General features: G+C 66.5%; 99 protein-coding genes, 1 tRNA gene and 2 pseudogenes. 45 read left to right on the forward strand and 57 right to left on the reverse strand.

The genetic code is table 11. The features are described 5' to 3' along the window. The 7 genes from B3098_RS13825 to B3098_RS13855 form a co-directional block, all read right to left on the reverse strand. Positions 1-279 (reverse strand): toxin VasX (locus B3098_RS13825; protein ID WP_349677757.1); only part of this gene is annotated, 279 nt, incomplete at its 3' end. Beyond that, entirely contained in the window at positions 276-668 is a 393-nt protein-coding gene (locus B3098_RS13830) for a hypothetical protein (protein WP_286897115.1), read from the reverse strand. The genes B3098_RS13830 and B3098_RS13825, both read right to left, overlap by 4 nt. Positions 669-1,214: 546 nt before the next feature. Continuing rightward, positions 1,215-1,385 (reverse strand): hypothetical protein, encoded by a 171-nt coding sequence (locus tag B3098_RS13835; protein WP_286897117.1) that lies wholly within the window; start codon positions 1,383-1,385, stop codon positions 1,215-1,217. Between the two features lie 308 nt (positions 1,386-1,693). Next, a complete protein-coding gene (locus B3098_RS13840; protein WP_286897119.1) occupies positions 1,694-2,392 on the reverse strand; it encodes a 3-oxoacid CoA-transferase subunit B in 699 nt (232 codons plus the stop codon). 1 nt (position 2,393) lies between these two features. After that, the gene (locus tag B3098_RS13845; protein ID WP_286897121.1) at positions 2,394-3,059 is read right to left on the reverse strand and encodes a 3-oxoacid CoA-transferase subunit A; all 666 of its coding nucleotides are present in this window, start codon (positions 3,057-3,059) and stop codon (positions 2,394-2,396) included. Further along, the gene (locus tag B3098_RS13850; protein ID WP_286897123.1) at positions 3,060-4,028 is read right to left on the reverse strand and encodes a Bug family tripartite tricarboxylate transporter substrate binding protein; all 969 of its coding nucleotides are present in this window, start codon (positions 4,026-4,028) and stop codon (positions 3,060-3,062) included. It abuts the gene before it with no gap. Between the two features lie 223 nt (positions 4,029-4,251). Then, entirely contained in the window at positions 4,252-5,154 is a 903-nt protein-coding gene (locus B3098_RS13855; protein ID WP_286897125.1) for an NAD(P)/FAD-dependent oxidoreductase, read from the reverse strand. 121 nt (positions 5,155-5,275) lie between these two features. Here B3098_RS13855 and folB point away from each other — a divergent pair, with 121 nt between their 5' ends. Continuing rightward, entirely contained in the window at positions 5,276-5,635 is a 360-nt protein-coding gene (gene folB, locus B3098_RS13860; RefSeq protein WP_056565007.1) for a dihydroneopterin aldolase, read from the forward strand. 1 nt (position 5,636) lies between these two features. Next, complete coding sequence (gene ttcA / locus B3098_RS13865; protein WP_191576457.1) at positions 5,637-6,605, forward strand: tRNA 2-thiocytidine(32) synthetase TtcA; 969 nt, start codon at positions 5,637-5,639, stop codon at positions 6,603-6,605. 77 nt (positions 6,606-6,682) lie between these two features. Here ttcA and B3098_RS13870 read toward each other — a convergent pair whose 3' ends face one another. The 5 genes from B3098_RS13870 to apaG all read right to left on the reverse strand — a co-directional run bounded on the left by B3098_RS13870 (position 6,683) and on the right by apaG (position 11,613). Beyond that, entirely contained in the window at positions 6,683-7,639 is a 957-nt protein-coding gene (locus B3098_RS13870) for a D-2-hydroxyacid dehydrogenase family protein (protein ID WP_286897127.1), read from the reverse strand. Positions 7,640-7,706: 67 nt separating this feature from the next. Then, a complete protein-coding gene (locus B3098_RS13875; protein WP_286897129.1) occupies positions 7,707-8,495 on the reverse strand; it encodes a DsbC family protein in 789 nt (262 codons plus the stop codon). A gap of 226 nt (positions 8,496-8,721) precedes the next feature. Further along, the gene (locus B3098_RS13880; protein WP_175139586.1) at positions 8,722-9,891 is read right to left on the reverse strand and encodes a UbiH/UbiF family hydroxylase; all 1,170 of its coding nucleotides are present in this window, start codon (positions 9,889-9,891) and stop codon (positions 8,722-8,724) included. Further along, complete coding sequence (locus B3098_RS13885; protein ID WP_175123719.1) at positions 9,888-11,198, reverse strand: murein transglycosylase A; 1,311 nt, start codon at positions 11,196-11,198, stop codon at positions 9,888-9,890. The genes B3098_RS13880 and B3098_RS13885 overlap by 4 nt, the downstream gene beginning before the upstream one ends. Before the next feature lie 40 nt (positions 11,199-11,238). Next, positions 11,239-11,613 carry a Co2+/Mg2+ efflux protein ApaG gene (gene apaG, locus B3098_RS13890; protein WP_056319266.1) on the reverse strand — a complete coding sequence of 125 codons (375 nt, stop codon included), beginning with the start codon at positions 11,611-11,613 and terminating at the stop codon, positions 11,239-11,241. Between the two features lie 126 nt (positions 11,614-11,739). Between apaG and rpe the strand changes: the two genes are divergently transcribed. From rpe to trpC, 6 genes are all read left to right on the forward strand, one after another. After that, positions 11,740-12,468: a ribulose-phosphate 3-epimerase gene (rpe, locus tag B3098_RS13895; protein WP_286897135.1), complete on the forward strand. Its 729-nt coding sequence runs from the start codon at positions 11,740-11,742 to the stop codon at positions 12,466-12,468. A 10-nt stretch (positions 12,469-12,478) separates the two neighbouring features. Further along, positions 12,479-13,186: a phosphoglycolate phosphatase gene (locus B3098_RS13900; protein ID WP_286897137.1), complete on the forward strand. Its 708-nt coding sequence runs from the start codon at positions 12,479-12,481 to the stop codon at positions 13,184-13,186. Positions 13,187-13,473: 287 nt separating this feature from the next. Further along, a complete protein-coding gene (gene trpE, locus B3098_RS13905) occupies positions 13,474-14,994 on the forward strand; it encodes an anthranilate synthase component I (RefSeq protein WP_175123720.1) in 1,521 nt (506 codons plus the stop codon). A 56-nt stretch (positions 14,995-15,050) separates the two neighbouring features. After that, positions 15,051-15,617 (forward strand): aminodeoxychorismate/anthranilate synthase component II, encoded by a 567-nt coding sequence (locus B3098_RS13910; RefSeq protein WP_105237103.1) that lies wholly within the window; start codon positions 15,051-15,053, stop codon positions 15,615-15,617. A gap of 11 nt (positions 15,618-15,628) precedes the next feature. Continuing rightward, entirely contained in the window at positions 15,629-16,660 is a 1,032-nt protein-coding gene (gene trpD, locus B3098_RS13915) for an anthranilate phosphoribosyltransferase (RefSeq protein ID WP_056565041.1), read from the forward strand. Next, on the forward strand, positions 16,657-17,445 hold the full coding sequence (trpC, locus tag B3098_RS13920; RefSeq protein WP_175123721.1) for an indole-3-glycerol phosphate synthase TrpC: 789 nt from the start codon (positions 16,657-16,659) through the stop codon (positions 17,443-17,445). Before trpD ends, trpC begins: the two co-directional genes overlap by 4 nt. A gap of 122 nt (positions 17,446-17,567) precedes the next feature. Here the strand turns inward: trpC and B3098_RS13925 are convergent, their stop codons facing one another. Then, the gene (locus tag B3098_RS13925) at positions 17,568-19,559 is read right to left on the reverse strand and encodes a sigma-54-dependent Fis family transcriptional regulator (protein WP_286897141.1); all 1,992 of its coding nucleotides are present in this window, start codon (positions 19,557-19,559) and stop codon (positions 17,568-17,570) included. Between the two features lie 222 nt (positions 19,560-19,781). Between B3098_RS13925 and adh the strand changes: the two genes are divergently transcribed. Next, a complete protein-coding gene (gene adh / locus B3098_RS13930) occupies positions 19,782-21,311 on the forward strand; it encodes an aldehyde dehydrogenase (RefSeq protein ID WP_175123722.1) in 1,530 nt (509 codons plus the stop codon). A 90-nt stretch (positions 21,312-21,401) separates the two neighbouring features. Then, positions 21,402-21,779, forward strand: a complete 378-nt coding sequence (locus B3098_RS13935; RefSeq protein ID WP_175123723.1) for a DUF779 domain-containing protein — start codon at positions 21,402-21,404, stop codon at positions 21,777-21,779. 6 nt (positions 21,780-21,785) lie between these two features. Here B3098_RS13935 and B3098_RS13940 read toward each other — a convergent pair whose 3' ends face one another. The 3 genes from B3098_RS13940 to B3098_RS13950 all read right to left on the reverse strand — a co-directional run bounded on the left by B3098_RS13940 (position 21,786) and on the right by B3098_RS13950 (position 23,025). Further along, on the reverse strand, positions 21,786-21,959 hold the full coding sequence (locus B3098_RS13940) for a hypothetical protein (RefSeq protein ID WP_218342270.1): 174 nt from the start codon (positions 21,957-21,959) through the stop codon (positions 21,786-21,788). Positions 21,960-22,102: 143 nt separating this feature from the next. Next, positions 22,103-22,753, reverse strand: coding sequence for a 2-hydroxychromene-2-carboxylate isomerase (locus tag B3098_RS13945; protein WP_175139589.1), 651 nt, complete (start codon positions 22,751-22,753; stop codon positions 22,103-22,105). Continuing rightward, the gene (locus tag B3098_RS13950; RefSeq protein ID WP_286897144.1) at positions 22,750-23,025 is read right to left on the reverse strand and encodes a DUF2917 domain-containing protein; all 276 of its coding nucleotides are present in this window, start codon (positions 23,023-23,025) and stop codon (positions 22,750-22,752) included. The genes B3098_RS13945 and B3098_RS13950 overlap by 4 nt, the downstream gene beginning before the upstream one ends. 171 nt (positions 23,026-23,196) lie before the next feature. Here B3098_RS13950 and B3098_RS13955 point away from each other — a divergent pair, with 171 nt between their 5' ends. Further along, positions 23,197-24,114: a LysR substrate-binding domain-containing protein gene (locus B3098_RS13955; RefSeq protein WP_286897146.1), complete on the forward strand. Its 918-nt coding sequence runs from the start codon at positions 23,197-23,199 to the stop codon at positions 24,112-24,114. 144 nt (positions 24,115-24,258) lie between these two features. On the opposite strand, the gene selD is transcribed toward B3098_RS13955, so the two are convergent. Beyond that, positions 24,259-25,320 (reverse strand): selenide, water dikinase SelD, encoded by a 1,062-nt coding sequence (selD, locus tag B3098_RS13960; RefSeq protein ID WP_286897148.1) that lies wholly within the window; start codon positions 25,318-25,320, stop codon positions 24,259-24,261. Between the two features lie 111 nt (positions 25,321-25,431). On the opposite strand from selD, the gene B3098_RS13965 reads away from it, so the two are divergent. After that, positions 25,432-26,079, forward strand: coding sequence for a TlpA disulfide reductase family protein (locus B3098_RS13965; RefSeq protein ID WP_279975277.1), 648 nt, complete (start codon positions 25,432-25,434; stop codon positions 26,077-26,079). A gap of 469 nt (positions 26,080-26,548) precedes the next feature. Here the strand turns inward: B3098_RS13965 and B3098_RS13970 are convergent. From B3098_RS13970 to fdnG, 7 genes are all read right to left on the reverse strand, one after another. Continuing rightward, positions 26,549-26,644: transfer RNA gene (locus B3098_RS13970), tRNA-Sec, on the reverse strand. A gap of 12 nt (positions 26,645-26,656) precedes the next feature. Continuing rightward, the gene (selB, locus tag B3098_RS13975) at positions 26,657-28,657 is read right to left on the reverse strand and encodes a selenocysteine-specific translation elongation factor (RefSeq protein ID WP_286897151.1); all 2,001 of its coding nucleotides are present in this window, start codon (positions 28,655-28,657) and stop codon (positions 26,657-26,659) included. Beyond that, the gene (gene selA, locus B3098_RS13980; protein WP_279975279.1) at positions 28,654-30,084 is read right to left on the reverse strand and encodes an L-seryl-tRNA(Sec) selenium transferase; all 1,431 of its coding nucleotides are present in this window, start codon (positions 30,082-30,084) and stop codon (positions 28,654-28,656) included. Before selA ends, selB begins: the two co-directional genes overlap by 4 nt. Before the next feature lie 24 nt (positions 30,085-30,108). Then, positions 30,109-31,041 (reverse strand): formate dehydrogenase accessory protein FdhE, encoded by a 933-nt coding sequence (gene fdhE / locus B3098_RS13985; RefSeq protein ID WP_175186559.1) that lies wholly within the window; start codon positions 31,039-31,041, stop codon positions 30,109-30,111. Between the two features lie 77 nt (positions 31,042-31,118). Then, entirely contained in the window at positions 31,119-31,751 is a 633-nt protein-coding gene (locus B3098_RS13990; protein WP_175123732.1) for a formate dehydrogenase subunit gamma, read from the reverse strand. Further along, positions 31,744-32,643 carry a formate dehydrogenase subunit beta gene (fdxH, locus tag B3098_RS13995; RefSeq protein WP_286897153.1) on the reverse strand — a complete coding sequence of 300 codons (900 nt, stop codon included), beginning with the start codon at positions 32,641-32,643 and terminating at the stop codon, positions 31,744-31,746. Before fdxH ends, B3098_RS13990 begins: the two co-directional genes overlap by 8 nt. 10 nt (positions 32,644-32,653) lie before the next feature. After that, the gene (gene fdnG / locus B3098_RS14000) at positions 32,654-35,722 is read right to left on the reverse strand and encodes a formate dehydrogenase-N subunit alpha (protein WP_286897155.1); all 3,069 of its coding nucleotides are present in this window, start codon (positions 35,720-35,722) and stop codon (positions 32,654-32,656) included. 286 nt (positions 35,723-36,008) lie between these two features. Between fdnG and B3098_RS14005 the strand changes: the two genes are divergently transcribed. The 7 genes from B3098_RS14005 (at position 36,009) to B3098_RS14035 (ending at position 44,861) form a co-directional block, all read left to right on the forward strand. Beyond that, positions 36,009-37,637, forward strand: a complete 1,629-nt coding sequence (locus tag B3098_RS14005) for a DUF1254 domain-containing protein (RefSeq protein ID WP_286897157.1) — start codon at positions 36,009-36,011, stop codon at positions 37,635-37,637. Positions 37,638-37,713: 76 nt separating this feature from the next. Beyond that, entirely contained in the window at positions 37,714-38,220 is a 507-nt protein-coding gene (locus B3098_RS14010) for an acyl-CoA thioesterase (protein ID WP_279975308.1), read from the forward strand. Between the two features lie 332 nt (positions 38,221-38,552). After that, a complete protein-coding gene (locus B3098_RS14015; protein WP_286897159.1) occupies positions 38,553-40,601 on the forward strand; it encodes a type VI secretion system Vgr family protein in 2,049 nt (682 codons plus the stop codon). A gap of 2 nt (positions 40,602-40,603) precedes the next feature. Further along, positions 40,604-41,182, forward strand: a complete 579-nt coding sequence (locus B3098_RS14020) for a DUF4123 domain-containing protein (RefSeq protein WP_286897161.1) — start codon at positions 40,604-40,606, stop codon at positions 41,180-41,182. Then, positions 41,182-42,024 (forward strand): hypothetical protein, encoded by an 843-nt coding sequence (locus B3098_RS14025; protein ID WP_286897163.1) that lies wholly within the window; start codon positions 41,182-41,184, stop codon positions 42,022-42,024. Before B3098_RS14020 ends, B3098_RS14025 begins: the two co-directional genes overlap by 1 nt. Further along, positions 42,017-43,933: a hypothetical protein gene (locus tag B3098_RS14030; RefSeq protein ID WP_286897165.1), complete on the forward strand. Its 1,917-nt coding sequence runs from the start codon at positions 42,017-42,019 to the stop codon at positions 43,931-43,933. Before B3098_RS14025 ends, B3098_RS14030 begins: the two co-directional genes overlap by 8 nt. A gap of 1 nt (position 43,934) precedes the next feature. Next, positions 43,935-44,861 carry a hypothetical protein gene (locus B3098_RS14035; protein WP_286897167.1) on the forward strand — a complete coding sequence of 309 codons (927 nt, stop codon included), beginning with the start codon at positions 43,935-43,937 and terminating at the stop codon, positions 44,859-44,861. Positions 44,862-44,988: 127 nt separating this feature from the next. Here the strand turns inward: B3098_RS14035 and B3098_RS14040 are convergent, their stop codons facing one another. The 5 genes from B3098_RS14040 to B3098_RS14060 form a co-directional block, all read right to left on the reverse strand. Next, positions 44,989-45,996: a sterol desaturase family protein gene (locus tag B3098_RS14040; protein WP_286897169.1), complete on the reverse strand. Its 1,008-nt coding sequence runs from the start codon at positions 45,994-45,996 to the stop codon at positions 44,989-44,991. Between the two features lie 2 nt (positions 45,997-45,998). After that, positions 45,999-46,799 carry a polysaccharide deacetylase family protein gene (locus B3098_RS14045; protein ID WP_286897171.1) on the reverse strand — a complete coding sequence of 267 codons (801 nt, stop codon included), beginning with the start codon at positions 46,797-46,799 and terminating at the stop codon, positions 45,999-46,001. Beyond that, complete coding sequence (locus B3098_RS14050; RefSeq protein ID WP_286897265.1) at positions 46,783-47,763, reverse strand: YncE family protein; 981 nt, start codon at positions 47,761-47,763, stop codon at positions 46,783-46,785. The genes B3098_RS14045 and B3098_RS14050 overlap by 17 nt, the downstream gene beginning before the upstream one ends. Before the next feature lie 197 nt (positions 47,764-47,960). After that, positions 47,961-48,809 carry a DUF2950 family protein gene (locus B3098_RS14055; RefSeq protein ID WP_286897173.1) on the reverse strand — a complete coding sequence of 283 codons (849 nt, stop codon included), beginning with the start codon at positions 48,807-48,809 and terminating at the stop codon, positions 47,961-47,963. A 23-nt stretch (positions 48,810-48,832) separates the two neighbouring features. Continuing rightward, positions 48,833-50,362, reverse strand: a complete 1,530-nt coding sequence (locus tag B3098_RS14060) for a DUF3300 domain-containing protein (RefSeq protein ID WP_286897176.1) — start codon at positions 50,360-50,362, stop codon at positions 48,833-48,835. A gap of 280 nt (positions 50,363-50,642) precedes the next feature. Here B3098_RS14060 and B3098_RS14065 point away from each other — a divergent pair, with 280 nt between their 5' ends. After that, positions 50,643-51,080 carry a universal stress protein gene (locus tag B3098_RS14065; RefSeq protein ID WP_175123758.1) on the forward strand — a complete coding sequence of 146 codons (438 nt, stop codon included), beginning with the start codon at positions 50,643-50,645 and terminating at the stop codon, positions 51,078-51,080. A gap of 67 nt (positions 51,081-51,147) precedes the next feature. On the opposite strand, the gene B3098_RS14070 is transcribed toward B3098_RS14065, so the two are convergent. The 4 genes from B3098_RS14070 to B3098_RS14085 all read right to left on the reverse strand — a co-directional run bounded on the left by B3098_RS14070 (position 51,148) and on the right by B3098_RS14085 (position 55,840). Further along, positions 51,148-52,155, reverse strand: coding sequence for a 2Fe-2S iron-sulfur cluster-binding protein (locus B3098_RS14070; protein WP_286897179.1), 1,008 nt, complete (start codon positions 52,153-52,155; stop codon positions 51,148-51,150). 11 nt (positions 52,156-52,166) lie between these two features. Continuing rightward, entirely contained in the window at positions 52,167-52,646 is a 480-nt protein-coding gene (locus tag B3098_RS14075) for a GlcG/HbpS family heme-binding protein (protein WP_056319338.1), read from the reverse strand. Positions 52,647-52,675: 29 nt separating this feature from the next. Continuing rightward, entirely contained in the window at positions 52,676-54,136 is a 1,461-nt protein-coding gene (locus B3098_RS14080) for an aldehyde dehydrogenase family protein (protein WP_286897181.1), read from the reverse strand. 171 nt (positions 54,137-54,307) lie between these two features. Next, a complete protein-coding gene (locus tag B3098_RS14085) occupies positions 54,308-55,840 on the reverse strand; it encodes a hypothetical protein (RefSeq protein ID WP_286897183.1) in 1,533 nt (510 codons plus the stop codon). 230 nt (positions 55,841-56,070) lie between these two features. On the opposite strand from B3098_RS14085, the gene B3098_RS14090 reads away from it, so the two are divergent. Beyond that, positions 56,071-56,814, forward strand: a complete 744-nt coding sequence (locus tag B3098_RS14090; RefSeq protein ID WP_175123762.1) for a sulfite exporter TauE/SafE family protein — start codon at positions 56,071-56,073, stop codon at positions 56,812-56,814. 79 nt (positions 56,815-56,893) lie between these two features. Continuing rightward, the gene (locus B3098_RS14095; RefSeq protein ID WP_105237069.1) at positions 56,894-57,616 is read left to right on the forward strand and encodes a GntR family transcriptional regulator; all 723 of its coding nucleotides are present in this window, start codon (positions 56,894-56,896) and stop codon (positions 57,614-57,616) included. Positions 57,617-57,685: 69 nt separating this feature from the next. Here B3098_RS14095 and B3098_RS14100 read toward each other — a convergent pair whose 3' ends face one another. The 4 genes from B3098_RS14100 to B3098_RS14115 all read right to left on the reverse strand — a co-directional run bounded on the left by B3098_RS14100 (position 57,686) and on the right by B3098_RS14115 (position 59,473). After that, positions 57,686-58,033, reverse strand: coding sequence for a 2Fe-2S iron-sulfur cluster-binding protein (locus tag B3098_RS14100; RefSeq protein ID WP_175123763.1), 348 nt, complete (start codon positions 58,031-58,033; stop codon positions 57,686-57,688). 4 nt (positions 58,034-58,037) lie between these two features. Then, positions 58,038-58,373, reverse strand: coding sequence for a ferredoxin (locus B3098_RS14105; protein ID WP_279975295.1), 336 nt, complete (start codon positions 58,371-58,373; stop codon positions 58,038-58,040). Further along, positions 58,370-58,669 carry a 2Fe-2S iron-sulfur cluster-binding protein gene (locus B3098_RS14110; RefSeq protein ID WP_056566926.1) on the reverse strand — a complete coding sequence of 100 codons (300 nt, stop codon included), beginning with the start codon at positions 58,667-58,669 and terminating at the stop codon, positions 58,370-58,372. Before B3098_RS14110 ends, B3098_RS14105 begins: the two co-directional genes overlap by 4 nt. A 72-nt stretch (positions 58,670-58,741) precedes the next feature. Beyond that, positions 58,742-59,473 carry a TenA family transcriptional regulator gene (locus B3098_RS14115; protein ID WP_056319353.1) on the reverse strand — a complete coding sequence of 244 codons (732 nt, stop codon included), beginning with the start codon at positions 59,471-59,473 and terminating at the stop codon, positions 58,742-58,744. Between the two features lie 226 nt (positions 59,474-59,699). Here B3098_RS14115 and B3098_RS14120 point away from each other — a divergent pair, with 226 nt between their 5' ends. Next, positions 59,700-59,915, forward strand: coding sequence for a hypothetical protein (locus B3098_RS14120; protein WP_105237066.1), 216 nt, complete (start codon positions 59,700-59,702; stop codon positions 59,913-59,915). Between the two features lie 135 nt (positions 59,916-60,050). Here the strand turns inward: B3098_RS14120 and B3098_RS14125 are convergent, their stop codons facing one another. Next, complete coding sequence (locus B3098_RS14125) at positions 60,051-60,482, reverse strand: DUF2809 domain-containing protein (RefSeq protein ID WP_191576421.1); 432 nt, start codon at positions 60,480-60,482, stop codon at positions 60,051-60,053. A 255-nt stretch (positions 60,483-60,737) separates the two neighbouring features. Here B3098_RS14125 and B3098_RS14130 point away from each other — a divergent pair, with 255 nt between their 5' ends. Together B3098_RS14130 and B3098_RS14135 are read left to right on the forward strand one after the other, a co-directional pair. Continuing rightward, on the forward strand, positions 60,738-62,429 hold the full coding sequence (locus B3098_RS14130; protein WP_279975296.1) for an MFS transporter: 1,692 nt from the start codon (positions 60,738-60,740) through the stop codon (positions 62,427-62,429). A gap of 16 nt (positions 62,430-62,445) precedes the next feature. After that, a complete protein-coding gene (locus tag B3098_RS14135; protein WP_286897187.1) occupies positions 62,446-64,527 on the forward strand; it encodes a site-specific recombinase in 2,082 nt (693 codons plus the stop codon). A 66-nt stretch (positions 64,528-64,593) separates the two neighbouring features. On the opposite strand, the gene B3098_RS14140 is transcribed toward B3098_RS14135, so the two are convergent. From B3098_RS14140 to B3098_RS14155, 4 genes and pseudogenes are all read right to left on the reverse strand, one after another. Then, positions 64,594-65,577, reverse strand: a complete 984-nt coding sequence (locus tag B3098_RS14140; protein WP_279975298.1) for a Csu type fimbrial protein — start codon at positions 65,575-65,577, stop codon at positions 64,594-64,596. Further along, positions 65,574-67,919, reverse strand: coding sequence for a fimbria/pilus outer membrane usher protein (locus tag B3098_RS14145; protein ID WP_414631278.1), 2,346 nt, complete (start codon positions 67,917-67,919; stop codon positions 65,574-65,576). Before B3098_RS14145 ends, B3098_RS14140 begins: the two co-directional genes overlap by 4 nt. 59 nt (positions 67,920-67,978) lie before the next feature. Next, a complete protein-coding gene (locus B3098_RS14150) occupies positions 67,979-68,686 on the reverse strand; it encodes a fimbrial biogenesis chaperone (protein WP_279975300.1) in 708 nt (235 codons plus the stop codon). 12 nt (positions 68,687-68,698) lie between these two features. Then, positions 68,699-69,204: pseudogene (locus tag B3098_RS14155) on the reverse strand (spore coat U domain-containing protein). A gap of 438 nt (positions 69,205-69,642) precedes the next feature. On the opposite strand from B3098_RS14155, the gene B3098_RS14160 reads away from it, so the two are divergent. Both B3098_RS14160 and B3098_RS14165 read left to right on the forward strand, forming a co-directional pair. Next, complete coding sequence (locus B3098_RS14160; RefSeq protein WP_286897190.1) at positions 69,643-71,052, forward strand: MFS transporter; 1,410 nt, start codon at positions 69,643-69,645, stop codon at positions 71,050-71,052. A 168-nt stretch (positions 71,053-71,220) separates the two neighbouring features. Further along, on the forward strand, positions 71,221-72,843 hold the full coding sequence (locus tag B3098_RS14165) for a methyl-accepting chemotaxis protein (protein WP_286897191.1): 1,623 nt from the start codon (positions 71,221-71,223) through the stop codon (positions 72,841-72,843). 128 nt (positions 72,844-72,971) lie between these two features. Here B3098_RS14165 and B3098_RS14170 read toward each other — a convergent pair whose 3' ends face one another. Further along, entirely contained in the window at positions 72,972-73,574 is a 603-nt protein-coding gene (locus tag B3098_RS14170) for a HutD family protein (RefSeq protein ID WP_286897192.1), read from the reverse strand. 160 nt (positions 73,575-73,734) lie between these two features. Between B3098_RS14170 and B3098_RS14175 the strand changes: the two genes are divergently transcribed. Beyond that, complete coding sequence (locus B3098_RS14175; protein WP_175123774.1) at positions 73,735-74,025, forward strand: metal/formaldehyde-sensitive transcriptional repressor; 291 nt, start codon at positions 73,735-73,737, stop codon at positions 74,023-74,025. Between the two features lie 23 nt (positions 74,026-74,048). Beyond that, positions 74,049-75,158: an S-(hydroxymethyl)glutathione dehydrogenase/class III alcohol dehydrogenase gene (locus tag B3098_RS14180; protein WP_056319378.1), complete on the forward strand. Its 1,110-nt coding sequence runs from the start codon at positions 74,049-74,051 to the stop codon at positions 75,156-75,158. On the opposite strand, the gene B3098_RS14185 is transcribed toward B3098_RS14180, so the two are convergent. Together B3098_RS14185 and B3098_RS14190 are read right to left on the reverse strand one after the other, a co-directional pair. Next, positions 75,097-76,272, reverse strand: a complete 1,176-nt coding sequence (locus B3098_RS14185; protein WP_279975304.1) for a glycosyltransferase family 4 protein — start codon at positions 76,270-76,272, stop codon at positions 75,097-75,099. The two genes, B3098_RS14180 and B3098_RS14185, sit on opposite strands and share 62 nt — an antisense overlap. Then, entirely contained in the window at positions 76,269-77,270 is a 1,002-nt protein-coding gene (locus B3098_RS14190) for a hypothetical protein (protein ID WP_286897195.1), read from the reverse strand. The genes B3098_RS14185 and B3098_RS14190 overlap by 4 nt, the downstream gene beginning before the upstream one ends. A gap of 339 nt (positions 77,271-77,609) precedes the next feature. On the opposite strand from B3098_RS14190, the gene B3098_RS14195 reads away from it, so the two are divergent. The 3 genes from B3098_RS14195 (at position 77,610) to B3098_RS14205 (ending at position 81,372) form a co-directional block, all read left to right on the forward strand. Further along, positions 77,610-78,719: a YcjF family protein gene (locus tag B3098_RS14195; RefSeq protein ID WP_286897196.1), complete on the forward strand. Its 1,110-nt coding sequence runs from the start codon at positions 77,610-77,612 to the stop codon at positions 78,717-78,719. A gap of 182 nt (positions 78,720-78,901) precedes the next feature. Next, positions 78,902-81,013: a putative bifunctional diguanylate cyclase/phosphodiesterase gene (locus B3098_RS14200; protein ID WP_286897197.1), complete on the forward strand. Its 2,112-nt coding sequence runs from the start codon at positions 78,902-78,904 to the stop codon at positions 81,011-81,013. 146 nt (positions 81,014-81,159) lie between these two features. Continuing rightward, positions 81,160-81,372: a DUF1059 domain-containing protein gene (locus B3098_RS14205; protein ID WP_175123779.1), complete on the forward strand. Its 213-nt coding sequence runs from the start codon at positions 81,160-81,162 to the stop codon at positions 81,370-81,372. A gap of 95 nt (positions 81,373-81,467) precedes the next feature. Here the strand turns inward: B3098_RS14205 and B3098_RS14210 are convergent, their stop codons facing one another. Next, entirely contained in the window at positions 81,468-84,878 is a 3,411-nt protein-coding gene (locus B3098_RS14210; RefSeq protein ID WP_286897199.1) for a TM0106 family RecB-like putative nuclease, read from the reverse strand. A gap of 247 nt (positions 84,879-85,125) precedes the next feature. Here B3098_RS14210 and B3098_RS14215 point away from each other — a divergent pair, with 247 nt between their 5' ends. Beyond that, positions 85,126-85,905 carry a Sir2 family NAD-dependent protein deacetylase gene (locus B3098_RS14215; protein WP_175123781.1) on the forward strand — a complete coding sequence of 260 codons (780 nt, stop codon included), beginning with the start codon at positions 85,126-85,128 and terminating at the stop codon, positions 85,903-85,905. Between the two features lie 16 nt (positions 85,906-85,921). Here the strand turns inward: B3098_RS14215 and B3098_RS14220 are convergent, their stop codons facing one another. Both B3098_RS14220 and B3098_RS14225 read right to left on the reverse strand, forming a co-directional pair. Beyond that, complete coding sequence (locus B3098_RS14220) at positions 85,922-86,974, reverse strand: helix-turn-helix transcriptional regulator (protein ID WP_286897201.1); 1,053 nt, start codon at positions 86,972-86,974, stop codon at positions 85,922-85,924. A 174-nt stretch (positions 86,975-87,148) separates the two neighbouring features. After that, the gene (locus B3098_RS14225) at positions 87,149-88,669 is read right to left on the reverse strand and encodes an EAL domain-containing protein (protein WP_286897202.1); all 1,521 of its coding nucleotides are present in this window, start codon (positions 88,667-88,669) and stop codon (positions 87,149-87,151) included. A gap of 469 nt (positions 88,670-89,138) precedes the next feature. On the opposite strand from B3098_RS14225, the gene B3098_RS14230 reads away from it, so the two are divergent. Both B3098_RS14230 and B3098_RS14235 read left to right on the forward strand, forming a co-directional pair. Continuing rightward, a complete protein-coding gene (locus B3098_RS14230; protein WP_175123973.1) occupies positions 89,139-90,071 on the forward strand; it encodes an N-carbamoyl-D-amino-acid hydrolase in 933 nt (310 codons plus the stop codon). Between the two features lie 130 nt (positions 90,072-90,201). Further along, positions 90,202-91,140: an ornithine cyclodeaminase family protein gene (locus B3098_RS14235; protein WP_286897268.1), complete on the forward strand. Its 939-nt coding sequence runs from the start codon at positions 90,202-90,204 to the stop codon at positions 91,138-91,140. Between the two features lie 7 nt (positions 91,141-91,147). Here B3098_RS14235 and B3098_RS14240 read toward each other — a convergent pair whose 3' ends face one another. Beyond that, entirely contained in the window at positions 91,148-92,083 is a 936-nt protein-coding gene (locus B3098_RS14240; RefSeq protein ID WP_286897203.1) for a LysR family transcriptional regulator, read from the reverse strand. Positions 92,084-92,180: 97 nt separating this feature from the next. On the opposite strand from B3098_RS14240, the gene B3098_RS14245 reads away from it, so the two are divergent. Next, positions 92,181-93,401, forward strand: a complete 1,221-nt coding sequence (locus B3098_RS14245; RefSeq protein ID WP_286897205.1) for an MFS transporter — start codon at positions 92,181-92,183, stop codon at positions 93,399-93,401. A gap of 57 nt (positions 93,402-93,458) precedes the next feature. Here the strand turns inward: B3098_RS14245 and B3098_RS14250 are convergent, their stop codons facing one another. Further along, complete coding sequence (locus B3098_RS14250; protein ID WP_286897206.1) at positions 93,459-94,370, reverse strand: DUF4261 domain-containing protein; 912 nt, start codon at positions 94,368-94,370, stop codon at positions 93,459-93,461. Between the two features lie 97 nt (positions 94,371-94,467). Beyond that, positions 94,468-95,370 (reverse strand): LysR substrate-binding domain-containing protein, encoded by a 903-nt coding sequence (locus B3098_RS14255; RefSeq protein ID WP_279975909.1) that lies wholly within the window; start codon positions 95,368-95,370, stop codon positions 94,468-94,470. 122 nt (positions 95,371-95,492) lie between these two features. On the opposite strand from B3098_RS14255, the gene dkgB reads away from it, so the two are divergent. Both dkgB and B3098_RS14265 read left to right on the forward strand, forming a co-directional pair. Beyond that, positions 95,493-96,296 carry a 2,5-didehydrogluconate reductase DkgB gene (dkgB, locus tag B3098_RS14260; RefSeq protein ID WP_286897209.1) on the forward strand — a complete coding sequence of 268 codons (804 nt, stop codon included), beginning with the start codon at positions 95,493-95,495 and terminating at the stop codon, positions 96,294-96,296. Positions 96,297-96,344: 48 nt separating this feature from the next. Continuing rightward, positions 96,345-97,454 (forward strand): alkene reductase, encoded by a 1,110-nt coding sequence (locus B3098_RS14265; RefSeq protein WP_286897211.1) that lies wholly within the window; start codon positions 96,345-96,347, stop codon positions 97,452-97,454. A 73-nt stretch (positions 97,455-97,527) separates the two neighbouring features. Here B3098_RS14265 and B3098_RS14270 read toward each other — a convergent pair whose 3' ends face one another. Genes B3098_RS14270 through B3098_RS14280 form a run of 3 tightly spaced genes read right to left on the reverse strand, consistent with a single transcriptional unit; the run spans position 97,528 to position 99,424 of the window. Next, positions 97,528-98,184 (reverse strand): DUF799 domain-containing protein, encoded by a 657-nt coding sequence (locus B3098_RS14270; protein ID WP_175123793.1) that lies wholly within the window; start codon positions 98,182-98,184, stop codon positions 97,528-97,530. Beyond that, entirely contained in the window at positions 98,184-98,735 is a 552-nt protein-coding gene (locus B3098_RS14275) for a DUF4810 domain-containing protein (protein ID WP_286897213.1), read from the reverse strand. The genes B3098_RS14270 and B3098_RS14275 overlap by 1 nt, the downstream gene beginning before the upstream one ends. Before the next feature lie 11 nt (positions 98,736-98,746). After that, complete coding sequence (locus B3098_RS14280) at positions 98,747-99,424, reverse strand: CsgG/HfaB family protein (protein ID WP_175123795.1); 678 nt, start codon at positions 99,422-99,424, stop codon at positions 98,747-98,749. Between the two features lie 295 nt (positions 99,425-99,719). Between B3098_RS14280 and B3098_RS14285 the strand changes: the two are divergent. From B3098_RS14285 to B3098_RS14315, 7 genes and pseudogenes are all read left to right on the forward strand, one after another. After that, a pseudogene (locus tag B3098_RS14285) lies at positions 99,720-101,028 on the forward strand (chloride channel protein). A gap of 15 nt (positions 101,029-101,043) precedes the next feature. Continuing rightward, the gene (locus tag B3098_RS14290; protein WP_286897215.1) at positions 101,044-103,311 is read left to right on the forward strand and encodes an FdhF/YdeP family oxidoreductase; all 2,268 of its coding nucleotides are present in this window, start codon (positions 101,044-101,046) and stop codon (positions 103,309-103,311) included. A 218-nt stretch (positions 103,312-103,529) separates the two neighbouring features. Then, a complete protein-coding gene (locus tag B3098_RS14295) occupies positions 103,530-104,984 on the forward strand; it encodes a peptidoglycan recognition protein family protein (protein ID WP_286897217.1) in 1,455 nt (484 codons plus the stop codon). A 26-nt stretch (positions 104,985-105,010) separates the two neighbouring features. Further along, on the forward strand, positions 105,011-107,035 hold the full coding sequence (locus B3098_RS14300; RefSeq protein ID WP_279975921.1) for a C1 family peptidase: 2,025 nt from the start codon (positions 105,011-105,013) through the stop codon (positions 107,033-107,035). A 22-nt stretch (positions 107,036-107,057) separates the two neighbouring features. After that, positions 107,058-109,877, forward strand: a complete 2,820-nt coding sequence (locus tag B3098_RS14305) for a PAS domain-containing protein (RefSeq protein ID WP_286897218.1) — start codon at positions 107,058-107,060, stop codon at positions 109,875-109,877. A gap of 26 nt (positions 109,878-109,903) precedes the next feature. Next, the gene (locus B3098_RS14310) at positions 109,904-111,568 is read left to right on the forward strand and encodes a CHAT domain-containing protein (protein ID WP_286897219.1); all 1,665 of its coding nucleotides are present in this window, start codon (positions 109,904-109,906) and stop codon (positions 111,566-111,568) included. Between the two features lie 33 nt (positions 111,569-111,601). Then, positions 111,602-112,927, forward strand: coding sequence for a hypothetical protein (locus B3098_RS14315; protein WP_286897221.1), 1,326 nt, complete (start codon positions 111,602-111,604; stop codon positions 112,925-112,927). A gap of 13 nt (positions 112,928-112,940) precedes the next feature. Here B3098_RS14315 and B3098_RS14320 read toward each other — a convergent pair whose 3' ends face one another. From B3098_RS14320 to B3098_RS14330, 3 genes are all read right to left on the reverse strand, one after another. Beyond that, positions 112,941-113,717: a fused MFS/spermidine synthase gene (locus B3098_RS14320; RefSeq protein WP_286897222.1), complete on the reverse strand. Its 777-nt coding sequence runs from the start codon at positions 113,715-113,717 to the stop codon at positions 112,941-112,943. A gap of 113 nt (positions 113,718-113,830) precedes the next feature. Next, on the reverse strand, positions 113,831-114,250 hold the full coding sequence (locus B3098_RS14325) for a universal stress protein (RefSeq protein ID WP_175123803.1): 420 nt from the start codon (positions 114,248-114,250) through the stop codon (positions 113,831-113,833). Positions 114,251-114,264: 14 nt separating this feature from the next. Then, complete coding sequence (locus B3098_RS14330) at positions 114,265-115,257, reverse strand: TerC family protein (protein ID WP_286897224.1); 993 nt, start codon at positions 115,255-115,257, stop codon at positions 114,265-114,267. Between the last annotated feature and the right edge of the window lie 86 nt (positions 115,258-115,343).

The following is a 115,343-nucleotide window of genomic DNA, read 5'->3' on the forward strand; positions in this document are numbered from 1 at the left end:
ATTGAACTGGCGCAGGTAGCCCTCCGGTGTGACCTGATAGGCATGCCAGATTTCTTTGTCCAGCAAGACGTAGACATAACCTTGCCGCAGTACACGCAATGCAGTCTGAATTGATTTTTGACTCAGTGCGCCATGCTGCCTGAGCCCGTCGGTGACCGGCATGATTGCAAGGCGTAGCGGCAGGATCGGTAAACCGGTACGTTCGCAGGCGGCGCAAGTGCCGGTGGGATTGGGAGCCGCCTGGCGCCGGGCCTGGGTCAGGGTTTTGCTGGTGTTCATGTGTAGTCCGCGGCGGGAGGTAATGACGCAACGATGCGTTGCCACGCAAAGTCGTCGTAGTTTTCAAAACGCGCTTGCAATGTGGACTGCCCTGCGACTGCGGCCTTAATGTCGTCCTGTATTTCTGGATGCCGTGGCAGATTGGAATGAATAAACACGCGATGCATGCACAGGTCGATGACGTCCGCGCTCAGGCGCAAGTGCGAGTTCAATGCGTCGCAGATCATCCAGAAACCATGCACGGCTGCCTGGGGCGGAAGAATCGTAGGGCCACGCCAGCGCATGGGGGCATACGTCACGGGAAATCCAAGCGCGACGCGCCAGGCATCCAGGAAGTCGCCGACAAGCGGCGCAAGCTGTTGAGCCTGCTGAACTAGCGGGTTTTCCAAACCAGCTTCGGTGGGCACCGCGAAACAAGGTGTAGGTGCCGCAACTGGTCGGACAAAGCCAACGCTTTACGGGCCACAGCAGAGCAGGAAAGGCGCGCTCCATGGATGCCGCGAGCAGTTCAAGCCGCAACGGCTCGAACCACGGTGTCATGCGTTTTCCAGCTATTGGCGTGATGACATCCAGGCAGCGCGCAGCCAAGTGATCGGCGAGCGCAGCGAGGGGTTGATCACTGGTCAGCCATCCGCACACATAGCGCTTTTTATAGCTGGCATCATCACGCGCAGAACGTTCGGCGGCGGCGAGCAGAGAAATTTCGGCGGCACCCCCCGGTGAGGCCAGTTGTACAAGCGCCGGGCACGCGTCGGGCGTATGGGAAAGGTATGGCCGCATTACGCGCGCGATCGCATGTTCCCCCAACGCGTGGGTCAGTGACTGAATGCTAAGGGGATCTTGTGGCGCGCACGGCGCGAGCGGGTCCAACAAGAGGTAAAGATGGTCATTGGGTGCGCGTTCGTCACGGGCAAACGCTTGTACGGCTCTCCGAATCATCTGGCCCGCTCCCGCGCCCTGCCGAAGTGAACCGCCGGCTCGGCATTGGCCAGCTCCTCCTCAAGCGGGATAGTCTCGGACCTGACTTCAGGCAGCGTGAAATTGACGGCCTCGACGCAGTTTTCGCCGGCGGCGAACGCGAAGCGCAGATCGGTTTGGGTTGGCATGGCGAGCTTCCGGAAGCGACGGACCGCATGGGTCGTCCTTGGTGCCAAGTGGCACTACCGCTTTTAGAAGCTGCCGATATTGTGTGTAAATCAGAGGAGTCTTATTAGTGAACCAAATTGTTCTGGTGCTAGCCGATGCTTGAAACGATCCGATTGATCTGCCGTCGTGTCCTGAGCGACAGCACGTGACTAACGTCGACAGCGCTAATACGTTGAGCGACGGCGATCGCAGCCAGGCACGGCGCAGCGGTAAGTACGGCGGCCAGGGGTGAGAAACACCGGTAGCTCTTTTTCCAGGCGCTCGACGTTTACGCGTATCGAGGCACGCTCGTGTCATCCACGACGATCGTTCGCGGCGATTGCGGAAAATGCAGCGGCGCGTCGGTGATCGACCGCAGGAAGTCTTCGGTCACGCCCGCCTTCATCGCGTGCACCTCCAAACCCACGGGCATGACGTCGATGACGGCAAGGTCCGTATAGATGCGCGACACCACGCCTTTGCCGGTGAGCGGATAGGTGCATTGCCGCAGGATCTTGGGCGTGCCGTCGCGGCCGCGGTGTTCCATGGTGACCAGGACCTGCTTGGCGCCAACGGCCAGGTCCATTGCGCCGCCGACGGCGGGGATGGCGTCCGGGGCGTCGGTTTTCCAGTTGGCGAGGTCGCCGCGTTCGGACACCTGGAAGGCGCCCAGGACCGCGTAGTCCAGGTGGCCGCCGCGCATCATGGCGAAAGAGATCGTGTGTTCGGTGATGGACGCGCCTTGCAGCAGCGTGATGGGCTGGCGGCTGGCGTTGATGAGGTCGGGGTCGACGTCGTTGCCGGTGGCGGCGGGGCCCATGCCGAGGATGCCGTTTTCGCTGTGCAGCAGGATTTCGCGGCCGCTGGGCAAGTAGTCGCCGACCAGGGTTGGCATGCCGATTCCTAGGTTGACGATGGCGCCGTCGGGAATGTCGCTGGCCAGCAGCTGCGCGATCTGCTGGCGGGTCAGGCCGATGATGTCTTGCATGTCAGGCCTCCACGCGCACGACGGATTTCACGAAGATGCCCTGCGTCATGATCTGCTCGGGCACCAGCGCGCCCAGCGGCACGATCTCGTCGACCTGCGCGATGGCGTGTCCGGCGGCCATGCACATGACGGGGTTGAAGTTGCGCGCCGCGTGGCGATACATGAGGTTGCCCCAGCGGTCGCCCAGATGCGCGCGGATGAGGGCGTAGTCGGCGCGCAGGGGCTGCTCGAGCACGTAGCCGATGCCGTCGATGACTTCCTGGCGCCGCCCCTCGGCCAGTTCTGTGCCGTAGCCGGTAGGCGTATAGAACGGCCCGAGTCCTGCGCCGGCGGCGCGCAGCCGTTCGGCCAGGGTGCCTTGGGGCACGCACTCCAGTTCGACCTCGCCTGCGCGGTAGGCGCGGGCGAAGGCGTCGGAGTTGGGAGGGCGCGGGTGCGAACAGATGACCTTGCGGACCTGCTTGCGCACCAGCAGCGCGGCGATGCCGCGTTCGAAAGTGCCGGCGTTGTTGGAGATGATGGTGAGGTTGCGCCGGTCCAGTTCGGCCAGGCAGTGCAGCAGTTCGTAGGGCACGCCGGCTTCGCCGAAGCCGCCCACCAGCACGGATGCGCCATCGGGAATGACGGCCACGGCCTGCGCCATGGATTCCTGAATCTTGTCGATCACTTATTGCTCCTGCACGAGACCGGCGGCGTCCACGATGCTTTTCCAGCGGGCGCGTTCCTGGTCGATGAAGGCGGCGAACTCCGCGGGCGTGTTGCCGCCGGCCTGGCCGCCCATGGCCTTGAAGCGTTCGCTGATCTCGGGGCTGCGCACCACGTCGCGCGTGGCGGCGTAGAGCTTGTCGATGGCGTCCTGCGGCGTGCCGGCGGGTGCGACCAGGCCGAACCACGCGGTGACCACCATGTCCTTGACGCCGGCCTCGGCCATGGTCGGCACGTCCGGCAATTCGGCGAGGCGTTTGTCGCTGGTGACGGCCAGCGCGCGTAGCTTGCCGGCCTGGATGTACGGCATGGAGCTGGGCAGGTTGTCGATCATGAAGGTGAACTGCTGGCCGAGCAGCGCGGCCACGGCGGGGCCGGCGCCCTTGTAGGCGACGTGCGTGCCGGGGATGCCGGCGCGCTGCTTGAACATTTCGGCGGACAGGTGCGGGGACTGGCCTGCGCCGGAACTGCCGAAGGAGACCTTGGAAGGATCCTGCCTGACCTGCGCCAGCAGATCGGCCACGCTGCGAGCGGGCGAGGCCTCGTTGACGACGAGGACGTTGGGCACCGAGATCACGAGCGTCACCGGCGCGAAGTCGGCGGGCTTGTAGGGCAGCGTCTTGTAGAGCGCGTAGTTGATGGCGTTGGGACCGATGTTGCCCATCAGCAGCGTGTAGCCGTCGGGCTTGGCGCGCGCCAGCGCCTGCGCACCGATGATGCCGGCGGCGCCGGCGCGGTTCTCCACGATGACCTGCTGGCCGAGCTTGGCGGACAGCTTGTCGGCGATGAGGCGCGCCGAGATGTCGGTGGTGCCGCCCGGCGCGGCCGGGATGATGAGGGTGATGGGCCGTTCAGGCCAGGCCGCCTGCGCCGGATTCGCGATGGCGATGGCCATCGCGCCGGCTGCCAGCCAGCGATGCGCACACATCATGCTTGTCTCCCTGCGTGACCATTGATTGGTCAACTCGTGAGCACGAGTGTGGGCGCGGGGGTGGCAATTGCCTATTCCGGAATCCGGAGGTGTGGGTTCGCCTGGGCTGAAGTACGCATTCTGGCCGACGCGGTTTAACTGCCGCGGGCGCCACGATGGCCGTGCCGGCCAACGCTGCGGCGGCCGGCCGGCGTGTTCAGTGGCGGCCGCCGGGCGTCAGGTATTACGCCCCCGCGCGCTCCCAGCGCCGCTGGATGGCCTTGGCCGCGACCACGCCATCCGCCATCGACGTCACCACGCAGGGGTGCATGCGGTGCGCGACCTCGCCGATGGCGTAGATGTCGGGCACGCTGGTCTCGGCGGTGGCGAAGTCGGTGCGGATGTAGCCGCGCTCGTCGCGCGCGAGCCTCAGGACGTCGGCAAACGCGGCCTGTGGTTCCCAGCCGTAGAAGACGAGGATCAGGTCGTACTGCCGGCCGTCCACGCTGCGGGTGGCCGGGTCGACCTTGTAGGGTCCGATGTGCACGCCTTCGGTACCGGCGCGCGTCACCCATTGCTGTTGGGCGCGCACACTGCGGGCGTAGAGATGGACATTGCGCGCGCCGCGGTTGCGCACGTAGACGTAGTTTTCGAAGGCGTTGTCGCCCCCGCCCAGCACTGCGACCGACAGGCCGGAATAGTCCTGCGCCACGATGGGTGAGCCGGGGCCGATCAGCACGCCCGGCCAGGACGCGCCCGGAGGGTGGTCGGGCAGTCCCTTCGCGCGCACGCCGGAGGCAATGACCAGAGTGCGGGCGCGGGCCAGGGTTTCCTGGCCGTCCGGACCGGCGAGCGTGGCCTCGATGCGGCCCTTGCAGGGCCGCACGCCGGTGACGCGGGTTTCCAGCCGTACCGGCACATCGGCGGCGCGCACGCTGGTGTCGATGTTGGCGGCCACCTGCTGGCCGGTCACGCCCGGCAAGACGGCGATCCAGTCGTCGGCGAACGGGTTGTCATTGCCCAGCCCGCCGAGACGGGCGCTGGCCTCGACCAGCAGCGGCGACAGGCCCAGGCGCGCCAGCCAGAGGGCGCAGGAGGCGCCGGCCGGGCCGCCGCCTACAATGACCGAATCGTGCATCTGTTGCATTTCACCCCTTATTGACTGCGCCGGCGCCTCGCGGGCGCCCGGACATGGCCGAATTGTAGCCAGCGCGTCCCCCCATCCGCCGCCGCCTTACAATTCGGGCTATTCCACCCAGGTTTTCATCATGCCCACTCGCCGCATCATTCTTTCCGGCCTTGCGCTCGACGCCCGCATCGGCATCCTCGAGCACGAGCGCCGCGCCACCCAGCCCCTGCACGTCGATGCCGAATTCGACGTCGACATCCAGCGTTCGGTGGACGACCACGATATCCACAGCGTGCTGGACTACCGCCGGCTGCGCGAGGCCATCGTCGAGGAATGCACGCAGGCCCACGTGAACCTGATCGAAACCCTGTCCGAACAAGTGGCGGCGCGCCTCTTGGCGGACTTCCAGGAAATCCGCGCGCTGCGCTTGCGCATCAGCAAGCCCATGGCCTTCTCCGACTGTGCGGCGGTGGGCGTGGAAATCCAGATCAATCGCTGACATGAACGATATCGCTCCCCCCGGCGTGCAATTTCGCACGCCTGCCGACGAAAAGGCACGCCACGAAGGCAACAAGCTGACCAAGCGGCTGGCGCGCGAGACCACGCGCGCCTTGTCCGACTACAACATGATCGAGGAAGGCGACCGCGTGATGGTCTGCCTGTCCGGCGGCAAGGATTCCTATGCCATGCTGGACATCCTGCTGCAGCTCCAGAAGCGCGCGCCGTTCAAGTTTGAACTGATCGCGGTGAACCTGGACCAGAAGCAGCCGGGCTTTCCCGACCACATCCTGCCGCAGTACCTGAAGGAACTGGGCGTCCCCTTCCACATCGAGACGCAGGACACGTATTCGATCGTGACGCGCGTGCTGGAAGAGGGCAAGACGATGTGCTCGCTCTGTTCGCGGCTGCGTCGCGGCATTCTGTACCGCGTCGCATCGGAACTGGGCGCCACGAAGATCGCACTGGGCCATCATCGCGACGACATCCTGGCCACGTTCTTCCTGAACCTGTTCTATGGCGGCAAGGCCAAGGGAATGCCGCCCAAGCTGGTGTCCGACGACGGCCGCCACACGGTGATCCGCCCGCTCGCGTACGTGGTCGAGTCCGACCTGATCGCCTACGCCGAACTCAAGCAGTTCCCTATCATTCCGTGCAATCTCTGCGGCTCGCAAGAGAACCTGAAGCGCAAGGAAGTGGGCCGCATGATCAAGGAGTGGGACAAGCAGCACCCGGGCCGGTCGTGGAACGTGTTCAATGCGCTGTCGCGGGTGGTGCCTTCGCACCTGATGGACCGCGACCTGTTCGATTTCGTCGGCTTGAAGCCCACGGGCGTGCCGGATGCCAACGGCGACACGGCGTTTGATACGGTCGATCCCACGGACGAGTCGGACGATGCGTGCGGCGATACGCCGCCGGCGTTGGAGCCGGGCGCGATCATCGAGAAGAAAGTGGTGTTCTCGCGCGGGTGATGCGCCGCGTGCAACGCGACCATCCCAAATGAAAATGGGGCTGCGATAGGCAGCCCCATTTTTATGTTCGGGCGTTATCAGGCGTTCAACACCCGGATCGGCGAGCCCGCTGCCCACGCCTTCACGGCTTCCAGGCAGTTCTGGTAGAAGGCCTCGAAGTTTTCGCGGCTGACGTAACCCAGGTGCGGGGTCAGGATCACGTTGTCCAGGTCGCGCACGCTGTCGGTGGGCGACAACGGCTCTTCGGGATACACATCCAGCCCCGCGCCGGCGATGCGGAACTTCACCAGCGCGTCCATCAGCGCTTCCTGATCGACAAGTCCGGCGCGCGAGGTATTGACCAGATACGCGGTCGGTTTCATCGCGGCCAGCGCGGTGGCGTCGACCACGTTGCGGCTGCGATCGGACAGGATCAGGTGCAGGCTCACCACGTCGGACGTGGAAAACAGTTCGTGCTTGTCCACGCGCGTGACGCCTGCGGCATCGGCGCGCTCGTCGGTCAGGTTGGGGCTCCAGGCCACCACGTCCATGCCGAAGGCCAGACCCACCTTGGCCACCGCGGCGCCCAGCTTGCCCAGTCCCACCACGCCCAGGCGCTTACCGGCCAGCGGCTCGGGCATGGCCGTCTGCCACATGCCGCGGCGCATGGCGGCGTCTTCGGCGGGCAGGTGCTTGAAGAGACCCAGGATGTGCGCCCACGCGAGTTCCGCCGTGGCGGTGTTGGCGTCGGCACTGCCGGGCGCGCCGGACACGACGATGCCCTGCTCAGCGCAGGCCTGCATGTCGATGGCGTTGTTGCGCATGCCGGTGGTGACCAGGAGGCGCAGCTTGGGCAGGGCGCGGATGCGCTCGGCGGGAAATGGCGTGCGCTCGCGCATGGCGACGATCACGTCGAAGGGCTCGAGCGAGGCCTCGACCTGGTCGTCGGGAATGAAGTTGTTGAAGATCTGCACCTCGGCGTCACCGCCCAGCGAGGTCCAGTCCGCATAGCGCCGGGCTACGTCGTGGTAATCGTCGAGTATTGCGATTTTCAAATCTTGTCTCCGGGAGGGATGGCGCTTGCCGCGCCCCCCTTTCCCGGGCCGGCGCGACGCGCGCCGGTCAGTTCAAACGGGCCTTGAGCTGGTCCAGCGGCAGCGCGCCGCTGATGCGCGAGCCGTCTGCAAAGAACAGTGTCGGTGTGCCGCGCACCATCAGTTGCTGGCCAAGCTCCAGCAGCTTGTCTTCGGGCACGTCGCATTCGGCGTTGGGCGGCGTCTTGCCGCGCAGCATCCAGTCGTCCCAGGTCTTGCCCTGGTCTTTGGCGCACCAGACATTGCGCACCTTGACCTTGGAGTCCGGCGACAGGATGGGGTAGAGGAAGGTGTAGACGGTCAGGTTGTCCACATCTTCAAGCGTCTTGCGCAACTGCTTGCAATAGCCGCAGTTGGGGTCTTCGAAGATCGCGACCTTGCGCGAGCCGTCGCCCTTGACCTGCTTGATCGCCAGGTCCAGCGGCAGCTGGTCGAACGTGACGGCGCTGAGCTTTTCCTGGGATTCGCGGGTGACGTCGCGGCGCGTCGCGGCGTCGATCAGCGGTCCTTCCATGACCCACGTCACGCCTTCGTCGGTGTAGATCAGGTCCATGCCGAGCTGCACTTCAAACAGGCCATAAGGCGTGCGGCGCACGGTCGTGACGTTCATGCCGGAAAAGCGCTGCTGAAAGCGTTCCTTGACGGCGGCCGACTGCGGATCGAGTTCGGTGGTGGAGACGCTTTTTTCGCCCTTGGCCGCCTGCCCCACGGATTGTGTGGAGACGGATTTTGCGCCCTGCGCATGTGCCGTGGCGGACAAGCCGATACCCGCGGCGAGGAAACAGGCCGCCAGCGTGGCGGGAATGCGGAATTTCATCGGTACTCCTGGTCTTGTCAGTCGTGTGCTCAGCCGGAAAGCGTAACCGATCCGGGTCGGGCGGCCGCGGCAGGCGGCGGGTGGGCGGATCCGTATCAGACGGGCGCCGGCCGCCGCAGGTTCCGCCCGGCGCCGGCGTCGGGCCGAATCGGGCCAGGTTTGGCCGAATCGGACCGAATCGGGCCGGGTTTGGCCGAATTGGCCCGGGTTGGGCTGGGATTCAGCCCTAATTGGCCGACGCCCCCGCGATCAGCCGGCGCTTGATCAGCGGCGCGCCCTCGACCCAGTGCATGCCGGCGTTGCGCAGCCAGACGAGCGGCGTCGCCTTCGATCCGAACAGCTTGTGCAGCCCGTCGGTCGCCAGCCGCATGGCCAGGACCGGTTCGGCGCGCGCCCGCTGGTAGCGGTGCAGCACGCGCAGGTCGCCGGCCTGCCGGTAGGGTTCGCGCTCGGCGACGATGCGGGCCAGCGCCTCGACGTCGCCCAGCCCCAGGTTCAGGCCCTGCCCCGCCAGCGGGTGCAGGCGGTGCGCGGCGTCTCCGGCCAGCGCGATGCCGGGCGCCACCATCTGGGCGCGCTCCAGCGTCAGCGGAAAACCGTGCAGCTTGCTGCGGACCTTCAGGCGGCCCAGCCGCCCTTCGGCAGCCTCGGCCAGCAGCGCTTCCAGGCGGGCGGTTTGCGCTTCCTGCGGCAGGTCCAGCAGTTGCTGGGCCAGTTCGCTACGCATGGACCACACCATCGAAACCTGGGGGCCGTCCGCGGTATCGGGCAGCGGCAGCAGCGCCAGCACGCCGTCGTCGCGGAACCATTGGATTGCGGTGCCCTGGTGCGGCAGTTCCGCATCCAGATGCACGACGAGCCCGGTGTCGTTGTAGGACTGGGCTTCGTGCTTCAGCCCGGCCGCCTCGCGCAGCGGCGAGGCTGCGCCATCGGCGCCGACGAAGAGTTCGGCCTGGATGCGGGCGCCGCTTTCGGTGTCGATCGCGCCGTTCTGGTAGCCGGTGCAGCGGTCTTCCAGCCACGCGATGCCGAACATGCGCACGGCCTGGATCAGGACGCGCTCGATCTCGCCGGATTCGACGATCCAGGCCAGTTGCGGCAGCGCGGCCTGCCAGGCATTGAGGTTGACCTGGCCGTCCGCGTCGCCGTGGATTTCCATGGCCTGCACCGGCATCAGCCGCGACGCGGGCATGGCGTCCCACACGCCGATGTCGGCCAGGAAGCGCTGGCTCGCCGGCGAAATGGCGTAGACGCGGGGGTGATAGCGGTTGGGATCGGCGGGCGGCACGGCGGCGCGCGGCGCCAGGACGGCCACGCGCTGGCCGCGGCGGGCCAGCGCCAGGGCGGTGGACAGGCCGACGATGCCGGCCCCGCAAACTACGATCTGATGGCTCATCGTGCGGAAGGCTCCCCGGCCTGTTTGGGCCACAGCAGCCACATCTGGCCGCGTTGCTTCATGCGGCCGGCCTGCTGGCCGGCTTCTTCGCCGTAACCCCAGTAGAAGTCGGCGCGGGCCGCGCCCCGGATGGCAGTGCCGGTGTCCTGGGCGAACACCAGGCGCTGCAAGGGCCGGTCCGACGCGGGATAGGTGGTGGACAGGAACAGCGGCGTACCGAGCGGCACGAAGGTCGCATCCACCGCCACCGAGCGCCGCGGCGCCAGCGGGATGGCATAAGCGCCCTTGGGGCCTTGTTCAGGATCCACGACCGCCTCTTCGCGGAAGAACACCACGGCCGGATTGGCGTTGAGCATTTCCTGGACACGCTTGGGATTGCGCTGCGCCCAGGCCCGGATGTTCTGCATGGACGCCTGGTCGGCGGTGAGTTCGCCGCGGTCGATCAGCCAGCGGCCGATGGACACATAGGGCTGGCCGTTGTGATCGGCGTAGGCGACGCGGATGGTCTTGCCGGCGTCGGGACCGTCGGTCAGCTGTACGCGCCCGGAGCCCTGGACCTGCAGGAAGAAGTTGTCCACGGGGTCGTCCACCCAGACCACCACTGGCGGGCGGCGGCCGGACGACGATTCGATGGCGGCGCGGGTGTCGTACGGCACGACGCGCTTGCCGTCGAGTTTGCCGCGCACACGCTTGCCGGCCAGGTCGGGGTAGATGGAACCCAGGTCGATGGTCAGCAGGTCGGCGGGCACCGCGTACAGCGGCCATTGGTAGACACCGCCCTGGCGGCGCGAGCCGCGCACCAGAGGTTCGTAGTAGCCCGTCACCGTATTGGTGGCCGGCTTGCCGTCGGCCGCATTGAGGCGCCACGGTTGCAGGTAGGTCTGCAGGAAGCGGCGCACGCCTTCGGCGTCGCCGGCGGCGGGCGCGCGGGCCGGGTCGATGGCCGCGGCGCAGACCGGCTGCCAGGCGCGCGGCGTGGCGCGCGCGGGCGCGGCCAGGTTGCCGCTGGTGGGCCGCATCAGGCCCTTGCAGTTGCGCAGGAAAAGGGGCCAGAACTGGGACAGGTCGTCAGCGCTCCAGCCAGGCAGCTCGGACCAGTTGGCGGGTTTCAACTTGCCGGCCAGCGCGCGCGGCGGGGTGTCGGGCAACGAGCCCAGCGGCGGCACGACGAGCGGACCGTCGGCCGCGGGCGTGCGAGCCCCGGGCGTTGCCGGCAGACCGGATCCGGAATCAGGGGGAATATCGGACGGGGTGGAACATGCCGCCAGCAGAATGGACAGCACGGACAGGCTAAGAATGCGCTTCATGTGCAGAGGGAAAAACGTGCAACGGAAGGCCGGACCATACTCAGTGCAAGGTGCGCGGCATGGCCAGGACGAATTCGGAGATCGGCACTTCGAACGGAATGCCGTTCTCGCCGACGCAGTGATAGATGCCGCGCATCGTGCCCACCGGCGTGGGCAGGGGACAGCCGCTGGTGTACTCGAAGGTCTCGCCGGGGGCCAGCAGGGGCTGCTGCCCCACGATGCCCAGGCCGCGCACTTCCTGCACGCGCTGGTTGCCGTCGGTGATGATCCAGTGGCGGCTGATCACCTGCGCGGGATGTTCGCCGGTATTGGTGATGCGGACGGTGTAGGCGAACACGAATTGCTGTTCGCCGGGGTCGGACTGTTCGGGCACGAAGCGCGGAGAGACAGAGACGCTCAGGTCGTAAGGTTTCACAGTCCTTCCCTGTGTGGCTGCACGCGGGCGGCGGAACATGGGCGCCCACGCTTGAAAGACGGAATTTCAGGCGCGCCAGCCGGGGCATACCCGCTGCGGCGCCTCAAACTGCAATAATGGCACATTATGCCCTCCCCGACCCCGAACATCATGTCCAAGCAAACGGCCTCCACCCGCATTACTCCCAGCATCCTGTCGGCTGACTTCGCCCGGCTGGGCGAGGAAGTCCGCAACGTCGTCGCCGCCGGCGCCGACTGGATCCACGTGGACGTGATGGACAACCACTATGTCCCCAACCTCACGATCGGCCCGATGGTCTGTGCCGCGATCCGCCCCCACGTCGAGGTGCCGATCGACGTGCACCTGATGGTCGAGCCCGTGGACGCGCTGGTGCCGCAGTTTGCCAAGGCCGGCGCCGACTACATCAGCTTCCACCCCGACGCCAGCCTCCACGTGGACCGCACGCTGTCCCTGATCCGCGAAAGCGGCTGCAAGGCCGGTCTGGTCTTCAATCCCGCCACGCCGCTGTCCTACATGGACTACGTCATGGACAAGATCGACCTGGTGCTCATCATGTCGGTGAACCCGGGCTTTGGCGGCCAGAGCTTCATTCCGGCAGCGCTGACCAAGCTGCGCGAGGCCCGCGCCCGTATCGATGCGTGGATGCAGGCCGGCGGCCAGGAGATCGTTCTGCAGGTGGACGGCGGCGTCAAGATCGACAACATCGCCGAAATCCGCGCCGCGGGCGCGGACACGTTCGTGGCCGGCTCGGCCATCTTCGGCAAGCCGGACTACGCCGGCATCATCAAGGCCATGCGCGACCAGATCGCCATCGGCGAAACCACCGCTGTCTAAGGAACCCGACATGACCGCTTTTCGCGCCGCGCTGCTGGACCTGGACGGTACCCTGCTCGACTCCATTCCCGATCTGGCCTTTGCCGCCAACGCCATGCGTGTTGAACTTGGCATGATCGCGCTGCGCGAGGACGTGGTCGCCACGTTCGTCGGCAAGGGCGTGGACAACCTGGTGCGGCGCAGCCTGGCCGGTTCGCTCGATGCCGCCGACCCGGCGCCCGACGAATTCCAGCGCGCCCGCGAGGCTTTCTACCGCCACTACCACCTGGTCAACGGCGAGCGCGCGCAGGTCTACCCGGGCGTGATCGAAGGCCTGAAACTCATGCGCGACCAGGGCCTGAAGCTGGCCGTGGTCACCAACAAGCCCACGGAATTCACCTTGCCGCTCTTGCAGCGCACGGGGCTGGCGGGCTTTTTCGAGGCCGTGGTGTGCGGCGACACCTGCGAGCGCCGCAAGCCCGATCCCGACCAGATCCACCATGCGTGCGACCTGATGGGCGTGGGCGTGAACGAGGCCGTGACGATCGGCGATTCCATCAATGACGCGCAGGCGGGCCGCAGCGCCGGCACGCAGGTCCTGGTGGTGCCATATGGCTACAACGAAGGACGTGACGTGCGCGAGCTGGATGTCGATGGTATAGTTGACACGCTTGTTGACGCCGCACAGTGGGTCGCGCTCTGGAATCAAAACCAGAACGCCGCAAAAGTATCCGCTTGAAGCACGTCGCAACCCAGGCAAGAATTCACTACCGCGCATCACTTCCGCGTACTTCATTACCGAACCGCTAAATGAACGTTTCCATCCAGAACCAAATGCTCGGCGCCTCGTGGCGTTGGTGGCGTTTGTCTTCCGGGTGGCGATGATTCCCCTTCCCGGCCCTAGACGCGACCTTGCCGCCTAGCGCCGACACTGTGTAAACAGCGCCCAACCCGGAACCAGTCAACTGGACCGGGTTTTTTGTTGCGTGCCCGGTCCGAAAGCAGACACCGCTTACGAGACCCGACATGACCGAAATCGAATTCAAGGCCCTTGCGGCACAAGGCTACAACCGCATTCCGCTGGTGGCCGAGACCTACGCCGACCTGGACACCCCGCTTGGCATCTACCTGAAACTGGCGCACTCCGGTCCCCTGGCCGGCCGCATGACCTGCCTGATGGAATCCGTGGTGGGCGGCGAGCGCTTCGGCCGCTACTCGTTCATCGGCCTGCCGGCGCGCACCGTGATCCGCGCCAGCGGCACGCGCACCGAAGTGCTGCATGACGGCAAGGTCGCCGAGACGCACGACGGCGATCCGCTGACCTTCATCGAGCAATACCAGAGCCGCTTCAAGGTCGCGCTGCGCCCGGGCATGCCGCGCTTCTGCGGCGGTCTGGCCGGTTACTTCGGCTACGACACCGTGCGCCACATCGAGCCGTGCCTGGGCCCCGCGGTCAAGCCGTTCCCGGCCGGCATGGAAGGCGGCACGCCCGACCTGATGCTGATGCACGTGGACGAACTGGTCATCGTCGACAACCTGGCCGGCCGTATCTACCTGATGGTCTATGCCGACCCCAGCCAGCCCGAGGCCTACAGCCGCGCACAGCAGCGCCTGACCGACCTGCGCGCCCGCCTGCGCCGCCCCGTGGAAATTCCATACAGCCACGCCAGCATGCAGACCGAGGAACGGCGCGATTTCAAGAAAGAGGACTACCTGGCGGCCGTGTTGCGCGCCAAGGAACATATCGCCGCCGGCGACCTGATGCAGGTGCAGATCGGCCAGGTCATCGCCAAGCCCTTCCGCGATTCGCCCCTCTCCCTTTACCGCGCCCTGCGGTCGCTCAATCCCTCCCCCTACATGTACTTCTGGAACTTCGGTGATTTCCAGGTGGTGGGCGCATCGCCCGAGATCCTGGTGCGCCAGGAACGCACGGTGGAAAACGGCGAGCCGAAGTCGCAGATCACGATCCGTCCGCTGGCCGGCACCCGCAAGCGTGGCGGCACGCCTGAGGAAGACGCGGCGCTGGCGGCCGAACTGAAGGCCGATCCCAAGGAGATCGCCGAACACGTCATGCTGATTGACCTGGCGCGCAACGACGTGGGCCGCGTCGCGCAGGTGGGCTCGGTGAAGGTGAGCGACACCATGGTGATCGAGCGCTACTCGCATGTGATGCATCTGGTGTCGAATGTGACCGGCACCCTGAACCCCGGCATGAGCAGCATGGACGTCCTGCGCGCCTCGTTCCCGGCGGGCACGCTGACGGGCGCCCCCAAGGTCGAGGCCATGAAGATCATCGACGAACTGGAACCCGTGCGCCGCGGCATCTACGGCGGCGCGGCCGGCTACCTGAGCTACGGCGGCGAGATGGACGTGGCCATTGCCATCCGCACCGGCGTCATCAAGGACGGCACGCTGTACGTGCAGGCGGCTGCGGGCATCGTGGCCGATTCGAACCCCGAAGCCGAATGGGCCGAGACCGAAGCCAAGGCGCGCGCCGTGCTGCGCGCGGCCGAGCAGGTGCAGCACGGCCTGGACGAACCCATCTGAGCCTCGCGGCCAAAACGACACCGCCCGGGCCGCAGAACGGCCCCGAGGAGAAAAAAATGCTGTTGATGATCGACAACTACGATTCCTTTACCTACAACCTGGTGCAGTACTTTGGCGAGCTGGGCGTGGACGTGCGCGTGGCGCGCAACGACCAGATCACGCTTGAAGAAGTGGCTGCGCTCAATCCCGACCAGATCTGCGTGTCGCCCGGCCCGTGCTCGCCGGCCGAGGCCGGCATCTCGGTGCCGCTGATCCAGGCGTACGCCGGCAAGAAGCCCATCCTGGGCGTGTGCCTGGGCCACCAGGCCATCGGCGCGGCCTTCGGCGGCGACATCGTGCGCGCGCAGCAGATCATGCACGGCAAGACGATCCAGCTGTCGCACACGGGCACTGACATCTTTGAAGGCCTGCCGACGCCGTACACTGTCATCCGCTACAACTCGCTGACCATCGATCCGGCCACTCTGCCGGACTGCCTGGCGGTCACCGCGACGGCGCCGGATGGCGACATCATGGGTGTGCGGCACAAGACCCTGCCGCTATACGGGGTACAGTTCCACCCCGAATCCGTACTGAGTGAGCACGGCCACGCCCTGCTGCGCAATTTCCTGAACCTCGCCTGAAAGGACGCACCGTGACGATTTCCCCCTCCGAAGCGCTGACGCGCTGCATCGAACACCGCGAAATATTCCACGACGAAATGCTGCACCTGATGCGCATGCTGATGCGCGGCGAGATGTCGCCGCAGATCGCCAGCGCGCTGTTGATGGGCCTGCGCGTCAAAAAGGAAACCGTGGGCGAGATCACCGCCGCGGCGCAGGTCATGCGCGAGTTCGCCACGCCCGTGGTCACGCCCAATCCGAACGACCTGCTGGACATGTGCGGCACGGGCGGCGACGGCAGCCACACGTTCAACATTTCCACAACTGCGATGTTCGTCGCAGCCGCGGCCGGCGTGCCGATCGCCAAGCACGGCAACCGCAGCGCCTCGTCGTCCAGCGGCAGCGCCGACGTGCTGGAGGCGCTGGGCGCCAACCTGGTGCTGACGCCCGAGCAGGTGGCCGAATGCATCCAGGAGACCGGCATCGGTTTCATGTTTGCGCCCGCCCACCACGGCGCGATGAAGAACGTGGCCGCCGTCCGCAAGGAACTGGCCGTGCGCACCATCTTCAACATCCTGGGTCCCCTGACCAATCCGGCCGGCGCCGCCAACCAGTTGATGGGCGTCTTCCACCCCGACCTCGTCGGCATCCAGGTGCGCGTGCTGGAACGGCTGGGCTCGCGCCACGTGCTGGTCGTGCATGGCAAGGACGGCATGGACGAGGCCTCGCTGGGCGGGGCCACGATGGTCGGCGAACTGAAGGACGGCGTGGTCCGCGAGTACGAGATTCATCCCGAGGACTACGGGCTATCCATGATGTCCAACCGGAGCATCAAGGTGTCCAATCGCGAGCAGTCGCGCGAGCTTGTCATAGAGGCGCTGGAGAATGTCGAAGGCGCGGCCAGAGACATCGTCGCCCTGAACGCCGGGCTCGCCATCTATGCCGGCAACAAAGCCGATTCCATTCCCGAAGCCTTAGCGCTAGCATTTGAACTAATTTCCACCGGCGCGGCGCGAGCCAAGCTGGAAGAATTCTGCGCATACACCCGGACATTCCAGAAATGAACGATATTCTCGCGAAGATCCTCGCCGTCAAGGCCGAGGAAGTCGCCGCCGCCCGCCAGATGCGCAGCGAAGCCGAAGTCCTGCGCGAAGCGCAGGCGCGCCAGGACGTGCGCGGCTTCGCTCAAGCCATCGAAGACAAGATCTCGCAAGGCAAGGCGGGCGTCATCGCTGAAATCAAGAAAGCCTCGCCCTCCAAGGGCGTCATCCGAGAGGGCTTTGCGCCCGCCGAAATCGCGGCCACCTACGCCGTGCACGGCGCGGCCTGCCTGTCCGTGCTGACCGACGTGCAGTTCTTCCAGGGTTCGCACGACCACCTGCGGCAGGCGCGGGCCGCGTGCGCGCTGCCGGTGCTGCGCAAGGACTTCGTGATCGATCCCTACCAGATCGTCGCCGCGCGCGCGATGGGCGCCGACTGCGTACTGCTGATCGTGGCCGCGCTTACGCCCGCGCAACTGCGCGACTACGAAACGCTGGCGATCGAGCTGGGCATGGACGTGCTCGTCGAAGTGCACGACGCCAAGGAGCTGGAAGTCGCGCTCACGCTCAAGACGCCGCTGCTGGGCATCAACAACCGCAACCTGCGCACGTTCGAGACCAGCTTGCAGACCACGCTGGACCTGCTGCCGCGCATTCCCGCAGGCAAACGCGTCGTGACCGAAAGCGGCATCCTCAAGCCGGAAGACGTGAAGCTGATGCGCGAGCACAAGGTCGACGCGTTCCTGGTGGGCGAAGCTTTCATGCGCGCGAAGGATCCTGGCGCGGAACTGGCGCGTCTGATCGGATGAACCCGCGGCGGCGGGCGGCGTTGCCGTCTTGCCGTGCCGGACGGCGCATGCGTCATGCGGCGCATCGCCAGACGAGGGATCGGCCAATCGGCTGATCCCTCGCTCATTTCTACTTCCAACGGCTATTTCGGCCGAGCCAGGCCCCATGCAGCGCCGCGCCGGTACACCGTGCTGCGGTGCACGCCCAACGCGCGCGCCGCGCGGCTGACGCTGCCGCCGTGCTCGGCCAAGGCGGCCCGAATGGCGGCGTCCGTCATGGCGTGCAGATCGCCGGAGCCGCCGGCCGGCGCGAGCGTCGTTGCTGCGGTGCGCGATGCATCGCCGCCCGGCGTGGCGATGTCCGGCGTATCGACTCCAGACGTAATAGCGCCCGACGTCGCGACGCCCGACGCGTTGGCTTCGATCCTCGCGGCACTCGCTGCACCGCGCAATTCCGCGGGCAGCATGTCCGCATCCACCCTGCCCGCTGGTCCCGCCAGCACATGCAACGTGCGCAGCACCGACGCCAGTTGCCGGTAATTGCCGGGCCAGGAATATGCCGCAAGCACGGCTTCAATGGCGGGCGGCAGCGCGGGACCCGCGCCTTGCGCCGCCCACAGCTCGCGCAGCAATTCCAGGCGGTCCGCCCGCGCGCGCAGGGGCTCGAGCGTGACGGTGTATTCGGCAATCCGGAAGTACAGGTCGGGACGCACCGGTGCGTCCGGGCCTTCGTGCGCCAGCGGCCGATGCGTGGCGCACACCAGGGTGAAGTCCACCGGCACGGGCCGCGCCGCGCCCAATGGCGAGACCTCGCGCGTCTGCAGCACACGCAGCAGGCGGGATTGCAGCAGCAGCGGCATGTCGCCGATCTCGTCCAGGAACAGCACCCCGCCATGCGCCTGTCGCAACAGGCCCTTGCTGCCCTGGCGGCGCGCGCCGGTAAAGGCGCCGTCTTCGTAGCCGAACAATTCCGATTCGATCAGGCTTTCGGGCAAGGCGGCGCAGTTCACCGCCACGAAGGGGCCGGCCGCGCGTTGGCCGCGCGCATGGATCTGACGCGCAAACACTTCCTTGCCCACGCCCGTTTCGCCCTGCAGCAGGATCGACACGCCGGCGTCCGCCAGATGCACGGCGCGCGCCAGCGCGCCCAGCGTCGCGGCATCGAAGCTGGGGGCTGGCGTCCTGGCCGGCGCGCCCGGCGCGCGCGACGCGGGCGCGGCGGGCGGTTGCGGTGCGCGCGAGCGCGGCATGCGCAGCCGCGCGTGATAGACCGCGCCTGTGCGTGTGTGCACCCTGCCCGTCGCGTCCGGGCATCGTTCGATGTCGCCGTCGAATACGTCCGCGTAGCGGTACACGCCCAGCGCGGTCGCCGCCAGCGCCAGCGCCTGCAGCGCGCGCCGGTTGGCGCCGATCAGCAGGTCGCCCTGGAAGGCCAGCAGCGCTTCGCCGGGCTGGCCGAGCCCGGCGGGGTCGGCATGCAGGCGCAGCACCGTGCAGGGTTCATAGGCGCTTTCGAACAACTGGTGTTCGATGCGGTCCACTGCCCCGCGCACCAGTGCCAGCACATCGGGGCGTACGTCGCGGGCCTGGCTGGATAGATCAAGCACGCCGAGCGTGCGGCCTTCGCTGTCGGTGATGGGGACGGCCGCGCAGGTCAGGATGCGGTTGGGTTCGAAATAGTGTTCGGCGCCGTGCACGGCGATAGGCCGGCCTTCGACCAGCGCGGTGCCGATGGCGTTGGTGCCGGCGGCGGCTTCGTCCCACGGCGCGCCCGGCATCAACGCCACGCGCGAGGCGCGATGCGCAAATCCCGTATCGCCGTCCGAGTCCAGCACCAGGCCCTGCGCGTCCGACAGGATGACGAGGTTGCCGCTGCCGCCGGCCTGGCGGCGCAGATAGGCGATGGCGGGTTCGGACATGCGGCGCAGCGCTTCGTTGCGCTGCTGGGCTTCGCGCAGTTCGCCCTGCGTCATGAGATCGGCGCGGCGCACGCCACGCATGTCGAAGCCCAGGTCGGCGCAGCGGCGCCAGGAACGCAGGATAGGTTCGGCAACCATGCCGCCCGGCACCGCGCCCTGCTGGTTAAAGAGCAGGCGCGCCTGCGTCAGCGTCTGCCTACCGGAGTGAGAGGCCATGTATGTCTCCTGGGACCGGCGTTCTGCGACGCCTGTGCTGCGACACCCGTTGCGCGACACCTGTTGCGCGACACCGTCGCGGATTGCGACATGGAACAAGCGAAAAACTACTTTCGCACGCGTGCGGCGGGCTGTCCAGCCGGGATGCCCCGACTGGCATGCGTTTTGCTTGATACCGGACAGGCAGCCCACTGCCACCATCCCAACAATACGGAGACAAGCATGGATATCGCGACCCGCGTTACCCCGGAGACCTACGGCACCCGCCTGGACCTCAGGACGCAGTACGACAATTTCATCGACGGCAAGTGGCAGTCGCCCGCGGATGGCGAATACTTCGACAACGTCACGCCGGTCACGGGCCAGACCCTGAGCCGCAACGCGCGCTCGAAAGAACGCGACATCGAATTGGCGCTGGACGCCGCGCATCGCGCCGCGCCGAAATGGGGTTCGACCCCGGCCGCCGAACGCGCCCGCATGCTGATGAAGATTGCGGACGTGATGGAAGCCAACCTGGAACGCCTGGCCACGGCGGAAACCTGGGACAACGGCAAGCCCATCCGCGAGGCCCGCGCCGCCGACATTCCGCTGGCCATCGACCACTTCCGCTATTTCGCCTCGTGCATCCGCAGCCAGGAAGGCGGGCTGTCCGAGATCGATCACGACACGGTGGCCTACCACTTCAATGAACCGCTGGGCGTGGTCGGCCAGATCATCCCGTGGAACTTCCCCATTCTGATGGCGGCGTGGAAGCTCGCGCCTGCGCTGGCGGCCGGCAATTGCGTGGTGCTGAAACCGGCCGAGCAGACGCCGCTGGGCATTCTGCTGCTGATGGAACTGATCGGCGACATCCTCCCGCCGGGCGTCGTCAACGTGGTAACCGGCTTCGGGCTGGAAGCCGGCAAGCCCTTGGCATCGAGCAAGCGCATTGCCAAGATCGCGTTCACCGGTGAAACCACCACCGGGCGGCTGATCATGCAGTACGCGTCGCAGAACATCATCCCGGTCACGCTGGAACTGGGCGGCAAGTCGCCCAACATCTTCTTCGCGGATGTGGCGGCGCAGGACGACGACTTCCTGGACAAGGCCGTCGAGGGCTTCGTCATGTTCGCGCTGAACCAGGGCGAGGTGTGCACGTGCCCCAGCCGCGCACTGATCCAGGAATCGCTCTACGACAAGTTCATGGAACGCGCCCTGAAACGCGTGGCCGAGATCAAGCAGGGCAACCCGCTGGACGCCGACACCATGCTGGGCGCGCAGGCCTCCACCGAGCAGCTGGAAAAGATCCTGTCCTACCTGGACATCGGCAAGCAGGAAGGCGCCGACGTGCTGGCGGGCGGCTCGCGCGCGCAGATGCAGGGCGGACTGGAAGGCGGCTATTACGTGCAGCCCACCGTGTTCAAGGGCCACAACAAGATGCGCGTGTTCCAGGAAGAAATCTTCGGGCCAGTCGTGGCAGTCACCACGTTCAAGGATGCGGATGATGCGCTGGCGCTGGCCAACGACACGCTGTACGGCCTGGGCGCCGGCGTGTGGTCGCGCGACGCCAACACGTGCTACCGGATGGGCCGCGCGATCAAGGCGGGTCGCGTGTGGACCAACTGCTATCACGCCTATCCCGCGCACGCGGCATTCGGCGGCTACAAGCAATCGGGCATCGGACGCGAGAACCACAAGATGATGCTCAACCATTACCAGCAGACGAAGAACCTGCTGGTGAGCTATTCGCCGAAGAAGCTGGGGTTCTTCTGATCCGGCAGGCTTGATCCCTTCAACCCAAGCCGCTTGCACGGCCAACCAGCGCGCCGGGTCCGCCCGGCGCGCTTGCAGAGGAATCCCGTCATGCCAGAGCACACGCCACGCGTGGTTGCGACCGACGAGGCGCGCCAGCTGATCGACACCTTGCGCACCAAGCACGGGCCGCTGATGTTTCACCAGTCCGGGGGCTGCTGCGACGGCAGCTCGCCCATGTGTTATCCCCAGGGCGAGTTCATGGTGGGCGGCTCGGATGTGCTGTTGGGCGATCTGGAAGGCTGCCCGTTCTGGATCGGTGAAGACCAGTTCGCTTACTGGGAACACACCCAGCTCGTCATCGACGCCGTGCCCGGACGCGGCGGCGCGTTTTCGCTGGACAGTGCGGAAGGCAAGCGGTTTCTGCTGCGGTCGCGGCTGTACTCGGATGACGAGTGGGCGAACGTCGGGCCGGTGACGAAGGGATAGCGCGCCTTAGCCGCGCTTGCCGTGACCGCCGCCTTTGGAGTGGGTGTCGTCTTGAAGGCCGGCGCGTTCGGCCTGTTTCCACTGGAAGGACACCCGCCGGATGCGGGCGGCGCGGAATTGCGTGAACGAACGGCCGCCCGGCATGGGCGCACCGCGATAGGCGCTGCTTGCGTTTTTCATTGCTGATGATGCGTTGACGAGAAATCTTGCGAAGGTTGATTGGGCGGAGCGGCTGACGACGTACAGCCGTTGCCGTGCGGCTGGCCAGGTGCGGCCGGCTAGTTGCGGCCGGCGAGGTGCGGAGGCGGGCCAGGCGCGGCTATCTACACGCCCGCATGCGGAGACCACGCGCTGGCCGGCGCTTTGCGGCGCGTCCACGCCAGTGCGTCTTCCAATCGGTCGTTGCCCCAGAACATTTCCCCCTCCACGAAAAGCGTCGGTGCGCCGAAGATGCCCAGGTCGCGTGCACGGTCGACCTGCTTGCGCAGCGCCTCCTTGGCGCTTTCCGTCTTGGCCCGGGCGATGAGCGCATCGGCATCCAGCGACAGGCCAATGAGCAGATCGCGCACGACGTCTTCGGACTGAATGTCCAGGTCATGCTGGAAATTCGCGCGGAACACCGCGACGCAGAAATCGCGTCCCCAGGGTTCATCCTGGCCCAGCAGCGCGATGCGCGCAGGCAGCACGCTCATGCGCGGAAAGAGGCGCGGGCGGTTGTAGACCACGCCGTACTTCTCGGCCAGGCGGGCGATGTCGCGCATCATGTACGCGCCCTTGCCGGGAAACAGCCGGAACGGCGTGTCGTTCCAGCCCTGCGCCTGGAAGATCGGCCCCAGCAGAAACGGCCGCAAATCCACCTTGACCTCGGCCTCGCGCGCAAGACGGTCGATGCGCTCGATCGCCAGATAGCTGTACGGGCTGGCAAAGTCGAACCACATTTCGATGCGGGGCGTATCGGGCAAGGACGCGGTCATGGCTGAAACTCCGGTTGGCCTGCACAGCGGGGCGTGGCGATGGCGCGCTGCGCCTGACCGCCCTGCGAAAGTAGCGCGACCTGCGCATCCGGCAGGCCGCTGAGGACGACGTCGCGATCGCTGTGCACGGTCAGGGATTCGCCCGCTTGCAGCACGCTGTCATCGAAGCGGCGGTACTCGGAGACCCACACGGCGCCAGCGTGACACTCGATGCGGACGCCCGAAGCGCGCTTGAGCAGCATAGTCGAGCCGCCGCCCAAACGGAATGACATGCCTGCGGTGCAACATAACTGGAACATGGCGCCCCTCCCGGCCGCAGCAGCGGCGATCACGGTGGATGACCACAACCTGGTCCCGGTCACCCAACGTCTGAGTCATATTGGACGCCCGCGGCGTACTATTGCTCAAGCGACTTTTCCGCTCGACACGCATGAGTTTCACGAATGCCATACCCGCTAGCGAAACTACCTCCGCTTGATCTGGTACGCGGCTTTGTCGCCGTCGGCCGCCGCATGAGCATCACGCTTGCCGCGCAGGATCTGCATGTCACGCAGTCCGCCGTCAGCCGCCAGATCCGCGCACTGGAAGCGCATCTGGGGGTGCCGTTGCTGGTGCGCGGGTTTCGCAGCGTAACGTTCACCTCTGAAGGCGCGCAGCTTTTCCGGATGGCCGATGTATGGCTCAGTCAGCTCGGCGACCTGACCGAACAACTGCGCGCCCCCGAGCGGCGCACGCCTGTCACCGTCACCACCACCATCGGCGTGGCCTCGTTGTGGCTGCTGCCCCGGCTGGGCGATTTTCAGGCGGCGCATCCCGACATCGACGTGCGCGTGGCCGCCGACAACCGGCTGATCGACATCGACCGAGAAGCCGTCGACATCGCCATCCGCTACAGCGAGCGCAACACGGTCTCCGATGGCGCCGTGTGGCTCTTTGGCGAGTCGGTAGTGCCCGTGGCCCATCCGTCGCTCGACGCGCGCGAACTGGATGCGCGCGAGTTGCAGCGCCATGTGCTGCTGGAATTCGACGATCCCACGCGGCCCTGGCTGCAATGGTCGGAATGGCTCAACGCGCGCGGCCTGGGGCGTGTGCGCCCGAAAGGCATGCTGCGCTTCAACCAGTACGACCAGATCGTGCATGCCGCGCTGGCCGGCCACGGCATCGCGCTGGGACGGCTGGCGTTGATTGCGCCCATGCTGGCGGACCGGCGGTTGACCCTCGTCGGCAGTCCGGCGGCCAGCGCCACCGAACACGCCTACTGGCTGGTGCGTAACGCGCGGCGCAGCACGCCGGATGCCGACGTCGTCACGCAGTGGCTAGTGGATCAGGCGGCGGCGACGGCGCGGGATCTGACGGGTTGAGCGCACGTCGCCGCGGCGAACGGCGCGGCGCGCGCGCGCAGGGGCGAACGCGGGTGGCACAGCAGCCGCCCATGCCCTGGTTACCAGACCGGCGACCACCAGACCGCTCGGGAGCAGCCCGCCGTGCCCTGTGTAGCCTGCCGGTCAGTCCACCACGACCTGCGCCGGACCGTCAGCCATCTCGCCGATCACGGCGGCCTGGCCGAAGCCCTGTTCGTGGAAGATCTTGAGCACCGCATCCGCGGCTTCCGGTGCGCACGACACCAGCAGGCCACCCGAGGTCTGCGGATCCGTCAGCAAAGCACGCTGGGTGTCCGACACCCCGGCGCCCAGGCGTACCGATTCGCCGTACGACGTCCAGTTGCGGCCGGACGCGCCCGTGATCACGCCGTCGGCGGCAAACGCTTGCACACCCGGCAGCCAGGGCAAAGCATCCAGCCGCACGCGAGCCGTGAGCTTGGCGCCGCGCGCCATCTCCAGCGCATGGCCCAACAGGCCAAAGCCCGTCACGTCGGTGATCGCATGCACCCCATCCAGCGCGGCCAGCGCAGGGCCGGGACGATTCAGCCGCGTCGTCGTGTCGATCATCACGCGATAACCGTCCACGTCCAACAGGTTCTTTTTCAGCGCCGCCGACAGGATGCCCACGCCCAGGCCCTTGCCCAGGATCAGCACGTCGCCGGCGCGCGCATCCGCGTTGCGCTTGATGCGATCCGGATGCACCAGCCCCATCGCGGCCAGGCCATAGATGGGTTCGACAGAATCAATGCTGTGGCCGCCCGCCACCGGGATGCCCGCGTCGGCACAGACCGATTCGCCGCCCTTCAAAATCTGGGCAATCACGTCGTGCGGCAGCACATTGATCGGCATGCCGACGATCGCCAGCGCCATGATCGGCGTGCCGCCCATGGCGTACACATCCGACAGCGCGTTCGTCGCGGCGATCCGGCCAAAGTCGAAGGGATCGTCCACGATGGGCATGAAGAAGTCCGTGGTGGCGATAAGTGCCTGCTCGTCGTTCAGCCGGTACACCGCCGCATCATCCGCGGTTTCCGTGCCCACCATCAGGTTCGGATAGCTGGCGGCGGGGCCAAACCGCGCCAGCAGCGCCGACAGCACCCCTGGCGCAATCTTGCAGCCGCAGCCGCCGCCATGCGATAGGGAAGTCAAGCGCGGCGCGTTGGTGGACGCAACATCCTGGGTCATCTCAGTCTCCGTGAGTCAATCGGAAAAAGGATAGCACCGGCCCCGTGAATGGCCCTATGATCGAACGCAGCCAGGCCCTCGCCATTGAACGCTCGCTTGCAGGAGTCCGCCTTGATCAGCCGCCGCCGCCTTCTGCAAACCGGTTTGACGCTCGCGGCGCTGCCCGCGTGGGCCGGCGCCGCGAACAATGCGGCAAGCAACGCCGCGGTTGGCGTCGGAAAAGGCCCGGCAAATGGCGCCCAGAATGGCAGCCCGAACGGCACTCCCAGTGCCGCCCAGAATGCCGCCCCGACAGCCGACGCATTGAAAGCCGCCACCGGCCCCAACTGGGCGCCATGGACCGGCCCGGCCTTGCCGCTCGTCCTGCCCGACCTCGGCGGGCGCGAGCAAAAGCTTTCCGCGTGGCGCGGCAGCGTTGTCATCGTCAGCTTCTGGGCCACGTGGTGCGAGCCGTGCCGCGACGAACTCCCCATCCTGTCCACCATGGCCAAGCGCCATCGCGAAGAAGGCCTGCGCCTTGTCGCCGTCAACGTCGGCGAAGCGCCCGCCAAGATCTCCGCCTTCCTGAAAAAGACCCCCATCAACGGCACGGTCCTGCACGACCGCAACAGCGCCGCATCGAAGAAGTGGGAAGCCGCCGCGCTGCCCGCCAACTACCTCGTCGACCGCGCCGGCACGATCCGGTTCTGGCATCTAGGTGAACTGAACTGGAAGTCGCACGAGATAGGCGGCGTGGTGACGCGCATGCTGCGCAGTTGATGGAGAGCCACCCGTTCGCGCCGATGTTCAGACACCCGGGCGCAGCTACGCACTGCGACGGACATCTCGTAAGGGTGCCAGACACCTGCATCGGGGTATATCGGCACTTGGTCCGCCGTCCACCCCAACGACCGCCCGATCAGCCCCTGAAAGAGCCCGTGGTGGCGCGGGGTTCGCGTTGCGGGCCGTTTAGATGGTGCCCGGCGGAATCCGAAGGGAGCCGAAGGCGGACGAGGATGAGCACGGGGAAGTCCGGAGCGAAGGCTCCGGACCGCCATCGGAGGCCCGCAACGCGAACCCCGCGACGCCGCGGGCAGCAGAAGAACACAAACCGACAGCCCGGTGTCAGACACCCGGACACGACCCAGTATCAGCCCCGGTGTCAGACACCCGGACACGACGCAGTGTCACGACGACTATCTCGCACGGGAATCAGACACCTGCGTGGGGAGCGGCAGAAGAACCCAAATGGCGGAAGGCAGCAGGAGTCGAACCTACCTGGGAACGTCTGACGCCCCCAACCGGGTTTGAAGCCCGGCCGTGCCGCCGGGCACGAATGCCTTCCGTGGCGGACCGCCTATGATACCGGCTCGGCGGGCGGCTGCATCGCCGCGTACGCGCTTTCGCCGCGCAGCACATGCGTATCCCGCACCCGCCGCGTGTAGCCCACGCGATCGAAGAACTCCAGGATCTGGATCGCCCGCTTGCGACCCAGGCCCGTCGCGTCCCGGAACACCGCGGCGTTCAAGCCTTGCGGCTGCGCGGCCAGGTCAGCTGCCAGCGCCGCCAGTTTGCGCACCTGATCGCGGTGATAGAACAGATCCTTCACTACCTGCGCCACCTCGCCACGCCGCAGCAGCTTGCGCAGCAATTGGCGCACGGCGTCCTCGGGCTGCGCCTGCAGCTTCGCCAGGTCGCGCACCCACGGCGGATCGAACGCGCCCGCGTCCAGCAGTGGCAACAGACGCGCTGCCAGCGCGGATTCGGCCGCTCCCAGCGTCGCAGTGTGCGTAGGCAGATGCAGCCAGGGACCATTGCGCGCGATATGGCCGTCGCGTTGCAGTTCGTCGAGCAGCGATGTCCAGAGCGTGTCGGGCATCGCAGGAAACGCCATGCGCCGCAGCCGCGCGCTGTCCGGCCCCGGTTCGTCGGGCGCGCTTTGGTGGAACGACGCCAGCGCCTGCTCGGTCCGATCGCGCAGCGCCTTCCAATGCGCGTCCAGGATCAGCGTGCGCGCGCCCTGCGCATTGCGCGGCTCGATCCACACCGCACCCTCGGGCGCCGCGATGTCGCTGACCGGCAGGCCCGTCAGACGCTGCAATGCCGCTTCGTCCAGGCCCTGCGGCGCATGCGCCAGCACCGGTTGCAGACCGCCGCCATCCAGCATGCCGGTCAGCGCCTGCAGGCCCGCCAGCCGCGACGCCGACCGGCGCTTGCGGTCCGGCGCATTGGGATCCAGCACCCGGCCGCCGCCCACCGTGCGCGTCGCCTGTGCGTTGCGCACGATGTAGCGGTCGCCCGGCATCGCGCAGACGGGTTCGTCGAACACCAGTTGCACCCATCCCGACTGACCCGGCGACAGCGACTCGGTGCTGATCGGCACCACGTGCGCCACATGGCGCGCCGCGCCGATGTGCACGTGCAGCGGCGCCCACGCCCGCACCGGCGCATCCGCGGACGGCAGCAGCGTCAGCGTCACATCCACGTGCTTCGAGGGCAGAAAGCAGCGCGCATCCGCGATCCAGTCGCCGCGCGAGATGGCGTTCTTGTCGATGCCCGCCAGGTTCAAGGCACACCGCTGGCCGGCCGAGCCCGTCTCGCTGGGCTGGTTCTGCGCGTGGATGCCGCGCACGCGAACGCGTGTATTGGCCGGCATCAGGCGCAGATCGGTCGCGTCGTCGTCCGCGCGGACCTGGCCGGCGTGCGCCGTGCCGGTGACGACCGTGCCGTGCCCGGACAAGGTGAACACGCGATCCACCGCCAGCCGGAAGAGGCCCGTGGCCTCGGGCCGCGACAGGGCCTGCGCCTGCGCGTGCAAATAGTCTTTCAGCGCCGCCACGCCGGGATCGCCGGCTTGCCCCGCCTCTGCAGGTGCTTCGGCGTGGGAAGTTTGGCTCGCCTGCGCCATCTGCGTCGCACTCGTGCCGAACACCGGCGCGCCTTGCAGGAACGTCCCTTCCGTCAACGCCGCGATCTCGCCGCGCACGGCTTCCAGTTGTGCCGCATCCGCGCGATCCGTCTTGGTCAGCGCCACCGCGCCGCGCGCCACGCCCAGCATCGACAGAATCGCTAAATGCTCGCGCGTCTGCGGCATGACGCCGTCGTCCGCCGCCACCACCAGCAAGCCGAAATCGATCCCGCTGGCGCCGGCCGCCATCGTATGCACGAGCTTCTCGTGCCCCGGCACGTCGATGAAGCCCATCACGTCGCCATTGGCGAGCGGCGTGTAGGCGTAGCCCAGTTCGATGGAAATGCCGCGCGCCTTTTCTTCCTTCAGCCGGTCCGTGTCCACGCCCGTCAGCGCGCGCACGAGCGTCGTCTTGCCGTGGTCGATATGCCCTGCGGTGCCGACGATCATGCCAGCGGCTCCGCCAGCTGCGCCGCAAAAGCGGCTTCGTCGCGGTCTTCCAGGCAGCGCAGGTCCAGCCACAACGCGTCATCCGCGATGCGGCCGATGACGGGCACCGGCAGCTTGCGCAACAGCGTCTCCAGCCGGTCCAGATGCCGCCCGGGGCGGCCGGTTCCCGCATGGCGCACGGCCAGTCCGTAACTGGGAAGCTGGTCGATGGGCAGCGCACCGCTGCCGATCTGACTGAACATCGGCACCGCCTCGACCGCATAGCCCGGGCCTGCGGCATGCGCCAGCACGCCGCGCAGCCGTTCGGCCTGCGGCTGAATATCGCGCAGCGGGCGGGTCAACAGGCGCAGCGTCGTCAGCCGCTGCGCCAGGAACTCCGGTGCGCGATACAGCTGCAGCACGGGTTCCAGCGCCGCCAGCGTCAGCTTGCTGACGCGCAGCGCGCGCTTGAGCGGATTCTTCTTGATCTTGCGGATCAGGTCGGCGCGGCCCACCAACAGGCCGGCCTGCGGTCCGCCCAGCAGCTTGTCGCCGCTGAACGTGACCAGATCGGCGCCCGCAGCGATGGTCTCGCGCACGGTGTCTTCTTTCGGCAGCCCGAATTGCGTCAGGTCCACCAGCGTGCCGCTGCCCAGATCCACCGTGGCCGGCAGACCGCGCGCATGGGCCAGCGCCGCCACCTCGGCCACGCTCACGCTTTTGGTGAAGCCGGTCACCGCGTAGTTGCTGCAATGCACCTTCATCAGCATCGCGGTGCGCGGGCCGATGGCGTTTTCATAGTCGGCTGCGTGCGTGCGGTTGGTGGTGCCGACTTCGACAAGCTTGGCGCCCGCCCGCTTCATGATGTCGGGGATGCGGAACGCGCCGCCGATCTCGACCAGTTCGCCGCGCGACACCACGACTTCGCGGCGATCCGCCAGGGCGTTGAGCATCAGCAGCACGGCCGCGGCATTGTTGTTGACCACCGTGGCGGCCTCGGCGCCCGTCAGCTCGCACAGCAGATCGTCGATGAGGTCGTCGCGATCGCCGCGGCCGCCGGTGTCCAGGTCGAACTCCAGGTTGGCGGGCGTGGTCAGCGCGCGCAGCACCGAGGCCACCGCTTCGTCGGGCAGCAGCGCGCGGCCCAGGTTGGTGTGCAGCACGGTGCCGGTCAGGTTGTAGACCGCGCGCAGACGGGGCCGCGCGGCCTCGTCCAGCGCGGCTGATGTGCGCGCCGCCACCGCGGCCGCGTCCAGCTCGTGACGCGGCACGCCGCCGTCCAGCGCGCGCTTGCGCAGCGCGTCCAGGTCACGGCGCAGGGCCGCCACTACCTGCGTGCGGCCGTGGGTTGCCAGCGCCGGCTGCAACGCGTCGGCATTCAGCAGGCGGTCCAGCGAAGGAATGTCGGACGCGGCGGCAAGGCCGGCGCCGGACAGTTGATCTGCCATGCGAGACTCCGTCATTGAGCGGCGCTAGTCCTCGGCGCCATGCCACAGCAGCGGATTGCCGCTGGACCGCGAATAACCGGCCTCGCCGACCAGCACGTCGAGCATCAGGCTGGCCAGGTCATCGGCCACCGGCTCCACGTACAGATCCTTGTCCTGGTAGAAGATCTTGCGGTACGTGTGGCAGTTGTCACAGGTTTCGGCCTTGATGGCGGGCGTGCGGCCCTCGATGGACTGGTACGCGACCTTTTCCACGTCCTCGCAGTGCGAGCATTTGACCCGCACCATGTGCCACTGCGTCGCGCACAGGCTGCAGCACAGGTACCGATAGCCTTCGTACTGGCCGCCGACCCGCACGATGCTGGCGACCGGCAGGCTGCCGCACACCGGACACACGCCGAACGGGCTGGCGACGGGGAGTTGCTTGGGATCGAAGCGGTTGGCCAGGTCCGTCCAGTAGACCTGCAGCGCCGCCATGACAAAGGGCGCGGCCGCGCTGTCCACGCCTTCGTCCTGCTCGGACAGCACGGCCTGCGCCAGGTCTTCAAGCGATTCGGGATCGTCGGCCAGCGCACGCCGCAGCGCGGCGCAGACGTCGAGGGCTTCGGCGGGCACGCCAGGGGCGCGCGACACGTCGTCCAGCAACTGGCCCAGGATGCGGCGCCACAGCGCATCGCGCGGCCAGCCGATGGCCTGCAGCGGCGGCATGCCATGCGCCTGCGCGAGTGAGATCCGGTCTTCAGTGGCGGGCGGCGCGGCGCAGTCCTGCAGCGCGCGGTGCTGGGCGTCGACCAGATGCGCCATGAGCTGCAGGTAGTCGCCGACCGGATTGCCGTCGGCAAGCTGCCGCAGGCGCGCCGCCCGCGCCGCAAAAACGGATGTCCGTTCCGGCAGGGTGATGCGGGGAATGGCGTTATGGTCTAGCGCTTCGATCTCGCCGCGTGGAAGAATTCGCTGCAATTCTCGTCTCCAGAAAAACAAATACGGCTGCCAGCCTGCAAAGAGGATAGCAGCCGTCGATCACGACATGCCGGGGATTACTTTTTCACCTGCTCCCGGAACCAGGCGCGATGGTGCTTCCACGCCCAGCCGGCGGTGACATAGCCGCGCAGCATTGCCGTGAGCGACCCCTTCACCCAGATCGCCGCGTAAATATGCACAATGATCGCGCAAATCAGCACCAGCGCACAAACCGCGTGCAGGACCGACGCCGCGCGGATCACTTCGATCGGGAAGTAGAACGCGAAATACTCGCGCCAGATCACGATGCCGCTGACCATCAGCCCCAGCATGCACAGGATCAGCACGTAGAACAGCAGCTTCTGGCCGGCGTTGTACTTGCCGACCTCGGGCAGCTTTTCTTCGCGGTTCTCGACCACGTCGTCGAGCTGCCTGAGCCACTGGCGATCCGCGCGCGTCAGCAGGTTGTGGCGCCACATGTGCCCGGCAAACACGGCAAAGCAGACGAACATCACCACCCCGATGAACGGATGCAGGATGCGCGTCCAGGGTCCGCCCCCGAACAGGTTGGACAGCCAATACATGGATGGATGAAACAGCGCCAGTCCGGACAACGCGAGCAGGATGAACGTGAGCGCGATGATCCAGTGGTTGGTGCGCTCGCCCGGCGTGTAGCGCTTGATGCGGCGGTAGTGGTGTTCTTCACTCATGGCGCACCTCCTCTTCGGCCCTGCGTTCGTCTTCCTCGGTCACTTCGTTGCGGCCCACGCGCGCATAGTGGAAAAAGCCCGCCAGCGCGGTGAGCGCCATCGTGGCCAGGCCCAGCGGCTTGGCCAGGCCCTTCCACAACGACACCATCGGACTGATCTTCGGATCGGCAGGCAGCCCGTGGTACAGCCCCGGCTGGTCGGCGTGATGCAGCACGTACATGACGTGCGTGCCGCCCACGCCGGGCGGGTCATACACGCCGGCCTGCGCGAAGCCGCGCGCTTTCAGGTCCTCGACGCGCTCGGCGGCATGCTGGTGCATGTCGTCCTTGGTGCCGAAGACGATGGCGCCGGTGGGACAGGCCTTGACGCACGCGGGCTCCATGCCGACCGCGACGCGATCGGAACACAGTGTGCACTTGTAGGCCTTGTTGTCCTTCTTGGAAATGCGCGGGATGTTGAACGGACAGCCGGTGATGCAGTAGCCGCATCCGATGCAGTTTTCTTCGTGGAAGTCCACGATGCCGTTGTTGTACTGGATGATGGCGCCCGGCGACGGACAGGCCTTCAGGCAGCCCGGATCCTCGCAGTGCATGCAGCCGTCCTTGCGGATCAGCCATTCCAGATCGCCGGCGGGATTCTCGAATTCCGAGAAGCGCATGACGGTCCAGGAGTGCTCGGTGAGGTCGGCCGGGTTGTCGTAGACGCCCACGTTGACGCCGATCTCGTCGCGCAGGTCGTTCCACTCCATGCAGGCGCTCTGGCAGGCCTTGCAGCCGATGCACTTGGAGACGTCGATCAGCTTGGCCACCGAGCCCGTGACGGGTTCACGGATGCCCGGCGGCGGCGTGGTGGTGGCGGAGCGCCGCTTGATGTCCAGGGATTGCATTGACATGTCGGTTCTCCTATACCTTTTCGACCTTCACCAGGAACGACTTGAATTCCGGTGTCTGGGAATTGCCGTCGCCCACGAATGGCGTCAGGGTGTTGGTGAGGAAGCCCGGCTTGGCGATGCCCACGAAACCCCAGTGGATGGGAATGCCGACCTGGTGCACCGTCTTGCCTTCAATGGTGAGCGGACGGATGCGCTTGGTGACGAGCGCCACGGCCTTGATGTAGCCGCGGTTGGACGACACCTTGACGCGGGAGCCGTTGGGAATGCCCAGCTCCTTGGCCAGCGCCTCGCCGATCTCCACGAACTGCTCGGGCTGGAGAATCGCGTTGATGCGGACGTTCTTGGTCCAGTAGTGGAAGTGCTCCGTCAGGCGATAGGTGGTGGCGACATACGGGAAGTTCTCCACCGTGCCCATCGCCGCGAGGTCATCCTTGAAGATGCGCGCGGCCGGGTTGTTGGTGACGCCCTTGGCCTTGGGATGCAGCGGGTTGTAGCCCAGCGGGTTTTCGAAGGGTTCGTAGTGTTCCGGGAACGGCCCTTCGGCCAGGCCCGCCCGCGCAAAGAAGCGCGCCACGCCTTCCGGGTTCATGATGAACGGCCCCATGCCGCCCGCGGGGTTCTCGTCGCCCTTGAAGTCGGGGATGTCGGCGCCCACCCACGCCCTGCCGTTCCATGACACCACGCTGCGCCGCGGATCGAACGGCTTGCCTTCCAGGTCGCACGACGCGCGGTTGTAGAGGATGCGGCGGTTGGCAGGCCACGCCCAGGCCCAGTTCAGGGTCTGGCCGATGCCGGTGGGGTCGCTGTTGTCGCGGCGCGCCATCAGGTTGCCGCTGGGACTCCAGGCGCCCGCAAAGATCCAGCAGCCGCTGGCGGTGGAGCCGTCGTCGCGCAGTTCGGCAAAGCCGGCAAGCTGCTCGCCGGCGCGGCGCATGATTTTCGTCGGATCCTTGGGATCGGCCAGATCCACCAGCGCGCGGCCCGTGTATTCCTTGGCCAGTTCCTCGGCCGTGGGATTCTGCGGGTTGGAATAGGGCCACGACAGGTTGACGATGGGGTCGGGGTACTTGCCGCCGTCCTGTTCGTACATCTTGCGCAGGCGCGTGTAGATGAGCGCCATGATCTCGATGTCGCTCTTGGCTTCGCCCGGGGGCTCGGCGCCCTTCCAGTGCCATTGCAGCCAGCGGCCGGAGTTGACCAGCGCGCCGTCTTCCTCGGCAAAACAGGTGGTGGGCAGGCGGAAGACCTCGGTCTGGATCTTGGACGGATCCACATCGTTGGCCTCGCCGGCGTTACGCCAGAACTCGGACGTTTCCGTGACCAGCGGATCCATGATGACCAGGAACTTGAGCTTGGCGAAGCCCTCGTTCAGCTTGGCCTTGTTGGGCGCCGCGGCCAGCGGGTTGAAGCCCTGCGCGATGTAGCCGTTCATCTTGCCCTGGACCATCAGCTCGTAGACCTGCAGCATGTCGTAGAGCTTGTCCAGCTTGGGCAGGTAGTCGAACGCCCAGTTGTTGTCGGCCGTGGCCGCACCGCCCCACCAGGCCTTCATGAGACTGACGTGGAACTTGTGATAGTTCTGCCAGTAGCTGAGCTGGTTGGGCCGCAGCGGCTTGAGCGTGCGCGTGTCGATGTACTTGGCGTAGTCCTGCTCGGGCTCGTTGGGCAGCGTCATGTAGCCCGGCAGCAGGTTCGACATCAGGCCCAGGTCGGTCAGGCCCTGGATGTTCGAGTGCCCGCGCAGCGCGTTCATGCCGCCGCCAGCGATGCCGATGTTGCCCAGCAGCAGCTGCACCATCGCGCCCGTGCGGATGATCTGCGAACCGATGGAGTGCTGCGTCCAGCCCAGCGCGTACAGGATGGTGGCGGCGCGGTTGGTGGTGGCCGTGGACGCGAGCATGTCGCACACCGTCAGGAACTTGTCCTTGGGCGTGCCGCAGACGCGCTCGACCATTTCAGGCGTGTAGCGCGAGTAGTGCTTCTTGAGCAGCTGATACACCGAACGCGGATGCTGCAGCGTGGGATCGGTCTTGACGTAGCCGTCCTCGCCACGCTCGTAGTCCCAGCTTTGTTTGTCGTAGGTGCGCTTTTCGGCGTTGTAGCCCGAGTACAAGCCCGCGTCGAACGCAAAGTCCTCGCGCACGATGAACGAGAAGTCGGTGTAGTTGCGCACGTACTCGTGCTGGATCTTGTCGTGATCCAACAGGTACTTGATGACGCCACCCAGGAAGATGATGTCGGTGCCGGTGCGTATGGGCGCGTAGAAGTCCGCCACGGACGCCGAACGCGTAAAGCGCGGATCCACGACGATCAACTTGGCCTTGTTGTGGGCCTTGGCTTCAGTGACCCACTTGAACCCGCACGGGTGGGCCTCGGCGGCATTGCCGCCCATGATCAAAACTATGTCCGCATTCTTGATGTCGACCCAATGGTTCGTCATCGCTCCACGGCCAAACGTCGGGGCAAGACCTGCCACCGTCGGGCCATGTCAGACACGGGCTTGATTGTCGAACGCCAGCATCCCCATGCTGCGCACTGTCTTGTGCGTGATGTAACCGACCTCGTTGCTGCTTGCCGAGGCGGCCAGCATGCCGGTGGTCAGCCACCGGTTGACCGTCTTGCCGTCCGCGGTCTTCTCGACGAAGTTCGCGTCGCGGTCTTCCTTCATGAGCTTGGTGATGCGCGTCAGGGCTTCGTCCCACGACATCCGGACCCACTTGTCCGAACCGGGCGCCCGGTATTCCGGGAATTTAAGACGGTTGGGGCTGTGGATGAAGTCGATCAGGGCCGCGCCCTTCGGACAGAGGGTGCCGCGGTTGACGGGGTGGTCGGGGTCGCCTTCGATGTGCATGATGCTGGCGCGGGCGTTCTTCGAGCCATCGCCCAAGCCGTACATCAGCAAACCGCAGGCGACCGAACAGTAGGGACAGGTGTTGCGCGTTTCGGTCATGCGCGCAAGTTTGAACTGGCGCACCTCGGCCATGGCCGTGCCGGGGGCAGCCCCCAACAAGGCCAGGCTGGAGCCCGCCAGCGTCGCACCGGTCACCTTGAAGAACTGGCGGCGATTCATGTTGACCATGAAGCACTCCTCTCCTGGTGAATGAAGGAAGCGGAAATTTCCAGGACGAAAAAGCCCTACGACTTCCAGGGAAATGTGAAGAAGTATAGGCCTTCGATACGGGGTCCGTCATGCCTGGCGATGCCGGAGACGCCGGCGCTGGTCCGAATTTGACGGCAAAATGCGCTTTTTTCGCAGATTTTGCGGCAGTGCAGCGCTGCTACGATGGCCGGCGGCATCGGTGGTCCGGCAGCATGTTTGCGCCGGTCGCCGCCTGCCCTTTTTCCCGCATGTCCTTGGAGCGCCGATGCGCCGCCTTGCCCCCTTGGCCCGAGTTCTCGCCCTGACACTGGCTTTCTCGCCCTTCGTTCTGATGCCGCAGGCGCCCGCCCACGCGGCGCCCGCCGCGCTGTCGCCCGCCGCCGCCGCCACCGAGGCGGCCCAGCAGGCGGCGACAGAAGGCTATCTGTATTTCTATCCGCTGGTGGCGATGGACCTGACCCGCCGGCAGTTCACGCATCCATCGCGGGGCGCCGATGGGGCGCCGGCCAACACGTTCCATCACGGGCGCACCCTGCCCCGCGCGGGCGCGGCCACGCCGTGGGCGAACGTCGACATGCTGCGCAGCAGCGCGTGGCTGGATCTGACGGACGGACCTGTCGTGCTGTCCGTGCCCGACACGGCGGGACGGCTCTACACGCTGACGCTGCTGGATATGTGGACCGACGTCTTCGCGACGCTGGGCAAGCGCACCACGGGCACCGCAAAGGGCAACACCGTGATCGTGCCCCCGGGCTGGAGCGGCACGCTGCCCTCCCGCATGGCGCGCATCGACGCCCCCACCGTGCACGTCTGGGCGAAGGCGATGATCGAAACGCACGGCCCCGCCGACCAGGCGGCGGTAAACACATTGCAGGACGGCTTCGTCCTGACGCCCCTGGCGCAATGGAACCTGCCTGCGCAAGCGCCGCGCACCAAGCCCGACCCGTCCCTCGACCTGAAAATCCCGGTGAGCGAACAGGTGGACTCGATGCCCACCGACGCGTTCTTCACCTACGCCGCCGAACTGCTGCGCAAGCACCCGCCGCATGCGACGGATCAGCCCGTGCTGGCGCTGCTGCGCCGCGTCGGGCTGGCGCCGGGCCGGCCGTTCGACTTCGACAAGCTCGATCATTCCGCCAAGCAGGGCATGCGCCGCGGCGTGCGCGCCGCGCGTGACCGCATGGCGGCGGCCGCCGGCCATTCGCTGCGCGCCACAGACGGCTGGCTGCAGGAAACAGGCAACATCGGCGTGTATGGCAACGACTGGCTACGCCGCGCGCTGGCCGCGCAGGCGCAGCCGGGCAGCGGATTGCCCGAGGACCTGACGGTGCTGGTGCTGGCCACGGATAGCGACGGCGCGCTGCTGGACGGCGCGCACCGGTATGCGCTGCATCTCGAGACCGGCCAGTTGCCCGACGCGGGCGCGTTCTGGTCGCTGACGGCGTATGACAGCCAGGGCATGCCCGTGCCCAACCCGGTCAACCGCCATGCGCTCGGCAGCCGCGATCCGCTGCGCTACAACGCGGACGGCTCGCTGGATCTTGTCTTCAGCCACTCGGCGCCGCCGCCGGAAGATCAATCGAACTGGCTGCCGATTCCGGCGGCCGGGCCGGTGGGAATGCTGCTGCGGGTTTATCTGCCGGGACCGGCGGTGCGGGATGGCTTGTGGACGCCGCCTGCGGTGCGGCGGGATGTGCCGGAGGCGGCTGATGGGGGAAATGGCGAACCCGCGGCAGGCGAACCTGCGGCAGGCGAACCTGCGTCGGAAGACGCCGCGAAGACCGATGCCCCGGCAACGTCCGAAGCGCCGGTCTCAAACAAGACCGCATCGCCGTCTGGCGCGGCAAAGCCGCAGGCAAACGCCCCCGCCACGCCGCCCGCCAAGAAACCCTGACCACACCAAAAATACGGCGCGATGTCAGCCGCCAGCCGCTACCATTGGCGTTTTATTCATGAATGAGCCGCCCGCCATGGACGACGCCTTTAGCCACCAATTGTCGATGACCATCCTGATGACGCCTGACATGGCGAATTTCTCAGGAAACGTACACGGCGGAACCATCCTCAAGTATCTGGACCAGGTAGCCTACGCCTGTGCCAGCCGGTACGCCGGCCAATATGTCGTGACGCTGTCCGTGGATCAGGTGGTGTTCCGCGAACCGATCCACGTCGGCGAGCTGGTGACGTTCCTGGCGGCCGTGAACTACACGGGCCGCACGTCGATGGAAATCGGCATCAAGGTCGTGACCGAGGACATCCGCAAGAAGCTGGTGCGTCACACCAACAGCTGTTATTTCACGATGGTGGCGGTGGACGACAAGGGCGCCCCGACCGCGGTGCCGCCGCTGGAACCCCGCACGCACGAGGAAAAGCAGCGCTTCAAGGCCGCCGGCCTGCGCCGCGAACTGCGCCAGGAAATGGAACGCCGCCACGGCGAGATCAAGCGCGAAACCACGCACGACACGCCGGGCGGCTGAACATCGCGTTGGGGCGGCAGCGCCCTGTTCACCCCCGCCCGCTGGATATCCAGCCGCGGGGGTTTTGTATTTGCGAGCCTGCAGATGGTGTTCTGCATGCGCTTTGGCGAACCTGCGCGTTTCGCTGAGCCGGATGAATCAGCGAACGCACTCCGCATTACGTCTCGCATGACCCGGACGGCGCGGCCGTGATACCGCGCTGATCTCTTGCGCGATTCCAAGTCTTGATCGATTTCCCATGACAATAAGACTTATCTGATTTTCAAGGTTCGATGCGTGTGCCGTAATGGCGCCGCAGACTGTGCATTCACCGGTGGTGGAAAGGTCTGTCGTTGCGGGAGCACGCCATTCCTATCCAATCAGATATCCGGTTCACGTTTGCCATCGGCGACGAATCCTTCGACGTCGTCGAATTCACGTTGCAGGAAGGTCTGTCCGAGACATTCCTGCTGGACGTGGAACTGGCCAGCGCCAATGCAGCCGTCAACTTCGGCAATGTTCTGGACCGCACCGCGCTGCTCACGATCTGGCGCGGCGACCTGCCCGTGCGCTACGTGCACGGCGCCGTCTCGTCTTTCGTCCAACGCGACACAGGCTTTCGCCGCTCGCGCTACTCCGCAACCGTCGAGCCACGCCTGGCAAGGCTCAAACTCAGTTCCGATTGGCGCATCTTCCAAAGCCTGACCGTCCCGCAGATAACTGAGGCCGTGCTAAAAGCGCACGGCCTCACCCTGGACTACGAGCAGCGCAATACGACCGCGCATCAACCGCGCGAATACTGCGTGCAGGCCGGCGACACCGACTACCACTTCGTCGAACGCATCATGCGCGAGGAAGGATTCTTCTATTCCTTTCGCCATAGCGCGCAGGGCCATCAACTGGTCCACAGCGATCGCCTGTTCATTCACGGCCGCGTGGGTGACGAGCCGGTGCAGTACAACCCCACGCCCGGCGGCGACCAGCCGCAGCCCGCGCTGCGCCGCTTTGCCTATACCGAGAGCGTGCGCACCGCGCGCCAGACGCAGCGCGACTACACCTTCCACCACCCGCGCTACAGCCACGAGCACACCCGCGACGGACAGGATCTGAGCCATCAAGGCCGCCGTTACGAACGCTACGACTATCCCGCCCGCGCAAAATTCGACGAAGCCGGCAGGCCATTCGCCGAGAACCGCCTGCGCGGCCATCGGCGGGATGCGCGCATTGCCCTGGTCGAGGGTGACGATCCTCGCCTGCAACCCGGCATCTCATTCACCCTCGCCGGTCATCCCCGCGAAGACATGAACCGCGGATGGCGCCCGGTCCGCATCGTTCATCGCGGCACGCAGCACGCGAGCCAAGCTGAGGAGAGCGCCGACGCACAGTCGGGTACGCATTACCACTACGAGGCCGAGCTGGTTCCCGACGACACCGAATGGCGCGCTGAACCGCTGCCCAGGCCCCGCATCGAAGGACCGCAGAACGCCGTGGTGGTCGGTCCGCCCAACGAAGAGATCTATACGGACGCGTATGGACGGGTAAAGGTTCAGTTTCCCTGGGACCGCCAAGGCCGGCAGGACGAATACAGCTCCTGCTGGATCCGCGTCTCGCAGAACATCGCCGGCGCGACCTGGGGCCACATGGCCATTCCGCGCGTGGGCCAGGAGGTGATCGTTTCCTACTTCGACGGAGACCCTGACCAGCCCGTGATCACCGGCCGGTTCTACAACCGCCTGCAACTGCCTCCTTACGAGCTACCGCGCCACAAGACGCGGATGACCATCAAGAGCAAAACGCACAAAGGCGAGGGCTTCAACGAGCTGCGCTTCGAGGACGAAATGGACCAGGAAGAGATCTACGTCCATGCGCAGAAAGACCAGAACATCAAAGTCAATCACGACGAGACACGATCGGTGGGTCGCGACCAAACCAACGCGATCGGTCGTGACCGCCGCACCAGCATCGGCCAGGACGACACGTACGGCGCGGGCCGCGACCTCAAAGCACATATTCGCCAGGACCTGTTCAGCACCGTGGACCGCAACGAGATCCGCAAGGTCGGCAATTCGCAGCGCGAAGAGATCGCTTCCAGCCGCCGGGTCACGATCGGCGAGAACGACGCGCTGGTGATAGAGGGCGTCCAATCTATCGAGGCCAAAACGTCCCAGCGCACGTTGACGCGCGATTACGTCTTGCAGGGCACGGACCGCATCCTGATTCGCGGACCGGCCGGCACGGTCATTCTCGATAGCAGCGGCATCAGCCTGAACTCCCCCAACATCCTGCTCAAAGGGAAGGTGCGGGTGCAGTCGCCAGGCTCCAATCAGGTCAAGGCGCTGGAGACTGCCATCCGCGAGGGCTCCCCTTTGATTGAAGAGTGTCCGTCGGACACGGGAGATTGAGGATGAACCTGCACCATTGGCTTGCGGACCGGGGCATCGATGCGTCGTCGCGCGGCGCCCGCGTCCTCTTTCTTGCGGAGATGTCGGCGCATCCTGAGCTGCGCGCCCGGCTGGAGTTTCACGATCAACCCTACCGGCTGTTGTGGAAGCTGGAAGCGCAAAGCGCGCTGGAGCAACATGCGCCGTGCCTGTTTCAGGCTCATGCCGAGTCAGCCTTTGGCCACTGGCTGGGCAGCACGATCAGCACATTTTCGCTGACCGTCCTGCTCGCTCGCGATGACATCGATGCCATCGCATCACGCCTGCGCCGATTCACCAAATTCCAGGAGCGCGACAGCCGCTACTACCTGCGCTTGGGTGATCCCGCGGCGCTACGTCTCTACATCGACTCCATCGCCCACGCGCCCGAAGTCCTGACGAGGCTGTTTGGCCACAAGGGCGTCGAGGCTTTCCATCTTCACGCGCCGAGCATTGCCTTATCGCGGCAAGTCGCGCCGATCTTCGAGCAAGGCTGGGACCATCCGGGCCGCGACGGATATCTCCTCTGGACAGACGCGCCTCCTGAATCGGGGCAGACGTAATGGCCCTGCTCACCCTCAATAGAAAACAACTTGAGCTGGCGGCAACTCGCGAAACCGACCGCCAATTGATTCAGTACATCCGCGGCGCCCTGGCAGCGGTACTGCCTCGATTGCCTGCGTCGCAGGCACTGGTCGAACCCTATGTTCAAGCCGCGGGGCGGCAGGCCATCGAGAGCGGTTTTGGCGAAGGCGGCTATTACAGCTTTCATATTCTTACCGGCTTGCTGCTCGGCACCTTGTGGGATCAGGATCCGTTTTTCCTGGGAAAAATCGACAAGTATCTGGACGCGCCGGGCATGGAGCCAGGCGCCCGCATTGCGTTGGCCATGGACGCCGTGCTCGATACGCGCCGAGCGCTGGAGGCCGTGTTGCCCGAGCTGATCGACGTAGCCGTGCAATCGCTGAGCATCCCCCCCGACCGGTTCACGCCCGAGCACATCTGGCTTGCCTTCGAGCGGATGGCGCACCTCCGCGGTTGTCAGCCCTACCAGATTCTGCCGCTGTTCGAACGTTTCGAAGCCGGCTTTCGCCTTGGTAATGGACTGCCCCCCATCAGCCGGGAAATGCTCCCAGGACATATCCAGGTCGCGTACGAGGCACAGGGCATACCGCTGCCCAAGCCCAGTGCCGCCATCCGGGACCTCGACCGGCTCCAACTGCAGAACTTCCATGGAAGCCTTCTGCTCGCGCTGATCTACGGTCAGTCGTTCTCCAACAACCTGTTCCTCGCCCGGCTCGTGCAGACGCTCGATGCCGCCAGCCAGCCACAGGACTATCAGCACAAGTTGAAAGGATTTTTTCTCTCGCACCGTGAAGCCCTGATGGAGAAGGTCATTGAGTAACGATGCCGTAGCGGCAAGCTACAACAAGCTGGCGCAGGATGCGGCAGACGGAACCTTGCCTGCCCCCCAGAAGATCTGCACCGAATGCCCCATGCCGGGGCCGATCTTTTCCTTGAACCCAGATGGCGGTCCGCGCAATGCAGACCTGTACCTGGGCATTCCTTCGGAGGGAACCGCCGCAACGTACCGGTGGTTCATGGACAACCCCTGGATCCGGAACACGGAACGCAACTACCGCGATACCTTCCTGCTACGGGTGCTGCACGAATTCGGCACCGCATACGGCGACGCGCGCCTGGCGGAATTCAGCGCGTTCCTGTCGGTGCAGGAATGCGAAATCATCTGCCTGGACGACGAGATCGCGGATGACGTGCTGTCGCCCGCCGTGCTCGACGAGTTCGGCCAGCGAACGCGCGACGGCCTCGGGTTTCAAATCCAGCGCAACTTCGTGTTCGCGGGCGGCAAGCTCTACTACCTGACCTTCACCACGGTCACGTGGCAGCCTGCCAACCGCACCGAGTACATCGGTGAAGATGGCCAGATAAGTCACAGCATGCCGTTCACGTGGGACATCCCAACGGGTTTGTACCTCATCGACCGGGCGGCCAAGGATCTGGCCGCCGGCTTTGAGCGCGCCAAGGCGAAGATCCACATCTGGGAGGCCATCAAGGGTTTTTTCGAGGTCGCCACGGCATTGCTGGCATTTGCGCCCGTCGCCGGCCAACTCGCGCTGGGCGTGCGCGGGGCCGCCTCGGGCCTGCGCTATCTCTTCGTGGCCATTGATCGTGCACTGGCGGTCGATGCAATGGCGGATGGCACAAGCCGGATGATCACCGGCGAAGGATTGAGCATCGGCGAGAAATTCTTCGAATCGCTTGCCGCGCTGTCCGATCCCAAAACCGCCGAAGAGCGCGGCAAGCAGGTCTTCATGAGCATCAACCTGGCGATGCTCACGCCGTCCGTCTTCGGATCCGCCCGCTGGATGATGCGCCAGGTCGGCAACAAGGCGGTGAGGGTGGACACCAAGATGCTGAGCGAGGAAAAGCTCAGGCGGCTGGGCCAGCATAAGCATGGCGAGGCGACGGTGCTGGAAACGGTGGTCGACACCCGCGAGCATATCCCCGGCGGCGGCAGCATGCGGGTAGTCGAAACCTATTCGCCGGATACCAATAAATCCAGGTTGAACGTTGATGCGAAGACGGGCTCGGGTGATTTTTCCATCATCGTCAATCGCGTTCGGGAGCGGATCGCACTGCGTGCGGTGATGATCAATACCGCGCGTAAGGGCAGAGGCCTTCGGAACGTAGTGGGCGATGCGGGCGAGGAGATCTTCGCGGCGGGGATGGTGCGCCACTGGGGCGTAAAGCCGGAGAACATCCTGGGCTACAACCTGAAGAATGATGGCCCCAGCATGTTTGGCCTGAAGAACAGGAGCGGCCACGGACTCGACATGCTGGTCAGGGTGCCGCCGCCACCGGAAATGCAGATCCGCGTGCCAAAGGCCGAGGCGCGGGATCACATCGAAGGATTACGGGGGTCGTCTGAGTACAAGACGTTGGCGTTTACAGAGGAGACGTTGATCGTGGTGGAGGTCAAGACGACGTTGGGGAAGAGTAGGACGACGGAGCTTTCCAGGGAGACGCAGAGATTGGGTGGGGAATACAACGCTAAGCGGGTGACGTACTTGGCTCAGCGAGGAGGACCACACTGGAGGCGTGAAAGGGTGTTGGAGCTGGACCCTGCCGCTATGGAGAAAGCCGACATCATTGAGAACGCTGTGACTCGGGGAAAAATCCAGTACATGCACGCTCAGGTGTTTCTCGGTGCTAATGGAAAGATCAACACCCTGGTAGGCAAAGGGGCCGGCCAGGGATCTGGTATTCAGCTCAACGATTGGCCTGGAATGTGACATGGAACAAAAGAGAACGAAATCCCGACTGGAAAAGACTTTGCCCAAAGTTGAAGAATGGGCGAAAGACATGTGGCCGCCGAGTGAACGCTTGAACCGTTATTTGTCCGGCGAGAGCGACGAGCCAGGCTTGGCGGCAATAGATCTGTACAAGTACGGAATGCAAATGTGCGCCCAGGGACTTCTGGATGCCAAAAGGGGGCGACTCAACAATGCCATTTTTCACATGGCATCAGGCTTCAGAAGGAGGGCCACTTCCGCAGCGGTGAGTATGGAGCGGTTGAAGGAAACCTCGCGGATTGCCATTGGCGACCTGGACGGCCATACCGACCTGATGTTCGGCACTATCGCGTTAGGGCACCCCGACGTCGCCAAAAGTCTGTATCTGACGGCACTTGCCGGCCTGGAAGGCGGGTATGGCGTGCGCAGTGGCCACGATTTGGAAATCGGAACCACCCTGCGCTACGCCGGGTTCGGTCTGACCATCATCAGCAATTGGCTAGGCCAACCCCTGGACCTGGACAAGCACGCCCTCCCACGCGATCCAGCCTGGGCCCCATTGGTATCCCAATGGCGTGAACCCGACCTCGACAAATTCCTGCCCGCACTCCTTTCCGCCTGCAACGTCCACGTTGAGCGCATCGCCATCACCTATCGCGAGCACGAAACCAACGCCGAAGAGTTCGAGTTCAGCACGCCGCTCCTGGCCGTACACCCAACGGAGATCCTCGCGGTCCTACGTTTGCGTGATCTGCTCGGCTTACCCAATCCGGCGCAAATAGACCACCCGCTGATGCAGACCCCCTACGCGCAGATCACCTGCACGCCGGCGTTCCTGGCCTCGCTTGGCCAACGCGACGAGCTGCTGGAGCGCTTTCTGGACACCGTGCGCCAACGTGATCCGGCGGTGTTGCCTGCGGGGCTTTGACCTGCATCCACGTTGACAGAGCGTTGATCCTCGGCGATGCGCTTCGGAAATGCGGAGTCGCGTGCCGAAGGCCTTCAAACAGCAGTCGTCGATGCAGAAGGGTGTGACAGGTCTGCCGGTCGCGACTTCACGCCCGCTCGATTCCCGCCGGCGGGGCCGGCGGCGCGGCGGCCGGTTCGCGGTCGCGGCCGATCATGCGCTTGATGCCCAGCCATTGCTGCGACCAGAACCCGCGTCCGTAGTCGCGTCCGCCCAGCTCGGCCTGCTGGTCATGGATGCCCGTGGAACCGTAGCCCACCCCAAACCGCGCGGTGCGGAACAGCACGTCCCAGATCGGAAACAGCGCGGCGAAGTTGTAGCCGCCCACCGGCCCCGGCGACGAGGCGTCGTAGGCGATGGAATGGTGATGGCGATGAAAGCGCGGGCTGACCAGGAGGCGTTCGCCCAGCGCGCCGAAGTGCATGCGCAGATTTGCGTGCGAGAAGCTCTGCGCCAGCTGGGTGATGGCCACCACCATGACGAACTGCGCGGGCGGCACGCCCACCAGCTGCGACACGAACACGACCAGCACGTCGCGCAGCATGTCATCCAGCAGGTGGTTGCGGTCGTCGCTCCAGATGGTCATCTGGCGCTGGCTGTGATGCACGGCATGCAGCGCCCACAGCCAGCCGAAGCGGTGTTGCGCGCGATGGTAGAAGTAATCCACCGCGTCGAACAGCAGCAGGTAGATGATGAGGCTGACCCATGCCTTGTCGGTGACGCCCGGCCAATACTGATCCAGCTGGAACGGCGCAAAGCCCCACACGTGCAGCTGGCCGAAGATGCTGTCCCAGAACGGGTCGATGGTGAAGAACAGCAGCAGCCGGAAGGCGCCCAGACGGTGGATCAGCGTGTACAGCACGTCGATGCCGATCTGGCGGCGGTCGGTCACCGGTTCCACGGGACGCAGGCGCTGCAGGGGTCCCAGGACCAGCACCAGCACCGCGATCTGGATCAGCCCGACCAGCAGCCACATGGTGGCGTCGTAGGCGTCCTCGATGAAGTTGCTCAGGCCCAGATGGAACAGCGCGGGCTGAATCGCCGTCTCGAAGAGCCATTGCTGGCTGTCCCCGAAGAGTTGGCTAAGCGTATCCATGATCAGTGATGCGTGGCGATCCAGTCGCGATAGGCCGGATGGGTGTTCAAGGTGGCAAAACAATAGCCCTTGCGCTGCAAACCTTCAATCAGCGGCTCCAGCACGCCGGGCGCCCACGGGTCCTGGCGCGACCAGATGCCCAGGTGCGCGAGCAGGATGTCGCCGGGCTTGATGGTGCGCAGCGCCTGGTCCAGCAGCTTGGCGTTGGGGTATTTGTCGCTGGGCAGCTCGTCGCCCAGGAACCCGGCCGCCGACCAGCCCACGTGCTCAAAACCGCAGGCTTTGGCCGCCTTCAGCAGCGCGGGCGAAGTCTTGCCGCCGGGCGCGCGGTACAGCGGCAGCATGTTCTTGCCCGTCATCTGGTGGAACCGGGTGACGGAGCGTTTGATTTCGGCGCAGTATTGCTCGGCGGTCCACTCGGCGCGCTTGCCGGCGTCGGGCCCGGCGCTGGGCTTGACGCGGAACTTGCCGCCCGGCAGGTCGCCCTGCCAGTAGACGTGGTCGTAGGTGTGCGAGGCAAAGGCGTGGCCTTCGGCGGCGCGCGCCTTCCACCAGGGCGCCCACACGTCGTCCAGGCTGGCGCCGTCGGTCAGCGTGCGCTCGTTGGCCAGAAAGAACGTGACCTTGACCTGATGGCGGGCCAGCACGTCGGCCACCAGCGGGGCGACGCCCATGTGGCCGGTGTCGAACGTCAGGTAGACGGGCTTGTCGCAGGTGGCCTGCGGGGCCGCGCCGGCGACCGAGGTCGCCAATGCCAGGCACAGGACCGCGGACCGGGCTTTGCCCTTAGCGGGTCGGCGCATGATTCAGGGTCCATACGCCGTGCGGCGACTTGCCCACGGGCACCTGGTTGACGACCTTCTTCTGCTCCAGGTCCACCACCTTCAGCTTGCGCGCCCAGCGCGAGGTGACCAGCAGCGTCTTGCCGTCGGCCAGCACGTCCATGCAGTCCGGGCCGCCGGGCACCGGGAAGGTGTCGACGACGGCCAGCGTCTGCAGGTCGATGCGGCTGATCGAGTTGGCGGTGCGGTTGCTGACGAACAGGTGGCGGTGGTCGCCCTGCGCGCGGAAGGCGTGCGCGCCCGCCGCTGTCTGGATGCGCTTGACCAGCTTGGCCGGGCCGTTGCTGACGTCATAGGCTTCCACGTACGAGTCGCCGGTCAGCGCCACCAGCAGCGTCTTCTGGTCGGGGGTCAGGAAGACGTCAGCGGGCGTCTTGCCCGTGGACACCGTCCACTTGGGCGTCTGCGTGGCCAGGTCGATGGCGATGAGCTGATCGCTGTCCTGCAGCGAGACGTAGGCCGTCGTGCTGTGCTTGTCGATCATGATGTGGCTGGGCGTCTTGCCCGCCTGGATGCGCTTGACCAGCGTCAGGTCAAAGCCCTTTTCGAGCGGCTTCCAGGCATAGATGTCGATGTGGTCCAGGCGGTTGGCCGCCGTGACGAACCACTTCATGTCCGGCGAAAACTGCAGCTGGTAGGGATCGACGATGCCGGTCAGCGTGCGCTGCACTTCGCCCGTCTTGGGATCCATCAGCGTGATGGAATCGCCGGTGGCGTTGGCAATCATCAGCGACTTTTCGTCGGGCGTCAGATACAGGTGATGCGGCTCTTTGCCGGTGGGCACGCGCCGCAGTTCCTTGTAGGTGGCCGGATCGATGATGCTGACGTTGGCGTCCAGGGAATTCAGGACAAAAATCGGGGCGGAAGCCGCCGCGGCGCTAAGCGCCATCCCCACGCCGAACAGGGCGTAGCGGACAAAAGACATGGGGTTCAATTTGGAGATCCGGCAAGGGGAAATCGGGCAGGCACCCGGTGCTCGCCATTTTAGGCACAGGCGCCTGACAAATGGGTCACAGGTGACGACGGAAATGCGGCGCGGCGACAGGCTTTGACGGCAAACACGCAAGCCTGTTGTGACCCCGCAACAGGCGCGTGAAAAGCGGCATACGGCCCTGAAAAAACCTACCTGGCAGGCGCCGGCTGACCGTTCGCGTCCACCCAGTTTCCAGTGCGGATATCGGCTTCTCGCAAGGCCGCCGCGCGGGAGGCCGAGGACGGTCCCAGGTCACTCTCCAGCACGCCGCCTTCCGGCCCCACGACGAACGTGCCGATGCCCGTGTGCCCGTAACGTGCGGGCCAGGCCACGATGCGGTACGTATTGCCCGCGCCACCCGGCAGCACCTTGTAGCGATAGCCGAAATACGCGTCGTCCACGGGCACGTCGGGCCCCATCGCCAGCGCATCCGGGCCAAAGGCCTGCTGCGGCGCACCGGGCACGTCGGGCCAGTACAGGCCGTCGCGCTCGCCGGCTCGACTGACCAGCCGCGTGGCGTACCGGCCCTGGCCGACCCCTTGCGCATACCGGGTCTGCGCGGCCTGAAGTTCCTGCAGGGTTTCGATCGCGGTCAACTCATTGCGGTCGATGGCGCGGCGCTGGATCTCCGCCTTGCCCGCCACCGGGTCGAATCGCCATCCCTGGCCGGCGCGCACCAGCGGCACCGGCAGCGTCCACCCGGAATCGCCGACCGCCACCCACGAGCGCCCGCCGTCGGCGACGATGTCGTGCTTGCGCACCCACGCCGCCAGGTAGCGATAGATGTTTTCCTGATCGACGCCGCCCGGCACGAGCTGCCGGTGGTTCGGACCCAGCACAGTGCGCAGGGCGTCGACGTCGTTCAAGGCCAGCGCATCGGTAAACGCCTGCGCCGCCGCCTGGGCGCTGGGATACACGGCCTGCGACATGGCGGGCGCCGCCACGCCCAGCCCAAGGACCGAAGCCACGCACAGCGCGCGCAAACGAGCGATCGTCATAGAAAGTCCCTTGTCCATGGTGCCTATCTCCGGCCGCCGCCGCCGCGCCCGCCGCCACCGCCGCGATGGACGCCTGCCCCGCCGCCACGATGCGGCGCGCTGGCGCCGGTGCTGCGATGCCCGCCGCCGCGGCTCATTTCGCCGCGCTGGTTCTGCTGCCGCATGCGGTCGCCGTCGCCCGCCCCGCTCAGCGCGTTGTGGCTGTTCGACGCGCGCGCCCGGTCGCGCGCGGCCGCCTCGTCGGCGCGCTGGCGCTGCGCGGCGGCCTGCCGGTCCTGGGTCGAGATGCCGGACGTCCCGACGCTGGACGCGCCGTCGCGCGGACGATCCTGGGTCGAGACGCCGGTTGACCGGTTCTGAGCGCGATCCTGGGTCGAGACACCGGTTGACCGGTTCTGAGCGCGATCCTGGGTCGAGACACCGGCCGTCCCGGCGCCGCGGTCCCGCCCGCCCTGTCCGGCTTGCGGCCCCTGCCCTTGCCCCCGGCCCGCGGCGCCGTCGCCCCGGCCTGCCCCCTGGCCGCGTCCGCCGTCCGCGCCGGAATGACCCGCGATCGGCTGCCCGGTCCGCCCTTCAAAAGACTGCGCCGCCCGCTGCCTGGCGGCATCGCGTGACCCGGCTGCCGGCGCCGCGCCCGCCGCGCCAAGCCCTTCGCCGCCCGCCTGCGCACGGTTCTGCAAGCCCGCCTGCCGCTGGCTGTCGAAACGCTGGCGGTTGGCAGCGTCCGCGTACGGTGCGTTGCCGCGATTGGCGGCGTTGTGTTGCCACGTCGACCGGTTGTTGTTGACGTTGTTGCGGTCGATGCGATTGTTGACGTTGATGTTGTTGTAGCGATCCACGTCGATATCGATGTCGCCATGCCCCCAGTTCGCGTCGCCCCACATCGAATTGATCGCCGCGACGCCGATGCCGAATCCGATCCCGGCCACCAGCGAACTGGCAAACACCGACCCCGGCGGCGGGGGATAGTAATAAGGCGGATACGACGGATACGCCCACGCACCGTAAACCACCGTGGGGTTGTAACTGGGCACGTAAACGACTTGAGGATCCGCCGGCTCGATCACCACAACCGTCTTTTCATTCGCGGTGGTGGTCTTGACCGTCTGCTGCGGCGTGCTTTTCAGGTTGCCGGCCTTTTGCGCCTGGGTGCGCAGCCGCTGGACGGAATCCATGACGGCCTCGGGTTGCGCCAGGAACGCGTCGCCCACGGACTTCACCCAGCCGGGCTCGCGGCCCATCATGTCCATGACCGAGGGAAAGGCCACCAGCGACTTGACGCTGGGGTCCCAGGTTTCGGCGTCGACGGCTCGCACCGCATCATCGCCGGACTGGTTGGCGTTTGCGGCCGACCATTTGGCCGCCGCCGCGACGTCATCGGGATACGTGGATCCCATCAGGATCTGCGACAGCAGCGCGTCCGGATAGAGCGCCACGGGCGCCATCAACTGATCAAGCTGAGCGTTGCTCAGCTTGGTCTGCGCCATGGCGGGAAAAGAGAGTGACAGCCCCAGGCAAATCAGGCCGAAGAACCACGTTCGCAGTCGCCGCATTTCCGTTCTCCGCACACAGAGCAAGACGCCACAAGCCAGGAGGGAACCGCCGGATATCGCGAAGACAATATATGCCTAACCCTGGTGGTTTGGAAGCGCCGGCGGCGAGCAAGAGAGCGTGGTGTCTGAGACCTGGGGAGAAGATCGTCATCTTGAGACGGTGTCTCGGCGGTGTCAGACACCGGCCGATCCGCCATATGCCGGATTGGCTTGCGCCCTTCCGCAGGCCTATACTGGATTCGCCGTTGCTGGACATTCCTTTACCTAAAGGAGAGGCAACATGTACAGGCACTTGCTCATCGCCGTGGACGGCTCCCTGCTGTCCGAATCGGCATTCAAGCGCGCCCTCGTTTTCGCCAAGGAAATGGGCGCCACCATCACCCTGCTGCGCGCCATCCCGGAAGACCATCTGCTGGTTTACCAGGCCGAAATGCTGGGCACCACCGAAGGCCATCACACCGATCAGGCGCGCAAGAACGCGCAGGCGTATCTGGACGGGCTTGAAGCCGAGGCGCGGCACGCGCTGGTGCCCTGCGAAGCCATCGTCACGGTGAACGACCATCCGCACGAGGCCATCGTGGAGACGGCGCAAAAGTCCGGGTGCGACCTGATCGTGATGGGTTCGCACGGGCGGCACGGCATGACGGGCTTCTTGCTGGGCAGCGAGACGCAACGCGTGCTGGCGCGCACGCGGCTGCCGGTGCTGGTGTATCGCTAGCCGTGCGTCAAGGTGTCGGCGAATCGTGGCCGGCGAGGGGCCGCGCGTCTCCACGGGCCGACCACGGTCAAGCGGCCGCCAGCGCGTGCTGGAACGTGAAGCTGTCGGCGTACAGGTGATCCAGACTGGCGCCCCGTTCGGCCAACAGGCTTTTGGCCTGGCGGATCATCTCCGGCGCGCCGCATAGATAGAACGCATGTTCCGACAGGTCCGCGTGATCTTCCAGCACCGCCTGCTGCACGTAGCCGCGGCGCCCCTGCCAGTCCGCCCCCGCGCGCGACAGCACGGGCACGAAATTGAATTCATAGAGCCGCCCGGCCCAGCTTTCGATCTCTTCCCGCAGGTACAGGTCCGCCTCGGTGCGCATGCCCCAATACAGCGTCACGGGGGGGCAGTCCTCGTTGTCCAGCAGCGATTCAAGAATCGCCTTGATGGGCGCGATGCCGGTTCCCGTGGCCATCATGATGAGCGGGCGCCAGTCTTCCTCGTGATAGCTGAAGACGCCAAGCGGCGCCTCGATCTCCACCGGCGCGCCGGCGCGGGCCTGCCCCAGCCACTGGTCGGTGTAGCGGCCGCCGGGAATGCGGCGCACGTGAAAGTCGATCAGGTTGCCCGCGGGCGCCGACGCCATGGAGAAGCTGCGCGTCTCGCCGTCCGGGAGCACCACATTCATGTACTGCCCTGGCACGTAATCCAGGCCCTCACCGGGCAGCGCCAGGGTCAGGTGGATGACGTCGTCACAGAACGCGGCGATGCGATGGATCGTGGCGGGCATGCGGCGGGTGGGAGGGAAGGTCTGCCGGCTGCTCGCCACGCTGATGCACAGGTCGGCCGTCGGACGGGCCTGGCACGCCAGCGCGTAGCCCTGCTCGGCCTCTTCCGGGGTCAGCGCCATGGGGAATTCGTCATACTGGACAGTGCCCGATTCGAGTTTGATGCGGCAGGTGCCGCAGCCGCCGAACGTGCATTCGTGCGGCAGCTTCACCGCCGAACGCTCCGCGGCTTCCAGCACGGATTCGCCTTCATCGACGACAAAGGCTTCTGCGGTTTCCAGGATGTGCACGCGGTATGCCATGGCGCCCTCGCCTATTTCTTGATGTCCGCTTCCACCAGCACTTTCATGCCGCGCGGCTCCAGCAGTTCGCCCAGCGCAGCCAGTGCCGCAAGACCTGCTTTGGTGTCCTGCTCGCCGTTGCCGCCGCTCAGGCCCACGCCGCCGATCACCTCGCCGTTCACGACGATGGGAAAGCCGCCGACGAACACCGCAAACTTGCCGTCGAAGCTCCACTGGATGCCGAAGGCTTCGTTGCCGGGCAGCGCGGGGCCGTTGGGCGGCGTATTGAAAAGGTGCGTCGAGCGCTTGTGCCCGGCGGCGGTGAACGCCTTGTTCCAGGCGATCTGCGGACCCGTGATGCGGGCGCCGTCCATGCGCTCGAGCGCAATCGGATAGCCGCCGTCGTCCACGATGCAGATCGACTCCAGCACGCCGATTTCCTGCGACTTGGCGATGGCGGCGCGCACCATGACGCGCGCTTCTTCAAGTTCCAGGCGATAGATCTGTTTCATGTGCAAAGCCTCTTTGGATGGATGAGCCGTCAGCCGGCGCGGTAGACGGTTTTGATCTGCGTGTAGAACTCCAGGCCCACGCGGCCCGATTCGCGGAATGTGGAGGTGCTGGAATGCTTCAGCCCGCCGAACGGCGCGTTGATCAGGTTGCCGGTAGTGGTGCGGTTGATCTTCACGGTGCCGGCCTGGATATCGCGGGCGAAGCGGTGCGCGTAGCGCGCGTCGGTGGTGGCAATGGCGGCCGACAGGCCGTATTCCGTGTCGTTGGCTTGCGCGATGGCGTCTTCATAGCCGTCGACCTCGATCAGCGCGATCACGGGGCCGAAGATCTCTTCGCGGGCAATGCGCATCTGCTGCGTCACGCCGGCAAAGAGCGCGGGCGTGACGTAATAGCCGCGGTCGAAACCCGCGCCCGTCAGGCGATCGCCGCCGTAAAGGTGCGTGGCCTCCTGCTTGCCCAGTTCGATGTAGCCCAGCACGTTGTCGAGCTGGCGGGCGGTGGCCAGGGGGCCCAGGTCGAAATTGCCGTCCAGGCCGTTGCCGATGGTCAGCGTTTTGATCCTGGCGAGCAGCTTTTCCGTATAGGCGCCGCTGACCTTGCGGTCGACCAGCACGCGGCTGGTGCCGGTGCACGCCTGGCCGCTCAGCGAGAAACCGCCTTTGACCGCCAGGTCCACCGCGCGGTCCAGGTCGGCGTCGGCCAGCACGATCAAGGGATTCTTGCCGCCCAGTTCCATCTGCGTCCGGGTAGTCAGGCCCGCCGTGCGATGGATCTGCTCGCCGGCGGCGGTGGAGCCGGTGAACGAAATGGCGCGCACCTGGCTCGCCCCCGTGATGGCTTCGCCCACCGCTCCTGCCGGGCCCGTCAGGAAGTTCAGCACGCCGGCCGGCAATCCGGCCTGCACGAAGGCCTCGGTCAGGCGATAGCCCGACATCGGCGCGTCGGACGAGGGCTTGAACACCACCGTGTTGCCCGTGATGAGGGCCGGTGCGATCTTGCGCGCCGGAATCGAGATGGGGAAATTCCAGGGCGAGATCACCGTCACCACGCCCAGCGGTTCGCGCTGGCTGTAGACGATCATGTCCGGATCGTCGTTGGGATAGGTCTCGCCGGTGAATGACTGGCCTTCGACCGCGTAGAAACGGATCGTCTGCGCCGAACGCAAGACCTCGTCCTTGGCCAGGTTCAGGCCCTTGCCTTCTTCACGGGTCAGTTCGCGCGCGATCGACGCGGCGTTGTCTTCCAGATGCTGGGCCGCCTTGAACAGGATGGCCGCGCGCTTGGAGATCGGCGTGTCGCGCCACGCGGCAAACGCCGCCTCGGCCGCCAGGACCGCCTGCCGGGCGTCCTCGGCGTTGGAGACCTGGAATTGCCCGACGACGTCGTCCGTGTCGGCCGGGTTGCGGTTCGGCGCGGTTTTACCCGACACGCTGGGCGTCCACTTGCCGCCGATGTAGTTCAAAAAGGTCTGCTGCGAGAGATCGTCCACGGGAGCGCTTCCTTGATTGAGTCTGGGCGGGCGCGGCAGGCGCAAGGCGCCTGGGCTACGTTCAGAATATTGTATACTTTAATCATTAGGCGACGATCCGTGGAAACCCCACCTGAAGCGTCAGCAAAAAAGGCTCCCGCGCGGGAGCCTTTTCGCGTCACGTCGCGCCGTTCAACTCCAGATCAGCACAGCGCAGATCGTCGAGGCGAAGAGCGCCAGCAGCACGGGCAGCAGCAGCGCGCGCACCAGCGACAGCACATTCACCCGCGCAAACCCCGCCACCGCGATCAGCGAGGACCAGGCGATCAGCGTGCCGCCGCCCGTCCAGACGGCGCCCATCTGGCCGACCGCCGCCAGCGTCGCGGGGTCTACCCCGACGACCGGACCCAGCGCGCCGGATAACGTGCCCGTGAGCGGCAGGCCTGCGAAGCCCGAGCCGTCGATGCCGGTGATCATGCCGACCAGCAGCACACCGAAGGCGACGAGAAAGTGGTTTTCCGGGATGAGGTGCTGTGCGGCGGAGATCACCTCGAAGAGCAGGCCGGGCGCCTGCGCCGCCGGCACGCCCAGGATCTGCGCGGCCGTCTCATTGGCGCCCACGAAGAAGAAGCCCGCGATGGGCAGCACGGAACCCATCGCCTTGAAGGCGAACACGAAGCCGTCGGTCACGTGTTCCGGACAGACGTCCAGCATCTTGCGAGGGCCTTCGGCGGCCAGCGTCACCAGCATCATCACCACGAAGGCGACGCCGCCGACCAGCGCCGCCGCATCGCCGCCGCGCAGGGCGGGCAGCGACGGGAACAGCCGGGGCAGCACCATCACGGCGATCACGGCCAGGAATGCCAGCGGCGTCACCACCGCGAATACCTTCGACCAGCGGACACGGCGCTGCTCTTCCTCGCTCAGCGCGGGGCCGGCGGGCAGCGCGGGATCGGCGCCCATCGTGCCGCGGGCAAGTTCCGCCTTGTCGAACGACCCGGCCTGTTCCATGCGCGCCAGGCTGCCGTCCTGCGCGCGGGCCTGCCAGGCCGTCAGCAGTGCAGGATCGGCCGGCACGATGTGACGGCGCACCAGCAGGTAGGCCGCCACCAGCGCGATCCCGCCGGTGATCAAGGACAGCACGAGCGCGCGGTCGGCCACGACGGCGGCGCTGACGGCCGCCCCCGCCGCCTTGGCGCTGATGCTCGGCGCCACGCCGATCACGTAATCCGACGACAAGGCCATCCCCTGCCCCGCGATCGCGATGGCCATGGCGCCGGCCAGTGGCGGCAGCCCGGCCGCGATGGCCGCCGGCAGCAGGATGGCGGACACCAGCGGCACGGCGGGCGTGGGCCAGAAGAACAGCGAGATTACATAGGTACAGAGGGCGATGATCACGAACGACGAATGCCCGCCCCGCATGACCCGCCGAAATGGCTGGACCATGCGCACGTCCGCCTGCAGCGTCTTCAAGGAATTGAGAAGCGCCGTCATGAAGGTGATGACGAGAAAGATGTTGAAGAGCTCTTTGGCGGCGACGAAGCTGGCGGAAAAGATGCCGATCAGCCCGCTGATCGGATTGCCCGTGATCGCCAGCACGACCAGGAACGTACCGATGACGGAAGGCACCACGACATTGGCGCGCAGGATCATCGTCAGGATGATGGCGGCCACACTGATCAGGTAAATCCAATGAGCGGCAGTGAGCACGACGTCGGATTGCATGCGCTATTCCCCTTGTATGCGTGGCTGTTGGGTCGCCACACTCGGTATACTATATTTCGTTAGAAGCCATACCAACCGAAATATGCGCCGCCTAGGGAAACCGATAGTGCGGGTTTCAGCCTGATTTTTAGCTGAAAATCAAGGGATTACCCGGAGTTTTTGGAAATTTGCGATTAACGTCCGAATTCATCGATAGACTATCGTATACATAAATTACAAAGCCCTCAGGCATGTTGTCCTCCCTGATAACCACCGATCTGTGGCATTACGCCGCCATGGCAGCCGTCGTGTTCGGCGCGGCCGTCGCCCAAGGCGTGGGCGGCGTGGGGTTTGCGATGTTCGCCGCACCCGTCGCCGCCATGTTCTTCCCGCAATTGGCGCCTGGCCCGCTCCTGACCCTGGGCGGCTTCATTTCGCTCTTGACCGCCCTGCGCGAGCGGGCCGCCATCGATTGGCCCGCCGTCTCCTACGCCCTGGCCGGGCGCGCCGTCGGCACCCTGATCGCGATCTACGCCATGGCGCGCTTTGCGCCCCAGGCGCTGGGCGTGCTTTTTGCCTGCATGATCCTGGCCGCCGTCGCGCTCAGCGTGGCGGGACTGAAGTTCTCCGCGACACCAGGCCGGGTGTCCGGGGCGGGCGTGGCCTCGGGGATCATGGGCACGATGACGTCGGTGGGCGCCCCGCCCATCGCCATCGTGCTGCAGCACGCCGCGCCGCCGCGGCTGCGTGCCACGCTGGGCATGGTGCTCTTTCTGGGATCCATTTTTTCGCTCGCCATGCTGGCGCTGGCCAAGCGCTACACGGGCTATCACGCCGGGCTGGCGCTCAGCCTGGCGCCGTTTCTGCTGGCCGGATTCGCCGTCTCCAGCCGGCTGCGCACCCTGCTGCCTCCCCGCGCGGTGCGCGGTGTGCTGCTCGTCGCCTGCGCCATGGGCGCGGTGGGCGTGCTGGTGAAGTCATTCTGGGTGCACTGATGCGGCAAACCGCCAGCGACGGACGGCTACACCCGGTAATACAATGCCGACTATATCCATTACGCCAAACCTGCTCGCCATGACAACCTCCCCCGTCAGCCCGCAAGCCGTCGAGACGCAGCATTCCTCCCCGCTGAAGATCGGCGAGCAGCACCCGCAGTTGTTTGCCGTCATCCGCGACAAGCTGCGCGAACGCATCCTGAGCGGCGAGTTCACGCCCGGCGACCGCCTGGTGGAAGGCCGCCTGTCCGAAGAAATGGGTGTATCCCGTATCCCGGTGCGCGAGGCATTGCGGGCGCTGGCCGCCGAAGGCCTGGTCACGATCGAGCCGCGGCGCGGCGCGTCGGTGTCGGTGCTGTCCGATGCCGTGGCCTACGACATGGTGGAAGTGCGCGCCACGCTGGAAGGCCTGAACGCCAAGCTGGCCGCGCAGCGCCGCGACGAAAAGACGGTGGAGCGCCTGCAGGCGTTTCTGCGCGAAGGCACGGAAGCCGCGCGCGACGAGAAACTGGACAAGTTCCTGGCGCTCAATTCGCAGTTCCATGAAATGCTGGCCACGATCGGCGGCAACGTGGTGCTGACCGACCTGATGCGCTCGCTGCGCGATCGCACCGCCCTGCTGTTCGCGCCCAGCAACATGCGCCGCGCCAAGCAGAACTGGGACGAGCATTCGCAGATCCTGAATGCCGTCATCGCGGGCAACGGCGATCTGGCGGCGCTGCTGGCCAGCCAGCACGTACACAACGCGGCCAAGGCCTACACCGAGGCGCAGCAGCCGCCGCAGCAGGCGTCGGTGGCCTGAGCGCCTGCCCCCTGACGAGCGGCTGTCACCGCCGCCGCGCCGGCGCCGGGCCGCGCCCCCGCCATCCGCTCATCCCGTCGTGGCCGTTTCCACCGCGCCCGGCGCCGCGCCGACTACGATCCCCTTGCCGTTCTGCACCACCCACGACACCTTCACGTCTCCATTCACGAACGTCTGGCAGGCCATGCGGTAGCCGGCTTCGAAGTCTTCCGGCCGCAGGTGCTTGCGCTCCTTCGGCTTGATGGCGTCGGTGTTTTCCAGCCCCTCTTCGATCCGGCACTTGCAGGTGCCGCACAGGCCGCCCCCGCACTTGAACGGGATGCCGCCCTTTTCCTTGAGCGACACGCGCAACAGGTTGCTGTTTTCCGGCGCGGTGGCGACCATGCCGCCGTTGGATAGGAACGTGATCTGGACCATATATTCAGTGCTCCGCGGCGCGCACGCCGGACCGCAGCGTCAGCGTCGACGCCATGCTGCCAAAACGCGTCAGGTGCGCCAGCTCCTTGCGGGCCGCGTCCACCGACGAGAACTTCTCCAGGAATTTGGACGGCACGAGGTTGACCACGTAGGGCGGCGTTTCCTCGGTGACCACCAGCTTGATCTCACGGTCCAGGCGGGCAATGCTGAACACCGCCAGCGCGCGCCCGTAGAACACGTAGTCGTAGGTCTCGATGATGTCGGCGCCGTCGCCCGCCTCGGTGCGGAAGACGCCGGGCTTGGAGGTCAGGATCACATAAGTGGATTGCGCCGCCATCATGCCTCCACGTCCTGCGACAGCTCGATGTCGCTGCTCAGCCAAAGCTGGCATGCCAGCCGGTAACCCTGGTCGACACGGTCGCCCAGCTGCTTCTTTTCCTTCCAGTTCACCGGCGGCAGATGCTCAGCCCCGGCGATGATGCGGCATGCGCACTTGGCGCATTTGCCCATGCCGCATTCATAGCGCAGATGCGGAAACGGAAACTGCTTGATGCCGGCCCGCACCACCAGGTTGGTGTTGTCCTTCACCACGTCGGTGTAGGTCTGGCCGCCTTTATGAAACACAACGGTAGGCATGAGGTCTTCGTCCAGGTTCTGCGGTGCGGCCACCGCCCGGCCGGGCTGGGCGGGCCGGGCGGGTTCGGGCGATCAGGCGGCAAGGCCCAGTTCGGGCAGCTTGATCTCGTCCTGCACGTAGTCGGTGTAGAGCGCCGTGGTGTACAGCAGCCGCATCTGCGCGCCGATTTCGCAGATCTTCAGGCAGCGCTGCTGCAGGTCCACCGTGTTGGCGTGCTCCAGCACGATCTGGTAGCCGCGTTCGCCATGGATCTCGTCGGACACGATGTGCAGGTCGAAGAACTCCACTTCCTCGTCGGTGAAGCCGTACTTCTCGCGCAGGGTCGGCGTCTGCTTGCGGTAGATGGAGGGCACCTGCGATTCCAGGCCCACCACCAGGCCGGCCACCGCGACGATCGGATCCTCGCGCATGGCCACGGCATAACACCAGCTTTGCAGCGCGCGCGTCGTGGGCGACATGTTGTCCGGATTGGTGACCCGTTCGCGGGTGGTGCCGCAGGCTTCGGCAAAGCGGATCAGCAGGTCGGTGTGGCGGTCGCCGCCGATCTCCTCTTCGTACATGTTTGCCAGCAGGAAATCCTTGGCCTCGGTATAGGTGTCCGGCGTACGGGCGTACAGGTAGCCCAGGTAGTCGGCAAAGGGGCCGACATAGTGATAGTGGTTCTCGGCCCAGCGCGACAGATGCTCGCGGCTCAGCTTGCCTTCGGCCCAGGCGATCGAAAAGGGCGACGCGTTTGCGCTCTTGCCCTTGATCGCGTTTTCCAGCGCCGTGCGGAATTCATCTCGGTTCATCAGTTCTGCCATGACTCGCTCCAGGTCCAGTGGGAGAAATTCCAGGCCTGTGTCAGCCCGGGCATGATGAACATTGTATACCGTCTACTGTTTTGAACCGCTAGGGCAATCCCGGAGTTCCTCGCTTAAAGAGGGACAGTTTCAACCAGATCAAGCACTTACCATCCATGAGGCGAATTGGACCGGAGCGCGCCGAAGGCGTACAATGAATACAATTTCAACGCAATACGGAAATACCATGAACACCCGCCACCCGCTGGGCGACGCCCCGATCGGTCAACAACTGCTCACCCACTACGCTCGCCGCGACGCCGTGCGCCACGCCACGCCGCTGTTCCCGTCGTCCTGGGCCGAATTGCTGGCCCCGTTCCGCAACGCGCGTCTGCAACCGCTACGCGCAGCCGCACCCGCCGCACGCACGCAACGCGACGACACCGTCTGCCAAGCTGGCTGAAGGAAAAGCCCAGGACAGAACGTCCTGGCCTGAAAAGGCCGGGATTGAAACACCCCGGCTAGAACGCCCAGGAAGTCTTCCCGGACGAGCGCGGCGCCGTTAGCGTTGTTAGCCCCGCTAGCGCTGTTAGCCCCGTCAGCGCCGTGCGCGCAGACTGACCTGCATCCGGGCGTTCTGCTGCGCCGCATTCCGCTGACGCCGGGCATTGCCGCCGGCAAGCACCAGCACAATCGCAAAGCCCACGGTGTAGGCCAGCACGTCCCACCAATCCGGCACGCTGCCGAACACCACGCGCAGCACCGGCTGCTCGATGCGCCAACCAAAGTGCCGCGCCAGGTATTGGCCCAGTTCGACCGCATACCCCGTGAACAGCGCCGCCAGGGCCAGCGGCAGCACGCCCGCTCGAACAAAGCTGCGGTACAGCAGATAAGCCCAGCCCACCGCCACCACATCCCCCACGAATCCACGCAGGAAGGGGTAAGGCGCGCCCAGAGTGGCAATCAGCGCCAGCACGGCGGTCACGGCAAGCAGGGCGGCGAACGCGCGCCCGTTGAAAGTCAAAGTCATTGAATCAGCAAACGTAAATAGTGAAACAGGGAGGGCGCGGTTGCGTTCGCGGCGGCTCTGCACCGCTGCCTGGATCCCCGCAAGAATCCGCACAAGCAGCGTCGCAACGCCCGCGCCCCGGCCGGTAACAAGGCCAGCGCGCAGGTTACCGGAAAAGCGCGGGCCGCCCTCCTCGGCCGCCTGCCTTGGGCGTACCATTGAGCGACCCCGACCCAGCCCAGAACGGGCGCGATCCTCGCGTCCGGCCACGTTCCCATGCTGCAGCCCGTTTCGGCTTCGACCGATCTGCCGGCGGCCCCTCCGGCCGCGCCCGCGCCTGTCCTGCAGGTCAGCACGCTTTCCCCTCTCGCCTTTCCCGCCTTTCGCGTCATCTGGATCGCCAACCTGTTTGCCAACCTGGGCACCTGGGCGCAATCGGTGGCCGCCGCGTGGGTCATCACCACGGAGCAGAGCAGCCCGCTGATGGTCGCGATGATCCAGGTGGCGGCAGCGTTTCCGCTGGTCGCCCTGTCGATCCTGACCGGGGTGCTGGCCGACAACCACGACCGGCGCCGCGTCATGCTTGCGGGCATGCTGCTGGAGCTGGCGGGCGGCGTCTTTATCACCATCCTGGCCTTCGCGGGGCTGCTGCACCCCATCACGCTGATTGCATCCGTGTTCTGCATCGCCATCGGCAGCGCAATCGTCACGCCCGCATGGCAGGCCGCCGTGGGCGAACAGGTGCCGCGCGAGCACGTCGGCAGCGCCGTGCTGCTGAACAGCGTCAACTTCAACGTGGCGCGGGCGGTGGGGCCGGCCATCGGCGGCCTGCTGCTGGGCGCGTTGGGCACGTCCTGGGTCTTTCTGCTGAACTGTTTCTGCTACGCCGGGCTGATCTGGGCGATCTGGCGCTGGAAGCGCGACCTGCCCGTGCGCCGGCTGCCGCCCGAAGGCCTCTTTGAAGGCGTGGTCGCCGCGCTGCGCTACACGCAGCATTCGACGGTGACGCGCGTGGTGATGCTGCGCTCGTTCGCCTTCGGCCTGTCCGCCAGCGCGCTGTGGGCGTTGTTGCCGCTCTTGGCGCACGAGCACGAAAGCGGCAGCGCGCTGCTGTACGGCTACATGCTTGGCGCGCTGGGCGTGGGCGCCATCCTGGGCAGCGTGGTGGTGCGCCGGGCGCGCGCGGCGTGGGGATCCGGCGGCCTGATCAGCGTGGCCGCAGCGCTCCTGGCCGCCTGTCTGCTGGCGCTGGGCCTCACCGATACGCTGTGGGTCGCGTTTCCGGCGCTGCTCCTGTCGGGCGGCTGCTGGATCGGCGTGCTGGCCACCTACAACACGACCGTGCAGCTTCTGGTGCCGGACTGGGTGAAGGCGCGCGCGCTGGCGCTGTATCAGACCGCGATCTTCGGCGGCCTGGCGGCGGGCTCGTTCATGTGGGGTCACTTCGCGGGCACGATGGGCGTGTCCGGCGCGATGTCGGCCGCCGGCATCGTGCTGGGCGTGACCGTGGCGCTGCTGTACCGCTCGCGTCTGCCGGAACAGGTGGACGCGCGGTCGCTGACGCGCGCCGACGACACCGAACCGGCCATGGCCGCCGCCGGCTTCAACACGCAGCGCGGCGCGGTGCTGGTTGCCGTCGAATACCTGGTCACCGCAGACAAGCTTGCCGCGCTGATCCACGCCGCCCGGCCGCTGCGCCTCTTGCGGCTGCGCAATGGCGCGCAGCAGTGGCAGCTGTTCCGCGACCTGGAGCGCGAGGGCGTCTGGCGCGAGGTCTTTCTGGTGGAAAGCTGGATGCAGTACCTGCGGATGATCGACCGCATGACGCTGGCCGACAAGATGGTGCTGGACGAGGTGCGCGCCTTGCACGCGGGCGACAAGCCGCCGGTGGTGTCGCGCAACGTCAGCTATCTGGCCATGAACGAGGCGCAGGGTTTCTCGCTGCGCCGCGCCCCCGATTCCCGATGACGCGCGAGGCCCGACCATGCTTACCTCTCTGTGGCGCAATTGGCGGACCTGGCGGCGTGGCGGGTCGCAGCTTGACGTCATCCTGTCCAACGCCGACCCCCAAGCCCCGCTGGCCGAACGGAATCTGTGGCTGGTCGACCTTGGCCGCTGGCTGAACCGTCCGGACGGCGAACCGGCACGGGAAGACGGGCGCGACCCGCGTCACGCCCGCCTGCGCTACCTGTTGCAGGTGCTGGAACGCAATCCCGCTGTTGCGGCGCGCACGGCGGCCACGCTGCGCTCGGTGCTGGTGGACAACGACCCCACCGCGCTCCTGTGCGACACCGGCGTGGCGTCACGCCCCGGCTTCTGGGGTGAGTTGTGGCGCCGCGTCGTAGCCTGGATGCTGCCGCCGACCGTCAATCAGGGCGATATGTCGGGCCTCTTCACGCTGCTGTTTCGCCGCGCCGGCGACGCGCAATGGATCGAATCGCTGGACGACGAGACGCTGGCGCGCGTGCGCGCGCTGCTGCGTCTGAAAGAGGACGACCCGGCAAAAGAACCCGATGCGTTGTCAACCCCCACGCCCGACGCGCTTGCCCGGCGGCTGGACCAGGCACTGACCAGCAGCATGCAGGTGCTCGTCAGCCAGGTGGGCGCCGTCGGACTCAGCCAGGATATCCGCTCCCGTGTGCCGGGCCGCGTCGAAGAATCGCCGTTTTTCACGCTGGAGGGCACCGCGGCAGAACTCTTCGACAGCACACCGGACACGCCGCACGAGGTGGTGGGCCAGCGCCTGAACGTGCTGCGCGCCTTGCTGGACGACTGCCGCGCGGCCGGCGACGCCGTCTATGAAGAACTCAAGCGCAACGGCGTCGCGGTCGACGTGGTCTACCAGATCGAGTGCATGAAGCTGCGCCTGGCGCGCATCGAACTGCTGCTGGGCGTGTGGATCGACCCCACGCAACGCCACCGGTACGCGCACCTGATGGCCGAGCTGATCCGCTGCACATTGGCCCGCAGCAGCATCCGGCATCTGGCGGCGTCGTCGCTCTTGCAGTTGGCGCGCCGCGTGATGGACCGCAGCGCGGAGACCGGCGAACACTACATCGCCCGCGACACGCTGGAATACATGGACATGCTGAAGGCGTCCATGGGCGGCGGCTTCGTCGTGGCGTTCACGGTGTACGTCAAGTTCATCATCACGTCGGCGCACCTGGACAAATGGGTCGAAGGCCTGCTGAATGCGCTGAACTACGCCGGAAGTTTTCTCGTGATCCAGTTCGCGCATTTCACGCTGGCCACCAAGCAGCCGGCCATGACCGGGCCTGCGCTTGCCCGCCGGCTGGACGCGGCCTACTCGCCCGACGGGCGCGAGGCCTTCGTCGACGACACGCTGGCGATGCTGCGTTCGAACGCCGCCGCGATCGCGGGCAACCTCGCCGTGGTGTTTCCGCTGGCCTGGGCGATTCAATGGTTGGCCATGCGGTTTCTGGAACAGCCTTTGATCGATGCCGACAAGGCGCAAGACACGCTGCAATCGTTGTCGTTCTGGGGACCGACGCCGCTGTACGCCGCGGTGACCGGCGCATTGATCTGGGTGTCCAGCCTGATCGCAGGTTGGGCCGACAACTGGTTCGCGCTGCATCGCGTGCACGACGTGATGGCGTACGGCCGGCGCACCCGCTACCTGCTCGGGGCGCGCGGCGCCGTTCGGTGGGCGGGCTTCTGGCGGCGCAACGTTTCGCAGATCGCCGCCAACGTTTCGCTGGGACTGATGCTGGGCCTGCTGCCGGCCCTCGTCAGCGCGCTGGGATCGACGCTGGAAGTCCGCCACGTGTCGCTCAGCGCCGGCCAGATCGCGGCCGCGATTGCGACGCTGGGCTGGGAGCTCGTGCATACGCAGGTGTTCTGGCTGGCCGTGGCGGGCACGGTGGCGACGGGCGCGCTGAACGTCATCGTCAGTTTTGCGCTGGCCTTCAACGTGGCGCTGGCATCGCGCGACATGCGCCGCGACGATCGCGTGTCGCTGACTGCCGGGGTGCGCCGCCGCATCCTGCGGCGCCCGGCGGCGCTGTTCTGGCCGGTCAAGTCGCGCGCCACGCCCGTGCAATCCTGACGCGCTGCGCTGGGCAGCCTGACTGACATGGTGCGCCTGAACGGACGCGGCCGTGGCGCCGCGTGTTCAGAACGTGATCGTGGCGGTGACCACGTCGCGGTATGTGCCGGGCCGGGGCGTCGTCTGCGCAGGCACGCGGCCATAGACCGTGAAGGTCTGATTGGCGCCCGTGCCCACGCCCGCCCGCGGCGCGCCGCCCGAGGCATCGCCCCAGACCGTGCCGTAGGCCGCATCCTGGTAGAGCTGATAGCTCACGGTGTCGGCGGCGGTCGTGTGCTTCATTTTGCGCGCCAGCACGTTGCCGGCGACCGAGCCGCCATTCAACGCCAGGGAGAAGGCGTTGGCGTTGGTGCATCGGACGGTGATCTGGCTGTTGGCCGTGACCGCGGCGCTCAACACGCCGCGCGGGGGAAACGCCATGTCCGTCGCGTTGATGGTGCAGTTCTTCTGCACGGTCGTGCGCACCACCAGCGGAATCGTGATGCGCTGCGTCGGCGCCGCCAGCGGGCAATTCGACAGGCCCGACAGCAGGCCGAACAGCACGTCCAGGCGGCCCGTCGTCGCATAGGTTTCGCTGTAGACGGTATTGGCGTTTCCGACCGTCGGCACCGTGGACTGCCCGCCCGGAAGCTTGCCGTAGAACCGGAAGGTGGTGGACACGTTGCCACCCCCCAGCAGCGGGCCGGTGAGCGTCCGCGACGTCGGCTGCCCGGCCGTCGCCGCGCCCCAGATCTGGGTCCGCGCCGCATCCGTGTACAGGTTGTAGTTCATGCGGTTCGTGCCCGCGCCCAGCGCGCGCGCCGCGATGGACGGACTGGTGTTGCCCACGCCCAGGCTGAAGCACAGCCTGGCGCCGATAGCGAGCAGCGAGAAATTGCAGGTCACCGAGACCGTTCCGTCCGCCACCGTGTCGCCCGGCAGCAGCGGATTGACCGTGCCGAAATCCAGCGTAGCGGTCGTGCCGGCCGACAGCGCGCAGGTGTTTGCCTGCGCCGAGCCGGCGTAGCCCGCGCAGACGCCCATGGCGCCAAGCAGCAGGGCGATTCTCATGGTTGCCCCCTTTCCAACGGCTCGCACACAATCGGTCCCAGCGTCGGCAGCGGATCGGCATCCGAGTGCGCGTAATCGAACTCGGCCTCGCACGACACGCCACCACCGCGCACCCGCAACCGGTTGGTCGCTGCCACGTCCTCCACGAACGTCAGGCCGTCGTAGCCCACCACCGTGCGCTTGCCGCTTTCGATGTGCGCAACCTCGGCCCCGACCGGCACGAAGGCCCCGTCCGGCAGCGTCAGGATCACCGAGGCCGCGTCGTACTTTTCCACCTTGAACGTGGTCAGCACGCCGGCGCCGGACTGCGGCACGACGACTGCCCGCGTCGAATCCAACCGCACGTCCACCGGCAGGTCTTCCGGGTCGATGGAGATGCGGTTGGTCTGATAGGCGTTCAGGTCCGGCACCAGCAGATGGCCACTGCCATTCGTGCGGCCCAGCCGGCGGTTTTCGTGCAGCACCGCGACGTCGGCCGCGCCATCGGTGGAGACCAGCGCGAAGCTATCGTTGATGCGGCGCGACGGGATCACGGTGCCGTCCATCATCACCAGCGACCCCGACGCCTGCACCGACGCCTGCGTCCGGCCGCCATAGTCCTGCACCAGCCCGCTCACCAGCCCGTACTGGCCCAGATACTGGAGCTGGCCCTGATTGAGCTGCATGCCGCCGCTGCGTCCGTTCTGCACCGCCCATCCCCAACCCCCCTCGTACGGCACGCTGCTCTGCGCGTTGACGCTGTAGGTGTCCTCGCCGCCTTGGCGGCCGACCGACACGCCGGCCTGCGCGCGCTCGCCCAGCATCACCGCCAGTCCCAGGAACACGCCCTCCGAATTCGTTTGTGAAAAGTCCTTGTACGCGCTCAGCGTCAGGACCACGCGGCTGTGCAGGTTGGCCGTGTACGAGGCCGACCCCAGCTTTGCCATCGGCACGTCCGGCATGCGGTAGCCGATGTAGCTCAGCGCCACGCTCTGCGAGCGGCCCAGCGGCATCGACACCGTCACGCGATCGGTCTGGCGCGGCACCGGCGCGTCTTCGCGGGAGCCCAGGTCGCCGTAGTTGCCGATCAGGCGCGTGACCTGCGTGTCCACGCTGAATTCCGACCGCACGTACTGGTAGCCCACGCTGGCCTGTCCGCCGCTGAAATCGCCCGCGCTGCCGGAGAGCGAGCCGCTCAGCACGCCAAGCTGCCCCATCTTCACCATCGCGCCGGCGCCCGCGTTGTACAGCCCCGGGCCGGCCTCGGTGTGCGCCTCCAGCGTCAGGTTGTCGGTGTAGCCGTAACGCCCAGACGCCGTCAGCACCGGTTTGCTGTCGTAGTCGAACGAGCGCACGCTGAACTGGCGGCGCACGAAGCCCGCCTCGACCGACCAGCTGGACAGCCCCGCCGCCAGCATCCGCGGGTCGATGTACAAGGGGACCGACGTGCTGACGGTGCGGCCCAGCGCGTCGCGCGTGATCAAGGTTGCCTGGCCCGCGCCGGTGATGCCCGGAATCTGGTTGACCACGAACGGCCCCGGCGGGACATTGCCCGAATACTGCTGCACGCCATTGACGAACAGGGACACTGACGACGGCACGACCGACGACGCGCTCAGCGACGAAACCGGAAAGGTGACCAGGTCCGGGCGCAACGCGAAATTGCGGCCCCATTGCACGCCGGCCACGCGCACCGAACGCGACCAGTTCAGCGATGAGGTGATCGTGTCGCCCAGACGCAGCGTGCGCAGCGTCTCCTGATCAGAGCGCGTCCAGAACGTGTCGTAGCGCACGTATTCATCGCCGCGGCCGCCGAAGTAGGCCGTGCCCGAATTGCTGAACACGCCATTCGAATCGAAATAACGCTGTTCGGAATACAGCGACAGCCCGTACTCGTAGTCGGTCTGCGCATAGGCGTCGTAGTTCACCACCACGCCGCGCCCGGCCGTCGCCAGCGGCGTGGCCGGCAGTCCGCGGGTATTCACCTCGTACGGCACGCGCAACGTGTCGGGCAGCACCAGATCCACCGACTGCGCGGCCGGGTTGTACACGTAGCGCAGGCCGGCCACGGCATCCAGGCTGACTTCGCGCGTCGCGGACATGCCGATCACGGACAGGTCCACGCCCAGCGAACGCAGCGCCGCGCCGCTGACGGACAGGCGGCCGTGCGTGTCGTGAAAGCGCAATAGCTGGGATGTGTTGACGCCGTTGATGCTGACCTCCAGGTACACGTCACGCTCGGCGATGCTGCCGAACGAGACCAGTTGACCGGGCACATCCGCCGCCTGGGCAGGCGCACCCAGCAGGAAGAGTGCGACTCCCAAGGCGCGTTGCCCGCGGAGACGGGTAGCGCGCACTGCCATAGACTGCCCTTCTGTGGTTGCCGGCGGGCCGAGCGGCGAGCCGGAACGCGGTCATGCGGTCAACGCGGGCTGACGGTGACCGTGTCGCCGTTGATCATTGCCCTGATCTTTATCGGCCCGGCCGCGCCCTGCTTTGCCGGAATGCTCCATTGGCGCGCCCGGTTGGCCAGCGCATAGCCCAGCAGCCCCTCTACCTCGGCCACCGGCTTGCCCGCCGCATTCAGGATCTGCAGCGCGGCCACCTGCGCATAGCGGCTGCCGCTGTTGGACAGCCTCACCACCCAGTCGCCGCCAGCGCGTTCCGCGCGCCACGCCAGCTCGGGTTCCGGAGATGGCGTCGTGCCGGACACGAACACCGGCACCGAATAACGCAGGCGCAGCACCACGCCATTCACGCCGGGCGAGGACGGGTCAGGAATTTCGTCGATGATGAGGCGGAACCCCTGCTGCAGCGACGGCGCGTTCTTGGACACGCGCACCAGCCGGACGAGCTGCTCGCCGCCAGGCGGCACCTGGATGATGGGTGGACTGGCCTGGATGTCGTCGGTTGGCGAGAGCACGTCGTCGCCGTCCGCCTGTTCCCAGCCGTAGATGCGCACCTGCCCGTAGATCGGCGTGGACCCGGGATTGCGCAGCATGATGCCGCTTGCTCCCTGCGTGGGCGCAAGCTCGACGAGCACCGGAGAGATCTGCAGGGCAGCCGCCACCGCTGCGCCGCCCCAGCCTGCCAGGCAGGCGGCAAGCAGCGCCCGAAAAAACATCCGCATCGGGCGGCCCCCTTAGAAGTAGACCGTCGCGGTAACCGTGGAAAAGTAGGTGCCGGGCGCCGGCGTGGTCTGGGCGGGCACGACGCCGTTCACCTGGATGGGCTGCGCGGCGCCGGTGCCGGTGCCGCCCACTCGCGCTGCAACGTCGGCATCGCCCCACACGACGGTCGTGCTGCCCGGTTTGTACAACTGATAAGCCACCGTCGCGGTATTGGCGCCGGTGCCGCTCAGAAATCGCTGGGCTTCCGTCGACCCCGTGCCCGTGCCCGCGTTCAGGCCGACTGTGTATACGGGGTGGTATTGCTGCACGTAACTGACAGGTTGGTATTGCCGGTAACCGCGGTATTCAGCACGCCCTGACTGCCGAAACTGAGGTCAGTCGCGGAAATGACGCAATTGGCCGTAATGGTAAGCGTGACGTTGAAATTGGCGGTGGCGGTCTGAGCGAGCGCTATGCCGGGCGCTGCACTACCGATAAACAAACACAGCGTCGCTGCGCGCAAGGTCGGGCGTTTCATGAGGTATGCCTCCACGGTATACGGTTGCACCATCAATCCTGCTGCGGATAATCGTACGTCCAAATATTGGTATGCGGCACCAAATAGTTTCATATACCAGGGGTATTTATTACGATTATTAACGAATCAGCCTGGAATACCGCACCGCAATAATCAACCTCTCCTTAGAGATCGTGGGAATTTCCGCTGTACATATTGTTGTGATTGAATTTCCGTAGCAGTTTCATTAAGTGACAATTACCGTCTGATTATCCAATCGGATAATCGCCCCGCATGACAGGTTTAATCGGGCGCGCACATCCTGAACTGCCGCCCTGACCCGGGCCCACCCTGGCGCGCATGCCGTCAGACGAAAAGCCCGAATTCAAACAGCGCATTAGAATCAGTGCCTACGAATCCGGACGCACCGGCCGGACGCCCTCGCAGCGCAGCCCATTCATGCTCTCGTTCTCCCGCAGCACCGTCTATCCGGCCGGCGTCGGCCTGCCCGCCGCCGAACGGCTGGGCGCACTCATCGCCGTCATGCTGGCGGTCTGTATGGCCAGCCTGGATACGGCCATCGCCAATACCGCACTGCCGACCATCGCGCGCGACCTGCAGGCCAGCGAGGCGGGTTCCATCTGGGTCATCAGCGGCTATCAGCTGGCGATGGTGGCCGGCTTGCTGCCGGCGGCCGCGCTGGGCGAAATCCTGGGTCACCGGCGCGTCTACATCGTCGGGCTCGCGGTATTCACGCTGGCCTCGCTGGCCAGCGGCCTGGCGCCGTCGCTGCCCGTGCTGGTGGCCACGCGCATTCTGCAAGGGCTGGGCGCGGCAGGCGTGATGAGCGTGAACGGCGCGCTGCTGCGCTTCATCTACCCCTCGCACATGCTGGGCCGCGGCCTGGGACTGAACGCCATGGTGGTGGGACTGTCGTTTGCCGGCGGGCCCACCGTGGCGTCGGCCATCCTGCTGCTCGGGTCCTGGCACTGGCTGTTCCTCGTCAATTTCCCCATCGGCATCCTGGCGGCGTTGCTGGCCCTGCGCGGCCTGCCCGACACCACGCGCTCCGGACACGGATTCGACGGCCTGGCCGCGCTGCTGTGCGCGATGGCGCTGGGGCTGCTTGTCCTGGCGACCAATGAACTTGCGCACGGCGCGCCGTGGCCGCGCGTGGCGCTGGAGGGCGGCTTGGCGGCGGCCAGCCTCTGGCTGCTGATGCGGCGCCAGGCCGGTCACCCCGCGCCCATCCTGGCGGTGGACCTGCTGCGCCGCCCTCTCTTTGCGCTCTCCGCGGCCACCGCCGTGTGCGCGTTCGCCGCCCAGGCGCTGGCCTTCGTGTCGCTGCCGTTCCTGTTCCAGTCGGTGCTGGGCTACAGCCAGGTCCAGACGGGTTTCCTCATCACGCCATGGCCCGTCGTCGTGGCCTTCATGGCGCCGATCGCGGGACGGCTGTCCGACAGCTATCCGGCGGGCATGCTGGGCGGCGTGGGGCTTGCTTTGCTGGCGCTGGGCATGGCCTTGCTGGCGCTGATGCCGGCCGACCCGTCGGTGCTGGACATCTCGTGGCGCATGGCGATCTGCGGCGCGGGCTTTGGTTTTTTCCAGTCACCCAACCTGCGCGCCATCATGACCTCGGCCCCGGCGTCGCGGGCGGGCGGCGCCAGCGGCATGATCGGCACGGTGCGCCTGCTGGGCCAAGCCACGGGTGCGGCCTTGGTCGCTGCGTGCTTCAACGTCTCGACCACGCACGGCGCCATCGCGGCCCTGTGGCTGGGCGGCCTGTGCGCCGGGCTGGCCTGCATCGCCAGCTTTGCCCGCCTGCGGTTCGACGCAACTGAACCGGCGCAGACCCCGGCGTCGCGCTGATACGCCAATAGTCCGATGACAACGTCATCACGCAACACTATTGCCGATCGTGTCGATATATTCGGGCGGTACGACGTCATATTCGTAAGATGTGCAACATCCGCTAAATAAGGTTCTGGCGGGGCCGTTGTCCTTATGCAGGCTTGCTGCACCTTTGGGACGACGTGCATGACACAGTTTCTGAAAGACATCACCATTCGCCGCATGATCCTGGGCACCTTGCTCGTGATCAGCCTCTTCATCGCCGGCTTGTCGGCCATCAGCGTCCATGGGCTGCGCAGCGCAGAGGAAGCGCTCGCAGCCAGCAACGAACTCCTGCACGAGGTATCGGCGCTTTCCCGCGTCAACGACCAGATCATGCGCGCGCGGCTGCGGCTGTCGCGCCAGCTGGAATACGTGGCCGGCGGCCAGAAAGACCAGGCCGCGGCCGAAGGGCGCAGCATCGACACCGCGCTGACCGAAGCGAAGAAGCATCAGGCGCAATTCATCGAGCTGGCCCGGCGCGACGCCCCGGCGGCGTTGCTGGACGCCATGCGTTCGGGATTTGACGCGCTGGCCGACGGCATTGCCGTGCAGCGCCGGCATCTGGATGCGGGCGAGGTCGACAAGGCGCGCGCCCAGGCGTCCGGGCCGGTGGTCACCGCCAGCCGCAGCTTCGGCAAGAGCATGGAGGAATACGAGGCGTACGCGCAGGCGCGCGAAGTCCAGCTGCTGGGCAATGCCGATGCCAACCGCCGCCAGGCCTATATCGGCATGGGTGTGGTGCTGGGCATCTGCCTGCTGCTGTTGATCCTGGGCGACCGCTACGTCTTGTATTTCGTCAAACGTCCGCTGGATTCGCTGAAGGGCCACTTCCAGCGCATCGCGGGCGGCGATCTGACCACGCCGATTCCGTCGTTCGGCAGGAACTGCGTGGGCCAGATCATCCCCTTCCTGCAGGACATGCAGGCGAGCCTGGTGCGCACCGTGCATGCCGTGCGCGACGGCGTCGTCGAGATCAACACGGGTTCCAGCGAGATCGCGGCGGGCAACCAGGACCTGTCCAGCCGCACAGAACAGCAGGCAGCGTCGCTGGAGGAGACCGCGGCCAGCATGGAACAACTGTTGTCCACCGTGAAGAGCAACGCTGAAAATGCCCGCATGGCCAACGAGATGGCCGCCACCGCGTCCGAGGTGGTGCAGCGCGGCGGCGACGCCGTACAGGCCGCGGTCAGCACGATGCGCAAGATCGCGCAGGATTCCAGCCGCATCGAGGACATCGTCGGCGTGATCGACGGGATTGCGTTCCAGACCAACATCCTGGCGCTGAACGCGGCGGTGGAAGCGGCCCGCGCGGGCGAGGAAGGCAAGGGCTTTGCCGTAGTGGCCGCCGAGGTCCGGTCGCTGGCGCAGCGCAGCGCCAGCGCCGGCAAGGAGATCAAGCAATTGCTGGACGCCTCGGGCGCCACGGTGCAGGCCGGCTCGGCGCAGGTCGAGGCGGCGGGCCTGACGATGACCGAGATCCTGGAGACCATGGAGCGGCTGACGATGCTGGTGAACGACATCGCCACCGCGTCCAACGAGCAGGTGACCGGCATCGACCAGGTCAATACCGCCGTCACGCAGATGGACCAGGTCACGCAGCAGAACGCGGCGCTGGTCGAGGAAGCCGCGGCGGCCGCGTCGTCGCTGGAAACGCAGGCGCAGCGGCTGCAGGCGGCGGTCAGCGCATTCCGGCTGCCGGCGCAGGGACAGGGCGCCGCGCAGCAGGCGGTGCAAGCCTACGGCCAGCCGGCGCTGCTGACTGCGTAGCGGTCGGCAATGGCGCGGGGAGCGGGGGCCGCATTTCGGCCCTGCGCTCAGCCCTGCGCTGAACCCCGCATTTCAGCGCCCGCATTTCAGCACCCGCATTTGAGCCGGCGCATTTCAGCCCTCGCGTTTCAGCCCGCGCGCGGCGACAGTTCAATCACGCAGGCGTCGATGCCGTCTTGCGCGCTCAGGCAATACCGGCCAAGCGCATCCTGCCCTTCGGCATGCAGGCAATCGTAGCGCGAGGCCAAGTGATGCTGCGCGCCTTCCCGCTCAACCGTCAGATCGGCGCCAGCATTGAACACCAGCACGCTCGACGCGCTGCTGTGAAACACCCAGGGCTCTGCGCCGCGCACCCATTGCAGACGGGCGTGCCACCGGTCGGGCGCGTAGATCAGATTGAAGTCGCGGATCGGGCCGTCGAGCAGGCGGCACGCCACCTGTGAATCCCCGGAAAACGCATACGCGACGCGCGGCGCCAAAGGCGGCTGGCGCTGCCCGTCCACCGTCAGCTCGATACCGCGGCCTTCCAGCACGGTGATGATCCGCCGATGTCCGCCAAAGGCAGAAAAACCGCCATCCTGCGCGACGTCGGCCAGCGAGAGACGCCAGCCGAACGACGCGGTATGGCCGCCCGGATTGCAGGCGACTTCCTGGGTCGTGCCGCCGCCGTTTCGCCAAGGCATGCGGGGATAGTCCGCGGCCCGGTACAGCCGCACGTCAGAGGGGATCATGGCCACGGATTAGTCCTGTTGGGTCGGGCGGAAGCCAGGCGAAATTATAGGGTGGCCGATGCGGGTGTCCGACGCAGGCGACAGCGTCTGCCCGCGCTCCGCCTGGACGCGCCCCCTCGAAATCCGTATACTCCCCCCCTGTATCGAATCGGAGCCTGCCGTGCCGCACTCCCCCGAAGAAAAGAAACGCGTTGTCACGCGCCTGCGCCGCATTCAGGGGCAGGCGTTAGCATTGGAACGCGCGGTGAACGAAGGCACGGAATGCGGCGCGCTGCTGCAGCAGCTGGCGGCATTGCGCGGCGCCACGAACGGCCTGATGGCCGAAGTGCTGGAAAGCCATCTGCGGGAAACCTTCCTGCAGTCTACTCAGGCGAATCCGCCCGACCCCAGGCCCGAGACCGAATCGCAGATCGATGACCTCATGCGCATCGTCCGTTCCTATCTGAAATAACCCCATCTACGTGGAGCATCGCTATGAAATCACGCGCAGCAGTCGCATTCGGCCCCGGCAAGCCCCTGGAAATCGTTGAAATCGACGTCGCGCCGCCGCAGCGCGGTGAAGTGCTGGTGCAGATCACGCACACGGGCGTCTGCCACACGGACGCCTTCACGCTGAGCGGCGACGATCCCGAAGGCCTGTTCCCGGCCGTGCTGGGTCACGAAGGCGCGGGCGTGGTGGTGGAAGTGGGCGAAGGCGTGACCTCGCTGAAACCCGGCGACCATGTCATTCCGCTCTACACGGCCGAATGCCGCGAGTGCAAGTTCTGCCTGTCGGGCAAGACCAACCTGTGCCAGAAAGTGCGCGCCACGCAGGGCAAGGGCGTCATGCCGGACGGCACCTCGCGCTTCAGCTACGAAGGCAAGCCGCTTTATCACTACATGGGCTGCTCGACGTTCAGCGAGTACACCGTCGTCAACGAAATCTCGCTGGCCAAGATCAACCCCGCCGCCCCGCATGAAAAAGTCTGCCTGCTGGGTTGCGGCGTGACCACCGGCATCGGCGCGGTGCACAACACCGCCAAGGTCAAGGAAGGCGACACCGTTGCGGTGTTCGGGCTGGGTGGCATCGGCCTGGCGGTCATCCAGGGCGCGGTGCAGGCCAAGGCCGGCCGCATCATCGCGGTGGACACCAACCCCAACAAGTTCGTGCTGGCCAGCGCCATGGGCGCGACCGACTGCATCAATCCCAAGGACTACGACAAGCCCATCCAGGAAGTCATCGTCGAACTGACCGACGGCGGCGTGGACTTCTCGTTCGAATGCATCGGCAACGTGCACGTGATGCGCGCCGCGCTGGAATGCTGCCACAAGGGCTGGGGCGAAAGCATCATCATCGGCGTGGCCGGCGCCGGTCAGGAAATCAGCACGCGTCCGTTCCAGCTGGTGACGGGCCGCGTGTGGCGCGGCTCAGCGTTCGGCGGCGTCAAGGGCCGCACGCAGCTGCCGGGCATGGTCGAAGACGCAATGAGCGGCAAGATCGACCTCGATCCCTTCGTCACGCACACGCTGCCCCTGGACCGTATCAACGAAGCCTTCGATCTGATGCATGAAGGTAAGTCGATCCGGACGGTGATCCACTACTGACGTAAGCGTTCTCGCGGTAGACGCGTTCGGTATTGCCGACGAAGGTCGCCAGCGAGAACTCCTTGAGCGCCGTGCTGCGCGCATCCACGCCCATGGCGTGCAGCACGCCGTGGTTCGCCAGGATGTCCGACAGCGTCCGGGCCACCGATTCCGGGGACCCGGGCGGCACGATCCATCCATTGCGGCCCTCGGTGACGTTTTCCGTCAGGCCGCCCACGCTCGACACGATGACCGGCTTGCCCGCGGCCATCATCTCGCGGCACGCGAACGAAATCGTCTCCAGCCTGGACGACAGCACAAATCCCACATCCAGCGCCGCCAGCACGGGCTCCACGTTGTCGAGCAGGCCGGTGAAGACCACCTGATCCTGCATGCCCAGCTCGGCCACCCGGTTGAGCATGTCATCGCCCGGCATCGCGCCGGCAATCAGGACGGCGACCTGGCTGCGCTGGCCGGCGGGCAGCAGCGACACCGCAGCCACCATGTCGATCCAGCTCTTGTAGTCCGCCGTGCCGGCATTGCTGCCGATCACCAGCCGGTCGCGCAGCGCGGGCGGCAGAAAACGCGCGCGCGCCTGGGCAGTTTCCGTGCGGCAGGCCGGACGGTATTTCTCGGTGTCCACGCCGTTGTGCACCACGCGCAGATCCTCGTTGCGAAACACCGACTGCTTCATGCGCCGGAATGTGTGGCTGCACACGCAGATGACGCGGTTCGTGCCCCACTTGGCGCGCAGGCGCACGCCCAGGCTGTTGGCATCGCGGTCGTTATGCTGCGTGTACACGATGAACGGGCGCTTGCGTCCCATGCCCATGGTGGCCAGCATGCAGAGCCGGTGATCGGCCGAACCATTGACGTGGATGACATCGAACTGTTCCTGGCGGACCAGGTTGCGCAGGCGGCGCAACGCGGCAAGCTGTTCGAACAGCTTGCCCTTGAATTCGAGATCGACGGTGCGCAGACCGGGCAGGGCCTCGGCTTCGGCCAGCAGGCGGCTCTTGCGCGGCGCGCCTATCGTGACCTGCGATTTCTGGCACAGGATGCGGGCCAGCGACATCACGTACGTCGTGTGACCGCCGCCATCGCCCTGATGGAAATTGGTGTAGAGGATCTTCATGATTCGGGTCTCGTCGGCGGTTGCGAGGAGGGGTCTTCCAGCAAACAACTCCAATGCCGTTTTTCAAATATGTCGTCGCCCAGCCGGCTCAGCAGCGACAGGTTGTAGACCTGGACACCTCGCGCCCGCAGCAGCTTGCCGGCCTGCCGGAACGCGGGTTCGATATGACCCGCAAACTGGCGGTCCAGCGCGGTGGGCAACTGCGCGCCGGCGCTTTCGTAGAAACGCGGGCCCGCCGTGGCCGTCAGGTCCAGCCCATGCAGGTACACCGTCTTGGCGCCCAGCCAGGCCAGCAGCTGCAACGCCGTGTACGCCACCGTTCCGCCGCCAAACAGGCCGCGGGCGGCATTCAGGCTGAAGCCGTGCGCGTGCATCGGATGATGCGCATCGAACAACACCAGTTCCTCGTCAGCCCGCAGTTGGGCCTCAAGCGCCGCAGGTTGCGCACGCGGCCGTTGCGCGCGCTGATGCACTTCCTCGAACAGTGCGATGCGGCAACGCACTGCCCGATCGTCGAACAGCAGCGCAATCCAGCGGTAGACCTCGGGCGTCACAAACAGCACCAGGTCCTGCGCCAGCACCTCGGCCACCAGGTCGCGGCGCTTCTTCACGAACCCCGCGTCCAGCATGGCGTAATAGTCAAACCGCAGCGCCGGATGGCGGGCGCGCAGCGCGATCGAGCCATTCACGCCCATCACGGTACGCATGCGGCATTGGGCGTAGTCGATCTGCGCGACAGAGGGTCCGCTGAGAATCAGGTGCGCATCGCCGCCGATGCCTCGCGGCAGTTCGGCCAGCGGGAGGGTCTTGGGGCCGCGCACCCCATGCAGATTGCAGCCGGTCAGACGTTCCGGCCCGTCGCGGCGCACGGTCACGAAGGGCCAAAGCGTTTCGTTATGACGGTCCGCCCTGGACCGCGTGTAGCGGTACAAATAGCGCAGCCCCTTGGTCACGGGGCGCGAGCGCAGCAAGCGGGGGACGAGCGCAAGACGGTGCATGATGGTTGCGCGGGTGCCGCGGCGTAGCCTTACAACGGCCTGATTCTACGCAGCGCCATTTGGGAAAGCGCGAGGGGATTATGTGAGATGTAACCCTTTGAAGACTTGGACAATCCGCCCCCAAATATTCCTGATGCGGCGTCTGCTGCGGCCCCTTCTTTTACGGCAGGAAAAAATCCCATTCGCCCCCACGGGATGCCCAGGCGGCATGAGTGACATGACTCCTGCCGATGGTGTCCCCCGTATGGACGACACGTTTAGCGGCGATTACGTTTTGCGCCAAACAAGTCGTCGTCTGATATTGTTCCCCCATCCTTCCTACGCTTTCCCCGTCCCCTCATGAGCGCCATCCGCCCCGACCACCCCGACCTGCAGGACGCCATCGCGGATGCCATCAGCACGGCCACGCGCGGCGCCGGCCGCGTCAACATCCTGGTTGCCGGCAAGACGGGCGTGGGCAAGAGCACGTTGCTCAACGCGGTGTTCCGCGGCGATCTTGCCCGGACCGGCGCGGGCAAGCCCGTCACCCAGACCACGCAGGAATTCACCCGGCCGGGCCATCCGCTCACGATCATCGACACGCGCGGCCTGGAAGTCGGCGACTACGAGGGTTCGCGCGCGCAGCTTGCCGAGCTAATCCAGGAACGCTCGGCATCCGACGACCAGGATCGGCACCTGCACGTGGCTTGGCTGTGCATCCAGGACAGCAGCCACCGCGTCGAAGATGCGGAAATCGAACTGTGCGACATGCTGGACAAGGCCGGCATCCCTGTCGTGGCCGTGCTGACCAAGGCGCGCAAGAACAGTCCGTTCGTCGAAGAGGCCCGCAAGCTGTTGCCACGCGCCCGGCAGGTCGTCGCCGTGCGCGCGTTGCCGGAATGGATCGAGGAACTGGACGCCGAATTGCCGCCCATGGGGCTGGACCGCCTGATCGAGGTGACGGCCGAGCACGTGCCCGAGGCGCAGCAGCGCGCTTACGCCAACGCGCTATCCACCCGCAACAAGAAGGCCCTGGAAGTAAAAAAAAAGCGGGCTGAGATCGAGGTGAACGTGGCCGCGGGTCTGGCCGCCTCGGCCGCCGCAGCACCCATTCCGTTCTCGGACGCCTTTGCGCTGGTGCCGATCCAGGTCGGCATGATCGCCAAGATCGGCATCACCTTCGGCATGGAACTGAACACCACCGCGATCACCACGCTGGTCACGTCCACGCTGGGCGCATCGGCCGCCACGCTCATCGGCCGCTCGGTGGTCTCGGGCATGCTGAAGTTCATCCCGGGCGCGGGTAGCGCCGTCGGCGGCACCATCGCGGCCACCACCGCCGGCGCCATCACCAAGCTGCTGGGCAATGCCTACATCGCGGTGCTGCACGACTTCTGCCTGAAGAACCCCGGCAAGGACATCGACGTCGCCATGATCGCGCAGGCACTGAAGCAACGCGTCAAATTCTGATCGCGGGCCGATGCAATGAAATGCGTTTGTACGACACGATTCGATAGATTGGTCTTTTTCGTGACGGTAAGGTAAATATTGCCGGCTTCACGACGTAAATCCGTATAACCCCTAGTTCTTCAGGGCACATCCGCGCAGGCGCGTTGCCCCAACGCGGCCGGAGCGCGAGCCCGCCGCATCCAATGATCCTCGCCAATTCCGACGTCATGTACCGCCACCTGGTGCAAGGCGTCGTCGACTACGCCATCTACATGCTCAACCCGGATGGCACCGTCGCCAACTGGAACGCCGGCGCGCAGCGCGCCAAGGGCTACACCGCCGCAGAAATCGTCGGGCGCCACTTTTCCTGCTTCTACACCGTGGAAGACCAGGCACGCGGCGTTCCGCAGCGCGGCCTGGCCACCGCGCGCGAAACGGGCAAGTTCGAAGCCGAAGGCTGGCGCGTGCGCAAGGACGGCACGCTGTTCTGGGCGCACGTCATCATCGATGCCATCCACGACGACTCGGGCGCGCTGATCGGCTTTGCCAAGGTCACGCGCGACAACACCGAACGCCGCGAACGCGAACAGCAGCTGTTGAAGGCCAAGCAAATGGCCGAGCACTACAACAGCGAACTCACGTCCATGTCGACCTTCCTGCAGGCGGTGGTGTCGAACATCCCCTCCTGCGTACTGGTGCTGGATGCCGTGTCGCGCAAGTTCCTGCTGGCGAACCGGCAGGCCGAAGAAACGTTTGGCGGCAAGCCGGGCGGTTTGCAGGGCAAGACGGCGCAAGAAGCCCTGCCCGAACTGGTGTGCGCGTTCTTCGACCGCCTGACCAACGACGCGCTGCGTTCGGACGGCGCCATGCGCGAAGAGGAAGAAGAGCTGGCCACCGCGCGCGGCCCGCGCACACTGCATACCAAGACGCTGGCGTTTCACAGCAATGATCCGCGCTCGCGCTACGTGTTGCTGATCGCGGACGACGTCACTGACGAGAATGCCGCGCACGCGCAGGTGCGCTACATGGCGCACCACGACACGCTGACGGGCATGCCCAACCGCCGCCTGTTCCGCGACCGGCTGCTGAGCGCGCTGGGCGCCAGCCGCGAGCGGTCGACCGCGGTGCTGTGCCTGGATCTGGACAACTTCAAGAGCGTGAACGACACGCTGGGCCATCAATACGGCGACGAACTGCTGCGCCTGTTGGCCAAGCGCCTGTCAAAGCACCTGCGCGAACAGGACACGCTGGCGCGGCTGGGCGGCGACGAATTCGCCATCGTGCTGCCCAACATCGCCGAGCAGGACGACGTGCGCAAGCTGGCCGAGCGCCTGATCGAGGCGGTGCGCCAGCCGTTCGAGATCGCCGGGCACACCGTGCCCGTCAGCGTGAGCATCGGCATCGCCATATCCGAATCACAGGCGCTGTCGGCCGATCACCTGCTGCGTTACGCCGACATGGCGCTGTACGAGGCCAAGCGCAACGGCCGCAACTGCCTGGCGTTCTTCGAGCCTGAAATGGAAGCCGCCGCGCTGCGGCGCCACGAGGTCGAGATGGATCTGCGCCAGGCGATCATCTCGCATCAGCTGCAGCTCCATTACCAGCCCATCATGGACGTGAGCCACGTGCGCATCGTGTGCCGCGAGGCGCTGATGCGCTGGCAGCATCCGAAAAAGGGTCTGATCATGCCGCAGGACTTCATCCCCATCGCGGAAGAAACCGGCCTGATCCACGAACTGGGCGCCTTCACGCTGCACGAGGCCTGCGTCGAGGCCATGCGCTGGGACGACCACGAAACCGTGGCGGTCAACCTGTCGGCCAGTCAGTTCACCAACGGCGCGCTGGTGTCGCTGGTGGAGTCCGCGCTGTCCAAGTCCGGCCTGCCCGCGCGCCGGCTGGAACTGGAGATCACCGAATCGGTGCTGCTCACCAATTCCTCGGGCAACCTGGCCACGCTGCACCGCTTGAAGGAACTGGGCGTCAAGGTGGCGCTGGACGACTTCGGAACGGGTTATTCGTCGCTGGGTTACCTGCGCACCTTCGAGTTCGACAAGATCAAGATCGACAAGTCGTTCACGCAGGACGTCGAATCCAGCCGCGAGGCGCTGGCCATCATCCGCGCCATCAACGGCATCGGCCGCAGCCTGGACATTCCGACGACGGCCGAGGGTGTGGAAACACCGGCGCAGCTGGAACGCCTGACGGCGGAGGGCTGCTCGCACTTCCAGGGCTATCTGCTGGGTCGACCTGTCTCGCACGGCGACACCGCCGCCGATGCGGCGCCGGCGAGAAACGGACCCGGCGCGGCCCCTTGAAATAAGACGTCTGCGGCGCGCGCCGCAGACCTATACTTTGAAAACACCGGCCGCGATGCGACGCGCCATCGCGCCGGTGTGTTGCGCCTGGCGCGCCGGCTGTTCAAGCACGCAATGCCTTTGCAGGCATGCGCGGGGAGAGCCCCATGACACGCAAATACATCGATTGCCGCGAGTATCCGAGCGAGATGAACTGCTCGGTCGCCTTGTCCGCGGACTCGGACGAGGAGTTGCTGGAAGCCGCGGTGCAGCACGCCACCACGGTGCACAAGCACGCTGACTCGCCCGAACTGCGCTCGCAGCTCAAGTCCCTGTTCCACATCGGCACGCCGCCCGCCGAAGCGCCCCGCCGAGGCTGACGGCAACGCCTGCGGGCGCGCCGGGCCGGCAATTTTCCGCCGGCTCGGCGCGCCCGCCTCCTTCCCCGTATTGCGACGGCGTCACGCCGACCGCGCTACACGTTCTGACCCGCCTCGGCCACCCAGCACAGCGTGTTGACCAGCGCCATCTGTTCCGGCGTCTGGCAGCGCACCGACAACAGGGCGGGGCTGGCGACCAGGACCGCCAGCGCCTTGGCCCGCGACACCGCCACGTTCAGGCGGTTCCTGCTGAACAGGAACTCCATGTCGCGCGGCATGGTCTCGCCGCTGGAGGTGGCCATGGAAATGATCACCACCTGCGCTTCCTGGCCCTGGAACTTGTCGACGGTGCCTACTCGCGCACCCTCGGGCAGCGCCTGCCGCAGCGTGTTGACCTGCACGTTGTAGGGCGCCACCACCAGCACGTCGTCGGGCGTCATCGGCACGGCGTGCCCATGCTTGTCCAGATAGCGCTGCCGCATCAGGCTGGCGTACAGCGCGGCGACTTCGCGCGCTTCCTCGTCGCTGGACTGCGCGTTGCCCTCGTGCACGACCGGCACGTACCGGATGCCGCTGGCGGCCAGCGCGTCCGCAGCGTCCGCGCCCAGCACCAGGCCCTGGCCCGCGGCCGATTCCGCGGCGCGCAGCCGGCCGTCGTAGATGGCGTCTGAAATGAAGCCGCAGATTGCCGGGTGCATGCGATAGGACGTGTCCAGAAAGATGCCGCGATCAGCCGCGATGGTGGCGTGGCCGTTCAAAAGGTATTCCAGCGTGGATTCGCCCGAGCGGCCGGGATGCGTGCCCTTGGTCGGCTGGCCAAGCTGCATCTGGTCGCCCAGCAGCACGATGTTGCGCGCGCATTGGCCCAGCGCGACCAGATTCGCCAGGCTGACCTGCCCGGCTTCATCCACGAACAGATAATCGAACTGCTGCTGGAAATCAGCCCGGCTGAACAGCCACGCCGTGCCCGCCACCAGTTGATGGCGCGCCAGGTCGATCCTGTCGTTGGCAAAGACGTCTTCGATGAAGTCGCCGTTGAAACAGGAGTCGTCGCCCTCCTTGCCCGACTTCTTGGCGCCGGTGAACGTCAGGCCCGCCTCGCGCGCCGCCTTCTCCAGGCCGGCCAGCAGGTTGTTGATGGCGTGATGGCTGTTGGACGTGACCGCGATGCGCTTGCCCTGGCGCAGCAGGTTCACCAGCACGCGCGAGCCGGTGTAGGTCTTGCCCGCGCCGGGTGGGCCTTGCAGGAAGAGGGTGGTCTGGTCCATGCGGCCGACGATGTCCACCACCTGATCCAGCAGCGTCGCGCCCGGGTCGGCCAGCGGGGTGCCGGGCGGTACGCCGTCAATGCGCGGCGGCTCGTGCTTGAGCAGCGCATCCACCGCGCGGAACGGCGTGCTGGCGCCATCGTCCGAGGCGAGCAGCGCGTCGCCGTAGCGGAACATGGCGTTGGCCAGTTCGTCGATGCTGACCGGCCTGCCCGGCCCGAGCGACAGGCGCTGCGGCGGCGTCGCCTTGCGCGACAGGGTGAAGGTGGCGACGCCGGCCGCAGGATCCACCGTCAGCCGGCTGATCGCCGGCCCGCCGCGCACGTCCGTACAGGCCGACCCGGTGCGCAGCTTGGTCTGCTGCGCGGGAAACCGGTAGGTGTAGCGCAGCGACTGCGCCACCGGTTCGGGCGCCACAGTGTCATCGCGCACCAGTCCGGCCAGGCATTCGTTGTTTTCCATCAGTTCGGCATCGGTCGCCTCCATGCGGGCGAACATGGCCCACCATTCCGGCTTCTGTTCGCGGCGATGAAAATCCAGCAACTGGTAGACCAGCGCGCGATAGCGGTCGCGCGCTGACCAGTCCAGCTCGTCGGCGGGCAGGGAGCCAAGCAACGCGGCGCGGTACGGCTCCAGGCGCAGTTCGGCTGCGGTCTTTTCGCCGACCTGGAACCGGGCGGCGTCGATCTGCTGCTGCGAGTCGCGGCGGTTCGCCCACGGCATGCCGTCAGGACGCAGCGCGCACAGCCATTCGCGCAGCTTGTACGTGGACAGCACGTCGTCGCGGTTGTAGTCGGCGATGTCCTGCAGCAATTGCGCCTCGCCGGTGCGCTTCCAGCGCTCGTAGTAGACGATGCTGGCGCCGGCGTTGGTCACGCCGCCCTCGCGCTGCGACAGGTAGAAATGTTCGATGTTCTTGATGGAGTACCCCGGCTCGGACACGCGCACGCCTTCGCGCACGACCTGGTACAGATCCACCAGCTTGTTCATGCGCAGCAGGTTGTCGACCTCTGCCTCGCGCGTGGCGTGCACGGACATCAGCTTCTTGATCGCCGTCGCCTCGTAGGGCGCGTAGTGATAGATGTGCGCATCGGGATGGCGGTGCAGCCGCGCCACGACGTAATCGATGAAGGCCTCGAAGGCCAGCTTCTCTTCGCCGCGGTTATGCGCCCAGAACGGCACGAAGCGCCCGTGGCCGTCATCGATGACGTACAGTCCGAACAGGTACTCCAGCCCGCCTTCCTCCAGCGGATCGCCTTCCATGTCGAAGAACATGTCGCCCGCGTCGGGCTGCGGCATGCGTTCAAAGCCGCGCAGCGCGGTGTCGTCCGGGTCTTTGGCGATGCGGTCCCAATGGCGGCCGCCGTCGGTCCGGGCGCGCAGCTGCAGCGCCGCCTGCGATCGCAGCTTGGAGAGGATGGCGGGCTCCAGGCGCGCCACGGCCGCATCGGGCGCCAGCGTGCCCAGTTGTTCCAGCGTGCGGATGCCCTGCGCGTTCAGCTTGCGGATCTGCTGCCGCGTGATGTTGGCGACCAGCGACAGGTGATCGTCTTCCGCGCGGCGTGCCTTGCACAGCGGATCCCAGCGGCACTGGGCGCATTTCTCATAGGGGTCGGGATACGTGGACGCAGCGTCCCGCTGATCGACGTGCGCCTCGAAGCGGCGCATGACCTGGCGGAAGTAATGGGCATAGTCGGCCACGCGCAGGGTCACCTCGCGGCCGCTGCCCAGCACCACGTGCATGTGCTGCGGCGCCGCGCCCTGTTCCAGGCCCAGCAGCCATGAATAGAACGAGAGCTGGATCGCGAACTTGGCGCGCGCCGACCGCGCCAGCTTGGTGTCGCTGGCCTCGTAGCTGTAATCGCCCAGGCGTGAAGGGCGTTCGGTCTTAAGCAGGAAATCGGCATGGCCGATGTATTGGCCATGCCGAAACGCCGCCTGGTAGATGACATCCGCGCCGTCGGCCATGGCCTCGCGCGTCCGGGCCAGGCGCGCGGTCAGCCCGTCGCCCGCATCGCTGACGTCGACGATGTACCGGCCGCTCGCGCGCAGCCGTTCAAGATACGCGCGCTCGTGGTCCAGCCCCTTCTGCTGGATCAGTTCGAGCTGCTCGTCCTCTGGCGCGGCCGGCAACGGCGATTCGAGGTTGAGCAGATCCAGCGTGGTGAGGTGCTCGCATTCCAGGAAACCGACCAGGTCGGAGGCGGAAAACAACAGGCGGTCGCCGGTTTTTTGCATGGTGCGTAAATAGGCCGGGCGCAATTTGCGGAGGCCAAGAATAGCAAAAGAGGAATTTGGACATTATCCGGCCAATACCTGAGTAATCCCTTGAAATCCGTTCCGATTAATTCAACCCTGAATTGTCCGAATGCGGTTTCATAATCCAGTCTGTTTCAGTAAATGGAAGCGACATGCCTGGTTTGTTCGATACGTTTAACTGCAGCCTTGGCCGCGTCGCGGCCCATTCAAACGGCGGGCGGTTCGCATGAAACTTCGCTCCCTCGATATCCCTGATCCCCTGGTGGAAACGCTGCGCGCGGCGCGTCTGATCGTCGTCGTGACGGGATCGGGCCTGAACCCCGCCAGCCGCCTGCCACAAACCCGCGATGGCATGCGCGGCCTGTGGGCGCGCTACGATGCCGCGGCCCTGGCGACCGATGCCGGCTACCGCAACGATCCGTCGCTGGTGTGGGCCTGGCACGAGGAACGGCGGCGCCGCGCGCTGCTGGCCACGCCCAACGCGGCGCACCGCGCCATTGCGGCGCTGGCCGGTCGCGTGCCGGGCACGTTCGTGGTGACGCAGAACGGCGACACGCTGCATGAGCAGGCGGGCAGCCCGCGCATCCTGCATCTGCAAGGCCGGTTCGACCAGCCGCGCTGCTCGGGCTGTGGCATGCCCCACACGCTGACCGCCCCGCCGGACAAGTCCGCGCGGCACGGCCCGTACCCCGCGCCGCCCGCCTGCCGTATCTGCGGCGAACTGGTGCGCCCGGGGCGGTTGTGGCACGGCGAGGCGCCCGCGCCCGCCGTCTGGCGGGTGGCCAAGGGGCTGGTGGCCAACGCCGATCTGATCTTGACAGCGGGCACGTCGTGCCAGACATCCGCGGCGGCCGAGCTCTGCTACGAGGCGGTCGGATGCGGCGCGCAGCTGGTGCAGATCAATCCCAATCCGACAACGCTGGATCGCGTGGCGACGCACAGCATCCGGGGCGCGGCAGAGAAAGTGCTGCCGCTGCTGCTGGCGCGCGCCTGGCCCGCCGATTGACGCCGCGGGCGGCGGACTAGAGGTAGCGGCGCGCCAGTTCGCGGGCCTCTTGGGCAAAGCGGGCGCGGATGTCGTCGGGTTCCAGCACCTCGATCGAGGACGCGTGCCCGTGCAGCAGTTGCCACAGCATGACGGACGGGCGCACGGTGGCTGTCAGCGTGAAGCCGCGCTCGTCCTCGTCGATCATCTGGTCCGCCGACAACCAGAATTCGCGCAGCGGATGACGCTGGCGCCGGCCATCGTCCAGCACCGGTTCGGCGGCGTGCAGACGGATGCGGGTTTCCTCGCCCGGATCGAAGTTCAGCGCTTCCTCGCGGCGCACGAAGTCCTGCAGGTCGAACGTGGGATCCATGTCCGCCGCCTCGTCCAGCAGCCGGACCTCGGACAACCTGTCCATCCGGAACAGGAAACGCCTGCCCGGCTGGCGCACCCCCCACGCCACCATGTACAGCACGCCCGCGCGGTCGACCATCGCCAGCGGCGTCATGACGTACAGGCGGTCGGCGGGCTTCTTCTCACCGAAGGGCGTGTTGCGGAACGACAGCTTGCGGTTGAAGTACAGCGCGCCGCTGACCTGGCGGTAGACCTCGGCAGACACCGTGGGCAACACGGTGGGATGGGTGCCGTCGATGCGCAGGATCTTGCGCGCCCAGTCGTGTGCCGGCCCGATCCCGGGCTGTGAGCGGTGCGTTTCCAGGTAGCGCCACGCGCTGTCGAAGGTGGTCTCCAGATCATCCAGCACGACGGCCGGCAGGTGGCGATCGGCCACCTGCTTGAGCGCGCACATCGCCATTGCCATGTTCGCGTTCATGTTCTGGATATGGAAATCGGCGCGCTGGATGGTGCGATACCAGAGCTTGCCGCGCGTGGCGCCCACGCTGCCGACGCTGTCCAGCTTGAGCAGCGTGCGGCGGATCTGCTTGTCGCCGGGCACCGGGTTCTGCAGCGCGGCCAGCCGGTCGCGGATTTCCGCCATGCCCATGCCCATCGCCATCGCATCGGTTTCTTCGTTCTGGACATACGGAAGGATGCGCAGCAGGTTGTCGACGAGCGTCTGGTTATGTCCCATGGCAGATGCAGCAAATTAACCCGTTAAATACCGCCCGCATTCTATCTGTAAAAGCGGCGCATATTGTTTTGCCGGGGTGTAGATAATGCGGGCCGCGTAGTTTGCGCGACGGCGCTGCATTATGTCGGTTGTGCCAAAAATAAAATGGACATACGACAACCTGCCCGCCATCGATCAATCGGCCACGATGTCGGCAAGCGGAACCGGACGGCCGAACAGCCAGCCCTGGCCCACTGCGGCCGGTTGGCGGGCGAGCAGATAGCTGGCCTGCGCCTCGGTTTCAATGCCCTCGATGATGAGGCTGATGCCCAGCTCCCGGGATATTGCGATGACGTGGTCGATGATCAGGGTGCCCGCGTCCTCGGCGCCGATCGCGCTGGTGAAGCTGCGGTCCAGCTTGATGGCGTCGGCCTGCATTTCGGCCAGATAGTTCAGGTTGGAATGCCCCGTGCCGAAATCGTCGATGAACACCTTGAAGCCCTTGCCGCGCAAGGTCTTGACCATTGCCAGCACATGGCCATCAGACAACGGCGTGCCTTCGGTGATTTCCAGCGCGACGTTGCCGGGCTTCAGACCGCGCTCGCTGACCGCGTCCATCAGGAAGTTCCGGTAACCCGCGTCTTTCAGATCGGCCGCCGACACGTTGATGCTGACGTAGAGCGCGGGATTGCCGCGCAGGCGCTCGTGCAGGTCGCGCAGCGCCTGCGAGGTCACCAGCCGGGACAGCGCGCGGCCCAGCCCCATGGCTTCGGCCAGCGGCACGAACAGCAGGGGCGACACATCGCGGCCACGGGCGCGCCACCGTGCCAGCGCCTCGAAACCCGCCAGTTGCCGGGAGGCAAGCTGGCGCAGCGGTTGGTAGTGGACCTGGATGTCGCCGGCCAGGATGGCCTTGCGCAGCTCGCTCTTGGCGCTGCCCGCGTGCATACGCCACATGACGCAAAGACCCGCCAGAAAGGCAAGGGCCAGAGCGCCGACCACGGACAGCACCATCGCCGGAAGCTGGAACCAGGCGTCGGACCGCAGCCGCGACACGACGCAGATGTCGGGGCCGCCGTCCGGCGCGCACAGCGAGGCGCGCCGTTCAGGCGCGAAACCCTGGTCGTCCACGTTCTCGCGCGGCATGTCCAGGTCGTGCGCGCGGCCAAAGCGCCGGTACACATGGTCGCCGTCACGCGTCACGATCTTGGCGTCGATGCCGGAACCCGGTTCCGGAAATCCGTCGAACGCGCCCGGCGCGGTGAACACGATGATGTCGCGCATTGCCGCCATGTCGCCGATGATGCGGCGGTCGACGATATTGGCGGCGCCCACCCAGAGCTGCAGCCCGCTGGCCAACGTGAAGGCCGGCGGTGGCAGGGTCAGCGGATCGGGCAGCTTGCCCCAAGCCGCGGAACAGCGCAGCATGCCGCCCAGCGTGCGGCCGATGTCGCGGATATAGGTGGAGTTGAAGAGCAGCACGCGCAGGGTCGCCACATCGGCTTCGGAACACAGCGGGCCGCCCTGTGTGGCCGCAGCCATCAGGCGATGGCTTTCCTGCGCCACCCGCAGCGCGTGCGCAAGCAGCCGGGCGTTATGCCCAGCTAGTTTGTCGTCGGCCTGGTTCAGTTCGATCTGGCGTCCAGCCAGCACCCCCGCGAGGAATCCAAGCGCCGACAACAACAACACGAAAGCCGCAATTCTGGAACGTGACATGGGGGACCGGTGCACATGGGCGGCGCGTGGCATGCAATTCTGCGCGTAAGGCAATGTAACCGAACTTCCCGCAGCCTAAACGGCAAATTCGCCCCTCCTGACCCGCTAATTGTGGCTTTCGGAAATAGGCGCGTTGCTAGGAAAGCCGGTGGGCAGTCCACGCCAAAGTGCCTCTGAATCACCGGATCTACGGGGAAACCCGATATAAAACTTTGCGCGACGCCCATGATCCCGCGTTATGCACAGGGCCGGATGCGATGGCGCGCTTTCTTGGGTTTTTCCATTCAGATCAGTGGGTTGCATGCCGGGACGGGGCCGATGCAACGCGGCGCCAGACGGCCAGACCGCGGTTTCCGATCCGCCTGAGCGCGGGCATGCTTGCGCCTTCGGCCTTGAACGCGCCTCCGCGTGGCGGCCCCTTCGCAAGATTCTGGAGATCTCCGTGACCCCCTCTTCCCCGTCCCGCAAAATGGGCCTGGCCGTCGCCCAGATGGGCGCCGTCAATCTGGCCGACACCCGCGCGGTGGTCGTGCGCCGCCTTGTCGAGATGATGCGCGAAGCCGCCGCCCGCCAGGCCGAGTTCGTCGTGTTTCCCGAACTGGCGCTGACGACGTTCTTCCCGCGCTACTGGATGGACGACGCCGAAGCGGTGGAGCGCTATTTCGAAAAGACCATGCCCAATGCCGACGTGCAGCCGCTGTTCGACACGGCGCGCGAGCTGGGCATCGGCTTTTACCTGGGCTATGCCGAACTGACGCCGGAAGGCCGCCAGTTCAACACGGCCATCCTGGTGGACCGCAGCGCCAAGATCATCGGCAAGTACCGCAAGATCCACCTGCCGGGCCACTCGGACCACAAGGTCGACGCCCCCTTCCAGCATCTGGAAAAGAAGTTCTTCGAAGTCGGCGACCTGGGCTTTGGCGTGTGGGAGACCAACGACGTCAAGATCGGCATGTGCCTGTGCAATGACCGCCGCTGGCCCGAGACCTACCGCGTCATGTCGCTGCAAAGCGCCGAACTGATCGTGCTGGGCTACAACACGCCGTCGCTGAACATCCACTGGAACGAGCCCGCGCACCTGCGCACCACCACGCACGAGATCGTGCTGCAGGCCAGCGCCTACCAGAATGCGGTGTGGATCGGCGCGGCGGCCAAGTGCGGGCACGAGGACGGCCATCACATGATCGGCAGTTCGATGATCGTCGCGCCGTCCGGCGAGATCGTGGCCCGCGCCAGCGGCGAGGAAGACGAAGTCATCACCGCGCGCATCGATCTGGGGATGGGCCAGACCTTCCGCGACCACGTGTTCAACTTCGCCAAGCATCGCAGCCCGCATCACTACAAGCTCATCGTCGAGCGCACCGGCGCGGGCGATCCGCTGCCCCGGCCCGACGTGGATTGACGCCGTTCGCCTGCGGTAAGCGACTCATTGCCCGCGTCATCGCGGGCAATTTTCTTTTGGCGGCCGCGCCCTACACGCTGCTAGACTGCCCGAGGCCCCTTGATTGACCGACCACGCAGGCAACGATCCGATGCGCTTAATCGACACCGAACAGACCCGCAACGCCCTGTCCTTCGACACCGTCATTCCCGCCCTGCGGGACGCCTTCCGCGAAGACGCCACGGTGCCCGCCCGCCACGTGCACGCCATCCAGTCCGGCAACGCGCACGGCACGTCGCTCATCATGCCCGCGTGGAGCGACCGCGGGTATTTTGGCGTGAAGATCATCAACATCTTTCCCGAGAACACGCATCAGGGCCTGCCGGGCCTGCACGCCACGTACAACCTGTACAGCGCCACCACGGGCGTGCCGGTAGCGCAGGTCGACGGCGATATCGTCACCGTGTACCGCACCGCGGGCGCGGCGGCGCTGGGCGCGGACTACCTGGCGCGCGCCGATGCCCGCACGCTGCTGATCGTGGGGTCCGGCCGCATTGCCGGCCTGGTGGCGCAGGCCATGCGCACGGTGCGCCCGATCCAGCGCGTTCTGGTGTGGAATGTGCGGCCGGCCGGCGCGGAGACGCTGGGGGCCAGCTTGCGCGAGCAGGGCTTCGATGCGCAGGCGGTCACTGACTTGCAAACGGCCGCCGGGCAGGCCGACATCGTCAGCTGCGCCACGCTGTCCACCGAACCGCTTATCCATGGCGCGTGGCTGCGCCCCGGCACGCATCTGGACCTGATCGGCAGCTTCAAGCCGGAAATGCGCGAGACCGATCCCGCGTGCTTTGACGGCACCACCGTCTATGTCGATACCGACGAGGCGCCGACCAAGTCCGGCGACCTGCTGTCGGCATTCGACGCCGGCGTGCTGACGCGCGAAGGCATCAAAGGAAACCTGCACCAGCTCGCCAAAGGCGAGGCCCCCGGACGGCGCAACGATCAGGAGATCACGGTGTTCAAGGCGGTAGGTAGCGCGCTGGAAGACCTGACGCTGGCGACGCTGGTGTACGAATCCGTGCGGGACGCGTAGATAGCGATCACGCCCCCGCCAGCTCCATCGGCAGATGCTCGCGCATGATCTCGATGAAGCGCCGCAGGCGCGCCGGCTGAAAACGCGACGGCGCATAGACCAGAAATACGGGCAGGGCATCTGCGCGCCACTGCGGCGCCAGGTGCACCAGGCGGCCGGCGGCCAGATCGGGTTGCATGGCCCAGGCCGAGCCCAGCGCCACGCCCAGTCCCTGGATGGCCGCGTTGCGCAGCGCGTGCAGGCCGTCGGTGGACAGGCGCGGCTGAATGTCGAAAGACTGTCTGTCGCCGCTGCCGCAGTGCGTGAGGGTCACCTCGGTGCGATAGAAAGTGCGCAACGCCAGCCATGGCAGACGCGCCAGATCCGACGGATCCTGCGGAACCGGCCCGCCCGCAAGCAGGTCCGGTGACGCCACGACGATGCGCGGCACCTCGCCCAGCTTCACCGCAATCACTGACGGATCGGTCACCGCCCCGACGCGGATCGCACAATCCACGTTCTCGGCGATCAGGTCCGGCATGCGGTCATGCAGCAGCCACTCCACCCGCATCTTCGGATAACGCTTCAGATACTTCGCCAGCGGCTCGATGAACTGATCCTGGCCGAACACGTGCGGCGCCACCACACGCAGCATGCCCGCCGGGTCGTCGTCCGCGCCGCGCACCTCGCTCTCGAAGGATTGCCAACTGGCCAGCAGCTCCTTGCCGCGCTCGTAGCAGCGCTGGCCGTCTTCGGTCAGGCGGATGGCGTGGGTGGAGCGCTTCAAAAGGCGCACGCCCATGGTGCGTTCCAGCAGTTGCAGGCGGCGGCTGACGGTAGGCTGAGTGCCGCCCATCTGGGCGGCGGCGGCGGACAGGCTGCCGGCCTCGACGATGCGCACGAAGGTTTCGATCAGCAGCATGCGGTCGGTGCCGGCTGCGGCGGGGAGGGCGGAGGCGGTCATACGCCTATCGTATAACGCCTGTACCCGAAGGTCGGCTACCAAAACCCCGGCGGCAAGCCCAGAATCTGCCCCGTACCCAAAGCCACCGGACACCACCATGTCATCCCCCACTTACCACCCCTCCCTATCACGCGGCCTGGTCTTCCTGCTGGCCGTGGGCGCCGGCCTGGGCGTCGCCTCCCTTTACTACAGCCAGCCGATGCTTGGCGTGCTGGGCGCGGACATCCACGCCAGCGCCGAGACGCTGGGCTGGATTCCGACGCTGACGCAGCTGGGCTACGCCTTCGGCATTCTGATGCTGGCGCCGCTGGGCGACCGCTATGACCGCAAGCGCATCATCCTGATCAAGGCCGCCGTGCTGAGCCTGGCGCTGCTGCTGGCCGGCGCGTCGCCGACGATCGGTCTGCTGCTGGCCGCCAGCTTCGCCATCGGCTTGTCCGCCACACTGGCGCAGGACATCGTCCCGGCCGCCGCCCATTTGGCCCCCGCCGACCAGCGCGGCAAGATCGTCGGCACCGTCATGACGGGCCTGTTGCTGGGCATCCTGCTGTCGCGGGTGGTCAGCGGCTTCGTGGCCGAGCAGTTCGGCTGGCGCATGATGTTCGCGGCCGCCGCCGTCAGCATCGTGGCGCTGGGCGCGGCCCTGTGGCGCGGCCTGCCGCGGTTCGAGCCGTCGACGCGGCTGGCCTACAGCGCGTTGCTGGGTTCGCTGCTGACGCTGTGGCGCCAGCACCCCGGCCTGCGCCGCGCCGCCACCGCGCAGGGTCTGCTGTCGCTGGGCTTCAGCGCCTTCTGGTCGACGCTGGCCGTGATGCTGCACGACGCGCCGTTTCACCTGGGCGCGGGCGCTGCCGGCGCGTTCGGTCTTGCCGGCGCGGCAGGCGCCCTGGCCGCGCCGCTGGCTGGCCGCGTGGCCGATACACGGGGGCCGCTGGCGGTCGCCAGCCTGGGCGCCGGCCTGACGATGGTGTCGTTTGCCGCGATGATCTTCCTGCCCTTCCTGCCCACGCATGCCGCGCTGTGGCTCATCGGCGGTGCCGCGGTCGGCTTCGACCTGGGCATCCAGACCTCGCTGATCGCGCATCAAAGCATCGTCTACGGCATCGACCCGGCCGCCCGCAGCCGCCTGAACGCCATCCTGATGACGGGCGTCTTCATCGGCATGGCCGCCGGCGGCGCGTTGGGCAGCCTGGCGCTGGCGCACTGGGGCTGGATCGGCGTGACGCTGACCGCAGCCGGCGCCGCGGCCGCCGCCCTGGCCCTGCGCCTGTGGCCCGCCAGCAACCGCACCGGCGAGGCCAGCCGCTACGCGGCGTGAAGATCGGGCCGGCGTATCACCACGCCGGCCCTTGCCGCTACACCAGCGGGACCTGACTTATTCCGGCGTGTTGATCTGATCCGCCGAGATGATCTCCGCCACCAGCACCTGCCCCGGACCGTCCAGGTAATACTCTTCCTTGGCTGGCTCGCGCAGCTTCATGAAGGCGTCCTCGCCGATCTGCATGGTGTGGCCGGCGGCCAGTTCTGCGCCGCTTTCCAGCATGTAGTTCATGATGTTGTTGAACATGGTCGAGTACATCTCGCCCTCGTCATGTCCCGTCGCCAGCGCCGCGAAATCCGGCAGGCCGAACGCATCGCCGCCATAGGTGCGCATCCACACGCCCTGCACGCCTTCCACTTCATACTTCACGAAGCCGCAATACAGCATGTTCAGCGGCAGCGTGCGCAGGAGGTCCATGCTTTCGTCGCCCAGCGACTCGTCGGCAAACACGCCGGCCGGCAGCGACGTATGCGCATGCTCGTTCAGCACCGCCAGCGCCTTGAAATTAGCCAAGGCGCCCGCCACCGCGGCCATCGCCACGTACTGCTCCAGCGGATCGGTCTCGTAGCCCGCGTAATACAGGATGATGTGGCTCACATGCGCGCGGACTTCGTCCTTCACCGTGGCCGGATAGTGCGACGGCGCCACGCAGGTTTCCAGCGCGTCCTTGGGATAGGGCGCATTGAAGCCCACCAGCCGCACGACATGCTTGTCCCAGCCGGCCATGCCCAGGAATTCCGGCATGTCGGGCGCGATTTCGGCTCGGGCCTGTTGCATCGTCGGGTGATACGCGCGCAGCGCATCGGTCAGCGCCGCCTCGGAAATCGCCAGCGGCGCGGCGAACAGGACCTGCAGGCTCAACGGCTGCGCGATGTCCGGATTCGCCAGCAGGGCGTTGGAATCCGCGGAATCAGCGGCGTCGGTGGGTTCTTCCTTGCGGCCGAAGAAACGGGAGAAGAGGCTCATGCGTGTCCAAGGTTCAAAATAAAAACGGGGACAGTATAAGGATCCCGCTGGCGCATGCATCGCCGAGGTCGCCATTGGATACATCTTCGCGCGCCCGCTACTCCTCGAATCCGCGCGTCCCCACCGTCTCGACCACGAAATCAATGAAGGACTTGATGCGCGACGAGATCGCGGTATTCCGGTAGTACACCGCGTTGATCGGCTGCCGCACTTCCAGCAACTGCTTCACAAACAGCGGCTGCAACGCGCCGCTTGCGCGGTCGCCGCGCGTCATGAAGTCGGACAGGCACACGATGCCGCCATCGTTCAGCGCCAACTGGCGCAGCGTCTCGCCGCTGTGGGCGCGCACCTGCGGCTTGATATGCACCGGCTGCCCGTCCGCGTCCAGCAGCGGCCATTCGTTCAGCGGCTCCAGTTGGGCAAAGCCCAGCAGCACGTGCGAGGCCAGATCCGCTGCGCGCCGCGGCGTACCGTGCCGCGCCAGATAACCCGGGCTGGCCAGCACACGCACGCGGCTCGTGCCCAGCGCCACCGCGTGCAGCGACGAGTCCTTCAGACGCCCGATGCGAAACGCCAGATCGGTGCGCCGCTCCAAGAGGTCGATGTTGCCTTCGTTGCTGGTGAGCTCCAGCTCCACCTGCGGATAGCGCTTGCGATAGGCCGGCACCAGCGGCGCGATGACGTGCAGCATGAAGGGCGACGCCGCATCCACGCGCAAAAGGCCCGCGGGCTGGTTGCGGCGCAGGTTCATCAGCTCTTCGGCCTCCTCGACCGACGCGATGATCCGGCGCGCCTGCTCCAGGTAGGCCTTGCCTTCTTCGGTCAGCGCCAGCCGCCTTGTCGTGCGCCGCATCAGCGTGGTCTGCAGCTTTTCTTCCAGCCGGCTCATGGTGCGGCTGGTGGCGGAGATGGTCTGGCCCAGCACGTCGGCGGCGGCGGTGATGGAGCCGCTGTCCACGATGGCGATGAAGACCTGCATTTCGTCGAGGGTGGTTTTCATATTTGACGTTTTATCAAAAGTATTTCGCCGATACCGGTATTTTTCCGCAAGGATACGGCGGGCACACTACGTCCATTCCCGAACACTGCACGTTCGGCCACGCACACCCCCAGGAGTTTTACATGAGCATCCCCGCCTTTGGCGTCGGCACCTTCCGTCTGCAAGGCCAGACCGTCATCGATTCCGTGCGCAACGCGATGGACGTCGGCTACCGCGCCATCGACACCGCGCAGATCTACGAAAACGAAGCCGAGGTCGGCCAGGCCATCGCCGAATCGAACGTGGCCCGCGAAGACCTGTTCATCACCACCAAGATCTGGGTGCCCAATTACGCGAAGGACAAGCTCGTCCCCAGCCTGAAGGACAGCCTGGCCAAGCTGCGCACCGACTACGTGGACCTGACGCTGATCCACTGGCCCGCGCCGGACAACGGCGTTTCCGTCGACGAATTCATGACCGCGCTGGCCGACGCCAAGGCGCAAGGTCTGACCCGCCAGATCGGCATTTCCAACTTCCCCATCGCGCAAACGCGCGCCGCCATCGCCGCCGTCGGCCGCGAAGAAATCGCCACCAACCAGATCGAGCTCAGCCCCTATCTGCAGAACCACACGCTGACCGCCTTCCTGAAGGAACAGGGCATTCACGTCACCTCGTACATGACGCTGGCATACGGCAAGGTGCTCAAGGATCCGGTCATCGGCCAGATCGCGCAGCGCCACGAAGCCACGCCCGCGCAGGTCGCGCTGGCCTGGGCCCTGCAACTGGGCTATGCCGTGATCCCGTCGTCGACCAAGCGCGACAACCTGGCCAGCAACCTGCTCGCCCAGGACCTGCGCCTGACGGACGACGACATGGCGCAGATCGCCGCGCTGGAACGCAACGGCCGCGAAGTCAGCCCGGAAGGGTTGGCCGCGGCGTGGGATTAACCCGAAGCGGACAGAACCGAACGCGACTGAACTGAACGGAATTCAACCATGCACACGACTGATCCGCTGTTCCAACCGCTGGCGCTGGGCAGCCTGACGCTGCCCAACCGCATCGTCATGCCGCCGATGACACGCTCGCGCGCCACGCAGCCCGGCGATTGCGCCAACGCGCTGATGGCGCGCTATTACGCGCAGCGCGCCGGCGCCGGCCTCATCGTCAGCGAGGGCACGTACATTTCGCCGATGGGCAAGGGCTATGCCGGCACCCCCGGCCTGTGCACCCCCGCCCAGGTGGCCGGCTGGCGCGGCGTTACCGACGCCGTCCACGTTGCCGGCGGTCGCATCTACGCCCAGCTCTGGCACGTGGGCCGGCTGAGCCATACCAGCCTGCTGGGCGGACAGGCGCCGGTGTCGTCGTCTGCGATTCAGGCAGAGGGCGTCAACGTCTTCATCCAGAACGAAGACGGCAGCCCCAACTTCGTGCAGGCCTCGGCGCCGCGCGCGCTGTCGGCAACAGATATCCAGGGCATCGTCGAGGAATACCGCCAGGCCGCGCGCAACGCGATCGCGGCCGGGTTTGACGGTGTGGAGCTGCACGCGGCCAACGGCTATCTGGTCAACCAGTTCCTGGATTCCGAGGCCAACAACCGCACCGACGCGTACGGCGGCTCGCTGGAAAACCGCATCCGCTTCCTGGACGAGGTGGCGCGCGCGCTGGTCGAGACGCTGGGCGATCCGGCCCGCGTCGGCATCCGTCTGGCGCCGCTCACGACGCTGAACGGCTGCGTGGATGCGGACCCCGTCGCCACGTACACCGCAGCCGCCAAGCGCCTGGGCGAGATCGGCGTGGGCTACATCCACATCGCCGAAGCAGACTGGGACGACGCCCCCGACATGCCGCTGTCCTTCAAACAGGCGCTGCGCCGCGCGTATCCCGGCGTGCTGATCTACGCCGGCAAATACACGGCCGACCGCGCACGCGATGCGCTGCAAGCAGGCTGGGCGGATCTGATCGCCTTCGGCCGGCCGTTCGTGGCGAACCCGGACCTGCCCGACCGCCTGCGCAACGACGAACCGCTGGCCGAGCATGACAGGAACACATTGTTCGGCGGCGATGCGCGCGGGTTGACGGACTATCCGGTGTTCGGGGCGCGATAAATCCACACGCCCCAAACGAAGCCGCCCGCGCGCCAGAATTGGCGCGCGGGCGGTAAGCCGTCATCCGGCCGGTTTACTGGGCTTCGTAGCGCGGCGAGCGCGGCCCGTACAGCATGCCGCCAGGCGTGCCGGCGCTGAGCAGTTGCGCGTTCGTCATGCCGGCCACGCTGTAGCTGCGGTCCGTCAGGTTGTTGACCACCTGATCCACCACCGCCTGCACCAGCATGCCGATCAGGCCGCCGTTGCTGTTGTTGTTGGCATGCACCACCTGCTTGGAGCCGCTCCAGAGCTTGGCGCCGTTGCGCAGGTCGAGCAATTCAGCGTCGATCGAGACCGTAACGGTGCTGGCCAGGACGGCGTAGCTGGCGCCGTACTGCTTGACCGTCATGTACAGCGCCGCATCGGCGCCGAAGATCTCGCGCAGCTTCACGGCGGGCAGCTCGTGGATGTCGTCGGGCGACGTCAGGCCGTTCTGCTTGAACGTTTCTTCCATGACGCCAACCGGAATCACGTAGTAGCCGGATTCGGCGAGCGGGCGCGTGGCCTGCGACAGCACGGCCGCGGTGGCCGACACGTCGACCGACGTATTCAGCGGCGGCAGCACCAGGATCGACGCCGGCTTGCTTTCGCGAAACGCGGTGTAGTCGACGTTGTTTTGAGGCGGCGCCACACAGCCGGTCAGCAGCGCCACGATGGCCACGAGGCCGGCGCGCATGAGTTTGTTCATCATCACGATCCCTTCTTCAACGTGCCGGCCTCGGCGGGCGCGGCCGGCGCGGCGGCAGCGGGTTTGACCGAAGCGGGCGATCCTGCGGCGGGCGATCCTGCGGCGGGCGATCCCGCGGCGGGCGCCCCCGCAGCCACCGTACCCGCGCCCTGCGCGGCAACCGTCTGCGGCTTGCCCGCGTTGCGCAGCAGGAAGTCCATGAACGGCGCGGCTTCCGGGAAGGCCGCCTTCTCGCCCTGCATCTGCTCGACGCCCTTGTCGCCGTCGCCCATCTTCATGTAGAGCATGCCCAGATGCGCACGGAAGCCGGGCGGCAGTTCGGCGTTGGACGCGCGCGCCGTCTCGATGTTCTGTTCCATGGCGAGCGTCTGGGTCGCGTAATCGCCGCCGTCGTCCTTCAGGTAGGAATAGACCGAGCCCTGATAGGACTGCCAGCTATACATGGACTTGGGCTGCTGCACGCAGGCCGACAGCACGCCGGCAAGCGCGGCGATCGCCAGTGCGCGGCCCGCGCGCGCGGCGCCCGTGCGGGGCCGGTGGGTATGAATGGTCATCCCGGCCTCCGTCAGTTGCGGGCGGGCTGCCAGGCGCCCTGTTCGATGCCGTCGACCAGGCGGTCCACGGCTTCACGGATCGCCAGGTCCAGCACCTTGCCGTTCAGCGTGGAGTCGTAGCCGGCGGTGCCGCCAAAGCCCACGACTTCGCGGTTGGACAGGCTGTATTCGCCGGCGCCGGACGCGGAATAGACCACTTCCGAGGTCGTGGCATCCACCACGTTCAGGTCGACCTTGGCATAGGCCACCTGTTCCTTGCCGCGGCCCAGAATGCCGAACAGTTGCTGGTCGCCGGTGACCTTGCGGCCGAAGGCCGTCACGTCGCCCGTGACGACGTAGCGCGCGCCCTTGATCTGGGCGGCCTTCTTGTTGAACGCGGCCTCCTGGGCGATCTCGGACAGGTTGTCGCGGTCCATCACCTGGAAGCGGCCGCTGCGCTGCAGGTGGCTGACCAGGATCGTCTTGGCCTGGCCGCCCAGGCGGTCCACGCCGTCCGAGAACACGCCGCGCAGGTAATTGGTGCGGTTGTCGAACTTGCCGACGGAAATGGGGCTGCGCACGCCCGCGTACGGCTTGCTGGCCGCCGCGACGGCCGGCACGGCCACGGCTTGGGAACGCTCGGTGGCGCAACCCGCCACCACGGTGGACAGCAAGGCCAATGCCCCGATCTTTACAACCTTGTTCAACATCTTTTTCTCCAGGCCGCTCCTGGCGCCGTTTGCGGCGGGCGGCATCCGTCCATTGAATTGAACCCGGAGTATATGTACTGAATCACTTGGATACTATTTGAAATAAAGCCCAAATTCCGGTCCTTTTTGACGTTCAACAAGGAAACTGCGGATTACCGCCTAACCAATAAGTATGGTTTTCGGGCGCCGGACGACCAGCGCGGCGGCGCCGGGCCATACACTGCCTCATCGCAGCGCGCGCCAGCCTTTGCACGGCCCTTCGGTCAGCGCGCCAACGACGGGAGCCCCTCCTGGTATGAACGATCCAACGCCCGACGATCCCTCCTGGCTGCGCCCGCGGTTTCTCCTGGCGGTCGTCCTGACCGGCCTGTTCGCCGGTCTGGGCGGCATGCTGCTCGGCATGTTGCTGCACGCCGTCCAGCACCTGGCATACGGCTACGGCGGCGGCCACATCATCAGCCACGAATCCTTTCTTGAAGGCGTACAGGCCGCCAGCGGCCCGCGCCGCGTGCTGGCGCTGGTGCTGTGCGGCCTGGCGGCCGGCGGCGGATGGTGGCTGATCTATCGCTATGGCCGTCCCCTGGTCAGCGTCAAGAAGGCGGTGTCAGACCCCACGCAAGCCATGCCCCCGGCGACAACGATGGCGCACGCCATCCTGCAGATCATCACGGTGGGCATGGGCTCGCCGCTGGGACGCGAGGTGGCGCCGCGCGAAGTCGGCGCGCTGGCGGGCGGGCGGCCGGCTGGCCGCGCTGCTGCGGCTTGCCCCCGCCCAGCACCGGATCGTTATCGCCTGCGGCGCCGGCGCGGGGTTGGCCGCCGTCTACAACGTGCCGCTCGGCGCAGCGCTCTTCGTGCTGGAAGTCCTGCTGGGCTCGTTCGCCTGGCCCGCTGTCATCGCGGCGCTCATTGCCTGCTGCATTGGCGCCGTGGTGGCCTGGGCGGGATTGGGCAACGACATCCAGTACGCCGTACCCGCTATGCAGATCAACGCCAGCCTCGTGGTTTGGGCGATCGCCGCCGGGCCGCTGTTCGGATGCGCGGCCCACGGCTGGCAGCGGCTGACCGCCGCGGCGCGCGCCCAGGCCGCCCGGGGCTGGCAATTGCCCGTGGCCTGCCTGGTCAATTTCACGCTGATCGGTCTGCTTGCCATCTATCTTCCCGCGCTGCTGGGCAACGGCAAGGGGCCGGCGCAACTGAGTTTCGACAATGAACTGACCATCGCCCTGGCCGCCACGCTGGCCGTGATGAAGGTGGTTGTCGTCGCCTGCGCGCTGCGCGCGGGCGCGGAGGGCGGTCTGCTCACCCCCGCCATCGCCGTCGGCGCATCAATGGCCGTCGTGCTGGGCGGCCTATGGAGCCTGGCCTGGCCCGACTCGCCGCCCGGCGCGTTTGCCGTCGTGGGCGCTGCCGCCTTTCTGGCCTCGTCGATGCGCATGCCGCTCACCGCGGTGGTGCTGATCCTGGAATTCACCCGGGTCGACCAGGCCTTTCTTGTCCCCATCATCGTGGCCGTGGCCGGCTCGGTCCTGACCAGCCGCTACCTCGCCGCCCGAGGCGCGCGGCTTGCCGACGCCCCCGCCGCCGCGCGCACCGCTTCCTGAAATTCGGAGATCCGCATGTCCCAAGGCAAACCCACTGGCATCCACCGCTACGACGCCCCGGCGGGCGGCTGGGGCGCGTTGAAGGCGACCGCGCAGGCGGTGGCCAACCAGATGCGCATTGCCGAAGCGCCCGTGCTGCTCTTGCGCACCAACAAGCCCGACGGGTTCGACTGCCCCGGCTGCGCCTGGCCCGACAAGGCGCATACGTCCACGTTCCAGTTCTGCGAAAACGGCGCAAAGGCCGTCACGTGGGAAGCCACCCGCAAGCGCGTGACGCCCGAGTTCTTTGCCGCGCACACGGTGACCGAACTGCTGACCTGGACCGATCACGACCTGGAGAACGCAGGCCGTCTGACCCATCCGCTGGCGTACGACGCTGCCAGCGACACCTATCAGCCCATCGAATGGGACGCCGCGTTCGCGCGCATCGGCCAGACGCTGGCCAGCCTGCCGGACCCGGACATGGCCGAGTTCTATACGTCGGGCCGCGCGTCCAACGAAGCCGCGTTTCTCTTCAGCCTGTACGCCCGCGAATTCGGCACCAACAATTTCCCCGACTGCTCCAACATGTGCCACGAGGCCACCAGCGTCGGGCTGCCCAAGGCCATTGGCATCGGCAAGGGCACGGTGTCGCTGGACGACTTCGACGAGTGCGACCTCATCATCTCGATGGGGCACAACCCCGGCACCAACCATCCGCGCATGATGGGCACCCTGCATGAATGCGCGCGCCGCGGCGTGCCCATCATCGTGTTCAACCCGCTGCGCGAGCGTTCGCTGGAGCGCTTTGCCGATCCGCAGGACCCGATCGAGATGGGCACCTTCGGCTCCACGGCCATCGCCTCCACGTACTACCAGGTCAAGGTCGGCGGCGACGCCGCCGCGCTCAAGGGCATCATGAAGGCGCTGATGGACGCGGACCGCGACGGGCGCAACACGCTCGACCACGAATTCATTTCGAGGCACACGAACGGCTACGAGGCCTTCGCGCAGGACCTGGACGCCACGAGCTGGACCGACATCGAACAGGCCAGCGGACTGCGCCGGCGCGACCTGGAGCTGGTGGCCGAGGCCTATGCGCGTTCCAATGCCACCATCGTCACGTACGGCATGGGCATCACGCAGCACGAAAAAGGCACGAGCAACGTGCAGCAGATCGCCGCGCTGCTCTTGATGCGCGGCAACTTCGGCAAGCCGGGCGCAGGCATCTGTCCCCTGCGCGGGCACTCCAACGTGCAGGGCAACCGCACGGTGGGCATCACCGAGAAGATCGACAACACCATGTTCGACCACGTCGAGCAGACCTTCGGCTTCCGGCCTCCCAACCGCACCGGCCATGATGCGGTCGAAGCCATGAAGGCGATGGCCGCGGGCCGCGCCAAGGCGCTGATCTGCCTGGGCGGCAACTTTGCGATTGCGCTGCCCGATACCGAGACCTGCGAGCGCGGCATGCGGCAACTGGATCTGGCGGTGCATCTGAACACCAAGCTGAACCGCTCGCACCTGTTGATCGGCAAGGCGTCGATCATCCTGCCGGTGCTGGGCCGCACGGAGAGCGACGTGCAGGCCGGCGGCGCGCAATCGGTCACGGTCGAGGATTCGATGTCGATGGTGCATGCCTCGCGCGGCAAGCTGGTTCCCGCCTCGCCGCACCTGCGTTCGGAACCGGCCATCATCGCCGGCATGGCGCAGGCGACGCTGCCGAACAGCCGCGTCAACTGGGCGCACCTGATCGAGGACTACGACCGCATCCGCGACCTGATCGAAAAGATCTACCCGGATTTCCGCGACTACAACGCACGAATCCGAATTCCGGGCGGCTTCCGGCTGCCGCTGCCGCCCACCGAGCGCATCTGGAAGACGGCGTCGGGCAAGGCGGAATTCATTCCGTTCGCGGGTTTGCGCGAAGATCCGGATATCGTCGAAGGCAACATCCTGCGGCTCACCACGCTGCGCAGCCACGACCAGTACAACACGACGATCTACGGCATGGACGACCGCTATCGCGGCGTGTTCGGCCGGCGCGACGTGCTGTTCATGAATGCCGCCGACCTGGCGCGCTACGGCATTGCGCACGGCGACGAGGTCGAGATCGTCACCAGCCTGCCCGGCCAGACGCACCGGCGGCTGCGGCTGACGGCCATCCAGCATGACATCGCGGCGGGCTCGGTCGGCGCCTATTACCCGGAAGCCAATAACCTGTGCCCGCTGGATTACCAGGACTCGGCAAGCGGCACGCCCAGCTACAAGTCGATTCCGGTGCGGATCCAGAAAGCGGCCTGAGCGCCGCCGCATGCCCCCGGCCGCCGCGCCTCATCCCTCTGGACGAGCGCAAGCGGGGCCGGATGATGCGTAAGCACCATTGCAAATTCAAGGATTAATACTTTCGGATACTAGCAAGGCGGATGAGGTCCGCATATATATCCCTCCAATGGGCGCCGCATCATCGTCGTCATGTCGTCTTGCCAAGAACATCCGCGCCCGTTCCCAGGAGACCATCAATGGCACGATGTCCTTTTGCGACGTGGCGGCCCATATCGGGTTCGTGCGGGCCTCATCTTGGCGGCCCCTTCAAGATCGTCCATCACACCACCGAAGGCAGCACCGCGCAGGGCGCGATGGACGCGTTTCGCCGCAACCGCTCCGACCCCCACTTCACGGTCGACGCCACCACCATCTTCCAGCACGTCGACACCGCCGAAGGCGCGCGAGCGCTGCGCAACGATGCGGGCGGCGTGCAGACCAACCGCGATTCGGCGGTGCAGATCGAGCTGGTGGGATTCGCGCATCTGCCCAAGGACAGCCGCGCGCTGACCAACGTGGCGCGCCTGTGCCGCTGGATCGAGGAACAGCACGGCATCCCGCGCAAGTGGCCGTCTGGCCGCCCGCTGCCAGCCAAGAACGGCAAGGATCCCGGCGGCCACAACCGCGACCCCGCCATCTGGGATTCGGCCAGCGGGCATTTCGGCCACTGCCACGTCCCCGAAAACTCGCACTGGGACCCCGCTTATTCCGCGGCGGAAGCGGACTTCATCCTGGCCGCCACGTTTTCCGAGGACGGCGCGCTGGTGTCGCCCGCCCCGCCGCCGCGTCCGCCCGCGCGCCGTGCATCCAAAAGCGCCGCGCCCACCTCGACCATGCCGGACCACGGCGTCAACGCGGTTGGTATCCACGGCTACCTGAACGATCTGGCGGTGCAGACGCTGGAGCCGCCCGGCATGCCCGTCGCGCGGCGGCGCGCGCCCGCCAAGCGTTCTGGCGCCGTCTTGCGTGCCGGCGCCGCGGGCAAGACCGCACGGCAGGCGCCGCAGGCCAGCATCAACGCCGGCAGCGTGCTGTCGTTTGCGGCGGGCCTGCAGGAGCAGGAACGCGGCGACGTGTTGTATTCGCTGCAGCTGGCGCAACGCGCGGCCAGCGCCGCGCATGACAGATTCACCCAGTCGCAGGCCTGGTATCAGACCTACGTGGAAGTGCTGGAGAACCTGGGGTGGACGAGCGGACAGATGAGTTTCACCCATCACGAGGAAGACGAGCGCGAGTTCCGCATGGACCAGGTGGCCGTCGATCTGCTGCTGGCCGTCGCGCGGCGCGATCAGCTGGCGGTGCTGGACCAGGCCGTGACCGCGCTGGGCCAGCTGGCCGAAGACGACGACACCGTGAAGCTCTTCGACTTTCACGCGTCGTCGCAGTCGGGCGGCAACTTCCAGCTGGGCGCGGTGCAGCGCGATCGCGGCGGCGGGCTGTCGATGGCGCTGGGCGCCTACTACTTTCGCGCCGTGGACAGCCGCAAGCGTTTCCTGTTTGCGCAGTGGGGCGCGCGCCAGGTGAACTTCTGGGCCTGCGCGCAGCGCCTGACGCTGAACGCCGCCCTGTATGAACAGCTGCGCGACGACGTAGAGGCCAAGCTGGCCGCCGACGCGCCGCGCTACATCGCCAGCTTGAAGCTGGCGTCCTAGCCGGCCGCCGGCATTGGGAGAACGACATGGCGACCCGAAAGGCGGCAGCGCGCACGGCGGCCAAGCCCGCGGCAAAGAAAAAGCCCAAACGCGTGACGCAAGCGTCCGCCCCGGCGCCGGAAGATCCGCCCGCGAAGGCCCGCAAGCGCCGCAAGCAGGATGACGCCCCGGCCGCGCGGCTATTTGAGCGGTCCGCCAAGCCCGATGCCTTCGACGCGCGCGACATCCTGTTCCGACCCAACATTTCCGTCACGCCCAAGGCAGAGATGATCCCCGTGATGGGACTGACGGTGAAGCACCAGGGCGAAACGTCGGCCTGCACCGGCTTTGCGCTGTCCACGGTGGTCGAATACCTGCTGCGCAAGTCCGAGCGCGACTCGCGCCCCGCCATTTCGCCCTACATGCTGTATTCCATGGCCCGGCGCTATGACGAGTTTCCGGGATCGGTCGACGACAGCGGCTCCAGCCTGCGCGGCGCGTTGAAGGGCTGGTTCCGGCATGGCGCCTGCGCGCAGGGCCTGTTCCCCACCATCGACATGCCGCCTGCGGCCAAGCGCCCCGAAGACGACTGGTGGCTGGACGCCGTGAAGCGGCCGCTGGGCGCCTACTACCGGATCGACACGCGCAGCATCGTGGAAATGCACGCCGCGCTGAACGAGGTCGGCATTCTGTACGCCAGCGCGGGCTGCCACGACGGCTGGGACGACGGGCACGGCGTCACGCCGCACGACGACGAGCCCACGCCCGTCACCCGGCCGTTCTGGGTCATTCCGTCCACCGGGCAGGACATGGCGATGCAGGGCCACGCCTTTGTCATCGTCGGCTACACGCAGGACGGCTTTCTGATCCAGAACTCGTGGGGCGAGGAATGGGGCACGCACGGCATGGCCGTGCTGACCTATGACGACTGGCTGCGCAACGCAATGGACTGCTGGGTGGTGCAACTGGGCGTGGTCACGCACGAGCACGAGCGGATCGCCAACAGCATCAGCCTGCGCACGGAAGGTCAGAAGGTGACGCTGGCGGCGGGCAAGGTGCTGCGCGACCGCGAGCTTACGCCCTTCATCGTCAACGTCGGCAACAACGGCAAGCTCAGCAATAGCGGCGCCTTTCGCACCACACAGGACGACCTGCGCGCCATCGTGGATGTGCACATGGGCGCCGCGCGCGAACGCTGGAATCTGAAGGACAAGCCGATGGATGTCTGCGTCTACGCGCACGGCGGCCTGGTCGGCGAGAACGACGCGGCCGAGGCCGCCGCCGAATGGATTCCGCTGCTGTACGACAACCAGATCTTCCCCGTCTTCCTGATGTGGGAAACGGACTTCATCAGCACCGTGAAGAACATCATCCGCGACGCGGCGAGCAATGTGCCGCGCACCACCGGCGGCATCGGCGAGCGGCTGGAACGCTGGTGGAACCAGCGGCTTGAACGTTGGCTGGCGCGCCCCGGCACCGTGATCTGGGGCGAGATGAAGCAGAACGCCGAAGCCATGAGCGAGCCGGCCGTCAATGGCGGCGAAGAGGCCGCGATGATCCTGCTGTACAAGCACTTCAAGACGCATGTTGCGCGCGGCCGCGTGCGCCTGCACATCGTGGGCCATTCGGCGGGCGCCATCGTCGCCAGCCACTTCGTCAAACGCCTGACGGCCGACGGCGGGGAACTGGAATCGCTGAGCCTGATGGCGCCCGCCGTCACGATGAAGACCTTCCAGGACCTGGTCGTGCCACACCTGGGCAGCCGCGTGAAGCGCTATCAGCAATTCCATCTGTCGGATCGCGCCGAAGAAGACGACCCGACCTGCGGGCCGTACCGGCGCTCGCTGCTGTACCTGGTCAGCGAATCGTTCGAAGGCGGCACCACCACGCCGCTGCTGGGTATGGAACGCTACTTTCGCGAGGCCGCCATTCCGTGCGATGCGGTCCACGTCTCGCCGGCCGGCAGCCCGTCCGCCACCGCCCGCGTGGCGCCGGTGGCGTCCAGCACGCACGGCGGATTCGACAACGACAAGGGCACGCAACAGCAGGTCATCGCGTTCATCAAGCGGTGACGGCAGGTGAAGAGGTCTTGTCATGACAGAGATGGAACCCTATCGCGACGCCCCGGCGCTTCCCCGGGACGCGGCGCTGCGCGAGTTTTCCCTGTTTGGCGAGCCCGCGGAGGTTGCGCGCGTGCTGTCCCAGGTCGGCGTGCCTTGCCTCGTGCTGGCCGCCACCGGCGAGATCGTGGCGGCCAGCAGCGTCCTGCCGCTGGCGCGCGATGCGCTCGTCGGCCGCCACGTCAGCCAGGTCTACGGCCTTGCCAAACCGCTGCGCATGGGCGACGGCGCCGTCGACGTCGTGTATCGGCGCCCCGGCGGCGCGCGCGTGCCCGCGCAGCTCATCCCGCTGTGCACGCTGGACAGCGGCGAACTCATCGTGCTGGTCAATGACGGCTCGCCGTTCCGCGACGCCGAGGCCCACCGGTTCGAGCGCACGCCCTACGCGGTGTTCCGGCTGGACATTCAAGGCGTGATCCGCTTTGCCAACCCCGAGGCGGCGCGCACGCTGGGCCTGCCGCGCGACGCGCTGTGCGGCACCCGGCTGGCGGCGCATTTCCGGCCGTCCGACGGCGGACCGGTGCAGCGCGCCATCCTGCGCTGCATCGAGGACACGGAAGGCGATGCCATGGTCGCCGTGACCATCGCCATTCCCGTCCCGGACGACGCCGACCGGCAGTTCGAGCTGGTCATGACGCCTGATCCCGCGCCGAACGGCCAGTTGCTGGGCGTGATTGCCGTCATCCAGTCGCGCACGCTGGAATCCGCCCGCGACGAGATCCGGCGCATCGCGCTGGACCCGGCAATTGGCGGCTGGCGCGCCAAGCTGGACCGCATCCTGGAGCAGATTCGGCGTCTTATCCCGTTCGAACACGCGGTGTTCGGCATCTATGGCAACGACGTGTCGCTGTTTCGCGCGATCGCGGTGCGCCCGGAAGGCGTGGAGCTGTGGCCCGCGCGTTGGATGGACTTGCCGCCCACGATACGTGCGTTCCTGGATTCCGGCCGAACGTGGGTCGACGAGATCGGCGCGTTCGTCCGCGAGAACATGCCCGAGCCCGGCAACGAGGTCGTGCGCTGCTACCAGGACCTGGGCATCGAGGCCTCGGTCACGCTGCCCGTAACACGCCCGGACGGCTACAGCTCGGCGCTCAGCCTGTGCTCGCGGCAGCCGGGCGCGTATGGGGAGCCGCAACTGGAAATGCTGCGCACGCTGGACCTTGAACCCGTGCTGATGCGCTTTGAAAAGGAACGCGACGACGAGCGCGCCGAGTTCGCGGATTCCCTGCGGCGCAAGGTGATGGCCGCCGCCTCGCTGCGCCAGGCGGCCGATGAGATCATCGTCCAGCTCGCACAGCATTTCTCGTGGGACCACGTGGCGCTGTACCGCGTCAACCGCCAGGAGAACCGGTTCGAGGTCGTCACGCAGCACAGCCTGGCGCCCGCTTATGAGCTGCCGCCCGGTTATCAGCAACCCACCGACAAGGGCATGCTGGGCGCGACGCTGGCGCAGGGGTGCCTGCTGGCGGTGGACGACATCGGCAACCCCATCTACGCGCAGCACGGCTATGGCGGCCCGAAGCGGCCGCTGCGCTCGGCCATGACCGTCCCCATCCATCTGAACGGCCGGATACGGTGGCTGCTGGACGTGGAGTCCTCGGTGTCGCATGCGTTCAAGGGCCCGGATATCGACGACCTGATGCAGATCATCGCGTCGCTGGAAGAAGGCCTGGCCCAGCATCTGCTCAGCCAGACCAAGCAAAGCCTCATGGCGGAAACCGAGCAGGCCGTGGTGTTTGTGGGACGCGAGGGCGCCGTCATCGAGATGAACCGCGTGGCGACCGACATGCTGGGCGCGGAACCGCGGCGCGGACGCAGCCAGACCGAATCGCCGTCGATCACCGATTACGCCATCGCGGGCGACGAAGCGACGCTGGGCGTGTTGACCTCCACCTTTACCGTCAAGCGCGAGCGTATCGAACTGCTGGACAGTACCGGCCAGCCGCGCTCCGTGCTGGCCACGCGGACCGACCTGGATCCCAGTCTGGACATGTCGATCTGGTTCTTCACCGACATCGCGGATCTGGGCTGGGCGCGCGACCTGCGTTATCTGCGCGAGACCGTGGCCGAAGTGGCCCGGCAGACACGCACCTCGTTGTCGCTGGCGTGCAGCCTGACGTCGCAGACCGTGCTGCTGCACGACGACGCCCGCCAGGGCACGCCGGCGGACGTCGTTGCGGCGCAGGCGCAGGATCTGAGCCAACGCATCGTGGCCGAGATCGGCAAGGCCGACATTACGTTCGAGCGGCTGGCCGGCGCCAGCGAATCGCGGCGGCGCACGCGCGCCATGCATAGCGACGTGGAACTGGGCGCGCGCCTGCAGGAGGTGGTGACCGCCTTGCCCGCGCGCGATCAGCGCCGGATCGCGTTCACGAACCACTCGCCCTCGCGCGACGGTCCGACCGTGTCGGGCGATGCGCAGGCGCTGTCCGCGGCCTTCCGGTCGATGATCGATTACCTGCTTCGCTGCCGCAACGCAGACGACGCCCGCGTCACGATCGACCTGGACACCGGGCCGGACGGCTGCGAGATCCGCTTTGGCTTGAGCGAGGAGCAGGTGTGGGAGTCCGACCCGCCGGTGCACGCCGTGCCCGACGACGCGCTGCTCAACGCCGAACGCGCGGCGCACGACGGCGCCAGCATCGCCATCACCCAGATCCAGGAAACGGTGATCGACCACGGCGGCGCGCTTGTCACCGACCCGCCGCTATCGGATGCGCCGCCGCAGGCCTACGAGTCCGTCACGCCGCCGTGGCGCGCGTTCACGCTGATCCTGCCGCTGCGCGCCGGCTAGGCCATCGGGATCATGGAATCGCCATCATGGAACAAGACGCCGCCGGACCGAATTTCATTCTGCTGGCCAGCATGAACGACGAGCACGAGGACGACTGGGCCAACAACCTTGCCCAGTTGCATCGCCTAGTCCAGCAGTACCCCGCGATTGCGCCGTTCGTCGGCGCGGAGCTGCGCCGCCGCACGTCGCTGGAAAGCGCCAAGACGCAGCTCGAATCATGGGACATGTCCACGCCCCGCATCGAACCCCGGCTCGTCATTATCGACGCCCGGCTCGGCTCCACGGCCAGCAAACGCGGCAAGCCCGGCGCGGCAGCCGTGGAACTGCTGGAATGGATCGCCGCGCGCTCGTCGGTCCCGCTGCTGGTGCTGGCGGTCGACCCGCCCGAACTGGTGCAGCGCTATGTGCTGGAACGTCCCCAGGTCTTCATGTGGACCAACGATGCGAAGGCCAACGTCAACAGCGGCGCGGAAGTCGCCACCGTGCTCACCTGCCTGACGCCGCTGGCGCCCAAGCGCCGGCGGCGGCTGATCATTCGCGTGGGCGAGCACTCGATCACCTACCGCATCCAGATGGGACGCCACGAGTATTCGTCTCAGGACATGCCGTACAAGGAGCGCGACCGCATCACCGCGCTGGTGGGCCGTATCGAGACCTTCAGCCCCTATCTGGGCGAGACCAAGGCGCCGCAATGGCTGAAAGACCTGAGCGGCGTGGGCGAGGATGTCTTCAGCGCCATGGTGACCCACAGCCTGGGCGCGCCGGTCGCCAAGCTGATCCAGCGGGCGCGCGACGAGGAGGTGTCGCCGGGCGCGGGGGCCTTCGCGGGTCTGGACCTGCGCTTTGAATTCAACCTGGCCAGCCAGGAGGTGTCGCGCCTGTTCAACCTGCCCTTCGAGATGGGCCGCGAGTTCGGCGCCGACAGCGGGCGTTACCTGTGTTTGGAACTGCCGATGGCGCGGCGCCTGCATCTGGACGGCATGGCGCCCGCGCCGCGCTGGGAGCCGGACGCGCGCACGCCCGGCCAGCCGGTGCGGATGCTGTTCATGGACGCCAGTTCGGTGTTTGGCACCGTCACCTTCCGGCGCGAGGACGGCGGGCCCGCGCTGCCGGCGATGGAGTTCGGGCCGCTGCAATCCGTGGCCAAGGAGCGCGAGCACCTTGCGGAACTGGCCGCGCGCGCGCCGGGGCACCTGATCATCGACCACGTGCGTGCCGCCGATGAAGGGGGGCTCGTGGGCGCGGACCTGCAACGCCGCATCGAAGACCGCCTGCGGACGGGCAACTACGACATCTTTCACTTTGCCGGCCATTCGGTGTCCGAAGGCGAAAGCACGATGCTGGTGCTGCCAGGCGAGGACGGCGAGGCCTGGCAATTGTCGATCCGGCTGATCGGGCAGTGGATGGAGGCCGGCAAGTGCAAGCTGCTGGTGCTGTCTTCGTGCAGCGGCGCGTCGGTGCGCACCGCGCTGGAGGTCATGCGCGCGGGCGCGGCCGGCGTGCTGGCCTTTCGCTGGCAGGTCGAGGAAGAATCCTGCGCCCGCTACATCCAGCGCTTTTACGACGTGTACCTGGATGCGACGCAGCCCAAGGACCTGGCGGAGGCCTACCGCTATGCGTGCAAGGCCGCGCAGGGCGACGCGGGCGACCTGCCGACGTGGGCATCGGCAATGGCCATCGTGCGCGACTGAGCGGGCGGCGGTCCCGCGGCACAAGGAGCTGACATGGACGGAATATTCGGCATGCTGCGCGGCATCGGCGGCAAGGCGGCTGGCGGCGACGGCGCGGGCGCGCTGCTGCCGACCGTGCCTGCGGGACGCAACTTCTACGCGGAGATCGAGCCGCCCGGCGGCACGCCCGCGCTGGCTGCGGGCATGGACGGCGCCGCCTTCGTGCCCGGCCAGTGCTACTTCAGCGTCCGGCTGGTCGAAATGCGCCTGTGCGACGCGGGCACCTATCTCAGCCAGTTCCTGCCGCTGTGCACGTTCTTTCTGCGCTACGGCGCTGAGGGCACCCGGCGCGAGATTCCCTACATCGTCGGCTACGACCTCATCCAGCAGGCGCTGGGCGCGGCGGCGCCCGACGCCGGGGCGCGCCGTGTCGCCTTCCGGGATGTCTATGTTGCGCGCAACGTCCCGTACGCCAGCGATGGATTGGAGATGTACGCGGCGCTGTGCCGTTTCGCCGACAGCAGCCTGTCGCGCGGCATCCTGGATTTCGTGTCCACCGCGGTCACGATGCTGGGCGGCCCGGTCGGCGGGGCGATCGTCAAGACAGGCGAAAGCCTGCTCACGCCGCTCGCCAAACTGTTCGGCACCGACGGCGTCAGCGTGCGCTTTGGCGTGTACGATGGCGACGCATTGCGGCGCAGCGGCTACCGCGTCCTGGCGGGCGCGGATTCGCAGGACAAGCTGTCGGGGCTGCAACTCGTCGATGGCGTGCTGCACCGCCAGAACGGCGCAGGCAAACCGGAGCCGGTCAACGACGTCGATTATCTGGTCCTGGCCTTTGAGCAGCGCGCGACGCTGGGCGCGGACATGTTCGCCGCGGCCACCACGCTGCCGTTCCATCATCTGTGGAAGGACGTCTCCAAGGCGCTGATCGGCAACGACGCCACGGCCGCCAGCGCCGCGTACCAGTCCCTGTTGATAGCGGTGGCGGAATCGCCGCTGCTCATCGACGCGGACCGCTTCGCGCTGCTGACGGCCTATGCCGCGCAGCGCGGCGCGTGGGAAGCCGCCAGCGAGCGATCCGGCCTGCGTACCCGCAGCGGCGGCAAAAGCCTGGCCACCGCGATGACGGACCGCGTCAACGCGCGGGGCAAGGCCGATCCGGTGGCGGAGCTGCTGAAGGCGGCCAAGAAACACATCACGCCGCCGCCCGTCCCAACAGAAGAAACCGGACCCAAGGTGCTGGACGACGACGCTGTCGCGCAGACGGTGTCGAACCTGACGAAAACACTCGCCGAGAAAGGTGGCGCGCAGACGCCCGGCGCCCTGTCGCGCGCCACCAGGGAGCTGCTGTCAATCATGCTGAGCGATTCGGCATAGCGCATCGCCAGAATCAGCGCAGTTCCAGCGTCGCCCCGATCACGCGCATCGTCGGCATGAGCTGGCGCCAGGCATCCTTGGGCATCGTGGCTGGCCGCGTAAGTTGCGCAGCCGCCGGGTTGTCCAGCAGGTTGCCCTTGCAGGCGAACACGATGCTGTTGGTCATGTCGTCGTCGACCACCTCGAACATCGACGAGCCGAACGCGTCGCGCACGCGGTCCAGGTATTCGTGATGCATGGGGTGGTTGACGTGGAAGTTGATCACCAGGATGCCGTCGTCGCGCAGGGCCCGATGGCAGTCGGCGTAGAAGCCGGCGGAACACAGGGCATCCGGAATGCCGCCGGCCACGAATCCGTCCAGCAGGATCACATCGGCGGCGTCCGTCAGCCCGGCAAGATGCTGCGCGGCATCGGCCTGGATGACCTGAAAGCGCGCGCTGTCCGGCGGCACCATGAAGGCGTCGCGCAGCGCGATGACGGCGGGATCGATTTCCACCACCGTGACGTGCGCCCCCGTCAGATAACGGTGGCAGAACTTGGGCAGCGATCCGCCCCCCAGTCCCACCATCAGGATGTCCGCCGGCTCCGGCTTGAACAGCACGAAGCCCATCATCATCCGCGTGTATTCGATTTCGAGCGCATCCGGATTCAGCAGCGACATGCTGCTCTGGATCTCCTGCTGCGTGAAATGCAGGGTGCGCCGGGTGCCAGCATTCTGGATGAAGGGCCGGTGGGGGGCCGCCGGCCCGTCGGAAACGGGCGAATCGGCGGGAACGGGAACGTCGGACATGGGCGCAGGGTGCAAAGCGAAAGATTCGCAGAAGATACCACTGCCACGCCCCCGCGGCCCGCGCCGCGGGATCGGCGTGTCAAACAGGCCGGCCTCTGCGCCGTACCGCCGCCTCAGACAAGCATCACCGGACAGGGCGAGTGCGCCAGGATCCGCCCGCTGACCGAGCCGCGGATGGCGTTGATCAGCGGGCTGTGATGATGCGAGCCGATCACGATCGCCCCGGCATCGATCTGCTTTGCATACTCGACAATTTTCTCCGGCGTGAAGCCGACAAGCTCGTGGCATTCGTGGCCGACGTTGGCGGCGGTCAGGATGCCGACCACCGATTGCATCGCCTTGCCGCTTTCCTCGTGGTGCCAAGCGTCGATGTCCGCCTTGCCGATGAAGGACTTCACGTCACCGGCCACATCGGGTTCGCAGTGCACCACGTGCACGACGAAATCGCGATTCAGCAAGGGACTTTCCACCAGAAATCGGGCCGCCGCATCGCTGTGCAGCGAGCCGTCGGTGGCAAGAATGATCGTGTTCATGGCAGACCTCCGGTTCATGACTTCCTGGCTTCGTTGCGCGCGGGCTTGTGCGCGCCCCTTCCGGGCATCACCCAGCTTGCGCCCACCGACGCCAGCAGGATCACGCCCACCACCCCAAGCGACCAGTGCACCGGCACGTGGACCCATTGTTCGGCAAGCATCTTGCCGCCAATGATGACCAGCACCGACGCAAGGCCATACTTGAGATAGTGAAACCGCGCCACCATGTCCGCCAGCAGGAAATACAGCGCCCGCAGGCCCATGATGGCAAAAATGTTGGATGTGAAGACGATGAACGGATCGGTCGTCACGGCAAAGATGGCGGGGATGCTGTCCACGGCAAACACCACGTCCGTCGCTTCGATGACAATCAGCACGACGAACATCGGCGTCGCGTAGCGCAACCCGTCGATGCGCACGAAGAACGACTGGCCGTGATAGTCCTTGGTGATCCGCATGGTGGATCGCAGAAAGCGTACCAGCGGATTGCGGGCGATGTCCGGCTGTCGGCCGGCGGTGAACAGCATCTTCAAGCCCGTGAAGATCAGGAAGGCGCCCAGCACATAGAACAGCCACACGAACTGGGACAGCAGCCACACGCCGGCCAGGATCATGCTGACGCGCATGACGATGGCGCCCAGCACGCCGTACAGCAGCACGCGCCGCTGCAGTTCCAGCGGCACGGCGAAGTACGTGAAGATCAGCGAGAACACGAACATGTTGTCCACGGACAGGGACAGTTCGATGAGATAGCCGGTGTAGAACTCCAGCGCCTTCTGATGTGCGACCGCCCGGCCCAGGGTGGCGTCCAGATACCACCACATCAGGCCCCCGAACAGCGTGGCAAGCGTCATCCACGCGCCCACCCAGCAGAGCGCCTCGCGCGAGGATACGCGGTGGGCGCGGCGCCCACCGAACGCATAGAGGTCCAGCGCCAGCACGATCAGCACGAATCCCACGAACCCCGCCCACATCGGCAGCGTGGCAAAGGTTTCGACCCGGTTCATGAGAGGCGCCTCCTTCCATCGCGCCGCGTGCGCCGCGCAATGGGAAAACAAGAACTGCAATCGCACGAGGCCAGTCTAGTGCGGGG

Source organism: Achromobacter sp. UBA2119, from assembly GCF_002331005.1.
GTDB classification, from domain to species: domain Bacteria; phylum Pseudomonadota; class Gammaproteobacteria; order Burkholderiales; family Burkholderiaceae_B; genus Achromobacter; species Achromobacter animicus.

Coding starts and splice junctions, on each gene's coding strand:
- B3098_RS13875 (WP_286897129.1), bottom strand. CDS start 8,495: ATGAAATTCCGCATTCCCGCCACGCTGGCGGCCTGTTTCCTCGCCGCG.
- B3098_RS14225 (WP_286897202.1), bottom strand. CDS start 88,669: ATGTCACGTTCCAGAATTGCGGCTTTCGTGTTGTTGTTGTCGGCGCTT.
- B3098_RS13900 (WP_286897137.1), top strand. CDS start 12,479: ATGACCGCTTTTCGCGCCGCGCTGCTGGACCTGGACGGTACCCTGCTC.
- B3098_RS14270 (WP_175123793.1), bottom strand. CDS start 98,184: ATGATGAACAAACTCATGCGCGCCGGCCTCGTGGCCATCGTGGCGCTG.
- B3098_RS14050 (WP_286897265.1), bottom strand. CDS start 47,763: ATGTCTTTTGTCCGCTACGCCCTGTTCGGCGTGGGGATGGCGCTTAGC.
- B3098_RS14020 (WP_286897161.1), top strand. CDS start 40,604: ATGAACCTGCACCATTGGCTTGCGGACCGGGGCATCGATGCGTCGTCG.
- B3098_RS14185 (WP_279975304.1), bottom strand. CDS start 76,272: ATGAAGATCCTCTACACCAATTTCCATCAGGGCGATGGCGGCGGTCAC.
- B3098_RS14160 (WP_286897190.1), top strand. CDS start 69,643: ATGCTCTCGTTCTCCCGCAGCACCGTCTATCCGGCCGGCGTCGGCCTG.
- B3098_RS14320 (WP_286897222.1), bottom strand. CDS start 113,717: ATGTCCGACGTTCCCGTTCCCGCCGATTCGCCCGTTTCCGACGGGCCG.
- B3098_RS14150 (WP_279975300.1), bottom strand. CDS start 68,686: ATGCGGATGTTTTTTCGGGCGCTGCTTGCCGCCTGCCTGGCAGGCTGG.
- B3098_RS14300 (WP_279975921.1), top strand. CDS start 105,011: ATGGCGACCCGAAAGGCGGCAGCGCGCACGGCGGCCAAGCCCGCGGCA.
- B3098_RS14310 (WP_286897219.1), top strand. CDS start 109,904: ATGGAACAAGACGCCGCCGGACCGAATTTCATTCTGCTGGCCAGCATG.
- B3098_RS14250 (WP_286897206.1), bottom strand. CDS start 94,370: ATGAGCCTCTTCTCCCGTTTCTTCGGCCGCAAGGAAGAACCCACCGAC.
- B3098_RS14325 (WP_175123803.1), bottom strand. CDS start 114,250: ATGAACACGATCATTCTTGCCACCGACGGCTCGCTGCACAGCGATGCG.
- B3098_RS14265 (WP_286897211.1), top strand. CDS start 96,345: ATGCACACGACTGATCCGCTGTTCCAACCGCTGGCGCTGGGCAGCCTG.
- B3098_RS14070 (WP_286897179.1), bottom strand. CDS start 52,155: ATGGCATACCGCGTGCACATCCTGGAAACCGCAGAAGCCTTTGTCGTC.
- B3098_RS14055 (WP_286897173.1), bottom strand. CDS start 48,809: ATGACGATCGCTCGTTTGCGCGCGCTGTGCGTGGCTTCGGTCCTTGGG.
- B3098_RS14010 (WP_279975308.1), top strand. CDS start 37,714: ATGGACGACGCCTTTAGCCACCAATTGTCGATGACCATCCTGATGACG.
- B3098_RS14240 (WP_286897203.1), bottom strand. CDS start 92,083: ATGACCGCCTCCGCCCTCCCCGCCGCAGCCGGCACCGACCGCATGCTG.
- B3098_RS13990 (WP_175123732.1), bottom strand. CDS start 31,751: ATGAGTGAAGAACACCACTACCGCCGCATCAAGCGCTACACGCCGGGC.
- B3098_RS14190 (WP_286897195.1), bottom strand. CDS start 77,270: ATGCACCGTCTTGCGCTCGTCCCCCGCTTGCTGCGCTCGCGCCCCGTG.
- B3098_RS14280 (WP_175123795.1), bottom strand. CDS start 99,424: ATGTTGAACAAGGTTGTAAAGATCGGGGCATTGGCCTTGCTGTCCACC.
- B3098_RS14230 (WP_175123973.1), top strand. CDS start 89,139: ATGGGCCTGGCCGTCGCCCAGATGGGCGCCGTCAATCTGGCCGACACC.
- B3098_RS14060 (WP_286897176.1), bottom strand. CDS start 50,362: ATGCGGCGACTGCGAACGTGGTTCTTCGGCCTGATTTGCCTGGGGCTG.
- dkgB (WP_286897209.1), top strand. CDS start 95,493: ATGAGCATCCCCGCCTTTGGCGTCGGCACCTTCCGTCTGCAAGGCCAG.
- B3098_RS14120 (WP_105237066.1), top strand. CDS start 59,700: ATGAACACCCGCCACCCGCTGGGCGACGCCCCGATCGGTCAACAACTG.
- B3098_RS14315 (WP_286897221.1), top strand. CDS start 111,602: ATGGACGGAATATTCGGCATGCTGCGCGGCATCGGCGGCAAGGCGGCT.
- B3098_RS13885 (WP_175123719.1), bottom strand. CDS start 11,198: ATGAAGCGCATTCTTAGCCTGTCCGTGCTGTCCATTCTGCTGGCGGCA.
- folB (WP_056565007.1), top strand. CDS start 5,276: ATGCCCACTCGCCGCATCATTCTTTCCGGCCTTGCGCTCGACGCCCGC.
- B3098_RS14135 (WP_286897187.1), top strand. CDS start 62,446: ATGCTTACCTCTCTGTGGCGCAATTGGCGGACCTGGCGGCGTGGCGGG.
- B3098_RS14115 (WP_056319353.1), bottom strand. CDS start 59,473: ATGGCAGAACTGATGAACCGAGATGAATTCCGCACGGCGCTGGAAAAC.
- B3098_RS14025 (WP_286897163.1), top strand. CDS start 41,182: ATGGCCCTGCTCACCCTCAATAGAAAACAACTTGAGCTGGCGGCAACT.
- rpe (WP_286897135.1), top strand. CDS start 11,740: ATGCCCTCCCCGACCCCGAACATCATGTCCAAGCAAACGGCCTCCACC.
- B3098_RS14295 (WP_286897217.1), top strand. CDS start 103,530: ATGGCACGATGTCCTTTTGCGACGTGGCGGCCCATATCGGGTTCGTGC.
- trpE (WP_175123720.1), top strand. CDS start 13,474: ATGACCGAAATCGAATTCAAGGCCCTTGCGGCACAAGGCTACAACCGC.
- B3098_RS14275 (WP_286897213.1), bottom strand. CDS start 98,735: ATGACCATTCATACCCACCGGCCCCGCACGGGCGCCGCGCGCGCGGGC.
- B3098_RS14255 (WP_279975909.1), bottom strand. CDS start 95,370: ATGAAAACCACCCTCGACGAAATGCAGGTCTTCATCGCCATCGTGGAC.
- B3098_RS14145 (WP_414631278.1), bottom strand. CDS start 67,919: ATGGCAGTGCGCGCTACCCGTCTCCGCGGGCAACGCGCCTTGGGAGTC.
- B3098_RS14085 (WP_286897183.1), bottom strand. CDS start 55,840: ATGCAATCCGACGTCGTGCTCACTGCCGCTCATTGGATTTACCTGATC.
- B3098_RS13945 (WP_175139589.1), bottom strand. CDS start 22,753: ATGACCGCGTCCTTGCCCGATACGCCCCGCATCGAAATGTGGTTCGAC.
- B3098_RS13840 (WP_286897119.1), bottom strand. CDS start 2,392: ATGCAAGACATCATCGGCCTGACCCGCCAGCAGATCGCGCAGCTGCTG.
- B3098_RS14065 (WP_175123758.1), top strand. CDS start 50,643: ATGTACAGGCACTTGCTCATCGCCGTGGACGGCTCCCTGCTGTCCGAA.
- B3098_RS14090 (WP_175123762.1), top strand. CDS start 56,071: ATGTTGTCCTCCCTGATAACCACCGATCTGTGGCATTACGCCGCCATG.
- B3098_RS14040 (WP_286897169.1), bottom strand. CDS start 45,996: ATGGATACGCTTAGCCAACTCTTCGGGGACAGCCAGCAATGGCTCTTC.
- B3098_RS13910 (WP_105237103.1), top strand. CDS start 15,051: ATGCTGTTGATGATCGACAACTACGATTCCTTTACCTACAACCTGGTG.
- B3098_RS14110 (WP_056566926.1), bottom strand. CDS start 58,669: ATGCCTACCGTTGTGTTTCATAAAGGCGGCCAGACCTACACCGACGTG.
- fdxH (WP_286897153.1), bottom strand. CDS start 32,643: ATGTCAATGCAATCCCTGGACATCAAGCGGCGCTCCGCCACCACCACG.
- selA (WP_279975279.1), bottom strand. CDS start 30,084: ATGGCAGATCAACTGTCCGGCGCCGGCCTTGCCGCCGCGTCCGACATT.
- B3098_RS14200 (WP_286897197.1), top strand. CDS start 78,902: ATGATCCTCGCCAATTCCGACGTCATGTACCGCCACCTGGTGCAAGGC.
- ttcA (WP_191576457.1), top strand. CDS start 5,637: ATGAACGATATCGCTCCCCCCGGCGTGCAATTTCGCACGCCTGCCGAC.
- B3098_RS14165 (WP_286897191.1), top strand. CDS start 71,221: ATGACACAGTTTCTGAAAGACATCACCATTCGCCGCATGATCCTGGGC.
- B3098_RS14305 (WP_286897218.1), top strand. CDS start 107,058: ATGACAGAGATGGAACCCTATCGCGACGCCCCGGCGCTTCCCCGGGAC.
- B3098_RS14100 (WP_175123763.1), bottom strand. CDS start 58,033: ATGGTCCAGATCACGTTCCTATCCAACGGCGGCATGGTCGCCACCGCG.
- B3098_RS14195 (WP_286897196.1), top strand. CDS start 77,610: ATGAGCGCCATCCGCCCCGACCACCCCGACCTGCAGGACGCCATCGCG.
- B3098_RS14215 (WP_175123781.1), top strand. CDS start 85,126: ATGAAACTTCGCTCCCTCGATATCCCTGATCCCCTGGTGGAAACGCTG.
- B3098_RS13925 (WP_286897141.1), bottom strand. CDS start 19,559: ATGGCCTCTCACTCCGGTAGGCAGACGCTGACGCAGGCGCGCCTGCTC.
- B3098_RS14220 (WP_286897201.1), bottom strand. CDS start 86,974: ATGGGACATAACCAGACGCTCGTCGACAACCTGCTGCGCATCCTTCCG.
- B3098_RS14205 (WP_175123779.1), top strand. CDS start 81,160: ATGACACGCAAATACATCGATTGCCGCGAGTATCCGAGCGAGATGAAC.
- B3098_RS14130 (WP_279975296.1), top strand. CDS start 60,738: ATGCTGCAGCCCGTTTCGGCTTCGACCGATCTGCCGGCGGCCCCTCCG.
- B3098_RS14045 (WP_286897171.1), bottom strand. CDS start 46,799: ATGCGCCGACCCGCTAAGGGCAAAGCCCGGTCCGCGGTCCTGTGCCTG.
- B3098_RS14330 (WP_286897224.1), bottom strand. CDS start 115,257: ATGAACCGGGTCGAAACCTTTGCCACGCTGCCGATGTGGGCGGGGTTC.
- B3098_RS14210 (WP_286897199.1), bottom strand. CDS start 84,878: ATGCAAAAAACCGGCGACCGCCTGTTGTTTTCCGCCTCCGACCTGGTC.
- B3098_RS13940 (WP_218342270.1), bottom strand. CDS start 21,959: ATGAAAAACGCAAGCAGCGCCTATCGCGGTGCGCCCATGCCGGGCGGC.
- trpC (WP_175123721.1), top strand. CDS start 16,657: ATGAACGATATTCTCGCGAAGATCCTCGCCGTCAAGGCCGAGGAAGTC.
- B3098_RS14005 (WP_286897157.1), top strand. CDS start 36,009: ATGCGCCGCCTTGCCCCCTTGGCCCGAGTTCTCGCCCTGACACTGGCT.
- B3098_RS14235 (WP_286897268.1), top strand. CDS start 90,202: ATGCGCTTAATCGACACCGAACAGACCCGCAACGCCCTGTCCTTCGAC.
- adh (WP_175123722.1), top strand. CDS start 19,782: ATGGATATCGCGACCCGCGTTACCCCGGAGACCTACGGCACCCGCCTG.
- B3098_RS14105 (WP_279975295.1), bottom strand. CDS start 58,373: ATGATGGCGGCGCAATCCACTTATGTGATCCTGACCTCCAAGCCCGGC.
- B3098_RS14075 (WP_056319338.1), bottom strand. CDS start 52,646: ATGAAACAGATCTATCGCCTGGAACTTGAAGAAGCGCGCGTCATGGTG.
- B3098_RS14125 (WP_191576421.1), bottom strand. CDS start 60,482: ATGACTTTGACTTTCAACGGGCGCGCGTTCGCCGCCCTGCTTGCCGTG.
- B3098_RS13855 (WP_286897125.1), bottom strand. CDS start 5,154: ATGCAACAGATGCACGATTCGGTCATTGTAGGCGGCGGCCCGGCCGGC.
- B3098_RS13950 (WP_286897144.1), bottom strand. CDS start 23,025: ATGTCATTCCGTTTGGGCGGCGGCTCGACTATGCTGCTCAAGCGCGCT.
- B3098_RS13955 (WP_286897146.1), top strand. CDS start 23,197: ATGCCATACCCGCTAGCGAAACTACCTCCGCTTGATCTGGTACGCGGC.
- B3098_RS14095 (WP_105237069.1), top strand. CDS start 56,894: ATGACAACCTCCCCCGTCAGCCCGCAAGCCGTCGAGACGCAGCATTCC.
- B3098_RS14170 (WP_286897192.1), bottom strand. CDS start 73,574: ATGATCCCCTCTGACGTGCGGCTGTACCGGGCCGCGGACTATCCCCGC.
- B3098_RS13880 (WP_175139586.1), bottom strand. CDS start 9,891: ATGAGCCATCAGATCGTAGTTTGCGGGGCCGGCATCGTCGGCCTGTCC.
- B3098_RS14290 (WP_286897215.1), top strand. CDS start 101,044: ATGTCCCAAGGCAAACCCACTGGCATCCACCGCTACGACGCCCCGGCG.
- B3098_RS14245 (WP_286897205.1), top strand. CDS start 92,181: ATGTCATCCCCCACTTACCACCCCTCCCTATCACGCGGCCTGGTCTTC.
- B3098_RS13850 (WP_286897123.1), bottom strand. CDS start 4,028: ATGATGTGTGCGCATCGCTGGCTGGCAGCCGGCGCGATGGCCATCGCC.
- B3098_RS14035 (WP_286897167.1), top strand. CDS start 43,935: ATGGAACAAAAGAGAACGAAATCCCGACTGGAAAAGACTTTGCCCAAA.
- B3098_RS14140 (WP_279975298.1), bottom strand. CDS start 65,577: ATGAGAATCGCCCTGCTGCTTGGCGCCATGGGCGTCTGCGCGGGCTAC.
- selD (WP_286897148.1), bottom strand. CDS start 25,320: ATGACCCAGGATGTTGCGTCCACCAACGCGCCGCGCTTGACTTCCCTA.
- B3098_RS13935 (WP_175123723.1), top strand. CDS start 21,402: ATGCCAGAGCACACGCCACGCGTGGTTGCGACCGACGAGGCGCGCCAG.
- selB (WP_286897151.1), bottom strand. CDS start 28,657: ATGATCGTCGGCACCGCAGGGCATATCGACCACGGCAAGACGACGCTC.
- B3098_RS13835 (WP_286897117.1), bottom strand. CDS start 1,385: ATGCCAACCCAAACCGATCTGCGCTTCGCGTTCGCCGCCGGCGAAAAC.
- B3098_RS14180 (WP_056319378.1), top strand. CDS start 74,049: ATGAAATCACGCGCAGCAGTCGCATTCGGCCCCGGCAAGCCCCTGGAA.